The 92,815-nt window shown below is 62.9% G+C and carries 86 protein-coding genes and 1 other RNA gene; 61 read left to right on the plus strand and 26 right to left on the minus strand.

Features of this window, described 5'->3' with window-relative positions:
- The first annotated feature begins 138 nt into the window (after positions 1-138).
- On the plus strand, positions 139-516 hold the full coding sequence (locus tag NKH83_RS26615) for a DoxX family protein (RefSeq protein ID WP_352475415.1): 378 nt from the start codon (positions 139-141) through the stop codon (positions 514-516).
- 27 nt (positions 517-543) lie between these two features.
- On the opposite strand, the gene NKH83_RS26620 is transcribed toward NKH83_RS26615, so the two are convergent.
- A complete protein-coding gene (locus tag NKH83_RS26620; protein ID WP_352799456.1) occupies positions 544-1,266 on the minus strand; it encodes an SDR family oxidoreductase in 723 nt (240 codons plus the stop codon).
- Positions 1,263-2,114, minus strand: a complete 852-nt coding sequence (locus NKH83_RS26625; RefSeq protein ID WP_352799458.1) for an SDR family NAD(P)-dependent oxidoreductase — start codon at positions 2,112-2,114, stop codon at positions 1,263-1,265. The genes NKH83_RS26620 and NKH83_RS26625 overlap by 4 nt, the downstream gene beginning before the upstream one ends.
- A 105-nt stretch (positions 2,115-2,219) precedes the next feature.
- Between NKH83_RS26625 and NKH83_RS26630 the strand changes: the two genes are divergently transcribed.
- On the plus strand, positions 2,220-3,092 hold the full coding sequence (locus tag NKH83_RS26630) for a helix-turn-helix transcriptional regulator (protein WP_352808113.1): 873 nt from the start codon (positions 2,220-2,222) through the stop codon (positions 3,090-3,092).
- 22 nt (positions 3,093-3,114) lie between these two features.
- Here NKH83_RS26630 and NKH83_RS26635 read toward each other — a convergent pair whose 3' ends face one another.
- Positions 3,115-3,756 (minus strand): TetR family transcriptional regulator C-terminal domain-containing protein, encoded by a 642-nt coding sequence (locus NKH83_RS26635; protein ID WP_254819042.1) that lies wholly within the window; start codon positions 3,754-3,756, stop codon positions 3,115-3,117.
- Positions 3,757-3,999: 243 nt separating this feature from the next.
- Here NKH83_RS26635 and aptA point away from each other — a divergent pair, with 243 nt between their 5' ends.
- Genes aptA through NKH83_RS26660 form a run of 5 tightly spaced genes read left to right on the plus strand, consistent with a single transcriptional unit; the run spans position 4,000 to position 8,831 of the window.
- Positions 4,000-5,328 carry an omega-aminotransferase AptA gene (gene aptA / locus NKH83_RS26640; protein WP_352799460.1) on the plus strand — a complete coding sequence of 443 codons (1,329 nt, stop codon included), beginning with the start codon at positions 4,000-4,002 and terminating at the stop codon, positions 5,326-5,328.
- Positions 5,329-5,339: 11 nt separating this feature from the next.
- Positions 5,340-5,690 (plus strand): hypothetical protein, encoded by a 351-nt coding sequence (locus NKH83_RS26645; RefSeq protein WP_352475409.1) that lies wholly within the window; start codon positions 5,340-5,342, stop codon positions 5,688-5,690.
- A 10-nt stretch (positions 5,691-5,700) separates the two neighbouring features.
- Positions 5,701-6,951 (plus strand): Zn-dependent hydrolase, encoded by a 1,251-nt coding sequence (locus NKH83_RS26650; RefSeq protein ID WP_352808114.1) that lies wholly within the window; start codon positions 5,701-5,703, stop codon positions 6,949-6,951.
- 57 nt (positions 6,952-7,008) lie between these two features.
- Positions 7,009-8,460, plus strand: coding sequence for a dihydropyrimidinase (gene hydA / locus NKH83_RS26655; protein WP_352475407.1), 1,452 nt, complete (start codon positions 7,009-7,011; stop codon positions 8,458-8,460).
- 2 nt (positions 8,461-8,462) lie between these two features.
- The gene (locus NKH83_RS26660) at positions 8,463-8,831 is read left to right on the plus strand and encodes a hypothetical protein (RefSeq protein WP_352475406.1); all 369 of its coding nucleotides are present in this window, start codon (positions 8,463-8,465) and stop codon (positions 8,829-8,831) included.
- Between the two features lie 35 nt (positions 8,832-8,866).
- Here NKH83_RS26660 and NKH83_RS26665 read toward each other — a convergent pair whose 3' ends face one another.
- Positions 8,867-9,271, minus strand: a complete 405-nt coding sequence (locus NKH83_RS26665; RefSeq protein ID WP_254819033.1) for a cupin domain-containing protein — start codon at positions 9,269-9,271, stop codon at positions 8,867-8,869.
- 146 nt (positions 9,272-9,417) lie between these two features.
- Between NKH83_RS26665 and NKH83_RS26670 the strand changes: the two genes are divergently transcribed.
- From NKH83_RS26670 to NKH83_RS26690, 5 genes are all read left to right on the plus strand, one after another.
- Complete coding sequence (locus NKH83_RS26670) at positions 9,418-10,209, plus strand: ABC transporter ATP-binding protein (RefSeq protein WP_352475405.1); 792 nt, start codon at positions 9,418-9,420, stop codon at positions 10,207-10,209.
- A 464-nt stretch (positions 10,210-10,673) separates the two neighbouring features.
- A complete protein-coding gene (locus tag NKH83_RS26675; RefSeq protein WP_352475404.1) occupies positions 10,674-11,552 on the plus strand; it encodes an ABC transporter permease in 879 nt (292 codons plus the stop codon).
- Entirely contained in the window at positions 11,549-12,685 is a 1,137-nt protein-coding gene (locus NKH83_RS26680; RefSeq protein ID WP_352475403.1) for an ABC transporter permease, read from the plus strand. Before NKH83_RS26675 ends, NKH83_RS26680 begins: the two co-directional genes overlap by 4 nt.
- 38 nt (positions 12,686-12,723) lie before the next feature.
- On the plus strand, positions 12,724-13,695 hold the full coding sequence (locus NKH83_RS26685) for an ABC transporter substrate-binding protein (protein WP_254819029.1): 972 nt from the start codon (positions 12,724-12,726) through the stop codon (positions 13,693-13,695).
- Between the two features lie 147 nt (positions 13,696-13,842).
- Positions 13,843-14,295 (plus strand): CHRD domain-containing protein, encoded by a 453-nt coding sequence (locus NKH83_RS26690; RefSeq protein ID WP_352475402.1) that lies wholly within the window; start codon positions 13,843-13,845, stop codon positions 14,293-14,295.
- 67 nt (positions 14,296-14,362) lie between these two features.
- Here the strand turns inward: NKH83_RS26690 and NKH83_RS26695 are convergent, their stop codons facing one another.
- The 3 genes from NKH83_RS26695 to NKH83_RS26705 all read right to left on the minus strand — a co-directional run bounded on the left by NKH83_RS26695 (position 14,363) and on the right by NKH83_RS26705 (position 18,198).
- Positions 14,363-16,012, minus strand: a complete 1,650-nt coding sequence (locus NKH83_RS26695; RefSeq protein ID WP_352808115.1) for a thiamine pyrophosphate-binding protein — start codon at positions 16,010-16,012, stop codon at positions 14,363-14,365.
- The gene (locus NKH83_RS26700) at positions 16,009-17,184 is read right to left on the minus strand and encodes a CaiB/BaiF CoA transferase family protein (protein ID WP_352475400.1); all 1,176 of its coding nucleotides are present in this window, start codon (positions 17,182-17,184) and stop codon (positions 16,009-16,011) included. Before NKH83_RS26700 ends, NKH83_RS26695 begins: the two co-directional genes overlap by 4 nt.
- A gap of 78 nt (positions 17,185-17,262) precedes the next feature.
- Entirely contained in the window at positions 17,263-18,198 is a 936-nt protein-coding gene (locus NKH83_RS26705; RefSeq protein ID WP_352475399.1) for an alpha/beta fold hydrolase, read from the minus strand.
- Between the two features lie 260 nt (positions 18,199-18,458).
- On the opposite strand from NKH83_RS26705, the gene NKH83_RS26710 reads away from it, so the two are divergent.
- From NKH83_RS26710 to NKH83_RS26725, 4 genes are all read left to right on the plus strand, one after another.
- The gene (locus tag NKH83_RS26710; protein ID WP_352808116.1) at positions 18,459-19,250 is read left to right on the plus strand and encodes an alpha/beta fold hydrolase; all 792 of its coding nucleotides are present in this window, start codon (positions 18,459-18,461) and stop codon (positions 19,248-19,250) included.
- Positions 19,247-19,696: a MarR family winged helix-turn-helix transcriptional regulator gene (locus NKH83_RS26715; protein ID WP_352808117.1), complete on the plus strand. Its 450-nt coding sequence runs from the start codon at positions 19,247-19,249 to the stop codon at positions 19,694-19,696. Before NKH83_RS26710 ends, NKH83_RS26715 begins: the two co-directional genes overlap by 4 nt.
- A gap of 119 nt (positions 19,697-19,815) precedes the next feature.
- Positions 19,816-20,829, plus strand: coding sequence for a ribonuclease T2 (locus NKH83_RS26720; RefSeq protein ID WP_352799477.1), 1,014 nt, complete (start codon positions 19,816-19,818; stop codon positions 20,827-20,829).
- Between the two features lie 74 nt (positions 20,830-20,903).
- Positions 20,904-21,518: a hypothetical protein gene (locus tag NKH83_RS26725; RefSeq protein WP_352475746.1), complete on the plus strand. Its 615-nt coding sequence runs from the start codon at positions 20,904-20,906 to the stop codon at positions 21,516-21,518.
- 27 nt (positions 21,519-21,545) lie between these two features.
- On the opposite strand, the gene NKH83_RS26730 is transcribed toward NKH83_RS26725, so the two are convergent.
- Positions 21,546-22,841, minus strand: coding sequence for a GGDEF domain-containing protein (locus NKH83_RS26730; protein WP_352475397.1), 1,296 nt, complete (start codon positions 22,839-22,841; stop codon positions 21,546-21,548).
- Between the two features lie 241 nt (positions 22,842-23,082).
- Here NKH83_RS26730 and ettA point away from each other — a divergent pair, with 241 nt between their 5' ends.
- The gene (gene ettA, locus NKH83_RS26735) at positions 23,083-24,732 is read left to right on the plus strand and encodes an energy-dependent translational throttle protein EttA (protein WP_254819019.1); all 1,650 of its coding nucleotides are present in this window, start codon (positions 23,083-23,085) and stop codon (positions 24,730-24,732) included.
- A 341-nt stretch (positions 24,733-25,073) separates the two neighbouring features.
- Here ettA and NKH83_RS26740 read toward each other — a convergent pair whose 3' ends face one another.
- Complete coding sequence (locus NKH83_RS26740; protein WP_352808118.1) at positions 25,074-25,841, minus strand: DpnI domain-containing protein; 768 nt, start codon at positions 25,839-25,841, stop codon at positions 25,074-25,076.
- A 58-nt stretch (positions 25,842-25,899) separates the two neighbouring features.
- Between NKH83_RS26740 and tam the strand changes: the two genes are divergently transcribed.
- The 3 genes from tam (at position 25,900) to NKH83_RS26755 (ending at position 28,725) form a co-directional block, all read left to right on the plus strand.
- The gene (gene tam, locus NKH83_RS26745; RefSeq protein ID WP_352475396.1) at positions 25,900-26,718 is read left to right on the plus strand and encodes a trans-aconitate 2-methyltransferase; all 819 of its coding nucleotides are present in this window, start codon (positions 25,900-25,902) and stop codon (positions 26,716-26,718) included.
- Between the two features lie 128 nt (positions 26,719-26,846).
- The gene (locus tag NKH83_RS26750; protein ID WP_352475395.1) at positions 26,847-27,968 is read left to right on the plus strand and encodes a beta-ketoacyl-ACP synthase III; all 1,122 of its coding nucleotides are present in this window, start codon (positions 26,847-26,849) and stop codon (positions 27,966-27,968) included.
- A gap of 139 nt (positions 27,969-28,107) precedes the next feature.
- Positions 28,108-28,725 (plus strand): MOSC domain-containing protein, encoded by a 618-nt coding sequence (locus tag NKH83_RS26755; protein WP_352475394.1) that lies wholly within the window; start codon positions 28,108-28,110, stop codon positions 28,723-28,725.
- A 233-nt stretch (positions 28,726-28,958) separates the two neighbouring features.
- Here the strand turns inward: NKH83_RS26755 and NKH83_RS26760 are convergent, their stop codons facing one another.
- Both NKH83_RS26760 and tsaA read right to left on the minus strand, forming a co-directional pair.
- Positions 28,959-29,270, minus strand: coding sequence for a DUF2293 domain-containing protein (locus tag NKH83_RS26760; RefSeq protein ID WP_352475393.1), 312 nt, complete (start codon positions 29,268-29,270; stop codon positions 28,959-28,961).
- Entirely contained in the window at positions 29,267-29,791 is a 525-nt protein-coding gene (tsaA, locus tag NKH83_RS26765; protein WP_352475392.1) for a tRNA (N6-threonylcarbamoyladenosine(37)-N6)-methyltransferase TrmO, read from the minus strand. The genes NKH83_RS26760 and tsaA overlap by 4 nt, the downstream gene beginning before the upstream one ends.
- Positions 29,792-29,930: 139 nt before the next feature.
- On the opposite strand from tsaA, the gene NKH83_RS26770 reads away from it, so the two are divergent.
- Positions 29,931-30,953 (plus strand): ArsR/SmtB family transcription factor, encoded by a 1,023-nt coding sequence (locus NKH83_RS26770; protein ID WP_352475391.1) that lies wholly within the window; start codon positions 29,931-29,933, stop codon positions 30,951-30,953.
- Complete coding sequence (metF, locus tag NKH83_RS26775) at positions 30,953-31,870, plus strand: methylenetetrahydrofolate reductase [NAD(P)H] (RefSeq protein ID WP_254819012.1); 918 nt, start codon at positions 30,953-30,955, stop codon at positions 31,868-31,870. The genes NKH83_RS26770 and metF overlap by 1 nt, the downstream gene beginning before the upstream one ends.
- 460 nt (positions 31,871-32,330) lie before the next feature.
- Here the strand turns inward: metF and NKH83_RS26780 are convergent, their stop codons facing one another.
- On the minus strand, positions 32,331-33,248 hold the full coding sequence (locus NKH83_RS26780) for a DMT family transporter (RefSeq protein WP_352475390.1): 918 nt from the start codon (positions 33,246-33,248) through the stop codon (positions 32,331-32,333).
- A 226-nt stretch (positions 33,249-33,474) separates the two neighbouring features.
- Between NKH83_RS26780 and NKH83_RS26785 the strand changes: the two genes are divergently transcribed.
- Positions 33,475-34,695, plus strand: a complete 1,221-nt coding sequence (locus NKH83_RS26785; RefSeq protein WP_352808119.1) for an alanine racemase — start codon at positions 33,475-33,477, stop codon at positions 34,693-34,695.
- Between the two features lie 85 nt (positions 34,696-34,780).
- Here NKH83_RS26785 and NKH83_RS26790 read toward each other — a convergent pair whose 3' ends face one another.
- Positions 34,781-35,512: an SDR family oxidoreductase gene (locus tag NKH83_RS26790; protein ID WP_352475389.1), complete on the minus strand. Its 732-nt coding sequence runs from the start codon at positions 35,510-35,512 to the stop codon at positions 34,781-34,783.
- Positions 35,513-35,635: 123 nt separating this feature from the next.
- On the opposite strand from NKH83_RS26790, the gene NKH83_RS26795 reads away from it, so the two are divergent.
- Positions 35,636-36,529, plus strand: a complete 894-nt coding sequence (locus tag NKH83_RS26795; protein ID WP_352475388.1) for a LysR family transcriptional regulator — start codon at positions 35,636-35,638, stop codon at positions 36,527-36,529.
- Positions 36,530-36,602: 73 nt separating this feature from the next.
- Here NKH83_RS26795 and NKH83_RS26800 read toward each other — a convergent pair whose 3' ends face one another.
- Together NKH83_RS26800 and NKH83_RS26805 are read right to left on the minus strand one after the other, a co-directional pair.
- The gene (locus NKH83_RS26800; RefSeq protein ID WP_352808120.1) at positions 36,603-37,775 is read right to left on the minus strand and encodes a lytic murein transglycosylase; all 1,173 of its coding nucleotides are present in this window, start codon (positions 37,773-37,775) and stop codon (positions 36,603-36,605) included.
- A gap of 80 nt (positions 37,776-37,855) precedes the next feature.
- A complete protein-coding gene (locus NKH83_RS26805) occupies positions 37,856-38,647 on the minus strand; it encodes a glycoside hydrolase family 25 protein (RefSeq protein WP_352475386.1) in 792 nt (263 codons plus the stop codon).
- 406 nt (positions 38,648-39,053) lie between these two features.
- Here NKH83_RS26805 and NKH83_RS26810 point away from each other — a divergent pair, with 406 nt between their 5' ends.
- Positions 39,054-40,433: a serine hydrolase domain-containing protein gene (locus NKH83_RS26810; RefSeq protein WP_254819005.1), complete on the plus strand. Its 1,380-nt coding sequence runs from the start codon at positions 39,054-39,056 to the stop codon at positions 40,431-40,433.
- 211 nt (positions 40,434-40,644) lie between these two features.
- Here NKH83_RS26810 and NKH83_RS26815 read toward each other — a convergent pair whose 3' ends face one another.
- From NKH83_RS26815 to NKH83_RS26825, 3 genes are all read right to left on the minus strand, one after another.
- Positions 40,645-41,310: a class I SAM-dependent methyltransferase gene (locus NKH83_RS26815; RefSeq protein WP_352475384.1), complete on the minus strand. Its 666-nt coding sequence runs from the start codon at positions 41,308-41,310 to the stop codon at positions 40,645-40,647.
- Positions 41,307-42,554, minus strand: a complete 1,248-nt coding sequence (locus NKH83_RS26820) for a BtaA family protein (RefSeq protein WP_352808121.1) — start codon at positions 42,552-42,554, stop codon at positions 41,307-41,309. The genes NKH83_RS26815 and NKH83_RS26820 overlap by 4 nt, the downstream gene beginning before the upstream one ends.
- An 82-nt stretch (positions 42,555-42,636) precedes the next feature.
- On the minus strand, positions 42,637-46,512 hold the full coding sequence (locus NKH83_RS26825) for a hydantoinase B/oxoprolinase family protein (RefSeq protein WP_352808137.1): 3,876 nt from the start codon (positions 46,510-46,512) through the stop codon (positions 42,637-42,639).
- A gap of 174 nt (positions 46,513-46,686) precedes the next feature.
- On the opposite strand from NKH83_RS26825, the gene NKH83_RS26830 reads away from it, so the two are divergent.
- From NKH83_RS26830 to rnpB, 5 genes are all read left to right on the plus strand, one after another.
- Positions 46,687-46,893 (plus strand): hypothetical protein, encoded by a 207-nt coding sequence (locus NKH83_RS26830; RefSeq protein WP_352644733.1) that lies wholly within the window; start codon positions 46,687-46,689, stop codon positions 46,891-46,893.
- 247 nt (positions 46,894-47,140) lie between these two features.
- A complete protein-coding gene (locus tag NKH83_RS26835; protein WP_254819001.1) occupies positions 47,141-47,860 on the plus strand; it encodes a J domain-containing protein in 720 nt (239 codons plus the stop codon).
- Entirely contained in the window at positions 47,857-48,624 is a 768-nt protein-coding gene (locus NKH83_RS26840; RefSeq protein ID WP_352808122.1) for an N-acetylmuramoyl-L-alanine amidase, read from the plus strand. The genes NKH83_RS26835 and NKH83_RS26840 overlap by 4 nt, the downstream gene beginning before the upstream one ends.
- Positions 48,625-48,808: 184 nt before the next feature.
- On the plus strand, positions 48,809-49,552 hold the full coding sequence (locus NKH83_RS26845; RefSeq protein ID WP_352808123.1) for a lytic transglycosylase domain-containing protein: 744 nt from the start codon (positions 48,809-48,811) through the stop codon (positions 49,550-49,552).
- A 59-nt stretch (positions 49,553-49,611) separates the two neighbouring features.
- Positions 49,612-50,010: RNase P RNA component class A (gene rnpB, locus NKH83_RS26850), an RNA gene on the plus strand.
- A gap of 232 nt (positions 50,011-50,242) precedes the next feature.
- Here rnpB and NKH83_RS26855 read toward each other — a convergent pair.
- Positions 50,243-51,358: a cystathionine gamma-lyase gene (locus NKH83_RS26855; protein ID WP_352808124.1), complete on the minus strand. Its 1,116-nt coding sequence runs from the start codon at positions 51,356-51,358 to the stop codon at positions 50,243-50,245.
- Positions 51,359-51,763: 405 nt separating this feature from the next.
- Between NKH83_RS26855 and mraZ the strand changes: the two genes are divergently transcribed.
- From mraZ to NKH83_RS26960, 21 genes are all read left to right on the plus strand, one after another.
- Entirely contained in the window at positions 51,764-52,222 is a 459-nt protein-coding gene (mraZ, locus tag NKH83_RS26860; protein WP_254818997.1) for a division/cell wall cluster transcriptional repressor MraZ, read from the plus strand.
- Entirely contained in the window at positions 52,219-53,250 is a 1,032-nt protein-coding gene (gene rsmH / locus NKH83_RS26865) for a 16S rRNA (cytosine(1402)-N(4))-methyltransferase RsmH (RefSeq protein WP_352808125.1), read from the plus strand. The genes mraZ and rsmH overlap by 4 nt, the downstream gene beginning before the upstream one ends.
- Before the next feature lie 4 nt (positions 53,251-53,254).
- Positions 53,255-53,632, plus strand: a complete 378-nt coding sequence (ftsL, locus tag NKH83_RS26870; RefSeq protein ID WP_254818995.1) for a cell division protein FtsL — start codon at positions 53,255-53,257, stop codon at positions 53,630-53,632.
- The gene (locus tag NKH83_RS26875) at positions 53,629-55,374 is read left to right on the plus strand and encodes a peptidoglycan D,D-transpeptidase FtsI family protein (RefSeq protein WP_352808126.1); all 1,746 of its coding nucleotides are present in this window, start codon (positions 53,629-53,631) and stop codon (positions 55,372-55,374) included. The genes ftsL and NKH83_RS26875 overlap by 4 nt, the downstream gene beginning before the upstream one ends.
- A gap of 54 nt (positions 55,375-55,428) precedes the next feature.
- Positions 55,429-56,883 carry a UDP-N-acetylmuramoyl-L-alanyl-D-glutamate--2,6-diaminopimelate ligase gene (locus NKH83_RS26880; protein ID WP_352808127.1) on the plus strand — a complete coding sequence of 485 codons (1,455 nt, stop codon included), beginning with the start codon at positions 55,429-55,431 and terminating at the stop codon, positions 56,881-56,883.
- On the plus strand, positions 56,880-58,313 hold the full coding sequence (locus tag NKH83_RS26885) for a UDP-N-acetylmuramoylalanyl-D-glutamyl-2,6-diaminopimelate--D-alanyl-D-alanine ligase (RefSeq protein WP_352808128.1): 1,434 nt from the start codon (positions 56,880-56,882) through the stop codon (positions 58,311-58,313). The genes NKH83_RS26880 and NKH83_RS26885 overlap by 4 nt, the downstream gene beginning before the upstream one ends.
- A 24-nt stretch (positions 58,314-58,337) precedes the next feature.
- Entirely contained in the window at positions 58,338-59,420 is a 1,083-nt protein-coding gene (gene mraY, locus NKH83_RS26890) for a phospho-N-acetylmuramoyl-pentapeptide-transferase (protein WP_254818991.1), read from the plus strand.
- 8 nt (positions 59,421-59,428) lie between these two features.
- On the plus strand, positions 59,429-60,829 hold the full coding sequence (murD, locus tag NKH83_RS26895; RefSeq protein WP_352475373.1) for a UDP-N-acetylmuramoyl-L-alanine--D-glutamate ligase: 1,401 nt from the start codon (positions 59,429-59,431) through the stop codon (positions 60,827-60,829).
- Positions 60,829-61,980, plus strand: a complete 1,152-nt coding sequence (gene ftsW, locus NKH83_RS26900) for a putative lipid II flippase FtsW (protein ID WP_352808129.1) — start codon at positions 60,829-60,831, stop codon at positions 61,978-61,980. Before murD ends, ftsW begins: the two co-directional genes overlap by 1 nt.
- A gap of 1 nt (position 61,981) precedes the next feature.
- Positions 61,982-63,109 carry an undecaprenyldiphospho-muramoylpentapeptide beta-N-acetylglucosaminyltransferase gene (gene murG, locus NKH83_RS26905; RefSeq protein ID WP_352475371.1) on the plus strand — a complete coding sequence of 376 codons (1,128 nt, stop codon included), beginning with the start codon at positions 61,982-61,984 and terminating at the stop codon, positions 63,107-63,109.
- Complete coding sequence (gene murC, locus NKH83_RS26910) at positions 63,106-64,512, plus strand: UDP-N-acetylmuramate--L-alanine ligase (RefSeq protein ID WP_254818988.1); 1,407 nt, start codon at positions 63,106-63,108, stop codon at positions 64,510-64,512. The genes murG and murC overlap by 4 nt, the downstream gene beginning before the upstream one ends.
- Positions 64,509-65,474, plus strand: coding sequence for a UDP-N-acetylmuramate dehydrogenase (gene murB, locus NKH83_RS26915; protein WP_352475370.1), 966 nt, complete (start codon positions 64,509-64,511; stop codon positions 65,472-65,474). Before murC ends, murB begins: the two co-directional genes overlap by 4 nt.
- Before the next feature lie 312 nt (positions 65,475-65,786).
- Positions 65,787-66,713 carry a D-alanine--D-alanine ligase gene (locus NKH83_RS26920; protein ID WP_352475369.1) on the plus strand — a complete coding sequence of 309 codons (927 nt, stop codon included), beginning with the start codon at positions 65,787-65,789 and terminating at the stop codon, positions 66,711-66,713.
- Positions 66,701-67,642 (plus strand): cell division protein FtsQ/DivIB, encoded by a 942-nt coding sequence (locus NKH83_RS26925; protein WP_352475368.1) that lies wholly within the window; start codon positions 66,701-66,703, stop codon positions 67,640-67,642. Before NKH83_RS26920 ends, NKH83_RS26925 begins: the two co-directional genes overlap by 13 nt.
- Positions 67,639-68,946: a cell division protein FtsA gene (gene ftsA, locus NKH83_RS26930; RefSeq protein WP_254818984.1), complete on the plus strand. Its 1,308-nt coding sequence runs from the start codon at positions 67,639-67,641 to the stop codon at positions 68,944-68,946. The genes NKH83_RS26925 and ftsA overlap by 4 nt, the downstream gene beginning before the upstream one ends.
- 67 nt (positions 68,947-69,013) lie before the next feature.
- Positions 69,014-70,684 (plus strand): cell division protein FtsZ, encoded by a 1,671-nt coding sequence (ftsZ, locus tag NKH83_RS26935; RefSeq protein ID WP_254818983.1) that lies wholly within the window; start codon positions 69,014-69,016, stop codon positions 70,682-70,684.
- Positions 70,685-70,964: 280 nt separating this feature from the next.
- Positions 70,965-71,912 carry a UDP-3-O-acyl-N-acetylglucosamine deacetylase gene (lpxC, locus tag NKH83_RS26940; protein ID WP_352808130.1) on the plus strand — a complete coding sequence of 316 codons (948 nt, stop codon included), beginning with the start codon at positions 70,965-70,967 and terminating at the stop codon, positions 71,910-71,912.
- Between the two features lie 204 nt (positions 71,913-72,116).
- The gene (locus NKH83_RS26945) at positions 72,117-72,986 is read left to right on the plus strand and encodes an outer membrane protein assembly factor BamD (protein WP_352475367.1); all 870 of its coding nucleotides are present in this window, start codon (positions 72,117-72,119) and stop codon (positions 72,984-72,986) included.
- Positions 72,987-72,999: 13 nt separating this feature from the next.
- Positions 73,000-74,673, plus strand: a complete 1,674-nt coding sequence (gene recN, locus NKH83_RS26950) for a DNA repair protein RecN (RefSeq protein ID WP_352808131.1) — start codon at positions 73,000-73,002, stop codon at positions 74,671-74,673.
- Positions 74,674-74,913: 240 nt separating this feature from the next.
- Positions 74,914-77,121, plus strand: a complete 2,208-nt coding sequence (gene ligA, locus NKH83_RS26955; RefSeq protein WP_352808132.1) for an NAD-dependent DNA ligase LigA — start codon at positions 74,914-74,916, stop codon at positions 77,119-77,121.
- Positions 77,121-77,813, plus strand: coding sequence for a DUF2461 domain-containing protein (locus tag NKH83_RS26960; protein ID WP_352475364.1), 693 nt, complete (start codon positions 77,121-77,123; stop codon positions 77,811-77,813). The genes ligA and NKH83_RS26960 overlap by 1 nt, the downstream gene beginning before the upstream one ends.
- Before the next feature lie 16 nt (positions 77,814-77,829).
- On the opposite strand, the gene NKH83_RS26965 is transcribed toward NKH83_RS26960, so the two are convergent.
- Positions 77,830-78,627 carry a class I SAM-dependent methyltransferase gene (locus NKH83_RS26965; protein ID WP_352808133.1) on the minus strand — a complete coding sequence of 266 codons (798 nt, stop codon included), beginning with the start codon at positions 78,625-78,627 and terminating at the stop codon, positions 77,830-77,832.
- 233 nt (positions 78,628-78,860) lie between these two features.
- On the opposite strand from NKH83_RS26965, the gene NKH83_RS26970 reads away from it, so the two are divergent.
- The 3 genes from NKH83_RS26970 to NKH83_RS26980 all read left to right on the plus strand — a co-directional run bounded on the left by NKH83_RS26970 (position 78,861) and on the right by NKH83_RS26980 (position 81,088).
- On the plus strand, positions 78,861-79,589 hold the full coding sequence (locus NKH83_RS26970) for an AzlC family ABC transporter permease (protein ID WP_352475362.1): 729 nt from the start codon (positions 78,861-78,863) through the stop codon (positions 79,587-79,589).
- Positions 79,586-79,882, plus strand: coding sequence for an AzlD family protein (locus NKH83_RS26975; RefSeq protein WP_254818975.1), 297 nt, complete (start codon positions 79,586-79,588; stop codon positions 79,880-79,882). The genes NKH83_RS26970 and NKH83_RS26975 overlap by 4 nt, the downstream gene beginning before the upstream one ends.
- Positions 79,883-80,203: 321 nt before the next feature.
- Complete coding sequence (locus NKH83_RS26980; protein ID WP_352475361.1) at positions 80,204-81,088, plus strand: LysR family transcriptional regulator; 885 nt, start codon at positions 80,204-80,206, stop codon at positions 81,086-81,088.
- Here NKH83_RS26980 and NKH83_RS26985 read toward each other — a convergent pair.
- Positions 81,078-82,922: an aminopeptidase P family protein gene (locus tag NKH83_RS26985; protein ID WP_352475360.1), complete on the minus strand. Its 1,845-nt coding sequence runs from the start codon at positions 82,920-82,922 to the stop codon at positions 81,078-81,080. The genes NKH83_RS26980 and NKH83_RS26985 overlap by 11 nt on opposite strands.
- Positions 82,923-82,958: 36 nt before the next feature.
- On the opposite strand from NKH83_RS26985, the gene NKH83_RS26990 reads away from it, so the two are divergent.
- Positions 82,959-83,303 (plus strand): hypothetical protein, encoded by a 345-nt coding sequence (locus NKH83_RS26990; protein WP_352475359.1) that lies wholly within the window; start codon positions 82,959-82,961, stop codon positions 83,301-83,303.
- A 39-nt stretch (positions 83,304-83,342) separates the two neighbouring features.
- Here the strand turns inward: NKH83_RS26990 and NKH83_RS26995 are convergent, their stop codons facing one another.
- Positions 83,343-84,215, minus strand: coding sequence for a 50S ribosomal protein L11 methyltransferase (locus NKH83_RS26995; RefSeq protein WP_352475358.1), 873 nt, complete (start codon positions 84,213-84,215; stop codon positions 83,343-83,345).
- Between the two features lie 11 nt (positions 84,216-84,226).
- Complete coding sequence (locus NKH83_RS27000) at positions 84,227-84,805, minus strand: SCO family protein (protein WP_352475357.1); 579 nt, start codon at positions 84,803-84,805, stop codon at positions 84,227-84,229.
- A gap of 204 nt (positions 84,806-85,009) precedes the next feature.
- Between NKH83_RS27000 and NKH83_RS27005 the strand changes: the two genes are divergently transcribed.
- The 3 genes from NKH83_RS27005 to NKH83_RS27015 all read left to right on the plus strand — a co-directional run bounded on the left by NKH83_RS27005 (position 85,010) and on the right by NKH83_RS27015 (position 86,754).
- A complete protein-coding gene (locus NKH83_RS27005; RefSeq protein ID WP_254818969.1) occupies positions 85,010-85,498 on the plus strand; it encodes a CreA family protein in 489 nt (162 codons plus the stop codon).
- A 95-nt stretch (positions 85,499-85,593) separates the two neighbouring features.
- Positions 85,594-86,235: a DapH/DapD/GlmU-related protein gene (locus NKH83_RS27010; protein ID WP_352808134.1), complete on the plus strand. Its 642-nt coding sequence runs from the start codon at positions 85,594-85,596 to the stop codon at positions 86,233-86,235.
- 87 nt (positions 86,236-86,322) lie between these two features.
- Positions 86,323-86,754: a low affinity iron permease family protein gene (locus tag NKH83_RS27015; protein WP_254819100.1), complete on the plus strand. Its 432-nt coding sequence runs from the start codon at positions 86,323-86,325 to the stop codon at positions 86,752-86,754.
- A 41-nt stretch (positions 86,755-86,795) separates the two neighbouring features.
- On the opposite strand, the gene NKH83_RS27020 is transcribed toward NKH83_RS27015, so the two are convergent.
- Complete coding sequence (locus NKH83_RS27020; RefSeq protein WP_352475355.1) at positions 86,796-87,659, minus strand: SDR family NAD(P)-dependent oxidoreductase; 864 nt, start codon at positions 87,657-87,659, stop codon at positions 86,796-86,798.
- Between the two features lie 128 nt (positions 87,660-87,787).
- Between NKH83_RS27020 and NKH83_RS27025 the strand changes: the two genes are divergently transcribed.
- Positions 87,788-88,069, plus strand: coding sequence for a hypothetical protein (locus NKH83_RS27025; RefSeq protein WP_023721174.1), 282 nt, complete (start codon positions 87,788-87,790; stop codon positions 88,067-88,069).
- 114 nt (positions 88,070-88,183) lie between these two features.
- Here the strand turns inward: NKH83_RS27025 and NKH83_RS27030 are convergent, their stop codons facing one another.
- Entirely contained in the window at positions 88,184-88,759 is a 576-nt protein-coding gene (locus tag NKH83_RS27030; RefSeq protein ID WP_352475354.1) for a TMEM175 family protein, read from the minus strand.
- A gap of 155 nt (positions 88,760-88,914) precedes the next feature.
- Here NKH83_RS27030 and NKH83_RS27035 point away from each other — a divergent pair, with 155 nt between their 5' ends.
- Positions 88,915-90,123 (plus strand): MFS transporter, encoded by a 1,209-nt coding sequence (locus tag NKH83_RS27035; RefSeq protein ID WP_352808135.1) that lies wholly within the window; start codon positions 88,915-88,917, stop codon positions 90,121-90,123.
- Positions 90,124-90,132: 9 nt separating this feature from the next.
- Here the strand turns inward: NKH83_RS27035 and NKH83_RS27040 are convergent, their stop codons facing one another.
- On the minus strand, positions 90,133-91,605 hold the full coding sequence (locus NKH83_RS27040) for an MATE family efflux transporter (protein ID WP_352740973.1): 1,473 nt from the start codon (positions 91,603-91,605) through the stop codon (positions 90,133-90,135).
- 199 nt (positions 91,606-91,804) lie between these two features.
- On the opposite strand from NKH83_RS27040, the gene NKH83_RS27045 reads away from it, so the two are divergent.
- Positions 91,805-92,593: a L,D-transpeptidase gene (locus NKH83_RS27045; RefSeq protein ID WP_352808136.1), complete on the plus strand. Its 789-nt coding sequence runs from the start codon at positions 91,805-91,807 to the stop codon at positions 92,591-92,593.
- Positions 92,594-92,815: the final 222 nt, after the last annotated feature.

Raw genomic sequence — 92,815 nt, forward strand, 5'->3', positions numbered from 1 at the left:
GGGTTTTTTTTTAAAACCCACCGCCCCCGGGGTTTGGGTTCCGTAACAATCAAAACCCCCGCTGGGGGGGGTGCTGGCGCTTTCCAAACCCGCCGCGGCGCTTTGCCGCCGCGCGCCTCTTTTCCAAGGACCGACAGCATGTTTTCAAGCTTTAATAATGAGATCCTATTCGCCGCCCGCCTGCTGCTTGGCGGCGCCTTTGTCTTTGCCGGCCTACGCAACATTCAGAACGCGGCGTTGGTGAGCCAATTGATGACGACGCGCGGCGTGCCGCAGGCGCGGCTGGTGCTGTGGCTGGGGATCGTCCTGCAAATCATCGCCGGAGCGCTGGTGATCGCAGGCATCTGGACCGCTCTGGCGGCGGCATGCCTGATCCTGTTCCTGATTGTCGCTACGCCGATGTTCCATAACTTCTGGGATCATCAGGGCCCGGAGCGCGCGTCCCGCATCAATGGCTTTGTCGGCAACGTGGCGTTGACCGGAGGATTTCTGGCGCTGATCGCGCAACCGCTTTGACAACGACCGTCGCCTGGGGCAGCCGCTTTACGCCGCATACCGCAAACCTCCGTCGCAGGTCAGGACCTGGCCGGTGACGAAGCTGTTCGAAACCAGGAACGCAATTGCCTCGGCGACGTCCTCGGCGCGGCCGATGCGGCCGACCGGCGTCTTGCCGGCATATTCGGCAAACACCGCCTGCCGATGATCGTCGGGCAAAAAATCCCACCATGGCGTGTCGATGACACCCGGTGCCACGACATTGACGCGTAACGGCTTCAGCTCCATCGCCAGGATCGGCACCACGGTCAGTAGCATGCCGTTGACGGCGGCGATGCCGGCGACGCCGGGCGCCGACAACTGCGCCGACACCGCCGAGATGAAAGTCACCGAACCGCTCTTGTTCAGCGTCGGCAAGGCGGCCTGCAGGCAGGAGAGTTGTGGCCGGACCTTCTCGTCGACGCCACCGCCGATGTCGGTCAGGTCAAGTGTTTCAAACGGGCCGAGCCCCTTGCCGCCGCTAGCGGCCAGCACCAGGTGATCGAAAGGGCCGAGATCGCTAAAGAACCGGCGAACCTCGTCCGGCTTCGCGGCGTCGAAGGCAGCTTTTTCGACCGCGCCACCAAGGCTTTGCCATGCGTTGTCGAGCCTTTCCTGGTTGCGCCCGGTGATCGTCACCTTCATGCCCGGGCCGAGCAGCTTTTTCGCGGTGGCGAGGCCGATGCCGGAGGAGCCGCCGACGACCACGGTGTGATTGGTTTTCTCGATCATGAATTTTCTTTCTTCGATGTTGCGGAGGAGCGTGCGAGCCCGACAAGGCCGAGACTCAATTCGCGCAGCTGCTGCCTCGCCTTCGCCTCATAGGCTTGTGCATCGGCGCGGGATTCTCTTTGGCCGTCGAAATAGAGGCCGCTTCGCCCCTCTAGCGCCGGCGATGTGGCGAGGTTGATGATGGCCTCTGCGCCTGTTTCGACGGAGCTCCTGGGTGTGATGCCCGCCTGCCGCACCATCGTAGTGTTCATGTAGCTTGCCGGATGCAGGCTGTTGACCGTGACGCCGGTGCCGTTCAGCTGCTCCGCCAGATCGATGGTGAACATGATCTGCGCCAGCTTGCTCTGGCAGTAGGCACGGACGCCGTCATAGGAGCGGGTCAGCATGACGTCGTCGAAGTCGATCGCCTGCTGGCCGGCCGAGGCGACGTTGACGATGCGCGCCGGCGCGCTGGACTTGAGCAGCGGCAGCAGCTCCGTGGTGAGCAGGAAGCCGGCGAGATAGTTGACGGCAAAGCGCAACTCATAGCCGTCGGCGCTGACCTGCCGTTTCGCGTTTGGGCCGGCGGTGCCGACGCCGGCATTGTTGATGAGGACATCGAGCCGCTTGGTCCTTGCGCGCACGGCCTCGGCGAGGCGGCGGACTTCCGCCAGGGAGGAGAGGTCGGCGACCAGCAGCTCGGCCTTGCCGCCGGCGGCTTCGATTTCGGCCGCGATCGCCTTGCCCCTTGTCGCGTCGCGGCCATGCACAAGGATGCGCGCGCCGCCGGCGCCGAGCCTTTGCGCGACGACGCGGCCGACGCCGTCGGTAGACCCTGTGATGAGGATTGTCTTGTCTTTCAGTTCCATGTTCGGAGCCTCCATCTCGTAGCTCTGAGCGGAAAGATGGGGCACCAGCCACTTGCCAAACAGTTCAAACTTTATCCTGGTATCGGTACTGCTATAATAGCGCCGATGGATTCCCCCACGCATTCCGCCGAAGACAGCCGCCGCCGCGAGCTTGGCGCCTTCCTGCGCTCGCGGCGCGAAAGGCTGACGCCTTCGGCCACCGGCATATCGACCGGATTGCGCCGGCGCACGCCCGGGCTGCGGCGTGAGGAAGTGGCGATGATCGCCGGCGTCGGCACGACCTGGTACACCTGGCTGGAGCAGGGCCGCGACGTTCGGCCATCGGCAGAGGTGCTGACGGCGCTCAGCCGGGCGCTGCGCCTGGACACGGCCGAGCAACGGCATCTGTTCATCCTTGCCGGCCGACCGCAGCCGGAGCGTCGCGTCGACGCGCCGGAAAAAGTCGATAGCCCGTTACTGCACATGCTGCAGAGCCTGGTCCTGCAGCCGGCCTATGTCCTTGGGCGGCGCTGGGACGTGCTGGCCTGGAACTCTGCCGCGGCAGCCGTGTTCGGCGACTATGGTCTGCTGGAGGGCGATGCCCGCAACATCGTCCATATGGTTTTCACCAGCCCGCAGCACCGGCGCCTGCTCGTCGACTGGGAGGAACTGGCGCGTGCCGTGCTGGCGTCATTCCGGGCAGAAAGCGCCAGATATGTCGGCGATCCGGATTTCGAGCGGCTGATCGCGCTGATGACGCGCTCGAGCCCGGAGTTTCGCGCCTGGTGGCCGCTACGCGACGTGGCCCGCAACCTATCGGGTGTGAAGCATGTCCGGCACCCGATAGCGGGCGCCATGGCGTTCGAGCATATGAGCCTGTCGATCGACGACGGCTCGGACATGAAGCTGATCGTCTACACGCCGCTCGCCGAGCAAAACTCGATCGCCAAGCTCGAACAACTGCTGGAGACGCTTCCGGCCGAGCGGCGCAGCGCGTGATGCCCATCGCTTCGCTGAAGCCTCAGCCCTTCGGCTTCAGCCCGTCAATGAACAGTTGCTCGAGAAACCTTGCGGCATCCTCGAAGCGGCCGTCGCCGCCGCGATCGGGGCCGAGCACGGCGCGGACCTGGACGTCGAAATCGGCATAATGCTGCGTCGTCGCCCAGATCGAGAAGATCAGGTGCCAGGGGTCGGTGCGGGCAATCTTGCCGGCGCGCATCCAGCCCTTAATGACGTTGGCCTTCTCGTCGACCAGTGTCTTCAATTCGCCCTCCAGCATCGGCATGATGCGCGGCGCGCCCTGCAGGATCTCGTTGGCGAACAGCCGGCTCTCGCGCGGGAAATCGCGCGCCATTTCGAGCTTGCGCCTGATATAGCTGCGCAGTTCGGTCAAGGGATCGCCAATGTCGTCGAGTTCGCGCAGCGGCGCGAGCCAGGTGTCGAGAAGCCGCTGCATCAGCGTCTCGTGGATGTCCTCCTTGCGGCGGAAGTAATAGAGCAGGTTCGGCTTCGACATGCCGGCGGCTTCGGCGATCTGGTCGATGGTCGAGCCGCGAAAACCGTTGGTGGAGAAGACTTCGAGCGCCGCCTCTAAAATGAGCTCGCGCTTTTCCAGCTGGATGCGGGTGCGGCGAGGAGCGGAGCTTTCGACCGCCCCCGTCACCTCGAAAAACCTTCGCCGCGAGGCGTGTCTGGACCAATTCTCTGGACCAGTTTTTCTCCGCCCTGTGGAGCGCACTTCGAAAGCCGCATTTCCGCTAGTAATCCCTTGACCGCTGATAAGGCGGTGCTAACGTTTGTCCAACCGGTCAAAAATTTGCGTAGCACGAAAACGCAGCAAAGACCAAGTGTTGGAAAGACCAGGCGTTAGCCGCACCGAAACGGGTTACAAGGGGAAGTCTTGGTCATGTCCAACCGGCTGAAAGTCACGCCGAACGATCTCAGCGCATTCTGGATGCCGTTCACGGCAAACCGGCAGTTCAAGCAGGCGCCGCGCATGTTCGTGTCCGCCAAGGACATGCATTACACGACCAGCGACGGGCGCAAGGTTCTCGACGGCACCGCCGGCCTGTGGTGCGTCAATGCCGGCCACTGCCGTCCGAAAATCACCGAGGCGATCCAGAGCCAGGCGGCAGAGCTCGATTATGCGCCGGCGTTCCAGATGGGTCACCCGATCGTGTTCGAGCTTGCAAATCGGCTGGTCGATATCGCGCCGAAGGGCATGGACCATGTGTTCTTCACCAATTCCGGATCGGAATCGGTCGAGACCGCGCTGAAGATGGCCATCGCCTATCACCGCGCAAAAGGCGAGGGCTCGCGCACCCGCCTGATCGGCCGCGAACGCGGCTATCACGGCGTCAATTTCGGCGGCATTTCGGTTGGCGGCATCGTTACAAACCGCAAGATGTTCGGCACGCTGCTCGGCGGGGTCGATCACATGCCACACACCCATCTGCCGGAAAAGAACTCCTTCACCAAGGGCGTGCCCGAGCATGGCGCCGAACTGGCGAACGAATTAGAGCGTATCGTTGCCCTGCACGACGCCTCGACAATCGCCGCCGTCATCGTTGAGCCGGTTGCCGGTTCCACCGGCGTCATCCTGCCGCCGAAGGGCTATTTGCAGAAGCTTCGCGAGATCTGCACCAAGCACGGCATCTTGCTGATTTTCGATGAGGTCATCACCGGCTTCGGCCGTCTCGGCACGCCGTTTGCCGCCGACTATTTCGGCGTCACGCCCGATATCATGACCACCGCCAAAGGCGTCTCCAACGGCGTCATCCCGATGGGCGCGGTGTTCGTGAAGAAGGAAATCCACGACGCCTTCATGACCGGGCCCGAGCACATGATCGAGTTCTTCCACGGCTACACCTATTCGGGCAATCCGATCGCCTGCGCCGCGGCGCTGGGCACGCTCGACACCTACAAGGAAGAGGGGCTGCTGACGCGCGGCGAGGAACTGGCGCCGTACTGGGAGGACGCGCTGCATTCGCTGAAGGGCGAGCCGAACGTCATCGACATCCGCAACATCGGCCTGATCGGCGCGATCGAACTGGCGCCGATCGCCGGGCAGCCGACGAAGCGGGCCTTCTCGGCTTTTGTGAAAGCGTTCGAGCGCGGTGCATTGATCCGAACCACCGGCGACATCATCGCGCTGTCGCCGCCGCTGATCATCACCAAAGGCCAGATCAACGAATTGATCGACCACGTCCGTGATGTGTTGCGATCGATAGACTAGGAAGGGTGTGAATGGCCTCTGCAAAGCGCGAAGCGGCATTGGAGAAGGAAAGGCAGTCTCTCGAGACGGCCTATTTCGATGCTTTACTTGTTGCGCTTCGCGATTGCGCCGACGGTCGATGGGGTCTGTTCGGCCAGAACGAAGGAACCCTTCCGGCACATCTCGAAGATCGTCATTTGCCGGAAAGTGTAAAGCGGCTGGACGCAATAGGAGACGAGCTTGTCTTGGTTCGAGAAAAGATGGGTTTTGCCGACCTCTTTGCTCCTATGCAGCGGCTGGTTGAATTGAGGGCGGAGCAAGGGTCCAATCGTCCAGGAGAACCGCGCCTGGCACAAATGTTCCTCAATGAACTGAAAGCGTAAAGGACTATCCATGGCCGCCCCCGGCGAGAATCTGCGAATCAATTCAGACCGTTTGTGGGATTCGATAATGGGGATGGCGAAGATCGGCCCCGGCATTGCCGGCGGCAATAATCGCCAGACCGTTACCGACGAGGACGGCGAAGGGCGGCACCTGTTCAAGCGCTGGTGCGATGAGGCGGGGCTCGAAATGGGCGTCGACGAGATGGGCACGATGTTTGCCCGCCGCGAAGGCACCGACCCCAGCCTGCCGCCGGTCTATGTCGGCAGCCATCTCGACACCCAGCCGACCGGCGGCAAGTATGACGGCGTGCTCGGCGTGCTCGGCGGCCTGGAGGTCGTGCGCTCGCTCAACGATCTCGGCATCAAGACCAAGCACCCGATCGTCGTCACCAACTGGACCAACGAGGAAGGCGCCCGCTTTGCGCCGGCAATGATGGCGTCCGGGGTATTCGCCGGCGTGCTCGACCAGGCCGACGTCTATTCACATGTCGACAAGGACGGCAAGAAATTCGGCGAGGAACTCGAACGGATCGGCTGGAAGGGCACCGAGAAAGTCGGTGACCGAAAGATCCACGCCTTCTTCGAATTGCATATCGAGCAGGGCCCGATCCTCGAGGACGAGGGCATCGACATCGGTGTCGTCACCCATGGGCAAGGGTTGAAATGGCTGCAGGTGACGCTGACCGGCAAGGAGGCGCACACCGGCTCGACGCCGATGCCGAAGCGGCGCAATGCCGGGCTCGGCATGGCGCGGGTGATCGAATTGGTGCACGAGATCGCCATGGACTACCAACCCGACGCCGTCGGCGCGGTCGGCCATATGGAGGTCTATCCGAACTCGCGCAACATCATCGCCGGGCGCACCGTCTTCACCATCGACATCCGCTCGCCGGAAAAGGAGGTGCTGGACGCCATGGACGGGCGCATCCGCGAAGGCATCGACACGATCTGCGACGCGCTCGATATCAAATATCAAATCGAGCAGGTCGGCCATTTCGACCCGGTCACCTTCGACGCGGGCTGCGTCAAGGCTGTGCGGGATGCGGCGGAGCGCTTGGGATATACGCATCGCAATATCGTCTCGGGCGCCGGCCATGACGCTTGCTGGATCAACCGCGTTGCGCCCACCGCAATGGTGATGTGCCCTTGCGTCGACGGTCTCAGCCACAACGAGGCCGAGGAAATCACCAAGGAATGGGCAGCGGCCGGCGCCGATGTGCTGTTCCATGCGGTGGTCGACACGGCGGTCATTGTCGAATGATGGGATAGCCTCGCAACGCCGCTCACAAGAAGCGCGAGAGAACAAGGGAACAAGAAAATGACCAAAGTCATCAAGAATGGCACCATCGTCACCGCCGACCGGACGTGGAAGGCCGATGTGCTGTTCAAGCACGGCAAGATCATCGGCATCGGACCGGATCTGCATGGCGACCATGAGTTCGACGCCAGCGGCTGCTATGTGATGCCGGGCGGCATCGACCCGCATACCCATCTCGAAATGCCGTTCATGGGCACCTATTCGGCCGATGACTTCGAATCCGGCACCCGCGCGGCCCTTGCAGGCGGCACGACGATGGTCGTCGATTTCTGCCTGCCATCGCCGCAGCAATCGCTGCTCGAGGCCCTGCAGATGTGGGACAACAAGACCTCGAAGGCGTCCTGCGATTATTCCTTCCACATGGCGATCACCTGGTGGGGCAAGCAGGTGTTCGACGAAATGGCCACCGTCGTCGACAGGGGCATTACCTCGTTCAAGCATTTCATGGCCTACAAGGGCGCGCTGATGGTCGACGACGACGAGCTCTATTCGTCGTTCCAGCGCTGCGCCGATCTTGGCGCGCTGCCGCTGGTCCATGCCGAGAATGGCGACGTGGTGGCCGCCCTGTCGCAGAAGCTGCTGGCGGCGGGCAACAACGGCCCGGAGGGGCACGCCTATTCGCGCCCGCCGGAAGTGGAAGGCGAGGCGACCAACCGCGCCATCATGATCGCCGACATGGCTGGCGTGCCGCTGTATGTCGTGCATGTCTCCTGCGAGCAGGCGCACGAGGCCATCCGCCGCGCGCGGCAGAAAGGCATGCGGGTGTTCGGCGAGCCGCTGATCCAGCATCTTACGCTGGACGAGAGCGAGTATTTCAACAAGGACTGGGACCATGCGGCGCGCCGTGTCATGAGCCCGCCCTTCCGCAACAAATGGCACCAGGATTCGCTGTGGGCCGGCCTGCAGGCCGGGTCGCTGCAAGTGGTGGCGACCGACCATTGTGCCTTCACCACCAAACAGAAGCGCAACGGCGTCGGCGACTTCACCAAGATTCCGAATGGCACCGGCGGGCTCGAGGATCGTTTGCCGGTACTGTGGACGACCGGCGTCAACACCGGCCGGCTGACGATGAACGAGTTCGTCGCGGTGACCTCGACCAACATCGCCAAGATACTCAACATGTACCCGAAGAAGGGCGCCATCGTCGAAGGCGCGGACGCCGACATCCTCGTCTGGGACCCGAAGCGCAAGAAGAAGATCACGGCCAAGAAGCAGCAGTCGGTGATCGACTACAACGTCTTCGAAGGTTTCGAGGTGACCGGCCTGCCGCGCTTCGTCTTTTCGCGCGGCGAACTGTCCATCGAGGAAAACGAAGTCAAGGCAAAGCCCGGCCATGGCGAGTTCGTCGCTCGTGAGCCGAACGCGGCGGTCAACCGGGCACTGTCGACCTGGAAGGAGATTTCCGCGCCGCGCAAGGTGGAACGTACAGGCATCCCGGCGACGGGCGTTTGAGCTTGGCGAGCCACGGTGCGATTATCTCACTGGCCGCGGTGATCCTTGCCGCCCGGCCGGCGGCGGCTGACGTCCTTGCCGGCTCCTATGGCAATGGGGTCGGTTGCGCTGGCGTACGGCTCGGTTATCAGGACAGCGACGATTATGTCGTGCTGACCGCCGACGGCGTCGAAACCTATGGCAGCGGCTGCGAGTTCGCACGGCGATTGACGACGATGCCTGGCACCCAGTTGTTGAACTCCACCTGTTTCGCCGAGGGCGAGGAGGGGACGACCACGGATGCCGTCAAGGTCGTCAACAAAGGAGGGGATGGTTTCTTCGTGACCATTCCCGGCCTTGAGGAGATAGGGCCGCTGAAATCATGTTCGTGACGGTGCCGATGACGGCCGCCGCCTCGATGCCGGCTTCAGGCGACCAACCCGTCCAGTGCCGGCAGCAGGACGACGCTTTCCTGTTCGTTGGGATCGGTGCGGGCAATGACCGCCGAGGCGGGGCTGTCGCTCAGATTGGCCGGCAGATGCGGCACGCCGGCCGGAATGTAGAAAAGATCGCCGGCCTTGACCACGATATGCTGTTCAAGCCGGTCGCCATACCAGGTATGGACTTCGCCGGAGAGCACATAGATCGCGGTTTCATGGTTTTCGTGCAAATGCGCCTTGGCGCGGGCACCCGGCGGCATGGTCAGCAGATGCATGCAGATGCCGGACGAGCCGACTGTTTCGGCGGCGATGCCGGCAAAATAACTCAGGCCCTGTTTGCCTTCATAAGAGCTTTCAGGGCGGATAAGATGGCACGTCGGTTTGGGCGACATCGGGGTAACTCCGGGCGTCTATCTGATGGGACAAGGGCGCGTCGATTTGGGGCGAGTAGGACTGGGCGAGTGGAAAGCAACATCGGGGTAAAATCAATGGGATTCCGGCCGGCGCCGCAGTGGCCGGAAGCGACAGGCTACGGCCGATGACGGGAGTATCGCCAGCCGTTGTTTTGGCAAGCAAGCTTGGCCTGACCTTCCAGACCAACGATGGTCCGGTGCAGGCGCTGTCTAATGTCGACCTGACCATCGGCAAGGGCGAATTCGTGTCCTTCATCGGGCCCTCCGGCTGCGGCAAGACAACCTTGCTGCGCGTGATCGCCGATCTGGAGAAGCCGACATCGGGAGCCATCTCCGTCAACGGCATGACGCCCGAGCAGGCGCGCCAGAGCCGCGCCTATGGCTATGTCTTTCAGGCGGCCGCACTTTATCCGTGGCGCACGATCGAGCGCAACGTGGCGCTGCCGCTGGAGATCATGGGCCTGTCCAGGGCGGAGCAGGCGGCGCGCATCAAGCGAACCCTCGACCTCGTCAACCTCAGCGGCTTCGAGAAGAAATACCCCTGGCAGCTCTCGGGCGGCATGCAGCAGCGCGCCTCGATCGCGCGGGCGCTCGCCTTCGACGCCGACCTTTTGTTGATGGACGAGCCGTTCGGCGCGCTCGACGAGATCGTGCGCGATCACCTCAACGAACAGTTGCTGGAGCTTTGGGAACGAACCAACAAGACCATCTGCTTCGTCACGCATTCGATCCCCGAGGCGGTGTATCTGTCGACGCGCATCGTCGTCATGTCGCCGCGCCCGGGGCGTGTCAGCGACGTCATAGAATCGACGCTGCCGAAAAAGCGGCCGCTCGATATCCGCGAGACGCCGGAGTTCCTGGCCATCGCCGCGCGGGTGCGGGACGGGCTGAGGGCGGGGCACAGCTATGATGATTGAGGCGGCGCGGAACGGGCTTGCGCGTTCGGAGGTGCATCGCCCTCGCGAGGGAGGCGCTAACCGTGCATTCGTCATCCTAGGGCGGAGCCGCCGCGAAGCGGCGTGCGCAGACCCTAGGATCCATGCCGTGACGTCGGCCGAAACGCGCAAGCGGTCGAGAATAAGCGCCGGGCAAGCCAGCGCAAGCGCCGTTCCTTCCAGAGAGGGAGCTATTTTCAGCACCGCTTCGGAACGGGAAGGTAACGGAATGGATCCTAGGGTCTGCGCCGCGTCGCTTCGCTCCTCGCTGCGCCCTAGGATGACGAAGGGGTGGTTGGGGGCGCCCTTTACGCACGCCGCTTCGCGGCTGCTCCGCCCTTCGAAAGAAACGAATGCCGGGGCGAAAGTGCCCGGCCTCCGCTTCGCTCCAGCCACCCTCTCCCCGTTGGGGAGAGGAGGGCGCTTACCCGGCGAGGCCTGCTAGAATGGACTCGTTTCGCGACAAGATCGTTCCGGTGACCTCGATCCTTCTGGGCGTTGTCGTCGTCTGGTACGTCATGGCTGTCGTCCTTAACACGCCGTTCCAGCGCGATCTCGACCGCCGCGCCAATCAGACACCGGGTATTGTGGAATTCATCGGTAAGACGCTGGCGCAGCCGAAGCCGACGCTGCCGGCGCCGCATCAGGTGGCAGTGAATTTCTTCGAAAACACCTTTCTGCGCAGCATCACCTCGAACCGCAGCCTTGTCTACAATGCCTGGGTGACGCTGTCGTCGACGCTGCTCGGCTTTGCCTTCGGCACGGCGCTCGGCATCGTCATCGCCGTCGGCATCGTGCATGTGGCGACGCTCGACCGCAGCCTGATGCCGTGGATCATTGCCTCGCAGACCATTCCGATCCTGGCGGTGGCACCGATGATCATCGTTGTGCTGGCCGCTGTCGGCATCACCGGGCTGATCCCGAAGGCGCTGATCTCGACCTATCTGTCGTTCTTCCCGGTGGCGGTCGGCATGGTGAAGGGGCTTCGCTCGCCCGAGCTTACCCATCTCGACCTGATGCACACCTATAATGCCAGTCCTTCGCAGACCTTCTGGAAATTGCGGGTGCCGGCCTCGGTGCCGTTCCTGTTCACCTCGATGAAGGTGGCGGTGGCCGCCAGCCTGGTCGGCGCCATCGTCGGCGAGCTGCCGACCGGCGCCGTCGCCGGCATCGGCGCCAAACTGCTCGCCGGCGCCTACTACAGCCAGACCATCGACATCTGGTCGGCGCTGGTTGCCGGGTCGGTGGTCGCGGCGCTGCTGGTTATGCTGGTCGGCATTGCCGGGCGCCTTGTCGACCGCGCCATGGGCGGGAGGCCGGCATGAGCTCGCTCCTGAGCCTTTCCTCAATCACGCCTCGATCCTGGCAGGGGTATGCCGCGCTTGTCCTGTTTGTCGGCGCGCTGCTTGTTTTGCCGCTCGTCAGTGCTACGCCCGGTTACGGCATGGCGACTACGGTTTCGATTTTCATTCTGCTGCTCGTGGCAATCGAGGCCGACAACTTTCCACCGATGATCGGGGTGGTGTTGCTGTTCCTTGGCGCGCATGGCGCGGCGTGGATGCTGCTCGCCGGCATAACCGGCAATGAGGGCAGCGCTCGCGCATCGTTCTATCTGCTGCTCGCCGCCGCGTGGTTTTTGGCCTGGCGCTGCGTAACCGTGTTGTCGTCGTTTCGCCCGATATCGCGCTGGGCGTCAACCGCCCTGCGCCTGATCATTCCGGCCATCTTCGGCGCCTGGATCCTGATCATCTGGGAAGCGGTGACGCGCGGTGCCGGCATTCCCTTTATCCTGTTGCCGCCGCCAAGCGCCATCGGTGCCCGCATCGTCGGCTCGCTGCCGGTGCTGGGGGCCGATGTCAGGCAGACCATCTTCAAGGCGGTCATCTTCGGCTATGTAGTGGGGAGCAGCGCCGGCTTCCTCGTTGCCATCGCCGCCGACCGCGTGCCGTTCCTGCGGCGCGGGCTTTTGCCGATCGGCAACATGGTGTCGGCGCTGCCGATCATCGGCGTCGCGCCGATCATGGTCATGTGGTTCGGCTTCGACTGGCAGTCGAAGGCAGCGGTGGTCATCATCATGACCTTCTTCCCGATGCTGGTGAACACCGTCGCCGGGCTTGCCGCCTCCGGCCATATGGAGCGCGACCTGATGCGCACCTATGCCTCGAGCTATTGGCAGACGCTGTTCAAGCTGCGGCTGCCGGCGGCCGCGCCCTTCATCTTCAATGCGTTGAAGATCAATTCGACGCTGGCGCTGATCGGCGCCATCGTCGCCGAGTTCTTCGGCACCCCGGTGGTCGGCATGGGGTTCCGCATTTCGACGGAAGTCGGCCGGATGAACATCGACATGGTGTGGGCCGAAATCGCAGTTGCAGCACTTGCGGGTTCGGTCTTTTATGGCGTGGTCGCTCTTTTCGAAAGAGCAATCACGTTTTGGCATCCCTCTGTCCGTGGTGGATAGGGCGGTGGGTTTAGGGCGCTAACTTCAGAGGGTAAAACATGAAAAGACTTGTTGTTTCGATGCTGGCCGGCGCGATGTCGCTTGCCGCGTTCCAGGCGATGGCCGCAGACAAGGTGACACTGCAGCTGAAATGGGTCACCCAGGCACAGTTTGCCGGCTATTATGTCGCCAAGGACAAGGGCTTCTATGAGGCCGAAGGCCTCGACGTCGAGATCAAGCCCGGCGGTCCCGATATTGCGCCGGAGCAGGTCATCGCCGGCGGCGGTGCCGACGTCATCGTCGACTGGATGGGCGGCGCGCTGGCTGCCCGCGAAAAGGGCGTGCCGCTGGTCAACATCGCCCAGCCGTTCAAGAAAGCCGGTATGGAGCTGGTCTGCCCGAAGGACGGGCCGGTCAAGACAGAAGCCGACTTCAAGGGCCACACGCTCGGCGTCTGGTTCTTCGGCAACGAGTATCCGTTCTATGCCTGGATGAACAAGCTTGGCCTCAAGACCGATGGCGGGCCGGACGGCGTCACCGTGCTTAAGCAGAGCTTTGACGTGCAGCCGCTGATCCAGAAGCAGGCGGATTGCATTTCGGTGATGACCTATAACGAGTACTGGCAGCTCATCGACGCCGGCTACAAGCCGGAAGAGCTGACCGTCTTCAACTATTCCGCCATGGGCAACGATCTGCTCGAAGACGGGCTCTATGCCCTGGAGGACAAGCTCAAGGATCCGGCCTTCGAGGACAAGATGGTGCGTTTCGTGCGCGCTTCGATGAAGGGTTGGAAATACGCCGTCGACAATTCCGACGAAGCGGCTGGCATCGTCATGGACAATGGCGGCCAGGACGAGAATCACCAGAAACGCATGATGGGCGAAGTCGCCAAGCTGATCGACAATGCCGATGGCAAGCTCGATCCGGCGACCTACGAGCGCACCGCCAAGGCGCTGCTCGACCAGAAGATCATCAGCAAGGAGCCTACCGGCGCCTACACGACGGCGATCACCGACAAGGCCATCAAATAGGGCTGTCAAACTGGCTTGTAGCGGAAAAGGGGCGGGCGACCGCCCCTTTTTAGTGGGATGTAAAATGAACGTTACCGGCGGAAACATCCGCTCGCAAAATCGTTGTGCCGGTGCATCCGCCTCAAGGGTGTCACAACGGAGGTTTCCATGCGCATCCAGTCCTTCACGCCGATGCTTTCGGCGCTGGCCATTTCTGCAGCCATCTTCTCTGCTTCACCGGCCTTGGCCGAAATCATAAAGATGACGGCGACGCTCGATGGTGCTCAGCAGAGCCCACCCGTCACAACGAAGGGCAAGGGCACCGCCACGCTCAGGTTCAACACCACAACCAAGAAACTCAGCTGGACAGTGAGATATTCCGGCCTCAGCGGGCCGGCGAAGGCCGCACACATTCACGGCCCGGCGGCAAAGGGCGAAAACGCCGACCCGGTGATACCGTTCGAAGGCAAGCTGAGGAGCCCGATCAAGGGCTCGGCGACGTTGACCGATGCCCAGGCGACCGATTTGGAGGCGGGCAAGTACTACGTCAACATCCACACTGCGGCCCACGCGGATGGCGAGATCCGCGGGCAGATCGAAAAGGCGCCGTCGACGATGTAGCGCAGCGATCATAGCGCTGCATCAACCTGTTGAAGTTTGGGAAGGGATTCGACCTTCCCGTTGGCGCTCAGGCCCTGTCCCGTATCTGGGTCATGGTCCGCGTCGGCGTGATTGCCTCGGGATCGAGCCTGATCTCGACGATCGACGGTTTGCCGCTGGCGCGGGCGCGTTCGAAGGCCGGCGCGAAGTCGGCGGTCCTCTCGACTGTTTCGCCATGACCGCCATAGGCACGCGCGAGCGCCGCGAAGTCGGGATTCTTCAAATCCGTGGCGACGACACGGCCGGGATATTCGCGCTCCTGGTGCATGCGGATCGTGCCGTAGATGCCGTTGTTGACGACAATGACGATAATCGGCAGTGCGTATTGCACGGCGGTGGCGAATTCCTGGCCGTTCATCAGGAAACAGCCGTCGCCGGCGAAGGCGATCACGTCGCGGTCGGGGAAAAGCTGCTTGGCGGCGACCGCCGCCGGCGTGCCGTAGCCCATCGAGCCGGATGTGGGTGCTGCCTGCGTGCCGAAACGCCGGAAGCGATGGTAACGATGCACCCAGGTGGCGTAGTTGCCGGCACCGTTGGTGAGGATGGCGTCGTCAGGCAGCATCGTTTCGAGATAATTCATGATCAGCCCCATCTGGACGGTGCCGGGGCCGCTCTCCGGAGGCGTCGACCAGTCGAGATAAGCGGCGTGCAGCTTCGCTGCCTCAGCCGCCCACACCGGCCCCGCGGCCGGCTTGCGTCGGGCAAAGGCTTCGACGAAAGCGGCAGGCGAGGCATTAATCGCCAGCGCCGGCCGATAGACGCGGCCGAGCTCGCCGGCGTCGGCATGGACATGGACCAGTGTCTGGTCGGGGTAGGGGCTCTTCAGCAGCGTGTAGTCGGATGACGGCATCTCGCCCATACGGCCGCCGATGAGCAGCACAAGGTCGGCCTGCTTGATGGCGGTTGCTACCTTGGGGTTGATCCCGATGCCGACATCGCCGGCATAGTTCGGGTGGAGATGGTCGAACAGCATCTGGCGGCGGAAGGAGCAGCCGACCGGCAGCGACCAGGCTTCGGCTATCGTCCGCATCCGTGCAACGGCCGGCGCGTCCCAGCGCGTACCGCCGAGGATGACGAAGGGCCGCTTTGCCTTGTTGAGCAACCCTTCCAGCGCGTCGAGCTCGACTTCGCCGGGCCGCGTCTCGACAGGGGTGTAATGCTGGGCTTCCGGTGCCTCGGCGAGGCTGGTCAGCATGTCCTCGGGCAGCGAGATGACGACCGGGCCGGGCCGGCCGGAGGTCGCCACCGAAAAGGCCCGCGTGACGAATTCAGGGATGCGTGCGGCGTCGTCGATCTCGACCACCCATTTGGCGATATCGCCGAAGAACCTGACGTAGTCGACTTCCTGGAAGGCCTCGCGCCCCTTGGCGTGGCTGGCGACCTGGCCGATGAACAGGATGAGGGGGACCGAATCCTGCATCGCGATGTGGATGCCGGCCGAGGCATTGGTGGCGCCGGGGCCGCGGGTGACGAAGCAGATGCCGGGCCTGCCGGTCAGGCGGCCGTGGCAGTCGGCCATCATCGCGGCACCACCCTCCTGGCGGCAGACGATGGTGCGGATCGGTGAATCATGCAGCGCGTCGAGCACCGCCAGATAGGATTCGCCGGGTACGCAATAGATACGGTCCGTTCCGTTGGTTTCGAGCGCATCGACGATGAGTTGTCCGCCGGTCTTCATTTTCCTGACCTCTCCAGTTCGGCAAGGATTTCTTCGGTGTGTTCGCCGAGACGCGGTGACGGACGTTCATAGACCAGCGGCGTGCCGGACATGACCATCGGCGCCCGCACCGAGGGCAAGAGATTGCCATGGCCGTCATTGAGGTCGAGCCGCATGCCGCGCGCGATAGTCTGCGGGTCGGCAAACATCTGGCCTATGTTGTTGATCGGGCTGGCCGGCACGCCGGCGGCTTCGAGCCTGGCCAGCAGCGGATCGCGATCGAAGGCCTTCAGCGCCTCGATCATGTGCTCGCGCAGCTTCGCCCGGTTGGCGACGCGGGCTGGATTGGTAGCGAAGTCAGGGTTCGACGCCAGCTCGTCGAGGCCGACGGCAGCGCAGAACTTTGCGAACTGGCCGTCATTGCCGACCGCCAGGATGATGTGGCCATTTTTCACCGGCACCACTTCGTAGGGCGCGATGTTCATATGCGCATTGCCCATCTGCACCGGCGACTGTCCGGAGACGAGGTAGTTGAGGTTCTGGTTGCCGAGCGTCGAGATCTGGGTGTCGTAGAGCGCCATGTCGATATGCTGGCCTTCGCCGGTCTTCTCGGCATGGCGAAGCGCCGCCTGGATGGCGATGACCGAATAAAGCCCGGTGAAAACATCTGATATAGCGACGCCCGCCTTTTGAGGTTCGCGCCCGGCTTCGCCGGTGATCGACATCATGCCGGCCATGCCCTGGATGATGAAATCATAGCCGGCGCGCGGCGCATACGGCCCCGACTGGCCAAAACCGGTGATCGAGCAATAGATCAGCCGTGGGTTGATTTTCCTCAGGCTGTCATAATCGAGGCCGTATTTCTTCAGTCCGCCGACCTTGAAGTTTTCGATCAGCACATCCGATGTCGCGACCAGCCGGCGCACCGTCTCGGCGCCCTCGGGCGTCGAGAAATCGATGGCGATGGAGCGCTTGCCGCGGTTGCAGGAATGGTAATAAGCGGCTGAAAGGTTCTCGCCGTCATGGCCGATGACGAAGGGCGGTCCCCATTTGCGGGTGTCGTCGCCACCGTCCGGGCTCTCGACCTTGATCACGTCGGCGCCGAGGTCGGCAAGCAGCTGTCCGGCCCATGGCCCGGCGAGGATGCGTGCGAGTTCGATGACGCGGATGCCTTTGAGCGGAGGCTCAGTCATGGATCACCGTGGTTGATCGAAAGTGCAGCCTCTATCAATCCCGCGCGCCGCTGTCACGGCCCTTGCAATGGGCCAGTATTACCGTGCCCTCAGCACGCGATCGGCCCAGGCGGCAAAATCGTCCATGATGACGTCTCGGTTGATCTCGTTCAGGCTTTCGTGGCGGGTTTTGGCGTAAACCTTTGAAACGAGATTCGAAAAGCCCATCATGTGCATTCGGCCGGCAAGATGGCTGACCGCCTTGCCGCCGTGCGAGGCCGGATCTTGCTCGCCTCCGACCAGATTGACGAACAGGTCGCGCCGCACGCCGGAGAAATTGCGGTCGCTGCCGCAATGCAGCGTCATCTTGACGATGTCCTGCCACATCGACACCGATGCGTCCCAGCCGCAGAGCGGGTCGGCGATGTACTTCTCGACTTCGGCGGCATCGCGCGACAGCCAGTCGAATGGCGTCCGGCGATCGGGCACTGCCTTGCCCCAGGCCCGGAACGTCAGCCGGGGCAGCATGCGCGACGGTACGTCTGAGCCAAGCCGGAACCTTTCCCAGGCAAGCACGCCCAGCGCGATTTGGCCGAGCCGTCCGGCCGAGAAATTGCCGTTCCAGATCGCGGTGGCATGGATGCGCGCCGAGTGGTGGAGGACAAAGTTCAGCGCGACCGACGCGCCCAAGGAGTGGCCGAAGACGATGACCGGCAGGCCAGGTTGTTCCCTGGCGATGAGATCATGGACGGCGGCGACATCGGCGATGACCTTGGCACCGCCATCCGCATCGGCGAACCTGCCCGGTGGCGCATCGGGCGCCTTGGTGGCGCCGTGGCCACGGTGATCGTGCGCGTAGACCTGGTAGCCGCGCTCGCCGAGGAAATCGGCGAAGCGGGCATAGCGCGCCGCGTGCTCGGCCAGCCCGTGATTGATCTGGACAATGGCGCGCGGTTGGCCGGTGGCGTGTTTCACATAAAGGTTGAGCTCGGCGCCGGTCGGCGATGCCAGCATCCTCTGCTTGTCAAATGGCATGTCTCGCTCCCGTCGGCGACTGTTGGGCGACGCGGCGATCGACGTCAAGAGACGTAGGTACCCATTCGACGGCAATTGACAGTATACTGTCAATGTGATTACATGACAGCATACTGTCAAATTGTCAGCGGCAGATTGCGGGTATGACTGTGAAAACCACCGGGGCCATTTCGCGGCGTGCAATCTTGCTGGCGGGCTTCGCCTTCACGACGGCCACCCTGTTGTCAGGGATTGCTGCGTTCAGTCAGGAAACCAGGGAGATGACCATGATGACGTCCACTGTTCCAGGCCCGCAAGGCCAGCTTGCCACTTACAGGATCAACGCTGGCAATGGCCTGCCGATCATGTTCCTGCATGGAGATTGCAGCCGCGCTTCCCACTGGGACCGCGTGATGCAGCTCTCCGTCGAAGGCCGCGAGGCGGTAGCCTTCGATTTTCGCGGTCATGGCGCCTCCGCGCCGGCGCAGGACGGTGACTACGGTTATGACGGTCGTGCAATGGATGTCGGTGCCGTGGCCGACGCGTTTGGCCTGAAGCGGTTTCTCATTGTCGCGCACAGCGGCGGCGGTGGCGTGGCGCTCGCTTATGCCGCCAGCCATGCCGACCGGGTCGCCGGTGTCTTGCTCGTCGACCCGGCGACCGATCCTCGTGCGCTGCCGCAGGCGATTCGTGACGGCTTTGTCCGCGATCTGGCCGGTCCGCAAGGCCGTGATGTCCTGAACGCCTATTACACGTCGATTGCCGGCCCTAACGCGGCTGTTCGCCAGCGTGTTCTGGCCGATGCGGCAGTGGTCGATCCGGCGGCGAGGGCAGGTGTCGGCAAGGCGCTGGCCGAATGGAACCCGGAGCCGGCACTCGATGCGTATCGCGGGCCTATGTTCGTTTTGGCTACCGAGGCCAGTGACACTCCAGCCGCGCTCCACCGGCTGCGCACGGACATTCCGCGCCAGATCGTGGCGGGCAGCGGCCATTGGGTGATGCTTGACAAGCCCGAGGTCGTAGCCGAAGCCGTTAATAATTTCGTCGCGACCATCGAGGCCGGCCAGAAATGACGACCAGGACCGAAGCGGCAAATGTGCTCACCGAACTGGTGCTTGCCGTGTTCAGGATGAACGGCAGTTTTCTGGACGCGGCCGACCGGCTGGCCGCTCCAACCGGGCTGACGGCAGCGCGCTGGCAGGTTTTGGGTGCAGTTTTGAAGGAGCCGAAATCTGTGGCCGACATCGCCCGCGACATGGGTCTCGCCCGTCAGAGTGTACAGCGGCTGGCCGACATACTGGCTGCGGAGGGGCTTGCCGTCTACGCCGACAACCCGGCGCATCGCCGCGCCAAGCTGTTGTCGATAACCGATGCCGGCCGGGCAGCGGTCAAGAATATCGGCACACGCCAGCATGTTTGGGCGAACCGCATTTCGGAGGGTATGGACGCCGACGCGCTGAAAGCCTCGCTTGATGTGCTGCGCACCCTGACGGAACGGGTGGAGGCGGGCGGATCCTGATCGACCACGCGGGAGCCTCTCAATGCGCTGGCGATTGTTTTTACGGCCGGCGAAAGAAATCGTAATTCTGACATGTCGCAAGTTTCTAGCTTGCGGCGTGATTCACGAGGAGTGCCGGAATGCGGATTTGGGCGATATGGGGGGCGGTGTTTCTTGCGTTTGGCGGCGCAAGCGCGGCGCGGGCCGATGTGAAGATGACCGGCTCTTTCGTCGCCGACGCCGCCTGTCCGGCAACGCAGGCGATCAAGAGCGGCAAGAATCCCGGCAATGTCTCGACCGCGGCTGGTCAGAGTTATGATCTGCTGGCCGGCAACAAGGACGCGCCTACTCACTATCTCATTCGCGTGCCGGGCGCCGATCCGGAGCGCCGCTGGGTCAAGATCAGCTGCGGTCACGTTTCGGGCGACAGCGCGTCGACGATGCCTGCTGCACCGGCGCCTGCCGAGCCGAACAAGCCATCGGCGTCCGGAAAGCCGGAATATGTCTTCGCGCTGAGCTGGCAGCCTGCTTTCTGTGAGACCAAATCCAGCAAGACCGAATGCCGGGCGCAGACCGCCGCCGGTTTCGATGCGACCCACTTCACCTTGCATGGATTGTGGCCGCAGCCGAACGGAAATTTCTATTGCCAGGTCGCGGCAAGCGACAAGGCGAACGACGATCCGGCACACTGGCGGGATTTGCCGCCGGTCACCCTCGACCCGAAAACGCGATCGGAACTCGACCAGGTGATGCCCGGCACCGCGTCCGCCCTCGAAAGGCATGAATGGATCAAGCACGGCACCTGCTACGGCAAGAGCCAGCAGGAGTATTTCTCCGACGCCTTGAACCTGATGCGCGCGATGAATGCTTCGCCGGTGCGCGATCTCTTCATCAAGAACATCGGCAAGCAACTGACATCCGATCAGATCCGCAGCACCTTCGACGTTACCTTCGGCAAAGGCGCGGGCGACCGGGTCCGCGTTTCCTGCGTGGTCGATCCCTCGAACGGCAGGCGGCTGATCGGCGAGCTGACGCTCGGCCTGACCGGCCCGATTGCGTCGAACGCCTCGCTCGGTGCCCTGCTGCTTGCCTCGGCGCCGACAGCCAAGGCCGGCTGCCCGAAGGGCGCGGTCGATGCCGTCGGGTTCCAGTAAACAGGCCGTACGCGACTGTCGCTTTGCACCGGGGATGGTATGATCCCGGGGGGTATCATTCGCAGGGGGTGGCGATGAGTGGCGTGACGAGCGGCGCGCTGGCGCGGTTGGCGTTCTGGGCCAAGGGCATGACGGCGACCCGCGACGGCCATATGGAGTGGCCGGGCTTTTCCTACACCGAAGTGGAGTGGGCGCGCATGGCCACGCTCGCCAAACCCGTCGACGGCGGCACGTACCAATTGTTCACGCTGGTCAACGCGGCGATCTTCATCGCCATCGCCGCGTTCGGGATATTCTGTATCTTCCTGCCGCTGGCGGCGCTGCTGTTCCCGCTACCGGCCGAAACCAGTGCGCAGAAGTTTTCGCTGCTCCTAGCGGCATGCGCCTTGCTGATCATCGGCATCGGCCTGCCTATCTCGCTGCGTCTTTCGACCGCGCTGGTGGCGCCGAAGGCAATGCGGGCCGCACTTGTCGCCGTGCCCGGCGATCAGGCGCTTGCGGCAAAAGTGTCATGGCAGATCAACCGGATCACGCTCGTGCTCTGCGGCCTGCTGGTACCGGGCATTCTTCTGTTCATTGCCTACGACATCGAAGCCGGCCCGATTATTACCGCGTTGAAATGGCTGGCGATCGCGCTGATGGCGGTTTCGGTTGCGATCGGCGCATGGCAGCGGCGCAAACAACCCTGATTGAGCCAATCGCAGGCCAGGGTAGCGTTACGCGCCGGCGCTGCGCTCCGGCCTGGTCCATGTGTTGCGCCCGTCTGCTTCGTTGCCGCCCGGTTCGCCGACAACGCGATCGCGTCCCGTGGATTTGGCCTTGTAGAGACGCTGGTCGGCCAGCGCGAAGAGATCGGCAAGGCAACGGGTCGTCTCGCTGACCGTCGAGATGCCGGCGCTGACGGTAATGTCGAACCGGCTGGTGCTCGCGGACGTCTTGACCGCTTGCCTGACGGTCTCGCCCAGCAGTCTGGCGAGCGGCTGCGGACGCCAGCCGAGGATGGCGAATTCCTCGCCGCCGATCCTGAACAATTGATCGTCGGTCCCGACAAGTTCGCCAAGCAAAATTGCCAGGGCTTTCAGCACCCTGTCGCCCTCGGCATGGCCGAAGCGGTCGTTGATCGATTTGAAATGGTCGACATCGATGATCAGCAGGCTGAGCGGCCTGGCGGTCCGCAGGCTGGTGGCCACGGCGGCCTCGCCGTCGCTGTCGAAGCGCCCCCTGTGCAGGAGGCCGGTGAGGCCGTCGCGACCGACATGCTCGACCAGCGCCTCATAGCGCTCGCGATAGGTCAGCGTGTCGAAAATGTCGGAAAGCCCGCGCGGCGCCGGCACCTGCCGCGCCTCGAACCACCTGATATAGGTGACCAGCATGGTGCTGTAGACCACGGCCGCTGCCATCTTGGCGAACCAGCCGCCGAAAAACACGGCGACCGGCGCACCGGTGACGAAATGCAGCGCCGTGAAAAAACCTGCCTGGTCGAAGGTGAGCACGCAGGCGACGCAGACCAGGATGCGGGTGAAAAGCGCCTTGCGCAGATATTTGCCGAGCTTTTCATAGAGCAGAATGACCAGGATGGCGTCGACGAACAGCAGCGTCGTGCCCCACACCATCAGCCAGCCCATCTCGTCGATGAAGCCGATGTCGGGAAGCTTGCCGTCGGGCAGCGGTGCGATGTCGTGCAGGCGCAGGATCAGCACGAGCCCGATCATCAGGGCATTGCCGAGCAGCAGGCCGTAGATCGGCTGGCGGACAGTTGCCGCGTCCTCCTTGATGTAGAGCAGGAGCAGCATGACCAGCTTGCCGGAAAAGAGCACGGCCGAACCCGGCGATACCATGCCGAACGGCAGCGCGACGTAGAAGACGCTGGCGAGATAGGTTTCCAGGAAATGCATGACGCCAAGGGCGCAAACAAAGACGCCGAGGCCGATGCGGCCCCTGAACCGGAAAAGCGTGACCATGATGCCGAAATAGAGAACCGCTTCGGCAAAAAGCAGGAAACTGTTCAACACGGCCCGATCTCTCTCCCCGAAATCGCGGCTGCCAGCGATTTCCTATCCAACATTGTTTGACGCGGAATGGTTAACCGGAGCTTTCGCCTGGGTGCCGGCACGAAATGAAGCGGCTAAGCGTTTGTGGGTGCGACCAAATCCGCTTGGGGCCAAAACTGTTTGCCGTTCGGGGCCGCATCGCTTACATAGCCCCCAACTTCCATTCAATCCGACATCAGTCGACTTTTCAGGGAAAGCGCGCGTGGCACGCCAGTTCATCTATCACATGGCCGGCCTCAACAAGGCCTACGGCACCAAGAAGGTGCTCGAGAACATCCATCTGTCCTTCTACCCGGACGCCAAGATCGGCATCCTCGGCCCCAACGGCGCCGGCAAGTCGACGATCCTCAAGATCATGGCCGGCATCGACAAGGAGTGGAGCGGCGAGGCCTGGCTGGCCGAGGGTGCTACCGTCGGTTACCTGGCGCAGGAGCCGGCGCTCGATCCGAACAAGAACGTGTTCGAAAACGTCATGGAAGGCGTCGCGGCCAAGACCGCCATCATCGAGCGCTACAACGAATTGATGATGAACTATTCCGACGAGACGGCGGACGAGTCGGCCAAGCTGCAGGACGAGATGGACCGGCTCAACCTCTGGGATCTCGAACAGCAGGTCGAGATGGCGATGGAAGCGCTCGGCTGTCCGCCCAAGGAGGCCGATGTCACCAAGCTGTCGGGCGGCGAGCGCCGCCGTGTCGCGCTCTGCCAGCTCTTGCTGCGCCAGCCCGATTTGCTGCTGCTCGACGAGCCGACCAACCATCTCGACGCCGAGACGACGGCGTGGCTGGAAAAGCATCTGCGTGCCTATCCAGGCGCGGTGATGATCATCACCCACGACCGCTACTTCCTCGACAATGTCACCGGCTGGATCCTCGAGCTCGATCGCGGCCGCGGTATCCCGTACGAAGGCAACTACACCAAATATCTCGAAGCCAAGGCCAAGCGGCTCAAGCAGGAAGGCCGCGAGGACGATGCCCGCCAGCGGGCGATCGGCCGCGAGCGCGAGTGGATACAGTCCAGCCCGAAAGCCCGGCAGACCAAGTCGAAGGCCCGTATCCAGGCCTTCCAGGATCTGCTGGATGCAGCCGACAAGCGGCGTCCGAGCGACACGCAGATCGTCATTCCGCATGGCGAGCGGCTCGGCAATGTAGTGATCGAGGTCGAGGGCCTGTCGAAGGGCTTTGGCGACACGCTTTTGATCGACGACCTCGAATTCAAGCTGCCGCCGGGCGGCATCGTCGGCGTCATCGGCCCGAACGGCGCCGGCAAGACGACGCTGTTCCGCATGATCACCGGCCAGGAAAAGCCGGACGCCGGCACCATTCGCGTCGGCGAGACGGTCAAGCTCGGTTATGTCGACCAGAGCCGCGACGCGCTCGACCCGACCAAGACCGTCTGGGAAGAAATCTCGGGCGGCGCCGAAGTGGTCAAGCTCGGCAAGTTCGAGGCCAACACGCGCGCCTATTGCGCGTCGTTCAACTTTCGCGGCGGCGATCAGCAGCAAAAGGTCGGCAACCTGTCCGGCGGCCAGCGCAACCGTGTGCATCTGGCCAAGATGCTGAAGACCGGCGGCAATGTGCTGCTGCTCGACGAACCGACCAACGATCTCGATACCGAAACGCTGGCCGCACTCGAAGACGCGCTAGAAAACTTCGCCGGCTGCGCCGTCATCATCTCGCACGACCGCATGTTCCTCGATCGTCTGGCGACGCACATCCTCGCCTTCGAGGGCGACAGCCATGTCGAATGGTTCGAAGGCAATTTCGAGGATTACGAGCAGGACAAGATCCGTAGACTCGGGCCGGACGCGGTCAACCCGCACCGCATGACGTATAAGCGGCTGACAAGATAGTCCGTGCGCCTCGTTTAGAATTCTCTGTCGAGTGTCTCTATGAAGTCCTCGGCGAGTTTGGCTGAAGAGAACCGCGCAACTTCCCGGTAGTCGGGGTGGTGTTCTGCCGTCGGTGGCGAGTTAAGGACTATAAACGCGTCGTTCTCTTGAACCACAATGTTGGTCAGATCGACGCTATCGATGGCTGTCGCATTGCGCGCTTGGCAATATGGACACTCGTCGTCACAGGCGCAGGACCAATCAGTAGCCCAATACCTGTGACATTTATAACATCTGTAGTTGTTGAGATACCAAGCCATTCTTAGACCTGACCAAAAACGATCTGACGTAGATCACCTGCGTTATCGCGCTACCTGATATCGACCACGGGACAGGAACCTAAGATATCCCTTGTCGCGAAGAAACTGAAGTTGTTGACGGATTTTAGGTCTAATATTCTGGTTGTTCGGGTAAAGGAGAGCCAACTGTGGCTCAAATGCGTAGGCCTGGTCGATGTCAAATTCGTCTGTGCCGATCGACTCGATACATCGCATGACCTCAACGAGCCATCCCCTGGTGTCGTGGGGCGCATCGCGTAGGAACACAGTTCGCTTCCAAGCTGCCAAAACCTCTTCTTTCGAGGTGATCACACCGTTTCTGACAAGGTGGATTCTTCCCGCTTCAGGGACCCGGCTAAGAAGGATATTCGAACCAATCCAGCCGGCGCGGCGTGCTGCTTGGGAGAGCGGCGTCCTGCGTTCTACGATTGCTGGCGTGAAAAAATGTTTTGGGATAACGCAGACGGACTCCACCAGTCGCTGGTTAAAATCGTATTTGAGTAGAAAAAAGTTGGGGTTCGTTGACGAATTCAGCCGCTCGATTTTTCTGCTATACGCACCATTGGCGAGTTTTCTGCCGAACGGTTTCTTTGCGCTTTTTAGTTCGTATTGATCATCGCACTTATCGCAGTAAAAATCGGCAACAGGGAGATTTGCCGGAAACTGCGTCAGGCGCGAATTCCCGCAGTTGGGGCAGTATAGCCATTCTGACGCCCACCGCTCCGTCCAGATTCTCGCGCTTTGCGAACCGCTGTCGTATGCTGCTTGAGTCTCTTGGAATCCCATTTTCATGGTCAAAGGGTCTACGCAATATGCGTGAACGTCAATCAACGCATGGCGGCGAGTCGTTATGACGGCACAGAAAGATTCACGGGGCGGAAAGTTAACTTTCAAAACAGGAAAAGACTGGTCCGCCGCCCTCTACCTGAAATTCGAGGATGAGCGCACGCGGCCGGCGCGCGATCTCGTTGCACAGGTGCCGGTGCCAGAACCGCGCCTGGTGGTCGATATTGGCTGCGGACCGGGCAATTCGACCGAATTGCTGGTCGAGCGCTGGCCGCAGGCGCAAATCAGCGGCTTCGATACCTCGCCCGACATGATCGAGAAGGCCAAGGCGCGCCTGCCCGGCGTCAGCTTTGCGCTGGCGGATGCGGCGGCGTGGCAGCCGACCGAACCCGTCGACGTGATCTTCGCTAACGCGGTGTTCCAGTGGCTGCCGGAGCATCCGGCAGTCTTCCAGCGGCTGATGGGATTCTTGGCTCCCGGCGGCGCGCTTGCCGTGCAGATGCCGGACAACATGGCTGAGCCCTCGCACCGGCTGATGCGCGAGACCGCGGCCGAGATGCCGTTCACCGAAAAGCTCGAGCGCGCGGCTCGCGCGCCGCTGCCGCCGGTCTCGTTCTATTACGACCTTCTGTCGCCGTTCTCGGATCGGCTCGATATCTGGCACACGATTTACAACCATCCGCTGGCCGATGCCGAGGCGATCGTCGAATGGGTGAAGTCGACGGGGCTGAAGCCGTTCCTCGATCCGCTCGACGAAGACGAGCGGCAGCTTTTCCTGAAGCGCTACACGGCCGGGATCAGCGAAGCCTATCCGAAAACGGCAAGCGGCAAGGTGTTGCTGCGCTTTCCCCGTCTCTTCATCGTGGCGCGGCGCGCTGCTTAGGAACTTTTAGACCCTTTCCAGGGACTTGATTTAAGCCGGCATAAACTGGCTAGGTGCAAAAGAGGTTGCGCCGAGCTTTTTGCGGCGCGACATGAAGCCGCAACGCCTGCGCACGGGACGAACTGAAAATGCATCGCGTCATCATCAGCGGCATCGGCGTTGAAATCCCCGAGGCTTCGATCACCAATGAGGAACTCGTCGCCAGCTTCAACAGCTGGGTGGACATGGAGAACGTCCGCCGCGAGGTGTCCGGCGAGCCGCTGCTGCAGAAATCGGACAGTGCCTTCATCGTCCATGCCTCGGGCGTCCAGACCCGCCATGTCATCGAACGGGAGGGCATCCTCGACCCGACCCGCATGGCGCCGCGCTTCCCGGCGCGGCCCGACGATGCGCTGTCGCTGGAGGCCGAATTCGGCATCGCCTCGGCCAGCAAGGCGCTCGATCATGCCGGGCTAAAGCCAGGGGATATCGACCTGGTGATCTGCTCGGCCTCGCATCATCAGCGGCCCTATCCGGCGATCGCCATCGAAATGCAGCAGGCACTGGGCACGAAGGGCGCCGGTTTCGACATGGGGCTTGGCTGCTCTTCGGCGGCGGCCGCGTTGCACATCGCCGTCAACCTGGTGCGGGCAGGGGCGCACAAACGCGTGCTGGTGACGACGCCGGAGATCATCACCGGCCATCTCAATTTTCGCGACCGGCAGACGCATTTCATCTTTGGCGACGCTTCCGTGTCGATGGTCGTCGAAGGGCTCGCCCAGGGCGAGAAGCGGCCGGGCCGATTCGAGGTGCTGGATACGCGTACCTGGACGCAGATGTCGAACAGCATCCGCACCAATCTCGGTTATCATACCCGCGCCACCCAGGACGATCCGTATATGATCGATCTGGAAGGCAATCTGATCAAGCAGATCGGCAACAAGGTGTTCAAGGAAGTCACCGTTGCCGGCCACAAATTCATCGTCGAGTTCCTGGCCGAGCACGGGCTGACGCCGCAAGCGATCCGGCGCTTCTGGCTGCATCAGGCCAATGCGCGGATGAACGCCATGATCCTGAAACTGTCGTTCGGCCATGACGTCGACCATGACCGCGCGCCGATGGTGCTGGAGCGCCTCGGCAACACCGCCGCCGCCGGCGCCATCATCGCCCTGTCGGAGAACCATGCCGACATGAAGGCCGGCGACTACGGCCTGCTCTGCGCGTTCGGCGCCGGCTACTCGATCGGCGGTGCGCTGTTGCGCATGCTCTGACTATTTCGGCGCGGACGGCACAGGCATTGGAGCGCGCCTGGCAATCGCATCAGTCCGCTTGATCGGAGCATCAGCGCTTTCGACTGGACCTGATGAGCTGACCGCGGCTAATTGCGCGTATCACGCGAGGCACGAACCCATGCCGGATCTTTTTCCCGAAGCCGAAACTCCGGTCGAGATCGTGCCCGCGCGAAAACTCGCCGCCAGGGTGGCAGCGCTTTACCTCGCACCGTTCGATCATTTCGAGACACGGGCAGTGGATACGTTGCAGCTCGGCTTCGACGGCATCGATGGCGATTTCCACGCCGGCACGACGCGGCGCTCCGGCGGGCGCGAGCCCTGGTATCCGCGCGGCACCGAGATGCGCAACGAGCGGCAATTGTCGATCGTGGCGGCGGACGAACTGGCAATCGTCGCCGAACGGATGGGCATCGCCGAGATCAAGCCGGAATGGATCGGCGCCAATCTCGTGATCGAAGGCCTGCCGCACCTCTCGATGTTGCCATCCGGCACGCTGCTGTTCTTCAAAGGCGGCGCAACCGTCAAGGTCGACGCGCAGAACGGGCCTTGCCGGATCGCGGGCAGGTCGGTCGCCGAGCATGCCGGGATAGCCGACGTCGAGGCCGGCGCGCTGCTGTTCCCGAAAGCAGCGAAGCGGTTGCGCGGGCTCGTCGCCTGGGTCGAGAAGCCCGGCACGATCACTGCCGGCGAGGAGATTTCGGTGCGCGTGCCGGAGCAGTGGATTTACCGGGCCTGATTGTTTTCTAGGCAAGGCGGCAAAGCCAGGCAAAGCCGCGCGCTGCGTATTTTGTTCTTGCTTTGTGCCGGCAGCTATGCTACTAATTTCGGCATGGTGCTAATTGGCTCCAACGATCCGCCCTCCGAGGCGGTTTTTTTGTTTCTGGCTTTGAAAGTTCCGATGTTGCCGGACTGACGTCGGCAGGACAGAGGGGGGCGCCGTAGAACTCGACGCGTGTATCTGCCATCGCTCTATTCCTCGTCCTCGTCATCGAGCAGACGGGTGGCACGCCAGCGGGTTAGCACGATGTTGGTTTGCTCGATGACGAAGAAGCGCGCGGAATCGCGGTCATAGCCTTCGGCCAGCAGCTTTTCGTAGTCGGTATGGGCGTGGCGAATATGCGCTATCGTCGCCAGCCACACCGCAATGCTCGGTGGTAAGGTCTTCATGTGCACGGCGCCGGCATCGGAACGGATCTTTTCCATGTCGGCATAGGGCGCCAGCGGCAGGAGCGCTGTCAGTGCCTTGGCGATGGCGCGGCGGCGGCCGGTCGGGGCGCTCACTGCCCGTCCGATCTGGACGACTCGTCCCGCCCGGCCATGGTCGCCTCGGCGAAGGCATCGGTCGAGGCGAAGTAGGGCTTGATGTCGATGACCGGCGTGCCGTCGAGCACGTCGATGGCATCGAGATCGATGCGGCCGGTATCGATATCGACGGCAACCAGCCTGGCGACATGCAGTCCGACAGGATTCGGCCGGGCAGGGGAGCGCAGCGAAAAGACGCCTTTCGGCTCTGTGGCATGGCGGGGTTTCTGGACAATCAGTTGCCGCGGCGCATGGTGCAGCCAGGACAGGACGATCACGTGGCTGGCGCGTTCCAGCCCAAGCAGGCCATCACGATAAAGCGGGTCGATGACCAAGTGCGCCGGCTGTCCCGTCTCCCGCGCGGCCTCCATGTTTTTGGGGCAAGTCTCCCGCGTGATCCAAGGCGAAGCGATGCGGCCGATGAAGACGACATGGCCATCCGGCGGCATCGTTGCCGGGTCGGTTTCCAGGAGCTTTTCGCCGCTGCGCGTTTCGAACATGGGCCTCGCCTCGATGCATCCGGCTTTGCGCGATCCGCTGCGCATGCGTCATTTTCTTGTCCGGAAGCGACATAGCGCTTGCAAACCCATCAAAACCGACATAAACATATGTTTATATCTTTTCAAAGAGAATGCTCGCATGCATGTCGCTCTCGACACGATGGTAGATACATTGAAGGCGGCTGCCGAATCCAGCCGGCTGCGTATATTGGCGCTGCTGTCGCGCGGCGATCTGACCGTTTCAGATCTCACCGAAATCCTCGGCCAGTCGCAGCCGCGCGTCTCGCGCCATTTGAAATTGCTGCTGGAGGCAGGGCTGATCGGCCGCTACCAGGAGGGCTCGTGGGCTTTCTTCCGGCTTTCGGATTCCGACACGTCGCGCGATTTTGTGCTCAGGCTGGTCTCCGGCATCCGCGGCGCCGATCCGCAGGTCGAGCGTGATCTCGAACGGCTGGCTGCGGTCAAGCGCAAACGGCAGGACCGGGCTGCCGAATATTTCTCGGTCAACGCCGCAAGCTGGGACCATATCCGCTCGCTGCATGTGCCGGACCGCGCCGTCGAAGCAGCTCTCATCAAGCTCGTCGGCAAGCGGCCGTTCCAGTCGATGCTCGATCTCGGCACCGGCACCGGACGACTGCTCGAGATCTTTTCGCCGCTCTATCGGCGCGGTATCGGCATCGACATGTCGCGCGAAATGCTGACGGTGGCGCGCGCCAATCTCGACAAGGCCGGCGTTTCGAATGCGCAGGTGCGGCAGGGCGACATTTTCGCGCCGCCGGTCGAACGCGACGCCTTCGATCTCGTTACCATCCATCAGGTGCTGCACTATCTCGACGATCCTGCCCGCGCCATCCGAGAGGCGGCGCGTCTGTTGCGCCCGGCCGGCCGGCTGGTGATCGTCGATTTCGCGCCGCACACGCTGGAGTTCTTGCGCGAGGAGCACGCGCATATGCGCCTCGGCTTTTCCGACCGGCAAATCGCCGACTGGTTCTCCGAGGCCGGCCTCGACCTCGAGGACAGCCAGGAATTCGAACCGCGCGGTGGCAACGAGGCCAAGCTCACCGTCAAACTCTGGCTCGGCCGCGATCGGCGCATGCTGATTGCCGAGCCTTCCAACGACAGACAACCGGCCAATGCGTATCCGATAGGGGAAACCGCCTGATGAACCAGTTCCGCTTCTCCCGCCGTCCCGACATCGGCGACAAGGTCAGGGTGTCGTTCGAGTTCTTTCCGCCGAAAAACGACGAGATGGAAGCAAGGCTGTGGGACACGGTCACCCGGCTGGAGCCGCTCAAGCCGAAATTCGTCTCGGTCACTTATGGCGCCGGTGGTTCGACCCGCGAGCGCACGGCCCGCACCGTCAAGCGCATCCTCAACGAAACGTCGCTGACGCCGGCGGCGCACATGACCTGCGTCGACGCGGCACGCCACGAGGTCGATGCGGTGATCCGGGAGTTCGCCGATATGGGCGTCAAGCGTTTCGTCGCCCTGCGCGGCGATCCGGCCGAGGGGGTCGGCGCGGCTTACCGGCCGCACCCGGAAGGCTATGCCAATGGCGCCGAATTGGTCGATGCGCTGAAGGGCGCCGGCGATTTCGACATATCGGTCTCGGCCTATCCGGAAAAACATCCGGAGAGTCCGGATTTCGCCACCGATTTCGACATGCTGAAGCGCAAGGCCGACAATGGGGCGACGCGGGCGATCACCCAGTTCTTCTTCGACAACGATCTCTATGAGCGCTATGTCGAGCGGGCACGGCGGGCCGGCATCTACATACCAATCGTGCCGGGCATATTGCCGGTGCACAATTTCACCCAGGTCGCCAACTTCTCGGCGCGGTGCGGCGCCTTGGTGCCGGCATGGCTGGCCGAGCGTTTCGATGGGCTGCAGAACGATCCGCAAACGCATGCGCTGGTGGCATCTGCCGTGGCCGCCGAGCAGGTGCTGGACCTGGTCGAGCGTGGCGTCGGCGATTTCCACTTCTATACGATGAACCGGGCCGATCTGGTCTTCGCCATCTGCCACATGATCGGCATCAGGTCGCACGAAGTCGAGGCGGCGGGATCCGCCGCGGCGTAAGGCGGCAAGCTCCTTTTTGAAATGTCAAAGATCGGGGGAATGCAAAGGCCGGGCAAAATGCCCGGCCTTTTCAATGGTTTGTAATATTCGGTGCTGGTCTTCCCCCGCTCAGCGGCCTTATGGAAGGACGCCCATAATGAGGGCGCCGATGAATGCAAACGCAGCACAAATCATCAATGCGTTGATCGGCCTCGTCAGTCCCATGTCATAGCCTCCTCTTAAGAGCTATGGCGAGAGTCTAGGGTCATTTGTGCCACAGGCAAGCAGAAACTTTGCTGCAATGCGACGAGATTGTGGAATTTGCGACCTGCCGTTTGCCGTTAGGTATTGAAACTCTTGGTCAAAAGCCGGCGTTGGACCTGTGAATAATTTGTGGCGAAGCCGGGGCAACAACGAGAATGGCAGCGCTACCGCAGCGGAAATCGGAATCGATTTCGAGCTGAGAGTTGGGGAACATGCTCTAACGCCGCCCGAACAAGCGACCGTCGATGGTGACGAGGCCGAGCGCAATCAGCGCCATGCCGCCCAATTCGAACAGTTCGAGCCGCTCGCCCAGGAACAGCAAGCCGAGCAGGATCGCACTGGCCGGCACGATGAGCGTGACCAGCGAGGCGTTGGTGGCGCCGGCCGAGGCGACGAGGTTGAAATAGAGGATGTAGGCGAAGGCGGTCGACAGCAGCGCCAGCGCCAGCACCGCCGCCCATACCGGCGGCGAAGCCGAAAACAGAGTGGCAGCGTCATAGGTGAACAGAACGACCGGGATCATGATGATGGTCGAGCAGGTCAATTGTCCGGCGGCAATGACCGGTGACGGCACACCCTTGAAGCGGCGGGCAATCATCAGCGCAACCGCATAGGAGACCGAGGCACCGATGAGCGCGAATTTCGCCCAGACCGGGCCGCCGAGCCCGGCAATCAGTCCAGGACCGATCATCACCGCCGTTCCCGCGATACCGAGGGCGATGCCGGCAAGCTTGTTCCATGACAGTTTTTCGTCGCTGGTCAGGGCGTTGGCGAGGATCAGCGTCCAGAACGGCGTGGTCGAATTAAGCACCGAGGCGACACCGGCGCCGAGCTCGGTCTGGCCGGCAAAGATCAGCGAGAAAGGGATGACATTGTTGGCGAGCGCCAGCAGGAAGAACAGTCCGGCATGTGGGAAGGCGAGGCGAAAGGATGGACCGCGAACCGCAAGGTAGAGCTGCAACGCGGTCGCCGCGATGGTGACGCGAAACAGCACCAGCACCAGCGGAGGAAGTTCCGACACCGCAATCCGGGCAAAGAAGAACGAACCGCCCCAGATGGCGCCGAGCAGCAGAAGTTGCGCCCAGTCCTTGAGCACCATCGGCCCGCGCATCGTGGTGGTGGCAGCTATCGCCATTGGTCGTCCTCCCAGACGAGATGCCTTGCTCTCTTCAGGCATCTGTTCACGCTCTACCCGGTCCGGCGGCAAGGGCCACCCGAAACCTGAGTGATGGCCTAGCTCGCTCATAACCGGCGCACAGAACGGCGTAGCGCCGCGAAGCCGGGGCGGCGAGACATAGAATTGTTTTCATTAGCCGCTAGCTTGGATTAATTGTGCGCAGCCTCAGTCAAGGGATTCGTCCATGCAGCGATTCGAAAATGCCCGCGAGGCAGCGCTGGCGCTTCGCCCGGACGATCCGATCTATTGCTTCCGCCCGCAGGTGCTGAAGGCGGACGCCAAACAGTTCATGGGCATGTTTCCCGGCAAGACCGCCTATGCGGTCAAGACCAATGGCGAGCAGATCGTGCTCAATGCGCTGGTCGAGGCCGGCGTCAGCGCCTTCGATGTGGCCTCACCCGGCGAATTCGCCGCCGTGCGCGCCGTCTCGCCGGACGCCGAGATGCTCTACATGCACCCGGTGAAGGCGCAGTCGGACATCAGGCTGGCGCTGGAAAAATACGCCATTCGCGTCATTTCGCTCGACCATGAGGACGAGCTCACCAAGCTGACCAGGGTGGTGCGGGCTCTCGACATCGATCCGGGCGCCATCACCGTGTTCGTGCGCATCCAGACGAAAGGCTCGGCGGCCTACGAACTGTCGAAGAAGTTCGGCGCCGGACCGGCCAACGCGGTCGAACTGGCCGAACGGCTGAACCGGACCGGCTACAAGGTCGGGCTGTGCTTTCACGTCGGCAGCCAGATCGAGGATCCCGACACTTACGAGCGGGCGCTGGCCTCCGCCGACTGGGTGCGCAACCGCGTCGGCTTCGATATTGCCGGGCTCGATGTCGGCGGCGGCTTTCCCGCCGAATACGGTCATGATCCGAACAGCCGCAAGCCGGAAATGCCGTCGCTCGGCCAGATCATGTCGCGGCTGTCGGGCGACCTCCAGGAGTACCAATTCGACCAGATGCAGCTGGTGGCCGAGCCCGGCCGGGTGATCGTGGCGCGCTGCCTGTCGCTGATCGTGCGCGTGCTGCTGCGCAAGGGCAAAAGGCTCTACATCAATGACGGCATCTGGGCGTCGCTGTCGGATTCATGGACCGGCAAGATCACGCTGCCGGCACGCTTCATCCCCGATCCGGCGATCCGCTCGCGCAATGGCGAGGACAAGACCATCGTGCCGTTCAAGGTCTGTGGTGCGACCTGCGATTCCGTCGATATACTGTCGCGGCCGTTCTGGCTGCCCGAAACCGTCGATACCGGTGACTGGATCGAGATCGGCCATATCGGCGCCTATTCGCTGTCGCTCCGGACACGGTTCAACGGCTTCTATCCCGATACTTTCGTCGAGGTGGCGACGCCATTCGACGAAGGCGATGCACCGCAGGGGTTTGCCAGCCTGGAGACGATGGCGGATTAGTTGATGGTGAATGGAAGCGGTTCTTGCGTTCCGTCCGCTTCGGTGAATCGTCACCCTTCACCCTTCACCCTTCGCCCCCGAGTAGTCAGGCTACTCCGCCGCCGGCCTGGATGTTCTCGCCGGTCAGCCAGCGAGCTTCGTCCGAAGCCAGGAAAACCGCGACATCGGCGACGTCGCGCGGTGCTCCGATCCGGCCGAAGGGCGACATGCCTGCGGCCACGGCCCGGTCCCGCTCCGGAAGCAGGTCGGTGTCGGTGAAGCCTGGCGACAGCGCATTCACGGTAACGGCGCGCGGGCCGAGTTCGCGCGAGAGGACGCGGACGAACTGCTCGACGGCTCCCTTGCTGCCGAAATAGAGCGCCGTCTGCGTGAAGAACATCTTGGTTCCACCAGTGGAGACGGCAATGATGCGGCCACCGTCGCGAACGCGGCGCGCCGCCTCCTGAAGCGTGAAGAAGGTGCCCTTGGCATTGGTGCCGAACACATGATCGAAGTCCGCTTCGGTAGCCTCGACGAGCGGCTTTATGACGGCGACGCCGACATTGGCGACGACGATGTCAATCGGCCCCATCTGCCTTTCGGTTTCGTCGAACAGCCTGCGAATATCGGGGATGCTGGAGACGTCCGCCTGGATGGCGACGGCTTTTCCGCCATTCCCTTCAATGGCGGCAACGACTTCCCTGGCGGCTTTCTCGTTGCCGACATAGTTGACGACCACGGCAGCACCCTTGGTTGCGAGCCCCTCCGCGATGGCGCGTCCGATGCCGCGCGAACTGCCGGTCACAAGTGCGGTTTTGCCTTCGAGTGGACGATGCATGGCTGTTCCTTCCGTCTGGATACGGCCGCCCCGATCGAGCGGCGTTCCAGCGACAGCTAGGGGCATGCTATTGCTCAGAGAATAGCCTATTATGTAACTGACTTATTAAGCCTGGGGTACATAATGCGCGGAACCGAGTTTTCCGAACTCACGGCATTTGCAACAATCATCGAAGAGGGCAGCTTTGTCCGCGCCGCGGCCAAGCTCAGAATTTCGCCTCCAGCACTCAGCCAGACGATACGCGGGCTGGAAGAGCGTCTCGGTGTCCGCCTGCTCAACCGCACCACGCGCAGCATGTCGCCGACCGCTGAGGGCGAGAAGCTGTTTGCCCGCATCGCGCCGGCGTTCAGCGAACTGGAAGGGGCCGTCGCCGACGCGCATGCATCACGCGGCCGGCCGGCAGGCTCGCTGCGCATCAATGTTCCGCGCATTGCCGCCACGCGTTTCATCGCGCCGATCCTCGGTGACTTCCGCCGCGCCTATCCCGATATCGCCCTCACCATCATCGTTGACGACATGCTCACCGACATCGTCGAAGGTCGCTTCGATGCCGGAATCAGACTGGGTGAGCGGCTGCACAAGGACATGGTGGCGGTGAAGCTCAGCGAGGAACTCGAGATGGCCGCAGTGGCGGCGCCGAGCTATCTGGAGCATCGCCCGATACCCCGCCATCCCGCGGACCTGCATCAGCACCAGTGCATCAATTTCCAGTGGCCGAGCGGCGGCAATCTCTACCGCTGGGAGTTCGCCCAGGGCCAACGTGCCCTGGAAGTGGCCGTCAGCGGCGGCCTGACGGTAAACGATACGGACCTGATGATGGGGGCGGTTCTGGATGGGGTCGGCGTGGCGTACATGCTGGAATATCAGGTCCGGCCGTGGATCGAAGCGGGAAAGCTTATCCGCTTTCTCGAAGCCTGGTCGCCGAGATTTCCGGGCTTTTATTTATACCACGCGAGTTCCCGGCAGGTTCCCACGCCGCTGCGAGCCTTCATCGATTTCCTGCTTGCGAGGCGGTGATGTGAATAGTGAATGGTGGTAGCTCTGGTGCTCAAGTGCGGCTCCGGTGCTATTCTTTTACCATTCACCACCCTCACAGCCTGGCCAGCAGCTCCGGCGTCGGCCAGCCGTCGACCGGCAAGCCCAGCCGCATCTGCTCCTTGCGGATCGCTTCGCGGGTGTTGGTGCCGAGGATGCCGTCGACGGTGCCGACGTCATAGCCTCTCGCCTCGAGCTTGGTCTGTAGCGCCTTCATCTGGTCGCCGTCGAGGCCCGGGTCGGGGTTGCGCGGATCGAATCGCGGAGCGCCCCCCAGCCGGGCGGCAAGATTTGCCGCTGTCAGGGCATAGGTAAAGGACTGGTTCCACTCGAGATAGACGTCGAAATTGTCGTAGGTCAGGAAGGCTGGCCCCTTGCGACCCATGGGTAGCGCCAGGCCGGCCTTCAGGCCGTTGTCGAGAAGCGGCGTATCGTCGGGCCTGGTAACGCCCCACTGGCTCCATTGCGTCAACGGCAGCTTGTTGGTGCGCCCTGTCTGCTCCCACGGCAAGTTGTCGGGCACACGGACTTCCTCGATCCAGGGCTGGTCGCGCTTCCAGCCGCGCGACTGGATCTTGCTGGCCGTGCTCATGATCACGTCCGGCGCGCTGCCGCGCAGGTCGACCAGGCCATCGCCGTCGCCGTCGACGCCGTGGCCGAGATAGTCGGAAGGCAACATCTGCGTCTGGCCGATCTCGCCGGCCCAGGCACCGGTCACGTCGGCCGGCACCACGCCGCGATCGATCAAGATCAGCAGCGGAACGATCTGCGGCCGGAACAACTGCGGGCGGCGGCAGTCATACGAGAGGCTCACCAGCGCATTCAGTGTGTGAAAATCGCCTTGCACGGCGCCAAAATCGGTTTCAAGGGCCCAGAAAGCGGCAATGACCGGCGCCTGGACGCCGTATTCGCGATCCGCGCGGGCAAAGACCTCGGCATATTTGTGCAGATTGGCCGCACCTTGCTTCAGCCGATGGGACGAGATCATGCGGTTCGAGAATTCGATGAAGGTCTGGGTGAAGACGCCCTGGGCGCGGTCGCGTGCCAACGCCTTCTCATCGAGGGTGGCGTTTTCCAGCGCATCAAGGCCGGCAGCGCCGACGCCGTCCGCCCTGGCCTCCGCCGCCACGCCCTGCTTCCATGCCTCGAAATCGCCGCCGCATTGCTGTGCCGCGGCCGGCACGGCGCTCAGGAGCAGCGCCGCGAGAAGTCCAAAGCGCAATCGCATCGCCATCCTTCCGAAAAGATTACCAGCGGTTGCAGGCATTCGTTATTGGCTGTGTCGAAAAGCAGGCGGCAGGCCCGGTGTCAACGGGTGTTCTGCCGCAACCACTTCTTCCACGCGGCTTCGGAGCCGTTGAAGACGTTGATGTCGGCGTTTCCGGCCATGCCCGGCACGACGCCCGTTCCGGTATACTGCCAGAAGGTGAAGGGATGGCTGCCGTATTTCTGGCGCGGATGCCCGGCGACAGAGCGCAGCCAATAGGGGTAGCCGCGGAAACCCGACAAACCATTATCTTCGAAGAAGTCGAGCGACGTGTAGATGATCGGCTTCTTGCCGTAGTGTTTTTCGACGATTTCGAGGAACGTGCTCATCTCGCTGCGTACCGTGGCGGGATCGGGCCGCAGCTTGCACGTCGGCGATTTCGGGTTCCATTCCATGTCGAGGACCGGCGGCATCGCCGAGTTGTCTTTGGGCACGTTCTGGATGAACCAGCGCGCCTGGGTCGCGGCCGGCGTGCAAAAGTAGAAGAAGTGATAGGCGGCGCGGGGGATGCCCGAGGCCTTGGTGCGGCTCCAATGCTCGTTGAAAGCTTCATCGAACCGGTCTCCGCCCTCGGTTGCCTTGATGAAGGCGAAGGAGATGCCGCTGGCCCTGGCCGCCGGCCAGTCGATCGAGGTCTGGTATTTGGAGACGTCGGTGCCGTGGACGGCATAGCTCCACGGTGCGCCGCTATCCCATTCATGCGGGTCGGAATCGGCAAAACGGGGCGCGCGTACCGCAACCGTCGCGGCACTGGACGACGATGGCGTCAGATCCTCGACCGTCGAGCAGGCACCAAGCAGCATCAGCGTGATGAGGACCGCGAAACGGCGCATCGCTACTTCCCGAGCCGGTTTCAGCCGGCCGCTGATGGGTCTTTCCGCGGGTGGCCCCTCGACCGGGCGCAGCGTGTCTGAAACCGACTTACGCGACGCGCCTGGATCTTCGTTTCATGCATTTCCCAAACCGTTGCGCAGTTTTGGGACGCATGCATTCAAGCCCCGCCGGACGGTCACCCCACAGGATCGCCCGGTCTGTCCAAGCGCGTCGCTTCGACGCGCTTGGCTCTTTCGTCTGTGCATGTCGTGGTCCCAAAACCGCTGCGCGCTTTTGGGCGACATGCACCTGTGATCGCCGATCATGGTTGATATTCGGTTGACGGCGCTCGACAAGAGCCGCGATTTTGCCGAAACAATGGCGGCAAATCGATGACATAGATCGAGCGCGTCGGGGGAACTCAAAATGCAGATCCTTTTGAAGTTCGTCAAATGGCTGCTCGGCCTGGCTGTGCTGGCCGCCGCGATACTCGCCGGCTGGCTGTATTTCGCGCCGCCGGAACTGATCCGCGTCGGTTCCGGCTATGCGGCCAAGATCGTCTGCTCGAACGTCTTCATCGCCGGGCGCGACGCCAACGACGTGCTCGCCGTCGATGTGCAGGCGCCGGGTCATCCGCTGCTGAAGCTGATGAGAGTGTCGGTGGACAAGGAGAAGGGAACGGTTTCGGCGGGCCTGTTCGGCGCGCTCGGCAAAAGTGTCGCGGTCGCTCGCGAGGGGCTCGGCTGCGCCTCGGTTCCCGACGGGGATATTGCCGCCGCCAAGGTTATCGCCGGCGCTCCACCGACGCCGGCGCCGCTGCCCGATGCGATGTGGCCGGAAGGCGACGATGTCGGTGCCTCGCAGGATCCCGAGGTCGTGAAGGTCCTCGACGATCCAGCAATGACCGGCGCCGGGATGCGGGCGGTGGTGGTGGTCAAGAGCGGCCGCATCGTCGCTGAGCGCTATGGCGACGGCTTTTCCGAAAAGACGCCACTATTGGGCTGGTCGATGACCAAGACGGTGAATGCGGCGATCGTCGGCACGCTGGTGAAGGGCGGCAAGCTGGCGATGACCAACCAGGGCCTGTTCGGTCCCTGGAAGGGAGATGGCCGCGCCATGATCAGCCTCGCCGACATGATGGCGATGTCGAGCGGGCTGGAATTCAACGAGGATTACGGCGACGTCGCCGATGTGACGCGTATGCTCTATCTCGAACCGGACATGGCGGGCTTTGCCGGATCCAAGCCGCTGACCGGCGAGGTCGGCAAGGTGTTTTCCTATTCGAGCGGCACGGCGGTGATGCTGTCCCGATTGTGGCAGGACGCGATCGGCGACAAGGACAAGGCGCTGGCCTGGCCGAGGGCCGCGCTGTTCGATCCGCTCGGCATGCACAGCGCGGTGCTTGAAGCCGACGAGCACGGCACCTTCGTCGGCTCGTCCTATCTCTATGCCACGGCACGCGATTGGGCGCGCTTCGGCCAGTTCCTGCTGCAGGGCGGCGTCTGGAACGGCAAAGAGATACTGCCCGCCGGCTTCGTCGACTGGATGCGGGAACCGGCAACTGCCTCGAAGGTCTACGGCAAGGGGCAATTATGGATCGAAGGACCGGGCGACGAAGAAAACCCCGGCGCCGGCATTGCCGCAGGCCTGCCCAAGGACACCTATTGGATGGAGGGGCATGACGGGCAAACGGTCGCCATCGTCCCCTCGGAGCAGCTGGTTGTGGTGCGGCTCGGCCTGACGCCGGCCAGGCTCGGCTACCGGCCGCAGGCGATGGTGGCGGCGCTGGTCAAGGCGCTGCATTAGGCTGTATCGATACTAAGGTGATGCCGGCCTGCAAACGGCGGTTTCCTGCGCTTCCGGCCTTCGCCGGGCCAAAGCACTCATGAGCGGTCGTGGCAGTTAAGGCTACGGCCGGCGTAGGCCGGTGCTCACGTACCCTAAAGGACGCTCCGCTCCGGTTCTCGCAACCCCACCGTTTTCGACTCGGCCTGACCTGAATCTCAACACATCCTGGCTATCGACCTGGGCCGATTACGGCGAGCCACGCATAGCCGCGACAAAGCGTTTGGAAACGGAAGCTTGCGCCGGTTCTTGCAGATTCCGAATCCAGAACCGCGCGCAACGATTCACGCGGCTCGACGTGGAATTTTTTCAGCCAGCCGCGCAACAGCGTGCGGAACCAGCTGGGCAAGGCTTCCTGCTGGCCAAAATCGACGACGTGCAGCGAGCCGCCCGGTGACAGGGCAGCAAGTGCCGCAGACACCGTCTTCTCCCAGCCGGGGATCATCGACAGCGAATACGAGACAAAGACGCGGTCGAAACTTTTGACGCCGAACAGCGCCTTTGCGTCGAAATCAGTGGCGTCGCCGCGCGCCAGTGTGACGCGGCCGGAGAGGCCTTCGCGCGCGAGGGCGGCAGCGGCCGTCTCCAGCATCTCGGCCGAAATATCGAGGCCGAAGAAGCGCGCGCCGGGATAGCGGCGGGCAGCCAGGATAATGTTGCGGCCGGTGCCGCAGCCAAGCTCGAGCACCGTGCCGCCGGCCGGCACATCCAGTCCGGCGATAAGCCGGTCGCGGCCGAGCAGATAATATTTGCGGGTCAGGTCGTAGATGTGACGCTGCCAGCGGTAGACACCGTCCATCAGTTCGGCATGGCTGGCCGGCAATTCGGTCGTGCTCATGCGGACCGCTTCACATAGAGATGGAAGCCGCCATAGATGGCCGAGCGATCGCAGGCCGAAAACTCGCGCGAGGCGTCGTTCTCGTAGCGCCACTGGTCGAGCAGCGAATTCGAGACGCGGCCAGGCAGCAGGCTGGGTTCCGCTGCGGTGCGGAAGATGACGCGGGCGCCTGTGGAGGCGGTTCGGGTGATCTCGGCCCACAACCCGTTGAGCTGGCCGTCGGTCATCCAGTCCTGTGCATCGAGCAGCACGAAGCGGTCGACCGAGCCGGCATCCTTGCCGGCAAGGAACTCGATCAGATTGGCGTGGTGGATGGCAACGCGATCGACATTGTTGCGGATCGTCTTGTAGTTGCGTTCTTCGAGGTAGGCGGGCAGGGCGGCTTCGCCCGGATTAGGGTAACGGCGGGCGAAAGCCTGCCAGGCGAAATAGTTGGTCTTCAGCGGAAAATCGCAGGCGAGCTTTTCCAGTCGTGCCTTCAGCACGCTGGCCATGGTGCCGTCACCCGAGGTGATCAGCGAATCGTACTGAGCCGGCGGAATGCCGAGGCCGAACAGCGAGGCTTTTCGCGAGGTCGCCCATTTCAGCAGTGGTTTTTCGAAGACCGGCGCCAGCTCTTCGTCGAAGAAGCGGCGTTGATCCGCGATGCTCTTGGCGTCCATGATGCCGGCCGGGTCGACGCCGAAGAATTTTGCGGTGCGGTGGCCCATGGCGATGAACAGGCCAAGCAGGCCGGTCTGGTAGAAATTGCGGTCGAAGACAGCGATGCGGCGACGACCGCGCCAGTTGCGGCGCTCCCAATAATGGCGGCTGACGGGGTCGAGATGCGGTGCGATGAAGCGATCATAGGCCTGCGAATTGTGCCCGGTCCCAGCCGCACCGAAGAAACGGAACAGGTCGCCCTGCGACGGCAGGTGACGCACCGCTGCGAGCTTCATGCGGTTCAGCGCAATATGCGCGGCGTTGAGGTCGACGGCATCGATCCTTTCTGGCGACCGGGTGAGATAGGCGAGGATGTTACAGCCGCCGGAGGCAATGGTGACGATGCGGTGGCCCTTGCCGAGTTGCATCGCGTCCATGTCGATTTCGGGGTCTTCCCAGATCTGCGGGTAGACAAGGCCGGAGAACAGGAAGGCGAACAAGCGCTCGGAGATGCCGGCTTTCGACAGCGGGCGGTTCTGGTAGACGGCCTTGCCGACTTCCTTGCCGCGGCGAAAAACCAGTTCCCCAGAAATGTCCGTCATGGCAAGGCGATTCCCCGTTTGCTTTGCCGCAAGCGGGTAACCCAGGTGGATGACAGGCCGGTGACAACCTGTTGATGCGAGTTCAGGCTTCGCCAAATCCGCCTGCGGTGGGTGTCATCACAATGACTGCCTCGCCGGCGTCGAGCACCGTTTGATCGCAGGCTTTCAGCGTCTCGATCGCGCCGGTCTTGCGGCGAACCTTGGTCGAGCCGGCTTCGCCGTCGCCGCCGCCGTCCAGGCCTTGCGGCGGTCGGTTGCGATGCGAGGACAGGATCGCGCATTCCATCTTTTCGAGGAAGCGAATGATGCGCTTGGTGCCGTCGCCGGCATTCCATTTGCCTTTGCCGCCGGAGCCTTCGCGGATATGAAAATCCTCGAGCAATACCGGGAAACGCAGTTCCAGCACTTCCGGATCGGTCAGGCGCGAATTGGTCATATGGGTGTGGACGCCGGAGGTGCCGGCAAAGCCGCGGCCGTCGTTCATCCGGCCGGCCGGCGAGCCCGAGCAGATCGTCTCGTAATACTGGTACTGCTTGTTGCCGAAGGTGAGATTGTTCATCGTGCCTTGCGCATTGGCCATCGCCCTCATGGCGCCGAACAGCGCGTTGGTGACATGTTGCGAGGTCTCGACATTACCGGCCACGACTGCCGCGGGATATGTGGGCTTCAGCATCGAGCCGTCGGGAATGATGATGTTGATCGGCCGCAGACATCCGGCATTCATCGGGATGTTGTCTTCGACCATGACGCGGAAGGCATAAAGCACCGCGGCTCGGGCGACCGGCTCTGGCGCATTGAAATTGTTCTTCATGACCGGCGACGTGCCGGTGAAGTCGACGGTGGCTTCGCGCTTCCGCCGGTCGATAGTGATCTTCACTGTGATCTTTTGCCCGGTGTCGGTCGGATATTCGTATTCGGAACTGTCGGGCAGCCGCTCCAGCACGCGGCGCACGCTTTCGGCGGCATTGTCCTGAACATGGCCCATGTAGGCTTCGACCACATCGAGGCCGAAATGCGCGACCATCTTGCGCAGCTCGGCGACGCCCTTTTCGTTCGCGGCGATCTGCGCCTTGAGGTCGGCGATGTTCTGGTGCGGATTGCGCGCCGGGTAGGGGTGGTCGGTGAGCAGCGTCTCCAGGTCCTTCTCGCGGAACCGGCCGCGATCGACGATGCGGAAATTGTCAAACAGCACGCCTTCCTCGTTGACCGTGGTGGCAAGCGGCGTCATCGACCCGGGCGCGGTGCCGCCGATGTCGGCGTGGTGGCCACGCGAGGCGACGTAGAAGAGAATGAGGGGTTCCTCCCTCCTTGAGGGGGAGGTGCCGCCGAAGGCGGCGGAGGGGGTCGCCGCGGCAGTGCTCGACGTTCTTGTGGTGCCACCTGAGACGACCCCACCGGGCCGCTCCGCGGCCACCCTCCCCTCAAGGGGGAGGGAAAAAACAGGCGTCACCACGGTGATATCAGGCAGATGCGTGCCGCCATTGTAAGGCGCGTTCAGCGCAAAGACGTCGCCGGGGTGAATGTCGCCGGAATTGAGCCGGATGATGGTCTCCACCGAGCGATCCATGGAGCCGAGATGCACCGGCATGTGCGGTGCATTGGCGACCAGCGCGCCGTTCCGGTCGAAGACGGCGCAGGAGAAATCAAGCCGCTCCTTGATATTGACGGAATAGGCAGTGTTTTGCAGCGTTACGCCCATCTGTTCGGCGATCGACATGAACAGGTTGTTGAAGACCTCCAGCATCACTGGATCGGCTTCGGTGCCGAGTGCGGCGTGCCGGCGCTTCTTCTCGACGCGCCGCATCAATACGTGGTCCTTGGCGGTGATCTCGGCCTGCCAGCCCGGCTCGACGACAATGGTCTGGTTCGGCTCGATGATCAAAGCAGGGCCGGCGATCTTGTTACCAGGCTTCAGTGTTTCGCGAGGGAAGATGCCAGCGTCGCGCCAGACGCCGTCGACAAAGATTTTCCGTTTCCCGGAAGGACTTGCGGCCATATCTGCAACAACTGAATCGCTTTCATCGCGGCCGGTGCCGCCGGTGTCGGTACCTTCGACGCCGATCGATTCGACGATCATCGGCTTGTCGTCGTAGACAAAGCCGAACTGCGCCTTGTGCGCCGATTCGAAGTCCGTCTTGGCCTGCGCGATCGAGCCGTGACCAAAGTTCACAGGCAGCGCAGTATCGGTGCCGTCATAGCGGACCTGCAGCACCGGCTTCGAGGCGACCGCGTCTTCGGCGATGCCTTGTGCGGCGAGTTCGTCGATGACGGCTTTGCGCAGCGTTGCGATGAGTTCATCGATCGCCGCCCCGGAGTCCTCCACCAGCGGCTTCAGCAGCGCCTGCTGGCGTGACGCAAATACAGAGGACAGGCCGATGCCGTATGCCGATAGCAGGCCGGAGAACGGATGGATCAGCACCGCCTCCATGCCCAGCGCATCGGCAACCAGGCAAGCGTGCTGGCCGCCGGCGCCGCCGAAACAGTTCAGGAGGTATTCGGTGACGTCGTAGCCGCGCTGCACGGAAATCTTCTTGATGGCGTTGGCCATGTTTTCGACGGCGACGGTGACGAACCCCTCGGCGACGGCTTCCGGCGAGCGGCCGTCGCCGATCTCGGCGGCAAGGGCCGTGAATTTTTCGCGAACCGTCTGCACGTCGAGCGGTTCGTCCTGCCCCGGTCCAAAAATAGCCGGGAAGAACTCGGGCTGCAGCTTGCCCAGCATGACATTGGCGTCGGTGACGGCCAGCGGACCGCCGCGCCGGTAGGCGGCCGGGCCGGGGTTGGCGCCGGCCGAATCCGGCCCGGCGCGAAAGCGGCCGGCCTCGTAATGCAGGATCGAGCCGCCGCCGGCGGCGACGGTGTGGATGCGCATCATCGGCGCACGGATGCGCACGCCGGCGACCTCGGTGTCGAAGGCGCGCTCGTAGTCGCCATCATAGTGGGCGACATCGGTGGAGGTGCCGCCCATGTCGAAGCCGATGACCTTGCCGAAACCGGCGAGTTTTGCCGTCTCGACCATGCCGACGACGCCGCCGGCCGGGCCGGACAACAGCGCATCCTTGCCCTGGAACATATCGGCGGCGGTGAGGCCGCCCGACGACATCATGAACATGAGGCGAGGAGATTCCCTCCCCCTTGAGGGGAGGGTGGCGGCGAAGCCGCCGGGTGGGGTCGTTGCGGCAGTGCTCAACGTTCTGGCGGTGCCTTCTGAGATGACCCCCTCTGGCCGCTGCGCGGCCATCTCCCCCTCGAGGGGGGAGAAAACTCCCAGTTCCCCTGCCACCCTTTGCACATACCTTGCCAGGATCGGCGAAAGATAGGCGTCCACCACCGTGGTGTCGCCGCGGCCGACCAGCTTGATCAGCGGCGAGACCTCGTGGCTGACCGAGACCTGGGAGAATCCGAGCTTTCGACAGACTTTGGCGACGGCCTTTTCGTGCTCGGGGTGTTTCCAGGCATGCATGAAGACGATCGCGACCGCATCGATGCCGTCCGCCTTGGCTTGCTCAATAGCCGGGCGTACGGAAGCAATGTCGAGCAGGCGCTCGATACTGCCGTCGGCGCGAACCCGTTCGTCGATTTCGACGACACGCTCATAGAGCTGTTCGGGAAGGATGATCTGCTTGGCAAAGATATCGGGCCTGGCCTGATAGGCGATCCTCAGCGCATCGCGGAAGCCTTTGGTGATGAGCAGCAGCACGCGGTCGCCCTTGCGCTCCAGAAGCGCATTGGTGGCGACCGTGGTGCCCATCTTGACATCGCCGATCAGCGCGGAGGGGATCGGGGCGCCGGGCTGGACGCCGAGCAGTTCGCGAATGCCCTGGATGGCTGCATCGGCATAGACTTCGGGATTTTCCGAAAGGAGTTTCCTTGGATGCAGCCCGCCTTGCGGGTCCCGGCCGATGACGTCGGTGAAGGTACCGCCGCGGTCGATCCAGAAATCCCATTTTGCGGTCATGGCAGCGCCTCCGGGCATTTTCATTTAGGCATCCTGTTAGTGCTCAACGCTTTGTACGGCCAAGCGCTTGATGTTACACGCGGAAACGCAACGTTACGAAACTCATCATGATCTGACGCATTGTGCCCTCGATCGTCGCCGGTAACGGTGGCGTGATTAGAGGAGAGATATATCATGAAGAAACTCATTCTTGCGTCGGTCTCGGCGCTTGCCTTGCTTGGCGTTGCGGCCTGCAGCGATAGCGGCACCGACAACACCACGACGCAGAGCACCAACCCGCCGGCATCCGACCAGACGATGAAGCCGGCTACTCCTGACGCCAACAAGCCTGCCGAGCCGGCTCCGGCTCCGGCGCCTGCGCCGGCTGCCCCGGCGCAGTAGTCGCAGTAGTCAACGTGACAACCAAGAAAGGCCGGCCTCACACGCCGGCCTTTCTGCTGCTTACGATACCCGCGCATTGTGGCCGAGTGCGACGACGCGGGTTTGCGTGCAGCGGTTTCCGTCTGCCGATTTCCATGGGCAAGCACTAGCGCCAGCCGCCTCAGGCATTGCGCCAAATCGATTGGGCCAGCCCCTGCGGCACTGTCTTGGCTTGATAGCGATGGGTGGTTGGCCCTATGAAGCCCCCATGTCGATTTGGGACCGCCTCGGCGACTTCGTCACACGCGTTTCATCTTCAGCGTCGTCAGGCGTCGCCGAAGTGGTCGAAGCCGTGCGTACGGTTTTCTCCGGCGATGCCGATTTGCGCCGGCGCGTTGCCTTCTCGGTGGCGATGATCGCGCTTTCGGCCAAGATGGCCAAGGCAGACGGCATCGTCACGCAAGACGAGGTGCGCGCCTTCCAGGAAATATTCGAGGTGCCGAAGGAACAGAGGCGCAATGTGGCGCGGCTGTACGATTTGGCCAAACGCGACATTGCCGGTTTCGAGACCTATGCCGAGCGGATGGCGCAGCTTTGCGGTTCGGGCCATACCAACTGCCTGATGCTCGAGGATATACTCGACGGGCTGTTCCACATTGCCAAGGCCGACGGGCTGGTGCATGAGCGCGAGGGCGAATTCCTGCATCGCATCGCCGAGATCTTTCGCATCGATGAGGCGCATTACCAGAGCATCCTGGCGCGGCATGTCGATCTGGGTGCCGCCGACCCCTATGTCGTGCTCGGCATCGAGCGTGGGAAGCCGTTCGACGAGGTCCGCAGGCGCTACCGCAAGCTGGTTTCCGACAATCATCCGGATCGGCTGATCGCACGCGGCCTGCCGCAGGAATTCATCAAGATCGCAACGACCAGGCTGGCGGCGATCAACGCGGCCTATGAAATGATCGAGCGAGGCCTGCGGCACGCATGAGCGGCTTTCCGCCCGACGAGCCGAGCGCCGAGGTCAGGGTATCGCCGAATTTCGGACCGCGGCGCGGGACGCCCGGACCCGATATGATCGTGCTGCACTACACCGGCATGGCAACCGGGGCCGCTGCCGAGGCATGGTTGTGCGATCCGGCAAGCGAGGTGTCGTCGCACTATCTGGTCCATGAGGACGGCCGCATTGTTCAGATGGTAAGGGAAAGCGACCGCGCCTGGCATGCCGGCAAGAGCTCGTGGTTCGGACAGAGCGACATCAACTCCTGTTCGATCGGCATCGAGATCGTCAATCCGGGGCATACGCTCGGCTATCGCAACTTTCCAAAACCGCAGATCGACGCGGTGATCGGCCTGTGCGCCGGCATCGTCAAGCGCCATCCCATTCCGGCGCAGCGGGTGCTCGCCCATTCCGACGTGGCACCGGGGCGCAAGGTCGATCCGGGCGAGAAATTTCCATGGAAAGCCTTGTTTGCTGCGGGCATCGGCCATGTTGTGCCGGCAGCACCGATCCGGCGCGGCGCCGTGCTGAAGCCAGGCGATACCGGCGCCGATGTTGAGGCACTGCAGTCGATGCTGGCGCTTTATGGTTATGGCGTCGAGATCACCGGCGCTTTCGACCGGCAGACCGAAATCGTGGTCGAGGCATTTCAACGGCATTTCCGGCAGCGCCTGGTCGACGGCGTGGCTGACGGATCGACGATCCGCACGCTGGAAAGGCTGCTCGCTTCCGCAAGGATAGCCTCTCTCAAATAACCTTTTGCCAGATTAAAAGTTACAATCTGTTACTCAAAGTGACTTGCGTCGCCTTCTTTGGCGCCAATTCCGTCGTCAAAGGCGATCCGTACAGATTGTCGGACGTCTATCCCCCAGATGTTCCGATGTTGATTGAGGGTATCTGCGCGAAGTTCTTTGTGCGGATCAAACAGAACAGGATCACATGCAGAAATTGACCGTTTTAACGGCAGCCATTGCTGCCGGCGTAATGACTTTTGCCTTCAGTGCGGCAAACAGCGCACCGTTGAGTCAGCGGGCCGATCAGGGCTTCAGTGCCGCAGCCGGCAAAACCGCCATGCCGAAGGGTGGTGCAAAAGTAGAGAAGACCGCCATCGCGAAAGTGGAAAAAGCGGCCCCGGTAAGGACGAAAAAGCCAGTCTCCGCGAAAAGGCCAACCGCTGCGAGAAAGACAATCGCCAAACAGCATGTGAAGCGTAACCGCAAACGCATCGACCGCATAGCAACGGCGTCAGTCGCTCCGAAGAGCAGGCCAGCGCCCCAGGCGGCGGTTGTCGACGGCGGCGGACAGTATTCGGCGATCATTGCGCGTTATGCCGCCAGCTATGGCGTGCCGGTGTCGCTCGCCAATGCCGTCATCAAGATCGAAAGCAACTACCAGCCGAACCAGGTCGGCAGCGCTGGCGAGATCGGCCTGATGCAGATCAAGCCGGCGACGGCAAGAATGATGGGCTATAGCGGTTCGGTTCAGGGTCTCTACGATCCCGATACCAACATCAAATACGGCATGAAGTACCTTGCCATGGCGCGGGATCTCGGCGGCGGCACGACCTGCGGCACGATCCTGAAATACAATGCCGGCCACGCCGCCACACGGATGAACCCGGTGTCCGCAGCCTATTGCGGCAAGGTCAAGGTGCAACTGGCAGCGCTTGGAGCGCCCGCCTGACAAGGGATAACTTGCTTTTTCGTTTGCGTTTTCGGGCCCGAACCCCTTTATACGCCTTGCCAGCTGGCCGGGCGGCCGCACCCGCGAAGCCGAAAGGCTGCGGGTGAGGAAAGTCCGGGCTCCATGGAGACACGGTGCCGGTTAATGGCCGGCGGGGGCGACCCCAGGGAAAGTGCCACAGAAAGCAAACCGCCACGATCCAATCGTGGCAAGGGTGAAAGGGTGGGGTAAGAGCCCACCGCGCGACTGGCAACAGGAGCGGCACGGTAAACCCCACCGGGAGCAAGACCGAATAGGGACGGTGCGAGGGGAAACCCTCGAGGGCTGTTTCCGGCTCACCGTCCGGGTAGGTTGCGTGAGGCGCATGGCAACATGCGCCCAAGATGAATGGCCGCCGCGTTCTCGCCCCGCAAGGGGCGAGGGCCATACAGAACCCGGCTTACAGGCCAGCTGGCAGTTTTCTACCCATGTCGCGCGAGACAGCGAGGCTGCGGCCGATCGATTGCTCGATCGGATCGAAGCCCGCTGGCAGCAAGTGGCCACTTATCCCTTCTCAGGTGCGCGCGCGAAGACATCGCGCCCGGCATCCGTCACCTGATCGTCGGCGAATACCTCACCCTGTATCGTGTCGTCGAAGAGGCGATCGAAATCGTTCGCGTCCTCCACGGCCGGCGCAAGATCGACGCCGGCTCAGCCACCGATTGCATCTAGCGACGCTTCGATCGCTTGCCAAAGCTCTTCTACCGGTTCGCAGCCGACCGACAGGCGAACGAAGCCGGGCGGAACGGCATCTCCCCTTTTTGATCGCCGTTCGGCCGAGGTGTGCACGCCGCCGAACGATGTCGCGGCCTGCATCAAGGCGCAATTGTTGATGAAATCCTCGGCCTTGTCCTCCGAGGCGAGCACGAACGAGATGAGAAAGCCGAAGCGCTCCATCTGGGCGCGGGCAAGATTGTGCGATGGGTCGCTCTCCAGTCCCGGAAAGCGCAAGCCGCTGATAGCGCGATGGTTTTTCAGCCGTTGCGCTATCATTTCGGCGGAAGTGCACATGCGGTCGAAGCGCACGTCCAGCGTTTCGAGGCCGCGATGCACCAGCCATGCCTCGAACGGCCCGGGGATGGCGCCCGACGTCTCGCGCCAGTCGGTCACCCTCGAGACAATGTCCGCGTCGCGGCTGGCGACATGGCCGAACAGCACATCGGAATGGCCGTTTGGTGCCTTGGTGTCGGCAGCAATGACGATATCTGCGCCGAGATCGAGCGGGCGCTGGCCGAAAGGTGTCATCGTCGTGTTGTCGACCACAAGCACCGCACCCGCTCTATGCACGGCTTCGGCGACGGCTGCGATGTCGCATATGTCCAGTCCTGGGTTGGCGGGTGTTTCGACGAAGGCAAGCCGATAGCCGTCGAAGCCGCCGTCGAGAAAGCTCGACGTTGGCCGGACATCGTAGGCAACGCCGAAGGCTTTCAGGAAACGGTCTGCCAGCGCTCGCGTCGTATGATAACCGTCGGACGGCAGCAGGATACGGTCGCCGGCTTTGAGCAGGCCGAAAAATACCGCCGAGATGGCAGCCATTCCCGAGGGAAAGGCGACGCATGGGGCGTCCTCCAAATGCGCCAGCATGTGCTCGACCGCATCCCAGGTCGGATTGCTGAAGCGGCCATATTGATCGAAGCCGGTGGCGTCGCCGGGCGCATGAAAGATGGCGGCCATGGTCAGGGGCAAGGGGATCGGGTCGCCCTTGGCCAGCCCGCCGCGGCGCAGATGGGGAAGTGCTGCGGCGCGTGACTTGGCTGTATCGGACATGATTTCAAACCTCGTTACTGACCGGAAAAGGAGATGCCGAGGCTATGCGCGGCAGCGATCCGCAGCAAGTCGGCTCCGGTGGGCCACACGGCTCTAAACGCTTCGTTAGGCTTAATAGACGATAAAGACGGGAGTGCCGTCAAAGCTGCTCTCCCCAGTTGTGGCAGGCGCGTTTTGAAGACTGTTCCCGTTGACGCCCATAACACCCCATGATATCCCATTCCGATACTCAAGCCTTCGTTCCGTGTCAGGGTGAAGCGTACGCCAATCGGGCAGCCGCGGCGGCTGCGCGTTTGCCTGCGTTCGCCCGTCATAACGAAGTGGGTTTTGGACGCCGACCGGGCTGGGGCGGCGCGGACAGGAAGATGCAGAGGGGTGCGGCGGCGCAAGCGGCCGTAACGCGTAATGGACCGGTTTCTGTCGAACGCGGTGAACAGGATCGATGCGAAGGGACGGGTGTCCGTGCCGGCGCATTTCCGTGCCGTTGTGCAGAAACGCGGCTATTCGGAACTTTATGCGCTACGCTGCCTGGATCGCCCGGCGATGGATGTCGGTGGGCTCGACCTGCTCGATCGCTACGAGCAGCGCATCGCCCAGGAAGACCCGTTCCTGCAGACGGCGGACGACATGTCGTTCTTCTGCCATGGCGATGGAACGTTTCTGAAGCTCGACCAGGACGGCCGTATCACGATGAGCGATTTCATTCGCGAGCATACCGGCATTTCAGCGGAAGTGGCCTTCGTTGGCCGCGGCAATTTCTTTCAGATCTGGGAGCCCGGACGGCTCAGCGCCTATGGGACGGAAGCACGCGCCCGGCTTTTGCAGCTTCGGCAGGGGACGAAGCCCGGGGAGCGGCCGGAATGATGGCGGGCGACGGCGATGAAGTTCATGCCGCTGGCGGACCAGCCCGCCACATTCCGGTCCTCCTTGCCGAAGTTCTGGAGGCGCTGGCCCCGACAAAAGGCGAGGTGATCGTCGACGGCACGTTCGGTGCCGGCGGCTACACCAAGGCCATTCTGGCAAGTGGAGCCTCGGTCGTCGCCATCGACCGCGATCCGGATGCGATCGCGGCGGGGCGGGCCCTTGAACAGCAGTCCGGCGGCAAGCTCAGGCTTGTCCAGGCACCGTTCTCGATGCTCGACGAGCAGGTTGAAAGTGCCGATGGCGTCGTGCTCGACATCGGCATCTCCTCCATGCAGATCGACCAGCCGGAGCGCGGCTTTTCGTTCCGGGCCGATGGACCGCTCGACATGCGCATGGCGCAGGCGGGCCTGAGCGCCGCCGACGTCGTCAACACCTTCAAGGTGGGCGATCTTGCCCGCATCTTCGGTTTTCTCGGCGAGGAACGCCATGCCGGGCGCATCGCCCGCATGATCGAAAGCCGTCGCGAAAAACGCCCCTTCGAGCGCACGCTCGACCTTGCCGATGCCATCGAGACGCATATCGGTCGCGCGCCGAAAGACAAGATCCATCCGGCCACCCGCGTTTTCCAGGCGCTGCGCATCTTCGTCAATGACGAGCTCGGCGAACTGGCCAAGGCACTGTTTGCCGCCGAGCGCGTGCTGAAACCGGGCGGGCGGCTTGCCGTGGTGACCTTCCATTCCCTGGAGGACCGCATTGTCAAGCGCTTCATCGCCGACAGAGCCGATTCAGCGACCGGATCGCGGCATCTGCCCGAGGCCCAGGCGCGCACCGCCACCTTCACCAAGAAGGGCGGCGGCGTGACGCCTGGCGATGCCGAGATATCCGAAAATCCGCGGGCGCGCTCGGCAAGGCTGCGCGCTGCGATCCGTACAGAGGCGCCGGCGCGTGCCGGCGATTTTTCGATTTTCGGCCTGCCAAAACTGCCTGGCCCAAAGCTTCCCGGCGCCGATCGACCGGGAGAGAGGTGAGCACGTGTTTCGTACCAGCGACATAGTCCTGATCGCCGTCATGGTCTCGGCGGCTGCCCTAACCTACAAGACCAAGCGCGAGGCCGAGGAGCAACTGGCGGCGGTGCACAAGATCCAGGCGCAGATCCGTTATGAAGAGGACACGATCGACCTGCTCAAGGCGGACTGGAGCCTGCTTACCCAGCCGTCGCGCCTGCAAAAGCTCACCGAAATCTACAAATCGCAACTCGGACTCGAGCCGGTCAATGCGCGGCAGATCGTCGGGCTGGACGATCTGCCGGCGAAGCCCGTCAACATCGAGGACCTTTCATCGCAGCGGCTGGGCGGCATGGCCGATGTCGGCGGCAAGGATCCCGTGGTGACCGGAGGCATCATCCAATGATCAGCGGATTTCCAATCGCCACCAGATTTCCAAAGGTTGGGAGGCTGCTGAAGCGCGGTTCGAAGCCCGGTGCGGACGGATCGATCGTCGTCGAAGGAGCCCGCAAGGCGACCGGTGGCAAGGGCAGGACCCGCATCGTCATGACGATGGCGGTGTTCTTCGGCATCTATTCTACCATTGCCGGGCGGTTGGTCTATCTGGGTTTCCAGAATCCCGACCTGTCGGGCGGCCCGCAGAGCCGGGTGACGGCATCGCGACCCGACATCGTCGACCGTAACGGCGAAGTGCTGGCGACCGACATCAAGACGGCGTCGCTGTTTGCTGAGCCGCGCCGCATCGTCGATGCCGACGAGGCGATCGAAAAACTGTCGACGGTGCTTCCCGAGATCGACTACGAGCAGACATACAACAAGCTGAAGAGCGGCGCCGGCTTCGTCTGGCTGCAGCGGCAACTGACGCCGAAGCAGCAGGCCGACATCATGCAGCTCGGCATCCCCGGCTTCGGCTTCCGCACCGAAAAGCGCCGGTTCTATCCGGCCGGCGAAACCTCGTCCTACATTGTCGGCCTCACCAACATCGACAATCAGGGCATCTCCGGCATGGAGAAATACATAGACGAACAAGGCTTGAGCGACCTTCAGGCGTCGGGCCTGGCGGTGGCCAAGGATTTGAAACCGGTGCAGCTCTCGATCGACCTGCGCGTCCAGCATATCGTGCGCGACGAGGTCGCCACCGGCATGGAAAAGTACCACGCGATCGCGGCGGGCGCCGTCGTGCTCAACGTCAAGACCGGCGAGGTGCTGGCGATGGCCTCCGTTCCGGATTTCGATCCGAACAACCCCTATAATGCGCAGGACAAGGACCGGCTCAACCGAATGTCCGCAGGCCTCTACGAAATGGGGTCGACCTTCAAGAGCTTCACCACCGCCATGGCGCTCGATTCCGGCAAGATAACGCTGCAAAGCCGCTTCGACGCGTCGCGCCCGATCAGGATCGGCCATCAAACCATCCATGATTTCCATGCCAAGGGCCGGATACTGTCAGTTCCGGAAGTGTTCATCTACTCGTCCAATATCGGTTCTGCCAAGGAAGCCGAAGCGGTTGGCATCGACGGACACCGCGAATTCCTGCATCGCCTGGGAATCCTCGAGAAGGTGCAGACCGAACTGCCGGAAGTCGCTCGGCCGACCGAGCCCAAGGTCTGGAAGCAGGTCAATTCGATCACCATCGCCTTCGGCCACGGCGTGTCGACGACTCCGCTGCAGACAGCGGTCGGCTGCGCCGCGCTGATGAATGGCGGCTATCTGATGGACCCAACCTTCCTGCCTCGCACGCAGGAGCAGGCGATGGCGGTGGCCAAGAAAGTGGTCAGCGACAAGACGGTCGAGGGCATGCGCTATCTCTATGCACTCAATGCCGAAAAGGGATCCGGTCGCAATGCACGGGTGCCAGGATACCGGGTGGGCGGCAAGACGGGAACGGCGGAGAAGGTCGTCAACGGCCGCTACTCGAAGGAAAAGAATTTCAACGCCTTCGTTGCAGCTTTCCCGATGGACGATCCGCAATACATAGTGCTTACGATCGCCGACGAACCGAAGCCGGAAAAGCCCGGCATGGGTGCTACGGCCGCCTCGAACGCGGGCATCATGGCTGCAAACATCATCCGACGTGCGGCTTCCATGCTTGGCGTGAAGCCAGATTTCAGCCATGAAAATGGTGCAACGCTGGTTTCCTATCAGTGATTCTTCGGGCGCGCCGGCAACTGCGCGCTATTTTGTTGCGATGAACGGGGTTCGATGAAGCTGAAAAATCTAGCCGGTATCCTGCCTGTCGATGGGACAGCTCCCTTCGACATGGAGGTTACAGGGATTTCGTCGGATTCCCGCCAGGTAACAGAGGGCGTCGTCTTTTTCGCGCTGACCGGCTCCAAGGCGGATGGCGCAGCCTATGCAGCCGACGCCGCGAGCCGCGGCGCCGCAGCGATCGTGGTCGGCAAGGGCAGTGCGGTCGCCGGGCTGCCAGTGCCGGTTCTTGTCGTAGACGATCCGCGCCTTGCGCTGGCGCAGAGTGCGGCCCGTTATTTCGGCAAGCAACCACAAACCATGGTCGCGGTGACCGGAACCAGCGGCAAGACCTCGGTCGCCGCATTCACCCGGCAGATATGGGAGCAGGCGGGTTTCGCCGCCGCCTCGATCGGCACGACCGGCGTGGTGGCGCCGGGCCGCAACGAATATGGCTCGCTGACCACGCCGGATCCGGTGGCATTGCACAGGCTGCTCAAGGAACTGGCGGAGGCCGGCGTCACCCGCGCCGCGATGGAAGCGTCCAGCCATGGCCTCGACCAGCGCCGGCTCGACGGCGTCAAGCTTGCGGCCGGCGGCTTCACCAATCTCGGCCGCGACCATATGGACTATCATCCGACGGTCGAGGACTATCATCGCGCCAAATTGCGTCTGTTCGACGCGCTGCTGCCGAAGGGCGCGCCGGCCGTTATCTTTGCCGACGACCCGTGGTCGGAGCCGACGATCAAGGCGGCGCATGCAGCGGGACTGAACGTGCTGACGGTCGGACGCCACGGCGATTTCCTGCGGCTGAAGCGGGTCGAGCACGAGCGCCACCGCCAGCGCGCCGAGGTCGAAGCGGACGGCGTTCTCCATGAAGTCGACTTGCCGCTGGCTGGCGACTTCCAGATAGCAAATGCGCTGGTGTCGGCCGGCCTCGCCATTTCGACTGGAACATCTGTTGCCAAAGCGTTGATGGCGCTGGAGAAATTGAAGGGCGCGCCGGGACGGCTCGACCTTGTCGGGACGGCCGCCAACGGCGCGCCCGTCTATGTCGACTATGCTCATAAGCCGGATGCGCTGGAAAACGTGCTGGCTTCGGTGCGCCCCTTTACCACCGGCCGCGTCATCGTCGTATTCGGTTGCGGTGGCGACCGCGACCGGGGCAAGCGGCCGATCATGGGCGAGATCGCCACAAGGCTGGCCGATGTCGTCATCGTCACCGACGACAATCCCCGCTCGGAAGTCCCCGAGACGATCCGCGCCGCCATCCTGGCGGCTGCACCGGGGGCGATCGAGATCGGCGACCGGCGCAAGGCCATCCACCAGGCAGTCGGGATGCTTCACGCCGGCGATACGCTGATCGTGGCCGGCAAGGGCCATGAGGAAGGCCAGACCATCGGTGCCGAGACGCTGCATTTTTCCGATCATGAGGAAGTTCGCTCGGCGCTCAGGGAGCATGCGGCGTGAACCATCTGTGGACCTCCGAGGCGCTGGTTGCCGCCATGGATGGCCGGCCGCTCGGCTCGATGCCTGAAGGCATTGCCGGCATTTCCATCGACAGCCGCAGCCTGCAGCCGGGAGATGCTTTCTTCGCCATCAAGGGCGAGGCCATGGACGGCCATGATTTCGTCACCGCCGCCATCAAGGCGGGCGCCGGCGTGCTGGTCGTCGCCGAGGGCAAGCTGCCGTCGCTGGGGCGGCTGACGGCACCGATGATCGTCGTGGAGGATGTACTCGTCGCGCTGGAAAAGCTCGGCGTTGCGGCGCGCGCACGCTCAAAGGCGAGGGTGATTGCCGTGACCGGATCGGCGGGCAAAACCACCACCAAGGAAGCCCTGCGCCACGCTCTCTCCGCGGTCGGTACCGTGCATGCATCGGCCCAGTCGTTTAACAATCACTGGGGTGTGCCGCTGACGCTGGCGCGCATGCCGCAGGATTGCGATTTTGCCGTCTTCGAGATCGGCATGAACCATCCGGACGAGATCCGGCCTCTGGTCAAGATGGTCCGGCCGCATGTCGCCATCATCACGCTGATCGCGGCCGCTCACCTCGGCTTCTTCCGCAACCTGGATGAGATCGCCAAGGCCAAGGCAGAGGTTTTCGAGGGACTGGAACCCGGCGGTGCCGCCCTTCTCAACCGCGACGATGCGCGCTGGAAGCTGCTGGAGAAGATGGCGAAAGAGGCCGGCGTCGAGCATGTTTACGGATTCGGCGAGAATGCCCGGGCGACCTTCAAACTGATCAAATGCGAACTCGATGCCGATCATTCCGTGATAACCGCCAAGATTGGCGGGCATGAGATCGTCGCCAGGATCGGCGCGCCGGGCCGCCATATGGTGCAGAATGTGCTGGCGGTGCTGGGTGCAGCGCATCTGGTCGGAGCCGACGTCACCAGGGTTGCGCAGGCGCTGGCCGATCTTTCGCCCGAACGCGGACGCGGCAAACGCTATATGTTGCGCCACCCCAAAGGGCCGATCACGCTGATCGACGAGAGCTACAACGCCAATCCGGCGTCGATGAGCGCTGCAATGGCGCTGCTCAACACGACGCCGGTGTCGGGTGAGGGCAGGCGCATTGCCGTGCTCGGCGATATGCTCGAGCTCGGCGGCCACTCGGCGAAATTGCATGCCGCCCTTGCCGACCTGATCGTCGGCACCGACACGCGCACGGTTTTTCTCGGCGGCCCGGAAATGCGGGCGCTGGCCGACGTTTTGCCCGGCGAGATCAGGACGGAGTACCGCGCCGGCGCGGAAGATCTGAAACCGGTGCTTCTGTCGGAGTTGAGGCCGGGTGACGTGGTTATGATCAAATCGTCGAAAGGCATAGGCTTTTCAAAGCTGGTCGAGGCATTGCTCGGCAAGTTTCCGGCGGAAGCCACAACCAGCAGACAGACCTAGGATCGGTCCGGGGGACGCAAGCGCATGTTAACACTGCTCGTCGAATTTGCGGACAAGATCTCGGTCTTCAACGTCTTCCGCTACATAACTTTCCGCACTGGCGGGGCGCTGATCACAGCGGCGCTGATCGTGTTCATCTTCGGACCGACCATCATCAATTCGCTGAGGCTGCGGCAAGGCAAGGGACAGCCGATCCGCGCCGATGGGCCACAGACGCATTTCAAAAAGGCGGGAACGCCGACCATGGGCGGGCTGATGATCCTGTCCGGCATCATCGGTTCGTCACTGCTGTGGGCGAACCTGTCGAGCATCTACGTCTGGGTGGTGATGCTGGTGACGCTGGGGTTCGGCTCGATCGGCTTTTACGACGACTACCTCAAGGTGACGAAGCAATCGCATCTCGGCTTCTCCGGCAAAGCTCGGCTGGGGCTCGAATTTGCCATCGCAGGCATCGCCGCTTGGGTGATCATGCATAACGGCCAGGCGCCGTTCTCGTCGTCGTTGACATTCCCTTTCGCCAAGGAGTTTCTCGTCAATCTCGGCTGGTTCTTCATCCCGTTCTCGTGCTTCGTCATCGTCGGCGCCGGCAATGCGGTGAACCTGACCGACGGCCTCGACGGACTGGCGATTGTGCCGATCATGATCGCGGCGGCGTCCTTCGGCGTCATCGCCTATCTCTCCGGCAACGCGGTATTCGCCGAATATCTTCAGATCCATTTCGTGCCCGGTACCGGCGAACTGGCGGTGGTCCTTGGAGCGGTGATCGGCGCCGGGCTCGGCTTCCTGTGGTTCAATGCGCCGCCGGCGGCCATCTTCATGGGCGATACCGGCTCGCTGGCGCTGGGCGGGCTGATCGGCACGGTCGCGGTGGCGACCAAGCACGAGATCGTGCTGGTCATTGTCGGAGGCCTGTTCGTTGTCGAGATATTCTCGGTCATCATCCAGGTCGGCTACTTCAAGATGACCGGCAAGCGCGTCTTCCTGATGGCGCCGATCCACCATCATTTCGAAAAGCTCGGCTGGACCGAAAGCCAGGTGGTGATCCGCTTCTGGATCATCGCTGTCATCCTGGCGCTGGTCGGCCTGTCGACCCTGAAGCTCAGATAGGAGGCCGCTTGATCCCCGCCGCATCCTTTTCAGGCAAGCGCGTTTCGCTCTTCGGGCTCGGCGGCTCGGGGATCGCCACGGCGCGCGCGCTGATCGAAGGCGGCGCAGATGTGCTGGCCTGGGACGACAATCCCGACAGCGTCGCCAAGGCTGGCGCGGTCGGTATTGCAACCGCGGACCTGCGCGGCGCGGACTGGGCGAGGTTTTCCGCCTTCGTGCTGTCGCCCGGCGTGCCGCTGACGCACCCGAAGCCGCACTGGACTGTCGAGCTCGCGCGGGGCTCCGGCGTCGAGATCATAGGCGATATCGAGCTTTTCTGCCGCGAGCGGACGGCGCGGGCGCCGGAAGCACCTTTCATTGCGATCACCGGCACCAACGGCAAGTCGACGACCACGGCATTGACGGCGCACATACTCAAGTCGGCCGGGCGCGACACGCAGATGGGCGGCAATATCGGCCGTGCGGTGATGACGCTCGATCCGCCGCAGCCCGAGCGGCACTATGTGGTTGAGTGCTCTTCCTACCAGATCGACCTTGCCCCCTCGATCAATCCGACGGCCGGCGTCCTGCTCAATCTGACGCCGGACCATCTCGACCGCCATGGCACGATGCAACACTACGCCTCGATTAAGGAGCGGCTGGTGGCCGGCAGTGAGACCGCAATCATCGGCGTCGACGATTCCTGGTGCGCCCAGATCGCCGATCGGCTGGAGCGGGCAGGCCGGCAGGTCATTCGGATTTCCAAGCGCCTGCCCCTGACCGACGGTTATTTCGCCGATGGCACGAATTTAATGGAAGCCGTGCACGGCCGCTACAGCCGGGTCGCCTTCCTCGAAGGAATCGGCTCCTTGCGCGGCCAGCACAATGCGCAGAATGCGCTGGCCGCCGCCGCCGCCTGCCTAAAGGTCGGGCTCGAGCTCGGCGAAATCCAATCCGGACTGGAGAGTTTCCCGGGGCTGGCGCACCGCATGGAGCAGGTCGGCCGCAAAGGGCATGTGCTGTTCGTCAACGATTCCAAGGCGACCAATGCCGATGCCGCTGCACCGGCGCTGTCGAGCTTTGCGCGTATCCATTGGATTGCCGGCGGCCTGCCGAAGGAGGGTGGCATCGAGCCGTTGCGCGGCTTCTTCCCGCGCATCGCCAAGGCCTATCTGATCGGCGAAGCTGCACCGGCCTTTTCGGCGACGCTGGGCGAGGCGGTGCCTTACGAGATCTCAGGCACGTTGGCCGCGGCAGTCGAACACGCCGCCCGTGATGCAGCCAGGGATAGTAGCGGCGAAGCGGTGGTGCTGCTGTCGCCGGCCTGCGCCAGTTTCGACCAGTTCAAGAATTTCGAAGTGCGCGGCGAGGCGTTCAGGCAAGCCGTAACCGCCATTGATGGCGTGATGCCCATCGGAGGGACACGATAATGCAAAGCCGTCTCGACAAAAGCCCGGTTGCGACCTGGTGGTGGACGATCGATCGCTGGTTCCTGGCGGCGTTCCTGTCGCTGATGGGGCTCGGCATCGTTTTGTCCTTCGCCGCAAGCCCGGCGGTGGCCGAGCGCATCGGGCTAGACAGTTTCCACTTCGCGACGCGCCAGATTATCTTCACCATTCCGGCACTTGGGGTGATGCTGGCTGTCTCCTTCCTTGAATCCAGGCAGATCCGGCGCATGGCGCTCGTCATGCTGTGCATCATGCTGTTTCTGATGGTGGCAGTGCTCTATATCGGCGTGGAGGTGAAGGGCGCGCGGCGCTGGGTGTCGCTTGCCGGCCTGTCGATCCAGCCGTCCGAGTTCCTGAAACCGGCCTTCGTCATCATCTGCGCCTGGCTGTTCGCCGAGCACAAGCGGCAGCCCGACATTCCCGGCAATCTGTTCGCCATGTTGCTGCTTGCACTGGTTATCTCGCTGCTGGTGGCGCAGCCTGACCTTGGGCAGACCATGCTGGTGCTCGGCACCTGGGGAGTGATGTTCTTCATGGCCGGGTTGCCGTGGCTGTGGATCGTCGCGCTGGGTGCTGCCGGCGTCGGCGGCGTGTTCGCCGCCTATGCGGTTTTCCCGCACGTTGCCGGCCGCATTGACCGCTTCATGACCGGCGAGGGCGACACGTTCCAGGTCGACATGGGCCGCGAGGCGCTGATCAATGGCGGCTGGTTCGGCGTCGGGCCGGGCGAGGGTACCGTCAAGCGAGTCATCCCCGACAGCCACGCCGACTTCGTCTTCTCCGTCGCCGGCGAGGAATTCGGGCTGATCATGTGTTTCTTCATCATGTCCATCTTCGGCTTCATCGTGCTGCGCGGTCTCAACACGGCGCTCAAGGAGCAGGACGATTTCACCCGCTATGCGGTTGGCGGCCTGGTCACGGTCTTCGGCCTGCAGTCGGTCATCAACATGGCCGTCAATCTGCAGCTGATGCCGGCCAAGGGCATGACGCTGCCGTTCATCTCCTACGGCGGCTCTTCGCAGGTCGCGATCGCCATCTCGATGGGCATGGTGCTGGCGCTGACGCGCAAGCGCCCGGAAAAGCGCAAGCAGCTGGGCTTCATGCCGTCGCCGCGTGCGATGCCGGCGGAGTGAGATGGCGAAGGGGGTCATCCTGCTGGCGGCAGGCGGCACGGGCGGACACCTGTTCCCGGCCGAGGCGTTGGCGCACGAACTGACCAGGCGCGGCTGGACGGTGCATCTGGCGACGGACGAGCGCGCCGAGCGCTTTACCGGGCAGTTCCCAGCAGCCGCTATCCATCCGATCCAGTCGGCGACGATGGGATCGAAAAATCCTTTTGCCGTGCTCGCCGCGTTTTGGAAAATCTGGCGCGGGGTGCGGCAGGCATCGGCCGTCATCGCCAGCATCAAGCCTGCCATCGTGGTCGGCTTCGGCGGTTATCCGACACTGCCGCCGCTTTACGCGGCGACCAGGCGCAAGGTGCCGACGCTCATCCACGAGCAGAATGCGGTGATGGGCCGCGCCAACCGGGCGCTTGCCGGCCGCGTCGACGCCATTGCCGGTGGGTTCCTGCCGGAAGACAGCAGTGCCGCCGGCGCCAAGACGGTGACCACCGGCAATCCGGTCAGACCGCAAGTGCTGGAGGCGGCGAAGACACCTTATGCCGCATCGGCCGGCGGAGAGCCGTTCCGATTGCTGGTGTTTGGCGGCAGCCAAGGCGCGCAGTTCTTTTCCGACGCGGTGCCGGCGGCAATCGCCCGGCTTTCCGACGCACAGCGCAGGCGGCTGGCGATCACACAGCAGGCGCGCGCCGACGATGTGACGCAGGTGAAAGCCGCCTATGCCGCACTTGGCATTGGGGCCGAGGTGTCGCCGTTCTTCACCGACATGGCAAAGCGGCTGGCGGCGGCGCATCTGGTGATGTCGCGCTCCGGCGCATCGACCGTATCGGAAATCGCGGTGATCGGCCGGCCGGCGCTGCTGGTGCCCTATCCGCACGCGCTCGACCACGACCAGGCGGCGAATGCGGCGGCCCTTGCGGCAGCGGGCGGCGCCGAGGTGCATCCGCAATCCACGCTTTCGCCCGAGCACATTGCTGCGTTGATCGGGGCCCTGATGGATGATCCGGGCAGGGCGGCGACAATGGCCGCGGCGGCGAAATCATCCGGAAAACCGGATGCCGCGCGGTTGCTCGCCGATCTGACAGAGGCTATTGCGTCCAGGAAATCCGTTTCGGAATTCAGGAAGGAGACGCACGAATGAAGATGCCACAGACGATCGGCCTCGTGCATTTCATCGGCATTGGCGGCATCGGCATGAGCGGCATCGCCGAGGTGCTGCACAATCTCGGCTACAAGGTGCAAGGGTCCGACCAGGCCGACAGCGCCAATGTGCAGCGGCTGCGCGACAAGGGCATCGAATGCTTCGTCGGCCACCAGGCCGAAAACCTCGGCGAGGCCGAGGTGGTCGTCGTCTCCACCGCAATCAAGAAATCCAATCCGGAACTGAAGGCGGCGAGAGAGAAGTTGCTGCCGATCGTGCGGCGCGCCGAAATGCTAGCCGAGTTGATGCGGTTCCGCCAAGCGGTCGCGATCGGCGGCACGCATGGCAAGACGACGACGACTTCGATGGTGGCGACGCTACTCGAAGCCGGCGGGCTCGACCCGACGGTGATCAATGGCGGCATCATCAATGCCTATGGCACCAATGCCCGCATGGGCGACGGCGAATGGATGGTGGTCGAGGCCGACGAGAGCGACGGCACGTTCCTCAGGCTGCCGGCCGAGATTGCCGTCGTCACCAATATCGACCCCGAGCATCTCGATCATTACGGCTCCTTCGACAAAGTGCGCGAGGCGTTTCGTCAGTTCGTCGAGAATGTGCCGTTCTACGGCTTCGGCGTGATGTGCACCGACCATCCCGAGGTGCAGGCGCTGGTCGCCCGCATCGAGGACCGGCGCGTCATCACCTATGGCGAAAATGCGCAGGCCGACGTGCGCTTCACCAATCACCGCATGGACGGCCCGACCTCGGAATTCGACGTGGTGATCCGCGATCGCAAGACGCACGGCCAGATAACGATATCAGGTCTGCGGCTACCCATGCCCGGACGTCACAATGTCTCCAATGCGACGGCGGCGATTGCCGTCGCGCATGAGCTCGGCCTTTCGGCTGAGGCAATCAAGAAGGGTCTGTCGTCCTTCGCCGGCGTCAAGCGGCGTTTCACCCATACCGGTTCGTGGAACGGTGTCGATGTGTTCGACGATTACGGTCATCATCCAGTCGAGATCACGGCGGTACTGAAGGCCGCGCGCAGCGCCACCAAGGGCCGCATCATCGCCGTTACCCAACCGCACCGCTTCACCCGGCTGCGCGATCTGTTCGACGAGTTTTCCGTCTGCTTCAACGATGCCGATACGGTGATGGTGGCGCCCGTCTATGCGGCCGGCGAGGAGCCGATCGATGGCGTTACGTCCGACGCACTGGTGTCGCGCATCCGCTCCGGCGGCCATCGCGACGCACGCTACATCGAAGGTCCGGCGGCGATCGGGCCGATCGTTCGCGAGGTGGCGAAGCCGGGCGATTTCGTGGTTTTCCTCGGCGCCGGCAACATCACCCAATGGGCCTATGCGCTGCCCAGGGAACTCGGCGGGACCATCTCATGATGCGCGGCCTGGCGTTGATCGAGAAGCTTGGCGACCGGCTTGCCGGACTGCGCGGCCGCATCACGCCCAATGCCGAGATGGACAAGATCACCTGGTTTCGAGCCGGCGGGCTCGCGGACGCATTGTTTCAGCCGGCCGACGAGGACGATCTTGCCGCGTTCCTGAAGGCGGTGCCCGAGGAAATACCACTGACCACCGTCGGCGTCGGCTCGAACCTGCTTGTCCGTGACGGCGGCATTGCGGGCTTCGTCATCCGGCTTTCGGCCAAAGGCTTTGGCGAGACCGAAGTGATTGCGCCGACCATGATCAAGGCGGGCGCCGCAACGCCCGACAAGCGTCTTGCGGCCGTTGCCTACGAGGCCGGCATCGGTGGCTTTCATTTCTACCACGGCATTCCCGGCGCCATTGGCGGAGCGCTGAGGATGAACGCCGGCGCCAATGGCGTCGAGACACGCGAGCGTGTGGTCGAGGTGCGGGCACTCGACCGCAAGGGCAATGTTCATACGCTGAGCAATGCCGACATGGGCTATGCCTATCGCCATTCAGCGGCGCCGTCGGGGCTGATCTTCACATCGGCGCTGCTCGAAGGCGTTCCCGAGGACAGGGCGGCGATCAAGGCCGCGATGGATGCTGTCCAGAACCATCGCGAGACCGTGCAGCCGATCCGCGAAAAAACCGGGGGCTCGACCTTCAAGAACCCCGAGGGCACCTCGGCCTGGAAGGAAATCGACAAGGCCGGCTGCCGCGGCCTGATGGTCGGCGGGGCGCAGATGTCGCCGATGCATTGCAACTTCATGATCAACACCGGAACCGCCACCGGCTACGAGCTTGAATATCTCGGTGAGACGGTGCGTGCGCGCGTGCTCGAAAAATCGGGCATCCGGCTGCAGTGGGAGATCAAGCGCATTGGTAATTTTCGGCCGGGCCATGCGGTCCAGGAATTTCTCGGGCAGTTGCTTTAGGCAAGTCGACCGCCGTTGCTTTTCGGACTCATGAATTCACATTTTGCTGCCGTTTTTGCGGAAAGTGAATCCATCGGAATCGTAAGCACTTGCCAGCGAATCAACTCTCTGATTCTCTGCCCTGAAGCGTTTCCTGATTTGAGTCGTTTCGACGCGTTGCTCGCGTTTCCGTCTGGGGGGCAACCTGCCGGGAGACTCGGACTCAATGTTGCGGAAAACACGGAGCGAAGTTGCTCGGCGCGTGTGAGTGTGCGCGATGCTTTTCGGTCATGCACGATAGTGCGGGCCTGCTGTGAGAGGAAATGACGGGGAATGACAAGCAAGCACGTGGCCGTCCTTCTGGGAGGATTCTCGTCCGAGCGGCCCGTGTCCCTGTCGTCGGGCAAAGCCTGCGCCGACGCGCTCGAGGGAGAGGGCTACCAGGTCACCCGCGTCGACGTCTCGCGCGACATCGGCTCGGTGCTCGGCGCGCTCAAGCCTGACGTCGTCTTCAACGCACTGCACGGCCCTTTCGGCGAGGACGGCACCATCCAGGGCATCCTCGAGTACCTCGCCATTCCGTACACCCATTCGGGCGTGCTTGCCTCGGCGCTCGCGATGAACAAGGAGCAGGCCAAGAAGGTCGCCAAGGCGGCCGGCATTCCGGTGGCGGAATCGAAGGTGGCCAATCGCTTCGCCATCCAGAACAAGCACCCGATGAAGCCGCCCTATGTGGTCAAGCCGGTCAACGAAGGGTCGAGCTTCGGTGTCGTCATCGTGCATGAAGGCCAGTCGCATCCGCCCCAGATCATCGGCTCGTCCGAGTGGAGATACGGCGATACGGTCATGGTCGAGCGTTATGTGCACGGGCGGGAATTGACCTGCGCAGTGATGGGCGATGTGGCGCTCGGTGTCTGCGAGATCATCCCGACCGGGCATTCCTTCTACGACTATGATTCAAAATACGTCGCGGGAGGATCAAAACACGAATGCCCGGCAAAACTTTCACCGAATATTTACCAAAAAATACAGACACTGGCACTCAAGGCTCATCAAGCTATCGGCTGTCGGGGCGTTTCCCGATCGGACTTCCGTTATGACGATCGTCACTCCGAAAACGGCGAAATTGTCTGGCTCGAGGTCAACACCCAGCCGGGCATGACGCCGACGTCTTTGGTGCCGGAAATCGCCGCGCAAGCGGGACACTCGTTCGGCGATTTGTTGAGTTGGATGGTGGAGGACGCTTCGTGTCTGCGTTGAAGTGGGGACAGGGCAGGGGGAAGGGCGCGGCCGGGCCGGCGCTGTTCGGCATGCCGTTGTCGTTCGACCATTTCGTGCTGCCGCGCCTGCTCCGCCGGCCGGTGCGCGTGCTGGCGCGCCTCGGCGAAGGCGACTTCGAGGCGCCGCCCTATTGCGCTGCCATGCTGTCGGCGGCACTGCTTGTTTCGAGTAGTGCCTATGGCGCCTATCTCGGCGGACATGCCGACGCCATCGTCCAGAGTGTCACCGCCCGAACCGGCTTTGCCGTCGATCAGGTCAAGGTCGTCGGCAACCGCGAAACATCCGAGATCGATATTCTCGACAGGCTGGAACTCGACGGCTGGACCTCGCTGATCGGCTTCGACGCCGAAACCGCGCGCGAACGCATCACCACGCTACCCTGGGTCGAAGCCGCGGCAGTGCGCAAGGTCTACCCGCATACGCTGGAAGTGCGCGTCGAGGAGCGCGAGCCGTTCGCGCTGTGGCAGCAAGGCAGCGCGCTTTCGGTCATCGAGAAATCCGGCGCCGTCATTGCGCCGTTCTCCGGCGGCAAGCAGATATTGCTGCCGCTGATCATCGGCACCGGCGCACCGGCCAAAGCGCCGGATTTCCTAGCGAAGATCAAGAATTATCCGGAGCTCGCCGCGCGGATCAAGGGCTATATCCGCATCGGCGAACGGCGCTGGGATCTCAAGCTTGAAAACGGCATCACGATCAAACTTCCCGAAGACGGCGAGGATCAGGCGATTGCCGACCTGGTCAGGATGGACCACGAGAACGGGCTTTTGACGCGCGACATCGCTGCCGTCGACATGCGCCTTTCCGATCGTCTGGTCGTCCAGCTGACGCCGGAGGCGGCGACACAGCGCCAGGCCGCGCTCAACGAAAAGCCCAAGATGCTGAAGCGCAAGCCGGAGACGAAAATATGAGCTGGCTTGGCGGCAATAGCGATGCTTCGGCGCGCCGGTCCGGCATCTTGACGGTGCTGGATGTCGGCTCCAGCAAGGTCTGCTGCGTGGTGGCCAAGCTCAAGCCGCGCGAGGATGGCAAGCTGCTGCGCGGACGCTCGCATCGCGTCCAGGTCATCGGCATCGGCCACCAGAAATCGCAAGGCGTGAAATCGGGCGTCGTCATCGATCTCGACCGCGCCGAGCACGCCATCCGTCTTGCCGTCGACGCCGCGGAACGCATGGCGGGACTGACGGTCGATTCGCTGATCGTCAACATGACTGCCGGCCGGTTGAAGAGCGAGGCTTTTTCGGCCACCATCAATCTCGGCGGCCATGAGGCCGACGAGGCCGACATCAAGCGCGTGCTTGCCGCCGGCGCCAAGCAGGCGCTGCGGGCCGAGCGCGAGGTGATCCATTCGCTTCCCGTAGCCTTTTCTCTGGATGCCGAGCGCGGTGTGCGCGATCCGCGCGGCATGGTTGGCGACCAGCTTGGCGTCGACATGCACGTGCTGACGGGCGACGCGGCGCCTTTGCGCAATCTTGAGCTCTGCATCAACCGCTCGCATCTGTCGGTCGAGCGCATGGTGGCTACGCCTTATGCCAGCGGGCTTGCCGCGCTGGTCGACGACGAGCTCGAAATGGGCGCGGCCTGCATCGACATGGGCGGCGGCACGACGACGATCTCGGTATTTTCGGAAGGCAAGTTCGTCCACGGCGACGCCATCGCGATCGGCGGCAACCACGTCACGCTGGATATGGCCAAGGGCCTATCGACCTCGCTCGATGCCGCCGAAAGGCTGAAAGTGATGCATGGCTCGGCGCTGCCTGGCAGTGCCGACGATCGCGACCTGGTTTCCATCCATCCGATCGGCGAGGACGGCGAGGTGCCGTTGCAGATCCCGCGCTCGGTGATGACGCGCATCATCCGCGCCCGCATCGACGAGACGCTGGAATTGCTGCGCGACCGCCTGAACAAGTCCGGCTACGGCAATGCCGTCGGCAAGCGTGTGGTGCTGACCGGCGGCGCCAGCCAGCTTGCCGGCCTGCCCGAAGCAGCACGCCGCATTCTCGGCCGCAATGTGCGCATTGGCCGCCCGCTTGGCGTGGCAGGCCTGCCCGAGGCGGCCAAGGGGCCGGCTTTTTCGACGCCCGTCGGGCTTCTGATCTATCCGCAGATGGCGAGCTTCGAGAGCCGCCCGGCGAAGGGAATTTCCGGTCTTCGGATGACCGGAACAGGCGGAAAACTGCATCGAATGAGTCAGTGGTTGAGAGACAGTTTTTAATTTGACGGGGACAGCCCCATAGGCGGCCGCGGCGGCGAAGCGGCGGGAAAGGCAAAGGACGAAGACAATGACCATCAATCTGCAGAAGCCGGACATCACCGAGCTCAAGCCGCGCATCACCGTGTTCGGTGTCGGCGGCGGCGGCGGCAATGCCGTCAACAACATGATCACCGCCGGCTTGCGCGGCGTCGAGTTCGTGGTGGCCAACACCGACGCACAGGCACTGACGATGTCGAAGGCCGAGCGGCTGATCCAGCTCGGCGCGCATGTCACCGAGGGTCTCGGCGCCGGATCGCAGCCTGAAGTCGGGCGCGCGGCGGCGGAAGAGTGCATCGACGAGATCATCGATCATCTCTCCAACACGCATATGTGCTTCGTCACTGCCGGCATGGGCGGCGGCACCGGCACCGGGGCGGCTCCCGTCGTTGCCCGCGCTGCCCGCGAAAAGGGTATCCTTACCGTCGGCGTCGTCACCAAGCCGTTCCACTTCGAAGGCCAGCGCCGCATGAAGACGGCCGACATGGGTATCGAGGAACTACAGAAATGCGTCGATACCCTGATCGTCATTCCCAACCAGAACCTGTTCCGGCTGGCCAACGATAAGACCACCTTCGCCGATGCCTTCGCCATGGCCGACCAGGTGCTCTATTCGGGCGTTGCATGCATTACCGACCTGATGGTCAAGGAAGGCCTGATCAATCTCGACTTCGCCGACGTCCGCTCGGTCATGCGCGAAATGGGCAAGGCGATGATGGGAACCGGCGAGGCTTCGGGCGAGGGCCGCGCAATGGCCGCGGCTGAAGCCGCCATCGCCAACCCGCTGCTCGACGAGACCTCGATGAAGGGCGCCAAGGGCCTGCTGATCTCGATCACCGGCGGCCGCGACCTGACCCTGTTCGAAGTCGATGAGGCCGCAACTCGCATTCGCGAAGAGGTCGACCAGGACGCCAACATCATTCTGGGCGCCACCTTCGACGAGGAACTCGAAGGCGTTATTCGCGTGTCGGTGGTCGCCACCGGCATCGACAAATCGGCGGCCGAAATCGCTGCCGCGCCGATCGCCATCCGCGCGGCTCCGCCGAAGCCGGTCAGCCGGCCGGCGGCCCAGGTCACGGAAATGCGCCCGGCGCCTGTCCAGCAACCGATCTATGAACCACGTGCTGCCGATCCGGTCGCCGAGGCCATTCAGCTCGCCGAGGCGAATGCGGCAGCGATGGCGCAGGCCCGCCCGGCACCGGTCGCCCATGCGGAAGACTTCCGTCCGCAGAGCAAGATCTTCCAGGCGCCTCCCGCTCAGCCGCAGCCAATGATGCAGCCGGCGGTTCAGCAAGCGATGCAACCAGCTCCGCATCGTGAAATGCCGCAGCCGGTTGCCGCGGCACCCCAGCGCATGCCGCGGGTCGAGGATTTCCCGCCGCAGGTGAAGGCCGAAGTGGAAGCCAAGGCCCGCCCGGCCGACCACGAGAACAGCGGCCCGATGGGCTTGCTCAAGCGCCTGACCAACGGCTTGACCCGCCGCGAAGAGGAACCTGCAAGACTGCAGCCGGCGCAGCCTCGCGAACCGAAACTGCGCCAGGCGCCGGCGGAAGTGCGCCGCCTAGCCAGCCAGGATCCGCAGCTTTACGCACCGCGTCGCGGCCAGCTGGATGAGCAGGGCCGCCTGACGCCGCAGAGCCGGGCTGTCCAGGAAGACGATCAGTTGGAGATTCCCGCCTTCCTGCGCCGACAGGCCAATTGATCTGTTAACGGTTTGTAATAGTTGTTAACAGGCGAGCAGGAAACTGTTCGCCTGTTAATATTAAAAGCACTTTTAAAACAGGGGCTTACGGGACAATCCCGCGCTGGGCCGCGGTTACAACGAGTAAGAAACCGTGATTTGGAGTCTCCCTGCGGGACCATTATCTTCGCCACCGACCAAAGTCGGTTTGCTGGGAGTCTCGGGGAAGTGGCCCCTGCCTGCCGATCAATCAAGAGCCGCGCCCTCAGGGCAGATGAAGCGGACCTAGGCAGTACGGGCTATGGGGATTGTTTTGCACGACTATCAGACGACACTTAAATCGCGTGTGACGCTGACCGGCATCGGCGTTCACAGTGGCAATCCGGTCACCGTCCATTTCCTGCCGGCAGACGCCGATACGGGTGTCGTCTTCCAGCTTTCGAATGCAAGCGGAAGCCATGAATTTCGCGCGCTCGTTTCCGAGGTCGGTGCCACCGACCTCTGCACCATGCTCGGCGATCCGCAAGGCGAGCACATCGCCACGGTCGAGCATCTGATGGCGACGCTTTTCGGCCTTGGGATCGACAATCTCGTCATCGAAATCGATGGCCATGAGGTGCCTATCCTCGACGGCAGCGCAGTGATGTTCGTCGAGGCCATTGACCAGGCAGGCATCGAAACGCTGCCGGTCAAGCGTCGCTACATCAGGGTGGTCAAGCCGGTTCGTATCGAGAACGGCGCCTGCTGGGCGGAGTTCCGGCCCTATGACGGCACGCGCTTCGAGATCGAGATCGATTTCGAAAGCCCGGCGATCGGGCGCCAGCTTTTTGCATCCGACATGAACGCCGACATTTTCCGGCGTGACGTCGCGCGGGCCCGCACTTTCGGTTTCATGAAGGACGTCGAGCGGCTGTGGGCGGCCGGCTATGCGCTCGGCTCCTCGTTGGAAAACTCCCTGGTGATCGGCGACGACAACCGCGTGATCAACATGGGAGGCCTGCGCTATCCCAACGAGTTCGCGCGCCACAAGACGATGGATGCGATGGGCGATCTGGCGCTCGCCGGCGCCCGGTTCATCGGCTGCTTCCGCTCCTATCGTGGTGGCCACAGGCTGAACGCCGCTGCGCTGCGCCGTCTCTTGTCGGACCGTTCGGCTTTCGAGATCGTCGAGACGACGCGCCGCGAGCGCGGGCGTACCGCGGAGATGAGCGCCGTCAACGCACCCCTCTATGCGCCCTGGATGATCTGATTCTTAAGGTCTTACGGCCCACGTTGCGGTCAGGCTGTGTTGCATGGATGCATCACTGGCCGGCCAAATTACACAGCTTTCCAGGTGGCGCCAAACCGCCACAAAAATGTGCGATTGGCCGGGGATAGCGTTGCCGGGCAAGGCAATTATGGTTTATGGCTGCTGCCGTCGACTGAAATGACGCCGAAAGGGCGGAATCCAAACATGTTTTTCAAGCGAGTTGGTCAATCGAAGGTGCTGCGGCGGGCTGTTTTCCTGGCGCTTTCGGTGGTCGTTCCATCGCTGTTTCTGTCGGCCTGCATGTCGTCCGAGAAGGACGTCGACCTGTCGACCTATGTCGATCAGACCGAGCCGGCCGACGTGCTCTACAATCAGGGTCTCGCCAATCTGAATGCCGGGCGACTGCAGGAGGCAAGCCGCAAGTTCGATGCCGTCGACCGCCAGCATCCATATTCCGAATTCGCCCGCAAATCGATGGTGATGGGTGCCTTTGCCGACTACCGTCAGGGCAATTACGATGAGGCGATCGGTTCGGCCAAGCGCTACCTGACCCTCTACCCGTCGACCGACGATGCAGCCTATGCCCAATATATTATCGGGCTGAGCTACTACCGCCAGATCAAGGACGTCACCCAGGACCAGAAGGAAGCGCGTCTTACCGCGCAGACGATGCAGGACCTGGTGACGCGCTGGCCGACTTCCGAATATGTCGACGATGCTAAGGAGAAGATCCGTTTCGCCAACGATCAGCTCGCCGGCAAGGAGATGCAGATCGGCCGCTACTATCTTGAGCGCCGCGAATACATCGCGGCCGTCAAACGGTTCCGCAACGTCGTGGAGAACTATTCCAACACACGCCATGTCGAGGAAGCGCTGGCGCGTCTTACCGAGAGCTACTATGCGATGGGGCTGACGTCGGAAGCACAGACCGCTGCGGCCGTGCTCGGCACCAACTACCCCGACAGCCAGTGGTACAAGGACTCCTACAAGCTCCTGCAGAGTGGTGGGCTCGAGCCGCGCGAGAATGCCGGATCGTGGATCTCCAAGGCCGGGAAGCTGATCACCGGCGCCTGAGCGGCGCGTCACCATGCTCTCCAGACTGTCGATCCGCGATATCGTTCTGATCGAGAAGCTGGACATCGACTTCTCGTCCGGCCTTTCGGTCCTTACCGGCGAAACCGGCGCCGGAAAATCTATCCTGCTCGACGCGTTGTCGCTGGCGCTTGGCGCCCGCGGCGACGCTTCGCTGGTGCGGCATGGCGCGGCGCAAGGCCAGATCATCGCCGTGTTCGACGTGCCGCGCAACCACGCGGCTCGCATGCTGCTTGCCGAGAATGCCATCGAGGACGACGGCGACATCATCCTGCGCCGCGTCCAGACGGCTGACGGCCGCACGCGCGTGTTCGTCAACGATCAGCCGTCCAGCGTGACGCTGATGCGCGACATCGGCCGTGCGCTGGTCGAGATCCACGGCCAGCATGACGAGCGCGCTTTGGTCGATCCCGGCGCCCATCGCGAGTTGCTCGACAGTTTCGGCGGCCATCTCGGCGCTGCTCGGGCAACCGGCCAGGCGTGGCGGCATTGGCGTACCTGCGAGCAGGAATTTTCACGGCACCGGGCCAAAGTCGAGGCAGCTGCCCGTGAGGCCGATTATCTGCGTGCTGCGGTCGCCGAATTGACCAGGCTCGATCCGCAACCGGGCGAAGAGACCGAACTGGCCGAACTGCGCGCCTCGATGATGCGTGCCGAAAAGATCGCCTCGGAAATCCACGATGCGCAGGATGTGCTCTCGGGCCCGTCCTCGCCCTTGCCGCAACTGGCCAGCCTGCTCAGGCGGCTGCAGCGAAAGGCGACCGAAGCGCCGGGGCTGCTCGAGGACGTCGTCAAATCGCTCGACGAAGCGATGCTGTCGCTCGACGCGGCGCAGTCGGGCGTCGAAGCAGCACTTCGCGCGACCGAATATGATCCGCAGCGGCTGGAGAAGGCTGAGGAGCGGCTGTTTTCGCTGCGTGCCGCCTCGCGCAAGCACAGCGTCGCCGTGGATGACCTGGCGCAATTGCGTGACACCATGGCTGCCGACCTTGCCGATCTCGACGCCGGCGAGGAGCGCCTGCATGCGCTGGAGAAACAGGCTGCGGCGGCGCGCCAGGCCTACGACATTACGGCGGCCCAGCTGTCGTCGCTTCGCCATGCGGCGGCCGTCGGGCTGACCAAGGCGGTAATGGCCGAACTGCCGGCGCTGAAGCTCGAACGGGCCGAGTTCATCGTCGAGATCGCAAGCGATGCCGAGAGCCGCATGGAAGAAGGCATCGACCAGGTCGAGTTCTGGGTACGCACCAATCCCGGCACCAGGCCCGGCCCAATGATGAAGGTCGCTTCCGGCGGCGAGCTTTCGCGCTTCCTGCTGGCGTTGAAAGTCGCGCTGGCCGATCGCGGGTCGGCGCCCACTTTGGTCTTTGATGAGATTGACACCGGCGTCGGCGGCGCGGTTGCCGACGCCATCGGCCAGCGGCTGGCGCGGCTGGCAAAACGCGTGCAGGTGCTTTCGGTCACGCATGCACCGCAAGTGGCGGCGCGCGCGGCGACGCATTTCCTGATCTCCAAATCAGGCGGTGCCGACCGCGTCTCGACCGGCATCGCCGAGATGGACCGGGCGGCACGGCAGGAAGAGATCGCACGCATGCTCGCCGGCGCCACCATTACAGACGAGGCGCGCGCGGCGGCCGAGCGGCTGCTGCGGGAGAACACCGCGGCAGCCTAGAGCGGTTCATCCTTCACGGAAACGCCGAACCGCTCTATCTCTTTGTTTTGCGCAATTCCGGACGGAAAACCGTTTCACAGTTTTCCTGGGATTGCTCCAGACGAGTTCGTTTGCGGCGCTCGCGACCTGAGTCAGGGTATGGCGCCATCCTGCTGTTCAGGAATGATTTTCGGTGTCTGGTCTCTCCCTCATGAGAAAATCCTGTTCTATTGTGTCGCGCCACCGTGGAGGGAGCAGTGCATGGACGAAGAACCAGTCGATTCGCTCAGCGAAAGCGAGGCGGCAAGCGAGTTGAAGCGGTTGGCGGAGGAGATCGCCGAGCACGACCGGCGCTACCATGGCGAGGACGCGCCGATAATCACGGATGCGGAATATGACGCGCTGACCCGGCGCAACCTCGCCATCGAACAGCGGTTCCCGCATCTTGTGCGCGAGGATTCGCCCTCGCGCAGGGTCGGCGCGCCGCCGGCGGAAGGTTTTGCCAAGGTGCGCCACACGGTGCCGATGCTCAGCCTGGCCAAGGCCTATACCGACCAGGACGTCGCGGACTTCATAGAACGGGGCCGGCGATTCTTTGATCGCGACAAGGATCTGAACATCGCCTTCACGGCAGAGCCGAAGATCGACGGGCTATCGGCTTCCCTGCGGTATGAAGGCGGTGTGTTCGTGCAGGGGGCAACGCGCGGCGACGGCGTCGTCGGCGAGGATATCACCGCCAATCTCAAGACCATCGCCGACATTCCCAAGACCTTGAAGGGGTCGGGCTGGCCCGAGGTCATCGAAATACGCGGTGAGGTCTATATGACCTACGCCGAATTCGAGGCGCTGAAGCAACGCTCGGCGGCGATCGGCGGCCAGGATTACGTCAATCCGCGCAATACGGCGGCCGGATCGCTCCGTCAGAAGGACCCGTCCGTTACCGCCAGCCGCAACCTCAAATTCTTTGCCTACGCCTGGGGCTATACTTCGAAGGATCCAGCTCCGACCCAATACGATTCCGTGCAAAAATTCGCGGAGTGGGGGTTCAAGGTCAGTCCGCTGATGGTCCGGGCAAAATCGGTCGACGAACTGATCGCGCATTATCACCTCATCGAGGCCCAGCGCTCATCGCTTGGCTACGACATCGACGGCGTGGTCTACAAGGTCGATCAATTGGAGCTGCAGCGCAGATGGGGCTTCGTCACCGGCGAACCACGCTGGGCCATCGCTCACAAATTTCCGGCCGAACAGGCGATGACGACCGTGCGCAGGATCGACATTCAGGTCGGCCGTACCGGTACGCTGGCGCCCGTTGCCCGGCTTGCGCCCGTCACGGTCGGCGGCGTCGTGGTCGAGAATGTCACGCTTCACAACGAAGACTACATCAAGGGTCTGGACAGCAACGGCCAGCCGATCCGCGACGGCAACGACATACGTATCGGCGACACGGTGGTCATCCAGCGGGCGGGGGACGTCATTCCGCAGATCGTCAGCGTCGTCGTCGACAAGCGTCCGCCAGACGCCGTGCCCTACGAATTCCCGCACAAATGCCCGATCTGCGGCTCGCCGGCAACGCGCGAGATCAACGAGAAGACCGGCAAGGAAGATTCCCGCCGACGTTGCACCGGCGAGCTGATCTGCCCCGCCCAGGCCGTGGAAGGATTGCGTCACTTCGTGTCACGCGGCGCCATGGATATCGAAGGTCTGGGCGCTGAAAACATTGACCTGTTCTTCAATGCCGGATTGATCAAGACGGCCGCCGATATTTTCACTCTCAGGGACCGCCGACCCGCCGTCATCAAGGCATTGGTGGAGCGGCGGGAGGAGCAGGCCAGGCAGCGTGAGGCTGCTTCAGGCAAGACGCGGAAGAATGTACGCGGTGTCGAAGAACGCAACTATGAAGGTCTCGACAAGCTCTTCGCTGCCATCGACGCTCGCCGCGAACCGGAACTTGATCGCTTCATCTTTGCGCTGGGCATCCGCCATATCGGCGAAACGACGGCCGCTGTGCTCGCCCGAACCTTCTCGACGATCGAGGAGTTGATCCGCATTGGCAAGGAGACAGCAGCGGCAGCCGATCCACACACCGTTTTTCCTTCGATCAACGGCATCGGCGATACCGTGATAGGCGCTCTTCGCGATTTCTTCGGCAATGAACGCAACGACGCCGTGCTTGAAGCGCTGCTCACACAGGTCCACCCGAAGCCGTACATCGTGAACGTCTCAGCCGATAGTGCGGTCGCCGGCAGGACGATCGTGTTTACAGGCACGCTCGAAAAGATGACGCGCCCCGAGGCCAAGGCGATGGCTGAACGTCTCGGCGCGAAGGTCGCCGGCTCGGTTTCCGCGAAGACCGACCTCGTCGTCGCCGGGCCCGGTGCTGGCTCCAAGCTCAAGCTGGCTGCCGAACACGGTATCGAAGTCATCGATGAGGATGCCTGGCTCGAGCGGATCGGCAAGGGCTCGTGATGCCGGCTGAATTCAATGGTTTTGGTGACAAGGCCATTCCTTTCCTCAAGGCACTGGATTTTCATCAGAGCCGGGAGTGGTTTTTGGAAAACCGCGAGCTCTTCGAGCGGGACCTGCGCAATCCCTTCGGCGATCTGGTCGAGGCGCTCTCCGAGCGCTTCACGGCATTGGGGCTCGGCCTGCGCGGCGACCGCAAGAAGTCGCTGTTCCGGATTAATCGCGACGTGCGTTTCGCCAAGGACAAACGGCCTTACAACCGGCATCTGTCGGCGATCCTTTCGCCCGACGGCACCAAGATGGAACAGGGCGTGTTTTACATCCACATCGGGCTCGAGCGCTGCTTTGCCGCTGTTGCCTGGTGGCAGCCCGGACCGGAGCTATTGCTGGCGCTGCGCAACGCCATCGCAAAGCGGCCCGCTGAGTTCCGCACGCTCGTCGCGGCGCTGAAGAAGAATGGTCTCGAGCTCGACCGGGACGGCTGTATGAAGCGCACGCCGCGCGGCTTCGAGCACGTTATCGAGCCCGATCTCGTGGCCGCCATCCGCAATCGTCATTTCGCCGTCCGGCACGCAATCGAGCCGGCGGATATCTACGGAGCTGGATTGGTCGACGAACTCGTCGACTTCGTCATGCGGGCAAAACCGCTGCTCGACTGGGGCAGGGCGATCGAAGGCAAGGCTTCGCAGCGCTAGCGGAAAAATCAGACAGTCAACTGCGCCGCGCAGTGTAGAGGCTGGTGGTCATGTTGCGGGTTATGGAGCCTTCGAACTCGTCGCGGACGATGCGACCCAGCTCCGCCAGGATTGCTTCGCGGTCACTGCGGATGTTGATATTGGAAAAAGTGGCATAGAGGTTGACCGTCTGGTCAGGATCGAGGACGAGCGACCAGACACTTGTCCGATGTTCGATGGCATCAAACGCGCCGGTTCGCTCCAGTGCCGCCACGCGGGCCTCGGCATCAAGGGCGAACGGAATACCATTTGAGCCCGCCGACGGGCTCGAAGGCCCGTCAAGCAGCACCTTGGTCGCATCATGAAAGGGATCGGGGCGACTGTCGTCGCCGAATACATTCCAGACCATTGCCCACCAGCCGCCCGGCCGAAGCAGCTCTGCGACCTTGATCAGCGCCGTGTCCTCATCCAGCCAATGAAAGGCAGTGGCGCTGACACCGAGATCAAAACCGGCCTTCTCAAGGACGGCATCCTCAAACGCAGAGACGCTCACCGAGAGCGCCTTGTCCTGAATAGTCTCGCAAAGGAAAGTCGCGAGGCGGGAATCCGGCTCAATGGCGAGCAACGGGCTCGCGCCCAGTTCGAGTAAGCGGCGCGTTGCAGTTCCTGTACCTGCGCCAATCTCGAACGTCGCCGTGCCATGCGCGAGACGGCACCGCTCACATAGAATTTCGAATACCCAATCAGGATACCCAGGTCGCGTCGCGTGATAGCTGCCGGGATCGGCGCCGAAGGCCAGGCGGCCGAATTTTGGATCGATGAAAAATTCGCTCATTGGAACCACCTGTCCGGCCCAGCAGGTTGGTCTATGGCCGTCGCTTCGGCAAGGACCGATCGTCGCCAACGAATATGCGCTCAGGTACCAAGCCTCTGATTTTGTCCACAAGTCTGGAAGCGAGCTTGCCGCGATGCTTCAGCTATCATTTCCGCTGATCGTTTGCCTCAAGCGAATTGGTGTGACAAGCCGGACCGCCCTCTCTACATACGGCCCTTCCCAAGGAGCGGTCGATGTCGGCGGAAGCAATCTCCGAAAACGGTGCGAAAAGCGATTTCTGGGACGGCGTGCGGCTGAGCATGCCTGTCGTGGTGGCGTCGGCGCCGTTTGCGTTGCTGTTCGGGGCGCTCGCCGTCGACAACGGCTTTTCCGTGATCGAGGCGTTCTTGATGAGCGCAACGGTGTTCGGCGGCGCCAGCCAAATGGTCGGCATCGAGCTGTTCGGGCAGCATGTCGCGCCGTGGCTGATCGTGCTGTCGATCTTCGCCGTGAATTTTCGCCATGTGCTCTATTCGGCCGGTATCGGCCGGCGAATCGCGCATTGGCCCCTAGCGCAGCAGGCGATAGGCTATTTCGTGCTCACCGATCCGCAGTTCGCGGTGGCCGAGCGCAAGGCGGAGGCCGGCGAGACCGTCGGCTTTGCCTGGTATATGGGGCTCGGGCTGCCGGTCTACGTGTTCTGGGTCATCGAAAGCGCGCTCGGGGCGGTGTTCGGCAAACTTATTCCCGACACCCACGCGCTGGGCATCGACTTCCTGCTGCCGATCTATTTTCTCGGCCTGGTCATGAGCTTCCGCAAACGGCCGCTGTGGCTGCCGGTGGTCGTCGCAAGCGCTGCCGCCTCCATCATTGCCTACAAGACGGTCGGCTCGCCCTGGCATGTCTCCATCGGCGCGCTGGCCGGTGTGCTGCTCGCCGTCATCCTGCCGCCCCGCCACAGCGGCGTGGAGGCACGGCCATGAGCACGACGTTGTGGATCATCGTCGCCGCTTCGATCGCGACCTATTTGACACGCATTGGCGGTCATCTGGTGATCTCACGCTTCGACCATATCCATCCGCGTGTTGAGGCCGGGCTGAACGCCGTGCCGGCGGCGGTGCTGACCACGCTTGTGGCGCCGGCAGCGCTGAGCGCCGGACCGGCGGAATGGGGGGCCTTGGTCGTCGCCGGCCTGGTCTCGCTGCGCGGCGGCCTTATGGCGATGTTCCTGGCGGGTGCTGCCGTGCTGATCCTCGCGCGGCAGGTCGTCGGCTGATCGACTTTTGCCTTGGCGGCGAGAGCACACATGCGCTTTACCGCAGCGACTATTGCCGCGCTGACCCGCGACAGGCTCAGCCGGATAGCCTCCGATCTCTCCTGGTGGGCGCGACGCACGGCGTCGCTATAGAGCGCTTCGCGCTGCTTCGGCGTCAATGCGCTTAGATCGGTCGGCTGGATGCCGAAGGGCTCACGCGACATTTCCATCTCCCTGGTTTGCCGTGTTGATCGGCAGCTACACCGGCGATTTACGGGAAAGGCATAATCAGCTAAAATGAATAATTAAGACCGTTATGTTCTCCAGGAGAGATGTATGGACTTGGCCGATCTGCGCATCTTCCGCACGGTGGTGCGCGAGGGCGGAATCACCAAGGCGGCGGAAAAACTGTTTCGCGTGCAATCGAACGTGACCACACGCATCCGGCAGCTCGAAGAGGATCTCGGCGTGCAGCTGTTTATCCGGGAGGGCAAGCGCCTGCACGTATCGCCCGCCGGTCACAAATTGGTCGGGTATGCGGATCGGTTACTGGCGCTTGCAGAGGAGGCGCGAACGGCGATGCTCGATCCACGCCCGCGCGGCACGCTTCGCCTAGGTGCCATGGAGAGCACCGCCGCGGCACGGCTTCCAAGTCTGCTCGCCGAATATCACGCACGTTATCCCGACGTGGAAATCCAGTTGCGCACCGGCAATCCGCAGGTTCTCGCGACCGCCATGCTTGCCGGCGACCTCGATGCAGCGTTCGCCGCCGAGCCGATCGCCGACGCTCCGTTCGAAAAGCTGCCCGCATTTCACGAGCAACTGGTCATTGTCTCGGCGGCATCGCGCGTTTCGATCGACGACCGCCAGAACATGCCCAAAACCATGATAGCCTTCGAGCACGGCTGCCCGCACCGCCGGCGGCTGGAACAATGGTATGCGCGAAGAGGGTTCATGGCCGAGAAAACCATCGAGCTTGGTTCATACCATGCCATCCTTGGTTGCGTGGTGGCTGGCATGGGCATAGCGCTGATGCCGAAAAGTGTGCTTTCGGGTTTCCCAGAGAGCCGCTGGCTAAAGCTGCACGAACTGCCCGCTGACGAAGACAACGCCGTCACGGTGTTGTTTTGGCGCAAGGGAGCCGATTCTCCCAACGTCACGGCTTTGCAGGGACTGCTTGCGGAGCAAAGTCTGTCACTCGGTGTTGCGGCCGCGGCTATTGCTTGAAGTCGTGCGGCAGAGGGGCGGTTGCTTTTTCCAGCCAGGCCAGCGTTTCGCCGTCGAGCATCGGTCCAATCTCGGCCAGTACGCGCGCATGGTATTCGTCAAGCCAATGCAACTCGTCGCGGGTTAAAAGGTCCGATCGGACCAGCCGCTTGTCGATCGGCGCCAGCGTCAGTGTCTCGAAGCCGTGCATAGCGATGTCGCCGCCCTCGATTGCCTCCGCCGGTGTCACCAGAATCAAGTTCTCGATGCGGATGCCGTAGGAACCTTCCTTGTAATAGCCGGGCTCGTTGGAGAGGATCATGCCGGCTAGCAGCTTTTCGGTGCCGGTCTTGGCGATACGTTGCGGGCCCTCATGCACGGCAAGATAGGACCCGACACCGTGCCCGGTACCATGGGCGAAATCGCAGCCGTGTCTCCATAGCGCCAGGCGCGCCACCGCATCGATTTCGGAGCCGCGCGTGCCCGGGGGAAAGCGCAGCATGGAGATGCCGATCATGCCTTTCAGCACCAGCGTGAAGCGTTCGCGCATCTCTTCGGTCGGCGCGCCGACCGGCACCGTGCGGGTGATGTCGGTGGTGCCGTCCTGGTACTGCCCGCCGGAATCGAGCAGGAACAGCTCGCCATCCCCCAGCTTGCGATTGGTGGCGCGGGAGACCCGGTAGTGCATGATGGCGCCGTTAGGGCCGGCGCCGGAGATGGTATCGAACGATACGTCGCGCAGCGGCATCTGCGTTTCTTCGCCGGTCTGACGGCGCGTCTCCTCAAGCCTGGTGACAACGGCGATTTCGTCGAGCGTGCCGGGCTTCTGGCGGTCGAGCCAGCACAGCAGCTTGGCGACCGCCGCGCCGTCGCGGCGATGTGCGGCGCGGGCGCCGGCGATCTCAGCTTTGTTCTTTGTTGCGCGTGGAATGCGGGCCGGATCGGCCGTGGCAATGACGGTGCCGCCATTATCCTCGACCAGCATTCTGAGCTTGTCCGCCGCGAGAACCGGGTCCAGCGCGATTTTTGCGCCGCCCTTGGCCCGGGTGACGATTGCCGATTCGAATTCACCTGGTTCGTGCAATTCGGCGAGCTGCGTCAGGTAGGCCGCAACGGTGCGCGAAAACTTGCGCTGGTCCATGAAGAGCAGATGCGAGCCGTCGGCGGCCAGCACGGCAAAGCCGAGCGCCAGCGGTGTGTGCGGTACGTCACCGCCACGGATGTCGAAGGCCCAGGCAATCGAGGAGGGGTCGGTCAGCACGGCATGGGTGGCGCCATCCTTCTCGATGGCCGCTGCCAGCCGCACCAGCTTGTCCTTAGCCAGTTCGCCGGCAAAGCCGATCGGGTGGATCTCGACCGGCGCCAGTGGCGGTCCAGGCTGGTCCTGCCAGATCGCGTCGATCGGATTCTCTTCGAGCGGCACCAGTGTCGCGCCGGATTTCTCGGCCGAGGCTTTCAGCGCCTTGACGTCGCTGATCGTATGCAGCCACGGATCGAAGCCCAATCGCACGCCCTTGCCGAGATTGTCCTTGATCCAGTTGGCCGGCGGGTTGTCGACAAGGCTCTCGATCGAAAAGATGTCGAGATCGACCTCCTGGCGCACCTGCAGCGTGTAGCGCCCGTCGACAAACATGACGGCGCGCTCGGCAAGTACAATGGCGACACCGGCCGAGCCGCTGAAGCCGGTCAGCCATTTCAGCCGTGCCGAGCGGTCGGCGACATATTCGCCCTGGTGCTCGTCGGCACGGGGCACGATGAAGCCATCCAGCCCGTTCGACGCCAACCATTGGCGCAGCATTGCCACGCGCGGCTTGCCAACGGCCGGATCGCCGGCGGAATCGAAGGACTGGAACATGTCGGCTCTCCTCGAATGATGGCGCGACCGTAGCGCATGACTTCGAAAATCGGAATCGATTTTCGGAACGATCATCCCTGGTCGCCGCAGTGTCTTTTTGTGCATGGATGCCATGCAGAATCGGCGATTTCAAAAAGCGTCAGCAGAGCTTACCTTCTTAACGTGGAGGAAAAGTCCTGTTGCCCTGCAAAGGAGACCGTCATGTCCACGATTTCAGCCAGACGCGGATTTTTCAGAAACGCTGTGAAAGCGCTGATCGAAGCTCGCCAGCGCGAAGCGAGCCGGTATGTGAGCGGCGTTCTGCTTGGCTTTGATGACGAAACGCTGAAAGCTCACGGCTACGATCGCGAACAGCTGAAGAAAGCGGCGAACTCGCGCTAGGTCCGAGCGGATTCCGGCTTGCGTTGAAAGCGTCGCGCCTCAGCGCTTGAGGTGAATCGTCACCCAGCCCTCGCGATGCAAGGTGCGGACGTGCCGGAATTTCTGGCCGACATAGGCCGCGATTACCGCATCGCGCTGGCGCTCGAGGATGCCCGACAAAACAATCGAGCCACCGAGCGCGATATGCCCGGCCATTTGCGGTGCCAGACGCATCAGCGGCCGCGCCAATATGTTTGCGACGATCAGGTCGAAGGGCGCACGCGCGGCAAAGATCGGATGATGAAAACCGGGCGCCGCTACCGTTTCAATGAGCCCCTTGACCTGGTTCAGCCGCGCATTGGCAGCGGCCACCTTGACGGCGACCGGGTCGATGTCCGTTGCCAGCACCGGAACATGCGCGAGCTTGGCCACCGCGATGGCGAGCACCGCGCTGCCAGTGCCAAGGTCGAGCGCGTTGCGCGGATGCTCGCGCTGTATGACCTGCTCCAGCATTTCGAGGCAGCCGGCGGTGGTGCCGTGATGGCCGGTGCCGAAGGCAAGGCCGGCCTCGATCTCGATGGCGAGTTCGCCGCTGTGGCGCTTCCTGCGGTCATGCGCGCCATGGACGAAGAAGCGCCCGGCCCGTACCGGCTTCAATCCCTCCAGCGAGCGCGCCACCCAGTCGATGTCGGGCAGCGCTTCTCGTTCTATCGGTTTCGACAGCGACAGTCCGGCCAGGATGTCCCTAAGCCGGGCCTCGACCGCATCGACGTCGTCGTCGGCATAGAGCGATACTTCGTGGATATCGCGGTCCTCGTCGACCTCGAGCACCGCAACCGGCAGGCCCTCATCGTCGAACGCCGCACCGAGCGCCGCGAAGATGCGATCAGCCTCGATCTTGCCCGCGGTGAAATACAAACGCGTCTGCGTCATTTCTTGATACGTCAACCTTCCGCCGCCAGCCGCTTGAGCTTGGCGATGGCGGCGTCCGGGCTTTCGCCATAGGCAATGGTGCCGGCGAAATCGCCCTTGGCATTGAGCAGCAGCACCGAAGCGGTGTGGTCCATCGTGTAGTCGCCGTCGTTCGTTTCGACTTTCTTCCAGTAGATGCCGAAGGACTTGGCCATGGCGTGGACCTTGTCCGGATCGCCGGTGATGCCGAGGATGCGATCGGAGAAATTGCTGATATAGGCGTTCATGATTTCGGGCGTATCGCGCTCCGGGTCGACCGTAACGAAATAGGCGCGCAGGTTCTTGCCGTCGTCGCCCATCGTCTTCAGCCAGCCGGCCAACTCGAAAAGCGTGGTCGGGCAGACTTCCGGACAATGCGTGAAGCCGAAAAAGACGACGCTGGGGTGGCCGCGAAAGGCGGCTTCGGTGACCGGTGCGCCCTTCTGGTCGACCAGCGTGAACGGAGCTCCGAACGGCTCGCCGCCATAATGTCCGCGGTACCAGTCGAACGTTAGCCAGCCGATGCCAGCGGCCATCAGGACGAGAATACCGACCAGAATTGAACGCATCATCCGTGAAGTCCGTCGTCATTTCCATCGGGCGCCGGATTGGCGCCATGAAGCCCTGGCTTGGCGAACACTCTTAGCGGTTCGGTCGCGCCGACGCAAAGATGTCGCGTTGCCGCAACCGGCAATGCTGTGGGAGGAGATCTGCTTGCAAAGCGCGGCCGTTCGTCCCACCTGAGGTCGGCAAAATTCGAACCGCAGGAGGCCTCTTTGCGAAAACTGATTGGCGGCGCGTTGGCCGCATGCCTTGTCATTGGCGCTGGCGCCGCCGCCGCCGAGGAAGTCGGCAAGGTCGGTGTCGATTGGCTCGGCAACGACATCATCGTCGAGGCGATCAAGGATCCGAAGGTCGAGGGAGTGACTTGCCACGTCTCCTATTTCGACCGTGGCATGATTGACCGCCTGCAGAAAGGCAACTGGTTCGAGGACCCGTCCGATTCCTCGATCTCCTGCCGCCAGACCGGGCCGATCACCATTGGCGACATCGACATGAGCGAGGCCGGCGAGGAGGTGTTCAAGCAAGGCATCAGCCTGATCTGGAAAAAGCAGGTGGTGAACCGCATCTACGACAAGGCCAACGAGACGCTGATCTACCTCTCGCATTCGCGCCAGGTGCAGGATGGCTCGGCAAAAATGTCGGTCACCACCGTGCCGCTCTACGGCCAGAATGTGGTGTGGACCAGCGGCAAGCCGAAATAGAGACTGAAGGTGCTCTAGGTCCTTGGCGCGTCCAAACGGATGCGCGGCGCTGCACTCGGCTTGCGAGACTATGCGCGCGGGCGTAAAGCGCCCGCATGGACCGTCCCGAACACCTTGTCCTGAAAGATCCCGAGCCGCGCATCCATCCGACGGCGGAACTGAAGGCCTGCAAGCTTGGACGCTGCGCATCGATCGGCGAGCGAGTCATCCTGCGCGATGTGATGGTCGGCGACTTTTCCTACTTCGAGCGGCATGCCGAGGCGATCTATACGACGATCGGCAAATTCTGCTCGATTGCCGCCAACAGCCGCATCAATGCGCTGGAGCATCCGGTCGAGCGGCTGACGCAGCACAAAATCAGCTATCGGCCCAACGAGTACTTCCGCTGGCTGGGTGTCGATCAGGCATTCCGCGACCGGCGGCGGGCGAGACCCGTCAGCATCGGCCATGATGTCTGGATTGGCCATGGCGCCGTGATCATGCCTGGCATAGTGATCGGCAACGGCGCGATCGTCGGTGCCAACGCGGTAGTGACGCGAGACGTGCCGGCCTATGCAATTGTCGCCGGCGTTCCGGCCAGGCAATTGCGGCAGCGCTTCAGCGCGGGAACTGCGGCCCGGATCGAACGTCTTGCCTGGTGGGACTGGCCGGTCGAGAAACTGGCCAGGGCAGTCCCCGACATGCAGGCCTTGCCCATCGAGGCTTTCCTCGACCGCTGGGAAAACGACGCTACCTGATCGTTGCGAGCGCGGCGTGTGCACGGTTTGACCGTGAATTCCTCCTCGCAGGGAACTCGAAGCAGTTGCCGATTGTTTCTCCCTGCCATGATCGAAAAGCTGTTCACCAGGATCGCCAACTATATCGCCCATCTTGCCGGTCTGCCGCCGACGTTTGCCGTCTGTTTCCTGATCATTGTGGTCTGGGCGGTAAGCGGTCCGGTCTTCGGCTTTTCCGATACCTGGCAACTCGTCATCAATACCGGCACCACGATCGTCACCTTCCTGATGGTGTTTCTCATCCAGAACACCCAGAACCGCGACAGCGCGGCGATCCAGGCCAAGCTTGACGAGCTGATCCGCGTCAGCAAAGCCAAGAATACCTTTATCGGCATCGAGCACCTGACCGAATCCGAGCTCGAAGAAATCCGCGCCAAATGTGAACGCGCGGCGAAGCGGCACGACGAACAGATCGCCGACATGGCCGCAGCCAAGGCGGTGGCTAAAAAGCGCAACGCGAAGAAGCACGCGGCGGCGTGAGCGAGCTTGTTGTCCGGGTTCCTGCGCGGACGGTCGCGGGATCATTCCATGAATGCCGAAAAGGCTTCCTTGTAGTCCGGGTGCCAGCGCGACAGGGCAGGGCGGTTCTCGATGATGTCGCCAATCGCCCAGGCCATGCGTTTTTCGTCCATGGACCGGGTCGCCTCGTTATCGGGACACAGGATGTAGAAGTCGCCACGCAGCAGCGAGGCCAGCATGAAGTCGATAACCTGCTCGCCGGTCCAGGCGCCGGCCGGCTTTTCGGTGGCGCCTTCGGTCAGGCCGGTAAAAGTGAACCCGGGAATGAGCAGATGCGCCGCGACATTGGCGCCGGGCTCGTTGCGCAGCGCGTGTGCAAGGCCCTCGGTATAGGTCTTCACGCCAGCCTTGGAGACGTTGTAGGCGAGGTTGCCGGGCGGCGTGGTAATGCCTTGCTTGGAGCCGGTGTTGACGATCAGGCCGGGCTTTCCCGCCGCCAGCATGCGCGGCGCGAAGGCCTCGACGCCATGGACGACACCCCAGAAATTGATGTCCAGCAGTCGCTTCCAGGCGTCACGGTTCTCCCACGGCTTGCCGGGGTTGTTGCCGACGCCGGCATTGTTCATCAGAAGCGAGACGTCGCCGAAGGTGTCGAATGTCCTTTCGGCCAGCCGTTCGAGGTCGTCGGCTTTCGAGACGTCAGTGGCGACGGCAAGCACGGCGCTCTCGCCGGCGAAGGTAGCGACGGCATGTCGCGCCTCATCGAGGCGTGCGGCGCCGATATCGGCCAGCACGATCTTCATGCCCATCGCCGCCAGCCGTTTTGCCGCGGCGAGGCCGATGCCGCTGGCCGCGCCGGTGATGACGGCGACATTACCGGAGGCAAGTGCGGGCAGGGCGGTCTGGATCTCGGCGTCGGTGGTCATGATTTTCTCCTGTTCTGGCCGCGGCGAACTTAGCGCGGAAAGAGGCTCGCGCAAGCCGGTGCGACATCTTCGGGTTGACCGCGTCGGCGGGCGCTGCGCATGCTGATATTGAAAAAGGAGACTGACGATTGACCGACTGGATCGAGATCCTGAAAGAACAGACCGCAACCGGCGACCAGATGAGCCGCGAAGTGCCGCAAATGCTTGCCAACCCCGACATCAGCGAAGCGCAAGTGAAAACGCTGTTTTCGGCGCTCGAAAAACAGGCTGAATTCGTCGAAAAGCTGCGCATGGCGCTGGAAAAATTCGGCCATGATTTTTCAGTGATCAAAGCCGCCGAGCGGCTGGAGGAGCGCTACGCCGACCTTGCCGCTTCGGTAGCGGAAAAGCTCAAAGAAATGCGGGGCTAGAGCCCGTTCCATTCGATAAAATTCGGTATGGGCTCTATCTTCTCATGATCTTGTCCGAAAACCGGCATCCAACTTTTCGCTGACGCGGTCCTTCGGTTCGGGATCATGGTCTGCCTATTTCTCGATTAGCCGCTCGAAGCGCCTGTCCGGCACTAACCAGACCATCGCCACCAGGACATAGATCGAGACACCGATCCAGTGATTGACGAAGGTCAGCGCGACGGCGGCGATATAGAGGGCCAGCGAGATTTTTCCCTTGAGGTCATTGCCCAACGCCCTGGCGAAGAGGGTTTCGCTGCCGTGCAGCCGATGCAGGGCTATGGTGAGGATGTTGAAGCCGATGGCGCAGAGCGCCAGGTCGACGCCATAAACGGCGACCGGCACCGGCGCGAAATGGTTCTCACCCATGAAGGCTGTCGTCGCCGGCATCAGCGATAGCCAGAACAGCAGGTTGAGGTTCGCCCACAGCACGCGGCCGTCGACCCGCTGCACGGTATGGAACATGTTGTGCAAATTGTTCCAGTAGATGCCGACATTGATGAAGGACAGCACATAGCTGAGGAATACCGGCCAGAGTGGCGCCAGCGCGGAAAAATCCTCGCCATGCGGCACCTTCAATTCCAGCACCATGATGGTGATGATGATGGCGACCACGCCATCGGTGAATGCCTCGACTCGTCCCTTGCCCATCAATCTCCCCTGACAATCCGCTGAAGTTAAAAGAGGATCTCGCTCAGCGCCATCGCAAAGCTGCCAAAATTGTCAGGAGCAAGTCGGAGAGGGGGAACGGCTGACGAAAAAAAGGCGTTAGGTGTCAGATCCCGAACAGCAAAAAGGTCCGAAAAATGACTGCTCACGCTCAAGTCATGACGCGCGATTACGAACTCGGCGGGCGCGCTGCAACGGCCGCCGTGGCCGCCATGATCGCGGCTCTTTTCGCCGGCAGCACGGCGCTGACGCCGCTTTACATCATCTACAAGCAGGTCTTCGGCTTCTCGCAGATCACTTTGACGCTGGTCTACGCCGTCTATGTCATCGGCAATCTGGCGGCGCTGCTGATGTTGGGGCGTGTGTCAGATGTCATCGGGCGCCGTCCGATGGCGTTGGCCGGAATGGCGGTGGCCGTCGTTAGCGCGGTGGTTTTCCTGTTCGCCGAAAATGTCGCCTGGCTCGACGTCGCCCGAATTCTGAGCGGATTGGGAATCGGCGTCGGCGCGGGTACCGGCACCGCCTGGCTCGCCGAATTGCTCCCGACCGACGACAAGTCACAGGCGGCGACGATTGCCACCAGCACCAATTTCCTCGGTCTCGGCCTTGGTGCGCTGGGGGCCGGGTTGCTCGCCGAATACGTGCCTTGGCCGCTCAGGCTGACATTCGTCGTCTACCTGGCGATGCTCGCGACTGTAACCCTGCTGGTCTGGCGCACGCAGGAAACCGTTTCGCGGCCGGGGAAACTGGCTGACGTTTCGATGCGGCCGCGCCTTTCCGTGCCCGATGCCATCCGCGCAAGTTTCGTTGCGCCGGCGGTGACAGGCTTTGGCGCGATGGCGCTCGTCGGCTTTTATGCGGCACTCGCGCCGAGCATCCTGGCGCAGCAACTGCAGGTAGCCAACCATGCGGTAGCCGGCGCTCTGTTCTTTGAATTGTCGATCGGGGCGGCCGCCACCATTGTGGCGACGACGCGTCTTTCGAGCCGGGCCGCGATGTTCGCGGCGCTTGCGCTGATGATTCCAACCGTCGCGCTGATTGTTGCGGCGCAGGTCTTCGCATCGATGGCCACAATGATTGCCGGGACCGCCTTGTGCGGCGTGGCGGCAGCGCTCGGTTATCGCGGCGGCTTGCAAGTGGTGAACGAGATCGCGCCGGCGGACCGGCGCGCCGAAGTCGTCTCGGCCTTCTTCATCTGCTGTTTTTGCGGCAACGCGCTGCCGGTGATCGGCATCGGCGTCCTGTCGACCATGACAAGCGCGACCGTGGCAAGCGGGGCCTTTGCCGGCATGATCGTTATCTTTTCCCTAGTGGCGCTCGGGTTCGGCGCGAAATACGCGCACTGAACCGATCTTTCAGCCGGTCGGTGTCTCGGGCGAAAGGTGCGCGCGCTGGCGCGGTACGCCGAGGCCGGTATCCGGCGGTTCGCCGGCAGCCGGCCGGCTTTCGATCATGTGCACGCTGCGCCAACGGCCGAAGCGATAATAGGCCGTGGCCAGCACGAGCGAGGTTATCGAGCCGGCCGGAAAGCTCCACCACAACGCTTCCTCACCGATCGCACTTCGAAAGAAATAGGCGAAGCTGGTGCGCACCAGAAGTACCGAGATCACCAGGATGATCAGCGGCGGCATCACCGCGCCCGTGGCACGCACAGTGGCGAAGAGCACGATGGTGATGCCGAACAGGATGAAGGACCAGGATGCGACCTTGTTGATGTGAGTGGCGATGTCGATCGCTGCACTGTCGCTGCTGAGGAAGAGGCTGAGCACCGCGCGATCGAATACGAACAGCAGCGCGACAAGCACGCCGGTAAGCACAAGGTTGAAGCCGACGCCGGACGCGGCGATGCGGCCGATCCGGTCCCAGCGTCCGGCGCCGACATTTTGCGCCGCCATGGACGAGACCGCGGCGCCGATGGCGAGCGCCGGCATCTGGATATAGGTCCAGAGCTGGGCGGCTATGCCGTAGGCAGCCGCGACCTGCGAGCCGTAGGCATTGACCATGCCCATCACAGTCAGCGCCGCGGACGAGACGACGATCATCTGCAGGCCCATCGGCACGCCCTTGAAGACGACAATGCGCAGCAGCGCCGGGTCCGGCCGCAGCAGAGCAAGATTGGCGCCGGCCAGCCGCAGCGGGTGCTTGCGCGCATAAAGCACGATCAGGATGGCAAGCACGCTTACCGTCTGGCCGATCAGCGTCGAGGTGGCCGAGCCGGCGATGCCGAGTTCGGGGAACGGGCCGATGCCGAGAATAAGCAACGGGTTCAAAATGACGTCGAGCACGACGGCCAGCGCCATGAATAGGAAAGGCGTGCGCGAATCGCCGGCGCCGCGCAGCACCGTCATGACGAAGGACAGCAGGTTCATCATCGGTACGGCGAGAAAAATGATACGCAGATAGGAACGCGCCAGCGGCAACGCATCGGCCGGCGTGCCGAGCGCATTGAGGATTGTATCGACCCAGATCCAGCCGCAGACCGCGAACACCACCGAGACAAGGAAGAAGAAGGTGGCACTGGTGCCGACGATGCGGCGGGCTTCGGGCAGATCGCGGGCGCCGACCGATTGCGCGACCAGGATGGTCGCCGCCATGCCGATGCCGAAGACGGTGCCGAGGATGAGAAACAGCACGAGGTTGGCATTGGACGTGGCGGTCAGCGCCGCTTCGCCGAGGAAACGACCGACCCAGACGGCATTGATTGAGCCGTTGAGCGACTGCAGAACATTGGAGCCGAGCACCGGCAGGGCGAACAGCAGCAATGTACGCGGGATAGGTCCACTGGTGAGGTCGCTGGTCCGCCGGCGTGCGGGCATCTTGTCGTCCATGGCAGGCAACTCGGCGAAGGCTTATCTTGAGTCCGGTCCGCAATGATTGCCGATTTAACGAGACAGGTCGACGCAGCGTTGCGAATTCCGCCTGGCGTGCCTTGATCCAATCATGTTCTCAAAGCTTCCGGAATCGTATATTGATCCTGCACGCGTGGGGCCGCATCTTTCCTAGATCTCATGGGCAAGCCGGGGGTTCATGTCCGATATTCCGCTGTTTTTTGAGCGCCTGAACCGGCGTGCGTTTCTTGGTGCATCCGCTTTGGGCGCGGCCTCCGTGGCTCTTTCGGCGTGCACCACGACGGACGTAGCGGCGCCGCCAGTGACCGCGGCGCCAAGCGATCCGGCTTTCGGCGATGCCGCAAGTATGTATGCGGCGCGCGTCGACGAGGGCTATCAACTGCCGGCAATCCCGGTAGCCAAGGTCGATCCGAAATTCGTGCGCCAAATCGTGTCCGATCCGACCGGAGAAAAACCCGGCACGATCGTCGTCGATACCTCCGAGCACTTCCTCTATCTGGTGCGCGACGGCGGCAAGGCAATTCGCTATGGCGTCAGCCTCGGCAAGGCCGGTTTCGGATGGACCGGCAGCGCCGTGGTTCAGGCGAGGAAGAAGTGGCCGGCCTGGACGCCGCCGCCGGAGATGATCCAGCGCCGGCCGGAACTGGCGAAATACAAGGACGGCATGCCGCCCGGCCCGCACAGCCCGCTGGGCGCACGCGCGCTATATCTCTTCCGCGACGGCAAGGACACGATGGACCGGCTGCACGGCACGCCGGAGTGGGATTCCATCGGGAAGAACGCTTCCTCCGGCTGTGTGCGCTTCATGAATCAGGACATTATCGACCTCTACAGCCGCGTCGACGGCGTCGCGCCGGTCTTCGTGCGCCCGAATCTGTCGGCCGCCGGGAAGATCGCCGCCGTGTCGGACAGGACGGCCGAGCCGATCGATGCGGGCGTGCCAAAGGACGCGGAGATGTTGAGGTAAGTGCCTTCGACGGATCATCAGTCTTAGGTTTTGCAAACCCACTAGAACACAATCCTTGTGCCGGCGAGCCGCAACTGAAGGGCCCGACCGTTCGATCGTGCCAGGCAGGGGGGGCGCGGATGGCGGGGCGCCCGGCCGGGGGGGGGGGGTATAAACCGGGCGGGCCGGGGGCGGGGGGAGGATATCAAAGGAGAAACGTGTGGAAAACCGGGCCCCAATTGG

It is taken from the genome of Mesorhizobium sp. M0909 (assembly GCF_040319515.1).
GTDB lineage: Bacteria > Pseudomonadota > Alphaproteobacteria > Rhizobiales > Rhizobiaceae > Mesorhizobium.

Coding starts and splice junctions, on each gene's coding strand:
- NKH83_RS26615 (WP_352475415.1), top strand. CDS start 139: ATGTTTTCAAGCTTTAATAATGAGATCCTATTCGCCGCCCGCCTGCTG.
- NKH83_RS26620 (WP_352799456.1), bottom strand. CDS start 1,266: ATGATCGAGAAAACCAATCACACCGTGGTCGTCGGCGGCTCCTCCGGC.
- NKH83_RS26625 (WP_352799458.1), bottom strand. CDS start 2,114: ATGGAACTGAAAGACAAGACAATCCTCATCACAGGGTCTACCGACGGC.
- NKH83_RS26630 (WP_352808113.1), top strand. CDS start 2,220: ATGGATTCCCCCACGCATTCCGCCGAAGACAGCCGCCGCCGCGAGCTT.
- aptA (WP_352799460.1), top strand. CDS start 4,000: ATGTCCAACCGGCTGAAAGTCACGCCGAACGATCTCAGCGCATTCTGG.
- NKH83_RS26645 (WP_352475409.1), top strand. CDS start 5,340: ATGGCCTCTGCAAAGCGCGAAGCGGCATTGGAGAAGGAAAGGCAGTCT.
- NKH83_RS26650 (WP_352808114.1), top strand. CDS start 5,701: ATGGCCGCCCCCGGCGAGAATCTGCGAATCAATTCAGACCGTTTGTGG.
- hydA (WP_352475407.1), top strand. CDS start 7,009: ATGACCAAAGTCATCAAGAATGGCACCATCGTCACCGCCGACCGGACG.
- NKH83_RS26665 (WP_254819033.1), bottom strand. CDS start 9,271: ATGTCGCCCAAACCGACGTGCCATCTTATCCGCCCTGAAAGCTCTTAT.
- NKH83_RS26670 (WP_352475405.1), top strand. CDS start 9,418: ATGACGGGAGTATCGCCAGCCGTTGTTTTGGCAAGCAAGCTTGGCCTG.
- NKH83_RS26675 (WP_352475404.1), top strand. CDS start 10,674: ATGGACTCGTTTCGCGACAAGATCGTTCCGGTGACCTCGATCCTTCTG.
- NKH83_RS26680 (WP_352475403.1), top strand. CDS start 11,549: ATGAGCTCGCTCCTGAGCCTTTCCTCAATCACGCCTCGATCCTGGCAG.
- NKH83_RS26685 (WP_254819029.1), top strand. CDS start 12,724: ATGAAAAGACTTGTTGTTTCGATGCTGGCCGGCGCGATGTCGCTTGCC.
- NKH83_RS26690 (WP_352475402.1), top strand. CDS start 13,843: ATGCGCATCCAGTCCTTCACGCCGATGCTTTCGGCGCTGGCCATTTCT.
- NKH83_RS26695 (WP_352808115.1), bottom strand. CDS start 16,012: ATGAAGACCGGCGGACAACTCATCGTCGATGCGCTCGAAACCAACGGA.
- NKH83_RS26700 (WP_352475400.1), bottom strand. CDS start 17,184: ATGACTGAGCCTCCGCTCAAAGGCATCCGCGTCATCGAACTCGCACGC.
- NKH83_RS26705 (WP_352475399.1), bottom strand. CDS start 18,198: ATGCCATTTGACAAGCAGAGGATGCTGGCATCGCCGACCGGCGCCGAG.
- NKH83_RS26710 (WP_352808116.1), top strand. CDS start 18,459: ATGACCATGATGACGTCCACTGTTCCAGGCCCGCAAGGCCAGCTTGCC.
- NKH83_RS26715 (WP_352808117.1), top strand. CDS start 19,247: ATGACGACCAGGACCGAAGCGGCAAATGTGCTCACCGAACTGGTGCTT.
- NKH83_RS26720 (WP_352799477.1), top strand. CDS start 19,816: ATGCGGATTTGGGCGATATGGGGGGCGGTGTTTCTTGCGTTTGGCGGC.
- NKH83_RS26725 (WP_352475746.1), top strand. CDS start 20,904: ATGAGTGGCGTGACGAGCGGCGCGCTGGCGCGGTTGGCGTTCTGGGCC.
- NKH83_RS26740 (WP_352808118.1), bottom strand. CDS start 25,841: ATGAAAATGGGATTCCAAGAGACTCAAGCAGCATACGACAGCGGTTCG.
- tam (WP_352475396.1), top strand. CDS start 25,900: ATGACGGCACAGAAAGATTCACGGGGCGGAAAGTTAACTTTCAAAACA.
- NKH83_RS26750 (WP_352475395.1), top strand. CDS start 26,847: ATGCATCGCGTCATCATCAGCGGCATCGGCGTTGAAATCCCCGAGGCT.
- NKH83_RS26755 (WP_352475394.1), top strand. CDS start 28,108: ATGCCGGATCTTTTTCCCGAAGCCGAAACTCCGGTCGAGATCGTGCCC.
- tsaA (WP_352475392.1), bottom strand. CDS start 29,791: ATGTTCGAAACGCGCAGCGGCGAAAAGCTCCTGGAAACCGACCCGGCA.
- NKH83_RS26770 (WP_352475391.1), top strand. CDS start 29,931: ATGCATGTCGCTCTCGACACGATGGTAGATACATTGAAGGCGGCTGCC.
- metF (WP_254819012.1), top strand. CDS start 30,953: ATGAACCAGTTCCGCTTCTCCCGCCGTCCCGACATCGGCGACAAGGTC.
- NKH83_RS26780 (WP_352475390.1), bottom strand. CDS start 33,248: ATGGCGATAGCTGCCACCACCACGATGCGCGGGCCGATGGTGCTCAAG.
- NKH83_RS26785 (WP_352808119.1), top strand. CDS start 33,475: ATGCAGCGATTCGAAAATGCCCGCGAGGCAGCGCTGGCGCTTCGCCCG.
- NKH83_RS26790 (WP_352475389.1), bottom strand. CDS start 35,512: ATGCATCGTCCACTCGAAGGCAAAACCGCACTTGTGACCGGCAGTTCG.
- NKH83_RS26795 (WP_352475388.1), top strand. CDS start 35,636: ATGCGCGGAACCGAGTTTTCCGAACTCACGGCATTTGCAACAATCATC.
- NKH83_RS26800 (WP_352808120.1), bottom strand. CDS start 37,775: ATGCGATTGCGCTTTGGACTTCTCGCGGCGCTGCTCCTGAGCGCCGTG.
- NKH83_RS26805 (WP_352475386.1), bottom strand. CDS start 38,647: ATGCGCCGTTTCGCGGTCCTCATCACGCTGATGCTGCTTGGTGCCTGC.
- NKH83_RS26810 (WP_254819005.1), top strand. CDS start 39,054: ATGCAGATCCTTTTGAAGTTCGTCAAATGGCTGCTCGGCCTGGCTGTG.
- NKH83_RS26815 (WP_352475384.1), bottom strand. CDS start 41,310: ATGAGCACGACCGAATTGCCGGCCAGCCATGCCGAACTGATGGACGGT.
- NKH83_RS26820 (WP_352808121.1), bottom strand. CDS start 42,554: ATGACGGACATTTCTGGGGAACTGGTTTTTCGCCGCGGCAAGGAAGTC.
- NKH83_RS26825 (WP_352808137.1), bottom strand. CDS start 46,512: ATGACCGCAAAATGGGATTTCTGGATCGACCGCGGCGGTACCTTCACC.
- NKH83_RS26830 (WP_352644733.1), top strand. CDS start 46,687: ATGAAGAAACTCATTCTTGCGTCGGTCTCGGCGCTTGCCTTGCTTGGC.
- NKH83_RS26835 (WP_254819001.1), top strand. CDS start 47,141: ATGTCGATTTGGGACCGCCTCGGCGACTTCGTCACACGCGTTTCATCT.
- NKH83_RS26840 (WP_352808122.1), top strand. CDS start 47,857: ATGAGCGGCTTTCCGCCCGACGAGCCGAGCGCCGAGGTCAGGGTATCG.
- NKH83_RS26845 (WP_352808123.1), top strand. CDS start 48,809: ATGCAGAAATTGACCGTTTTAACGGCAGCCATTGCTGCCGGCGTAATG.
- NKH83_RS26855 (WP_352808124.1), bottom strand. CDS start 51,358: ATGTCCGATACAGCCAAGTCACGCGCCGCAGCACTTCCCCATCTGCGC.
- mraZ (WP_254818997.1), top strand. CDS start 51,764: ATGGACCGGTTTCTGTCGAACGCGGTGAACAGGATCGATGCGAAGGGA.
- rsmH (WP_352808125.1), top strand. CDS start 52,219: ATGATGGCGGGCGACGGCGATGAAGTTCATGCCGCTGGCGGACCAGCC.
- NKH83_RS26875 (WP_352808126.1), top strand. CDS start 53,629: ATGATCAGCGGATTTCCAATCGCCACCAGATTTCCAAAGGTTGGGAGG.
- NKH83_RS26880 (WP_352808127.1), top strand. CDS start 55,429: ATGAAGCTGAAAAATCTAGCCGGTATCCTGCCTGTCGATGGGACAGCT.
- mraY (WP_254818991.1), top strand. CDS start 58,338: ATGTTAACACTGCTCGTCGAATTTGCGGACAAGATCTCGGTCTTCAAC.
- ftsW (WP_352808129.1), top strand. CDS start 60,829: ATGCAAAGCCGTCTCGACAAAAGCCCGGTTGCGACCTGGTGGTGGACG.
- murG (WP_352475371.1), top strand. CDS start 61,982: ATGGCGAAGGGGGTCATCCTGCTGGCGGCAGGCGGCACGGGCGGACAC.
- murC (WP_254818988.1), top strand. CDS start 63,106: ATGAAGATGCCACAGACGATCGGCCTCGTGCATTTCATCGGCATTGGC.
- murB (WP_352475370.1), top strand. CDS start 64,509: ATGATGCGCGGCCTGGCGTTGATCGAGAAGCTTGGCGACCGGCTTGCC.
- NKH83_RS26920 (WP_352475369.1), top strand. CDS start 65,787: ATGACAAGCAAGCACGTGGCCGTCCTTCTGGGAGGATTCTCGTCCGAG.
- ftsA (WP_254818984.1), top strand. CDS start 67,639: ATGAGCTGGCTTGGCGGCAATAGCGATGCTTCGGCGCGCCGGTCCGGC.
- ftsZ (WP_254818983.1), top strand. CDS start 69,014: ATGACCATCAATCTGCAGAAGCCGGACATCACCGAGCTCAAGCCGCGC.
- lpxC (WP_352808130.1), top strand. CDS start 70,965: ATGGGGATTGTTTTGCACGACTATCAGACGACACTTAAATCGCGTGTG.
- NKH83_RS26945 (WP_352475367.1), top strand. CDS start 72,117: ATGTTTTTCAAGCGAGTTGGTCAATCGAAGGTGCTGCGGCGGGCTGTT.
- recN (WP_352808131.1), top strand. CDS start 73,000: ATGCTCTCCAGACTGTCGATCCGCGATATCGTTCTGATCGAGAAGCTG.
- ligA (WP_352808132.1), top strand. CDS start 74,914: ATGGACGAAGAACCAGTCGATTCGCTCAGCGAAAGCGAGGCGGCAAGC.
- NKH83_RS26960 (WP_352475364.1), top strand. CDS start 77,121: ATGCCGGCTGAATTCAATGGTTTTGGTGACAAGGCCATTCCTTTCCTC.
- NKH83_RS26965 (WP_352808133.1), bottom strand. CDS start 78,627: ATGAGCGAATTTTTCATCGATCCAAAATTCGGCCGCCTGGCCTTCGGC.
- NKH83_RS26970 (WP_352475362.1), top strand. CDS start 78,861: ATGTCGGCGGAAGCAATCTCCGAAAACGGTGCGAAAAGCGATTTCTGG.
- NKH83_RS26975 (WP_254818975.1), top strand. CDS start 79,586: ATGAGCACGACGTTGTGGATCATCGTCGCCGCTTCGATCGCGACCTAT.
- NKH83_RS26985 (WP_352475360.1), bottom strand. CDS start 82,922: ATGTTCCAGTCCTTCGATTCCGCCGGCGATCCGGCCGTTGGCAAGCCG.
- NKH83_RS26990 (WP_352475359.1), top strand. CDS start 82,959: ATGACTTCGAAAATCGGAATCGATTTTCGGAACGATCATCCCTGGTCG.
- NKH83_RS26995 (WP_352475358.1), bottom strand. CDS start 84,215: ATGACGCAGACGCGTTTGTATTTCACCGCGGGCAAGATCGAGGCTGAT.
- NKH83_RS27000 (WP_352475357.1), bottom strand. CDS start 84,805: ATGATGCGTTCAATTCTGGTCGGTATTCTCGTCCTGATGGCCGCTGGC.
- NKH83_RS27010 (WP_352808134.1), top strand. CDS start 85,594: ATGGACCGTCCCGAACACCTTGTCCTGAAAGATCCCGAGCCGCGCATC.
- NKH83_RS27015 (WP_254819100.1), top strand. CDS start 86,323: ATGATCGAAAAGCTGTTCACCAGGATCGCCAACTATATCGCCCATCTT.
- NKH83_RS27020 (WP_352475355.1), bottom strand. CDS start 87,659: ATGACCACCGACGCCGAGATCCAGACCGCCCTGCCCGCACTTGCCTCC.
- NKH83_RS27030 (WP_352475354.1), bottom strand. CDS start 88,759: ATGGGCAAGGGACGAGTCGAGGCATTCACCGATGGCGTGGTCGCCATC.
- NKH83_RS27035 (WP_352808135.1), top strand. CDS start 88,915: ATGACTGCTCACGCTCAAGTCATGACGCGCGATTACGAACTCGGCGGG.
- NKH83_RS27040 (WP_352740973.1), bottom strand. CDS start 91,605: ATGGACGACAAGATGCCCGCACGCCGGCGGACCAGCGACCTCACCAGT.
- NKH83_RS27045 (WP_352808136.1), top strand. CDS start 91,805: ATGTCCGATATTCCGCTGTTTTTTGAGCGCCTGAACCGGCGTGCGTTT.